91 protein-coding genes and 1 pseudogene (1 of these 92 only partly in view) are annotated in these 87,436 nt (G+C 73.3%); 55 read left to right on the top strand and 37 right to left on the bottom strand.

Annotated elements, in window-relative coordinates; genetic code table 11:
* Nucleotides 1-240 precede the first annotated feature (240 nt).
* Nucleotides 241-537: an antibiotic biosynthesis monooxygenase gene (locus tag MFF61_RS23390; RefSeq protein WP_238239646.1), complete on the bottom strand. Its 297-nt coding sequence runs from the start codon at nt 535-537 to the stop codon at nt 241-243.
* The gene (locus MFF61_RS23385) at nt 534-1,028 is read right to left on the bottom strand and encodes a MarR family winged helix-turn-helix transcriptional regulator (protein ID WP_238239644.1); all 495 of its coding nucleotides are present in this window, start codon (nt 1,026-1,028) and stop codon (nt 534-536) included. Before MFF61_RS23385 ends, MFF61_RS23390 begins: the two co-directional genes overlap by 4 nt.
* A 96-nt stretch (nt 1,029-1,124) precedes the next feature.
* On the opposite strand from MFF61_RS23385, the gene queA reads away from it, so the two are divergent.
* The 3 genes from queA to MFF61_RS23370 all read left to right on the top strand — a co-directional run bounded on the left by queA (nt 1,125) and on the right by MFF61_RS23370 (nt 5,000).
* Nucleotides 1,125-2,210 (top strand): tRNA preQ1(34) S-adenosylmethionine ribosyltransferase-isomerase QueA, encoded by a 1,086-nt coding sequence (gene queA, locus MFF61_RS23380; RefSeq protein WP_238239633.1) that lies wholly within the window; start codon nt 1,125-1,127, stop codon nt 2,208-2,210.
* Nucleotides 2,210-3,385, top strand: a complete 1,176-nt coding sequence (gene tgt, locus MFF61_RS23375) for a tRNA guanosine(34) transglycosylase Tgt (RefSeq protein WP_238239630.1) — start codon at nt 2,210-2,212, stop codon at nt 3,383-3,385. The genes queA and tgt overlap by 1 nt, the downstream gene beginning before the upstream one ends.
* Before the next feature lie 106 nt (nt 3,386-3,491).
* Nucleotides 3,492-5,000, top strand: a complete 1,509-nt coding sequence (locus tag MFF61_RS23370) for a Do family serine endopeptidase (protein ID WP_238239617.1) — start codon at nt 3,492-3,494, stop codon at nt 4,998-5,000.
* Nucleotides 5,001-5,069: 69 nt separating this feature from the next.
* Here MFF61_RS23370 and MFF61_RS23365 read toward each other — a convergent pair whose 3' ends face one another.
* Nucleotides 5,070-5,954 (bottom strand): hypothetical protein, encoded by an 885-nt coding sequence (locus tag MFF61_RS23365; RefSeq protein WP_238239602.1) that lies wholly within the window; start codon nt 5,952-5,954, stop codon nt 5,070-5,072.
* Nucleotides 5,955-6,174: 220 nt separating this feature from the next.
* Here MFF61_RS23365 and MFF61_RS23360 point away from each other — a divergent pair, with 220 nt between their 5' ends.
* From MFF61_RS23360 to MFF61_RS23350, 3 genes are all read left to right on the top strand, one after another.
* Nucleotides 6,175-6,651 (top strand): hypothetical protein, encoded by a 477-nt coding sequence (locus MFF61_RS23360; protein WP_238239598.1) that lies wholly within the window; start codon nt 6,175-6,177, stop codon nt 6,649-6,651.
* A gap of 58 nt (nt 6,652-6,709) precedes the next feature.
* Nucleotides 6,710-7,900, top strand: coding sequence for an MFS transporter (locus tag MFF61_RS23355; RefSeq protein WP_238239595.1), 1,191 nt, complete (start codon nt 6,710-6,712; stop codon nt 7,898-7,900).
* A 136-nt stretch (nt 7,901-8,036) separates the two neighbouring features.
* A complete protein-coding gene (locus tag MFF61_RS23350; protein WP_238239593.1) occupies nt 8,037-8,375 on the top strand; it encodes a hypothetical protein in 339 nt (112 codons plus the stop codon).
* Nucleotides 8,376-8,438: 63 nt separating this feature from the next.
* Here MFF61_RS23350 and queF read toward each other — a convergent pair whose 3' ends face one another.
* Nucleotides 8,439-8,888, bottom strand: coding sequence for a preQ(1) synthase (gene queF / locus MFF61_RS23345; RefSeq protein ID WP_238239707.1), 450 nt, complete (start codon nt 8,886-8,888; stop codon nt 8,439-8,441).
* Nucleotides 8,889-9,075: 187 nt separating this feature from the next.
* Here queF and eno point away from each other — a divergent pair, with 187 nt between their 5' ends.
* From eno to MFF61_RS23300, 9 genes are all read left to right on the top strand, one after another.
* A complete protein-coding gene (eno, locus tag MFF61_RS23340; RefSeq protein ID WP_238239591.1) occupies nt 9,076-10,353 on the top strand; it encodes a phosphopyruvate hydratase in 1,278 nt (425 codons plus the stop codon).
* Between the two features lie 70 nt (nt 10,354-10,423).
* Nucleotides 10,424-10,735, top strand: a complete 312-nt coding sequence (locus MFF61_RS23335) for an FtsB family cell division protein (RefSeq protein WP_238239589.1) — start codon at nt 10,424-10,426, stop codon at nt 10,733-10,735.
* A 151-nt stretch (nt 10,736-10,886) separates the two neighbouring features.
* Complete coding sequence (pdhA, locus tag MFF61_RS23330; RefSeq protein ID WP_238239586.1) at nt 10,887-11,984, top strand: pyruvate dehydrogenase (acetyl-transferring) E1 component subunit alpha; 1,098 nt, start codon at nt 10,887-10,889, stop codon at nt 11,982-11,984.
* Nucleotides 11,985-12,012: 28 nt separating this feature from the next.
* Nucleotides 12,013-13,482, top strand: coding sequence for a pyruvate dehydrogenase complex E1 component subunit beta (locus MFF61_RS23325; RefSeq protein ID WP_238239584.1), 1,470 nt, complete (start codon nt 12,013-12,015; stop codon nt 13,480-13,482).
* 4 nt (nt 13,483-13,486) lie between these two features.
* Complete coding sequence (locus tag MFF61_RS23320; protein WP_238239581.1) at nt 13,487-13,768, top strand: DUF5076 domain-containing protein; 282 nt, start codon at nt 13,487-13,489, stop codon at nt 13,766-13,768.
* Nucleotides 13,769-13,779: 11 nt separating this feature from the next.
* Nucleotides 13,780-14,409, top strand: a complete 630-nt coding sequence (locus MFF61_RS23315; RefSeq protein WP_238239579.1) for a Uma2 family endonuclease — start codon at nt 13,780-13,782, stop codon at nt 14,407-14,409.
* Entirely contained in the window at nt 14,391-15,872 is a 1,482-nt protein-coding gene (locus MFF61_RS23310; protein ID WP_238239577.1) for a pyruvate dehydrogenase complex dihydrolipoamide acetyltransferase, read from the top strand. Before MFF61_RS23315 ends, MFF61_RS23310 begins: the two co-directional genes overlap by 19 nt.
* A 77-nt stretch (nt 15,873-15,949) precedes the next feature.
* On the top strand, nt 15,950-17,386 hold the full coding sequence (gene lpdA, locus MFF61_RS23305) for a dihydrolipoyl dehydrogenase (RefSeq protein WP_238239575.1): 1,437 nt from the start codon (nt 15,950-15,952) through the stop codon (nt 17,384-17,386).
* A 177-nt stretch (nt 17,387-17,563) separates the two neighbouring features.
* On the top strand, nt 17,564-17,893 hold the full coding sequence (locus MFF61_RS23300; RefSeq protein ID WP_238239573.1) for a hypothetical protein: 330 nt from the start codon (nt 17,564-17,566) through the stop codon (nt 17,891-17,893).
* 152 nt (nt 17,894-18,045) lie between these two features.
* Here the strand turns inward: MFF61_RS23300 and MFF61_RS23295 are convergent, their stop codons facing one another.
* Nucleotides 18,046-18,441 carry a hypothetical protein gene (locus MFF61_RS23295; protein ID WP_238239571.1) on the bottom strand — a complete coding sequence of 132 codons (396 nt, stop codon included), beginning with the start codon at nt 18,439-18,441 and terminating at the stop codon, nt 18,046-18,048.
* A gap of 643 nt (nt 18,442-19,084) precedes the next feature.
* Between MFF61_RS23295 and MFF61_RS23290 the strand changes: the two genes are divergently transcribed.
* Nucleotides 19,085-19,258: a CsbD family protein gene (locus MFF61_RS23290; protein ID WP_238239568.1), complete on the top strand. Its 174-nt coding sequence runs from the start codon at nt 19,085-19,087 to the stop codon at nt 19,256-19,258.
* Nucleotides 19,259-19,381: 123 nt separating this feature from the next.
* Here MFF61_RS23290 and MFF61_RS23285 read toward each other — a convergent pair whose 3' ends face one another.
* The 4 genes from MFF61_RS23285 to MFF61_RS23270 form a co-directional block, all read right to left on the bottom strand.
* On the bottom strand, nt 19,382-19,651 hold the full coding sequence (locus tag MFF61_RS23285; protein WP_238239566.1) for a hypothetical protein: 270 nt from the start codon (nt 19,649-19,651) through the stop codon (nt 19,382-19,384).
* 157 nt (nt 19,652-19,808) lie between these two features.
* Nucleotides 19,809-20,111 (bottom strand): hypothetical protein, encoded by a 303-nt coding sequence (locus MFF61_RS23280; RefSeq protein ID WP_238239563.1) that lies wholly within the window; start codon nt 20,109-20,111, stop codon nt 19,809-19,811.
* A 97-nt stretch (nt 20,112-20,208) separates the two neighbouring features.
* On the bottom strand, nt 20,209-20,667 hold the full coding sequence (locus tag MFF61_RS23275; RefSeq protein WP_238239552.1) for a DUF6894 family protein: 459 nt from the start codon (nt 20,665-20,667) through the stop codon (nt 20,209-20,211).
* Between the two features lie 148 nt (nt 20,668-20,815).
* A complete protein-coding gene (locus MFF61_RS23270; RefSeq protein ID WP_238239550.1) occupies nt 20,816-21,553 on the bottom strand; it encodes a Crp/Fnr family transcriptional regulator in 738 nt (245 codons plus the stop codon).
* A 393-nt stretch (nt 21,554-21,946) separates the two neighbouring features.
* Here MFF61_RS23270 and MFF61_RS23265 point away from each other — a divergent pair, with 393 nt between their 5' ends.
* Together MFF61_RS23265 and MFF61_RS23260 are read left to right on the top strand one after the other, a co-directional pair.
* On the top strand, nt 21,947-22,753 hold the full coding sequence (locus tag MFF61_RS23265; protein WP_238239548.1) for a prephenate dehydrogenase/arogenate dehydrogenase family protein: 807 nt from the start codon (nt 21,947-21,949) through the stop codon (nt 22,751-22,753).
* Nucleotides 22,754-22,826: 73 nt separating this feature from the next.
* Nucleotides 22,827-23,048: a hypothetical protein gene (locus tag MFF61_RS23260; protein WP_238239544.1), complete on the top strand. Its 222-nt coding sequence runs from the start codon at nt 22,827-22,829 to the stop codon at nt 23,046-23,048.
* A gap of 35 nt (nt 23,049-23,083) precedes the next feature.
* Here MFF61_RS23260 and MFF61_RS23255 read toward each other — a convergent pair whose 3' ends face one another.
* Nucleotides 23,084-23,383, bottom strand: coding sequence for a hypothetical protein (locus tag MFF61_RS23255; protein ID WP_238239542.1), 300 nt, complete (start codon nt 23,381-23,383; stop codon nt 23,084-23,086).
* Between the two features lie 224 nt (nt 23,384-23,607).
* Between MFF61_RS23255 and MFF61_RS23250 the strand changes: the two genes are divergently transcribed.
* Together MFF61_RS23250 and MFF61_RS23245 are read left to right on the top strand one after the other, a co-directional pair.
* Nucleotides 23,608-23,919, top strand: a complete 312-nt coding sequence (locus MFF61_RS23250; RefSeq protein ID WP_238239540.1) for a hypothetical protein — start codon at nt 23,608-23,610, stop codon at nt 23,917-23,919.
* A 93-nt stretch (nt 23,920-24,012) separates the two neighbouring features.
* On the top strand, nt 24,013-24,297 hold the full coding sequence (locus MFF61_RS23245; RefSeq protein ID WP_238239537.1) for a hypothetical protein: 285 nt from the start codon (nt 24,013-24,015) through the stop codon (nt 24,295-24,297).
* Here the strand turns inward: MFF61_RS23245 and MFF61_RS23240 are convergent.
* Together MFF61_RS23240 and MFF61_RS23235 are read right to left on the bottom strand one after the other, a co-directional pair.
* Complete coding sequence (locus MFF61_RS23240) at nt 24,284-25,057, bottom strand: alpha/beta fold hydrolase (RefSeq protein ID WP_238239535.1); 774 nt, start codon at nt 25,055-25,057, stop codon at nt 24,284-24,286. The genes MFF61_RS23245 and MFF61_RS23240 overlap by 14 nt on opposite strands.
* A 136-nt stretch (nt 25,058-25,193) precedes the next feature.
* Nucleotides 25,194-25,655 (bottom strand): hypothetical protein, encoded by a 462-nt coding sequence (locus MFF61_RS23235; protein WP_238239533.1) that lies wholly within the window; start codon nt 25,653-25,655, stop codon nt 25,194-25,196.
* A 275-nt stretch (nt 25,656-25,930) separates the two neighbouring features.
* Here MFF61_RS23235 and MFF61_RS23230 point away from each other — a divergent pair, with 275 nt between their 5' ends.
* From MFF61_RS23230 to MFF61_RS23205, 6 genes are all read left to right on the top strand, one after another.
* A complete protein-coding gene (locus MFF61_RS23230; RefSeq protein WP_238239531.1) occupies nt 25,931-27,439 on the top strand; it encodes an ATPase domain-containing protein in 1,509 nt (502 codons plus the stop codon).
* Nucleotides 27,426-28,466, top strand: coding sequence for a sensor histidine kinase (locus MFF61_RS23225; RefSeq protein ID WP_238239528.1), 1,041 nt, complete (start codon nt 27,426-27,428; stop codon nt 28,464-28,466). The genes MFF61_RS23230 and MFF61_RS23225 overlap by 14 nt, the downstream gene beginning before the upstream one ends.
* A 120-nt stretch (nt 28,467-28,586) precedes the next feature.
* Nucleotides 28,587-28,877: a GlsB/YeaQ/YmgE family stress response membrane protein gene (locus MFF61_RS23220; protein WP_238239526.1), complete on the top strand. Its 291-nt coding sequence runs from the start codon at nt 28,587-28,589 to the stop codon at nt 28,875-28,877.
* Nucleotides 28,878-28,997: 120 nt separating this feature from the next.
* Nucleotides 28,998-29,960, top strand: a complete 963-nt coding sequence (lipA, locus tag MFF61_RS23215) for a lipoyl synthase (protein ID WP_238239523.1) — start codon at nt 28,998-29,000, stop codon at nt 29,958-29,960.
* A 7-nt stretch (nt 29,961-29,967) separates the two neighbouring features.
* Complete coding sequence (locus MFF61_RS23210; protein ID WP_238239520.1) at nt 29,968-30,423, top strand: type II toxin-antitoxin system RatA family toxin; 456 nt, start codon at nt 29,968-29,970, stop codon at nt 30,421-30,423.
* Between the two features lie 432 nt (nt 30,424-30,855).
* On the top strand, nt 30,856-31,968 hold the full coding sequence (locus tag MFF61_RS23205) for a helix-turn-helix transcriptional regulator (RefSeq protein ID WP_238239510.1): 1,113 nt from the start codon (nt 30,856-30,858) through the stop codon (nt 31,966-31,968).
* Nucleotides 31,969-32,078: 110 nt separating this feature from the next.
* On the opposite strand, the gene MFF61_RS23200 is transcribed toward MFF61_RS23205, so the two are convergent.
* Entirely contained in the window at nt 32,079-32,579 is a 501-nt protein-coding gene (locus MFF61_RS23200; RefSeq protein ID WP_238239498.1) for a CinA family protein, read from the bottom strand.
* Nucleotides 32,576-33,778, bottom strand: a complete 1,203-nt coding sequence (locus MFF61_RS23195; protein WP_238239495.1) for a bifunctional 2-C-methyl-D-erythritol 4-phosphate cytidylyltransferase/2-C-methyl-D-erythritol 2,4-cyclodiphosphate synthase — start codon at nt 33,776-33,778, stop codon at nt 32,576-32,578. The genes MFF61_RS23200 and MFF61_RS23195 overlap by 4 nt, the downstream gene beginning before the upstream one ends.
* Before the next feature lie 126 nt (nt 33,779-33,904).
* Between MFF61_RS23195 and dusB the strand changes: the two genes are divergently transcribed.
* The 8 genes from dusB to hflX all read left to right on the top strand — a co-directional run bounded on the left by dusB (nt 33,905) and on the right by hflX (nt 44,902).
* Nucleotides 33,905-34,972 (top strand): tRNA dihydrouridine synthase DusB, encoded by a 1,068-nt coding sequence (dusB, locus tag MFF61_RS23190; protein ID WP_238239491.1) that lies wholly within the window; start codon nt 33,905-33,907, stop codon nt 34,970-34,972.
* Nucleotides 34,973-35,073: 101 nt separating this feature from the next.
* Complete coding sequence (locus MFF61_RS23185) at nt 35,074-36,177, top strand: two-component system sensor histidine kinase NtrB (protein WP_238239472.1); 1,104 nt, start codon at nt 35,074-35,076, stop codon at nt 36,175-36,177.
* Nucleotides 36,178-36,193: 16 nt separating this feature from the next.
* Nucleotides 36,194-37,648 carry a nitrogen regulation protein NR(I) gene (gene ntrC / locus MFF61_RS23180; RefSeq protein WP_238239469.1) on the top strand — a complete coding sequence of 485 codons (1,455 nt, stop codon included), beginning with the start codon at nt 36,194-36,196 and terminating at the stop codon, nt 37,646-37,648.
* An 868-nt stretch (nt 37,649-38,516) separates the two neighbouring features.
* Nucleotides 38,517-38,954 (top strand): Ros/MucR family transcriptional regulator, encoded by a 438-nt coding sequence (locus MFF61_RS23175; protein WP_238239467.1) that lies wholly within the window; start codon nt 38,517-38,519, stop codon nt 38,952-38,954.
* Between the two features lie 181 nt (nt 38,955-39,135).
* Nucleotides 39,136-41,430 (top strand): sensor histidine kinase, encoded by a 2,295-nt coding sequence (locus tag MFF61_RS23170; protein ID WP_238239465.1) that lies wholly within the window; start codon nt 39,136-39,138, stop codon nt 41,428-41,430.
* 112 nt (nt 41,431-41,542) lie between these two features.
* Nucleotides 41,543-42,913: a nitrogen assimilation response regulator NtrX gene (gene ntrX, locus MFF61_RS23165; RefSeq protein ID WP_238239462.1), complete on the top strand. Its 1,371-nt coding sequence runs from the start codon at nt 41,543-41,545 to the stop codon at nt 42,911-42,913.
* A gap of 223 nt (nt 42,914-43,136) precedes the next feature.
* Nucleotides 43,137-43,391 carry an RNA chaperone Hfq gene (hfq, locus tag MFF61_RS23160; RefSeq protein WP_048429571.1) on the top strand — a complete coding sequence of 85 codons (255 nt, stop codon included), beginning with the start codon at nt 43,137-43,139 and terminating at the stop codon, nt 43,389-43,391.
* 125 nt (nt 43,392-43,516) lie between these two features.
* Complete coding sequence (gene hflX, locus MFF61_RS23155) at nt 43,517-44,902, top strand: GTPase HflX (protein ID WP_238239459.1); 1,386 nt, start codon at nt 43,517-43,519, stop codon at nt 44,900-44,902.
* A 61-nt stretch (nt 44,903-44,963) separates the two neighbouring features.
* On the opposite strand, the gene MFF61_RS23150 is transcribed toward hflX, so the two are convergent.
* The gene (locus MFF61_RS23150) at nt 44,964-46,418 is read right to left on the bottom strand and encodes an MFS transporter (protein WP_238239457.1); all 1,455 of its coding nucleotides are present in this window, start codon (nt 46,416-46,418) and stop codon (nt 44,964-44,966) included.
* Between the two features lie 294 nt (nt 46,419-46,712).
* Here MFF61_RS23150 and MFF61_RS23145 point away from each other — a divergent pair, with 294 nt between their 5' ends.
* A complete protein-coding gene (locus MFF61_RS23145) occupies nt 46,713-47,855 on the top strand; it encodes a helix-turn-helix transcriptional regulator (protein WP_238239454.1) in 1,143 nt (380 codons plus the stop codon).
* Between the two features lie 37 nt (nt 47,856-47,892).
* Here the strand turns inward: MFF61_RS23145 and MFF61_RS23140 are convergent, their stop codons facing one another.
* Nucleotides 47,893-48,513, bottom strand: coding sequence for a hypothetical protein (locus tag MFF61_RS23140; RefSeq protein ID WP_238239444.1), 621 nt, complete (start codon nt 48,511-48,513; stop codon nt 47,893-47,895).
* A 147-nt stretch (nt 48,514-48,660) separates the two neighbouring features.
* Between MFF61_RS23140 and MFF61_RS23135 the strand changes: the two genes are divergently transcribed.
* Nucleotides 48,661-49,731, top strand: a complete 1,071-nt coding sequence (locus MFF61_RS23135) for an NAD(P)H-dependent flavin oxidoreductase (RefSeq protein ID WP_238239433.1) — start codon at nt 48,661-48,663, stop codon at nt 49,729-49,731.
* A gap of 17 nt (nt 49,732-49,748) precedes the next feature.
* Here the strand turns inward: MFF61_RS23135 and MFF61_RS23130 are convergent, their stop codons facing one another.
* Genes MFF61_RS23130 through MFF61_RS23120 form a run of 3 tightly spaced genes read right to left on the bottom strand, consistent with a single transcriptional unit; the run spans nt 49,749 to nt 51,125 of the window.
* The gene (locus tag MFF61_RS23130) at nt 49,749-50,078 is read right to left on the bottom strand and encodes a hypothetical protein (RefSeq protein ID WP_238239432.1); all 330 of its coding nucleotides are present in this window, start codon (nt 50,076-50,078) and stop codon (nt 49,749-49,751) included.
* A gap of 55 nt (nt 50,079-50,133) precedes the next feature.
* Nucleotides 50,134-50,736 (bottom strand): hypothetical protein, encoded by a 603-nt coding sequence (locus MFF61_RS23125; RefSeq protein WP_373324785.1) that lies wholly within the window; start codon nt 50,734-50,736, stop codon nt 50,134-50,136.
* Nucleotides 50,679-51,125: a hypothetical protein gene (locus tag MFF61_RS23120; RefSeq protein ID WP_238239430.1), complete on the bottom strand. Its 447-nt coding sequence runs from the start codon at nt 51,123-51,125 to the stop codon at nt 50,679-50,681. Before MFF61_RS23120 ends, MFF61_RS23125 begins: the two co-directional genes overlap by 58 nt.
* 253 nt (nt 51,126-51,378) lie before the next feature.
* Between MFF61_RS23120 and MFF61_RS23115 the strand changes: the two genes are divergently transcribed.
* Together MFF61_RS23115 and MFF61_RS23110 are read left to right on the top strand one after the other, a co-directional pair.
* Nucleotides 51,379-52,362 carry an SPFH domain-containing protein gene (locus MFF61_RS23115; RefSeq protein WP_238239429.1) on the top strand — a complete coding sequence of 328 codons (984 nt, stop codon included), beginning with the start codon at nt 51,379-51,381 and terminating at the stop codon, nt 52,360-52,362.
* 4 nt (nt 52,363-52,366) lie between these two features.
* A complete protein-coding gene (locus MFF61_RS23110; RefSeq protein WP_238239428.1) occupies nt 52,367-52,801 on the top strand; it encodes an NfeD family protein in 435 nt (144 codons plus the stop codon).
* A 105-nt stretch (nt 52,802-52,906) separates the two neighbouring features.
* Here MFF61_RS23110 and mazG read toward each other — a convergent pair whose 3' ends face one another.
* Nucleotides 52,907-53,695 carry a nucleoside triphosphate pyrophosphohydrolase gene (gene mazG, locus MFF61_RS23105; protein WP_238239427.1) on the bottom strand — a complete coding sequence of 263 codons (789 nt, stop codon included), beginning with the start codon at nt 53,693-53,695 and terminating at the stop codon, nt 52,907-52,909.
* Between the two features lie 874 nt (nt 53,696-54,569).
* On the opposite strand from mazG, the gene MFF61_RS23100 reads away from it, so the two are divergent.
* The 4 genes from MFF61_RS23100 to MFF61_RS23085 all read left to right on the top strand — a co-directional run bounded on the left by MFF61_RS23100 (nt 54,570) and on the right by MFF61_RS23085 (nt 58,495).
* Nucleotides 54,570-55,649 (top strand): replication protein RepA, encoded by a 1,080-nt coding sequence (locus MFF61_RS23100; RefSeq protein ID WP_238239695.1) that lies wholly within the window; start codon nt 54,570-54,572, stop codon nt 55,647-55,649.
* Nucleotides 55,650-55,719: 70 nt separating this feature from the next.
* Nucleotides 55,720-56,157 (top strand): VOC family protein, encoded by a 438-nt coding sequence (locus MFF61_RS23095; protein WP_238239426.1) that lies wholly within the window; start codon nt 55,720-55,722, stop codon nt 56,155-56,157.
* Nucleotides 56,158-56,277: 120 nt separating this feature from the next.
* Entirely contained in the window at nt 56,278-56,730 is a 453-nt protein-coding gene (locus MFF61_RS23090; RefSeq protein ID WP_238239425.1) for a winged helix-turn-helix domain-containing protein, read from the top strand.
* Nucleotides 56,731-57,013: 283 nt separating this feature from the next.
* On the top strand, nt 57,014-58,495 hold the full coding sequence (locus MFF61_RS23085) for a DEAD/DEAH box helicase (RefSeq protein ID WP_238239424.1): 1,482 nt from the start codon (nt 57,014-57,016) through the stop codon (nt 58,493-58,495).
* A 269-nt stretch (nt 58,496-58,764) separates the two neighbouring features.
* On the opposite strand, the gene MFF61_RS23080 is transcribed toward MFF61_RS23085, so the two are convergent.
* The gene (locus MFF61_RS23080) at nt 58,765-59,607 is read right to left on the bottom strand and encodes an SIMPL domain-containing protein (protein ID WP_238239692.1); all 843 of its coding nucleotides are present in this window, start codon (nt 59,605-59,607) and stop codon (nt 58,765-58,767) included.
* Between the two features lie 30 nt (nt 59,608-59,637).
* Here MFF61_RS23080 and MFF61_RS23075 point away from each other — a divergent pair, with 30 nt between their 5' ends.
* The 3 genes from MFF61_RS23075 (at nt 59,638) to MFF61_RS23065 (ending at nt 60,870) form a co-directional block, all read left to right on the top strand.
* A complete protein-coding gene (locus tag MFF61_RS23075; RefSeq protein WP_238239423.1) occupies nt 59,638-59,823 on the top strand; it encodes a YegP family protein in 186 nt (61 codons plus the stop codon).
* A 123-nt stretch (nt 59,824-59,946) separates the two neighbouring features.
* Nucleotides 59,947-60,234 (top strand): hypothetical protein, encoded by a 288-nt coding sequence (locus MFF61_RS23070; RefSeq protein ID WP_238239420.1) that lies wholly within the window; start codon nt 59,947-59,949, stop codon nt 60,232-60,234.
* 447 nt (nt 60,235-60,681) lie between these two features.
* On the top strand, nt 60,682-60,870 hold the full coding sequence (locus tag MFF61_RS23065; protein ID WP_238239418.1) for a hypothetical protein: 189 nt from the start codon (nt 60,682-60,684) through the stop codon (nt 60,868-60,870).
* Nucleotides 60,871-60,973: 103 nt separating this feature from the next.
* On the opposite strand, the gene MFF61_RS23060 is transcribed toward MFF61_RS23065, so the two are convergent.
* The 12 genes from MFF61_RS23060 to MFF61_RS23005 form a co-directional block, all read right to left on the bottom strand.
* Entirely contained in the window at nt 60,974-62,134 is a 1,161-nt protein-coding gene (locus MFF61_RS23060; protein WP_238239416.1) for an ABC transporter permease, read from the bottom strand.
* The gene (locus tag MFF61_RS23055) at nt 62,131-63,156 is read right to left on the bottom strand and encodes an ABC transporter permease (protein WP_238239406.1); all 1,026 of its coding nucleotides are present in this window, start codon (nt 63,154-63,156) and stop codon (nt 62,131-62,133) included. Before MFF61_RS23055 ends, MFF61_RS23060 begins: the two co-directional genes overlap by 4 nt.
* Before the next feature lie 36 nt (nt 63,157-63,192).
* The gene (locus MFF61_RS23050) at nt 63,193-65,097 is read right to left on the bottom strand and encodes an ABC transporter substrate-binding protein (protein ID WP_238239403.1); all 1,905 of its coding nucleotides are present in this window, start codon (nt 65,095-65,097) and stop codon (nt 63,193-63,195) included.
* Complete coding sequence (locus tag MFF61_RS23045) at nt 65,094-65,981, bottom strand: hypothetical protein (protein WP_238239401.1); 888 nt, start codon at nt 65,979-65,981, stop codon at nt 65,094-65,096. Before MFF61_RS23045 ends, MFF61_RS23050 begins: the two co-directional genes overlap by 4 nt.
* Before the next feature lies 1 nt (nt 65,982).
* Complete coding sequence (locus tag MFF61_RS23040) at nt 65,983-67,857, bottom strand: ABC transporter ATP-binding protein (protein ID WP_238239397.1); 1,875 nt, start codon at nt 67,855-67,857, stop codon at nt 65,983-65,985.
* A gap of 26 nt (nt 67,858-67,883) precedes the next feature.
* The gene (locus tag MFF61_RS23035) at nt 67,884-69,836 is read right to left on the bottom strand and encodes a glycosyltransferase (protein ID WP_238239395.1); all 1,953 of its coding nucleotides are present in this window, start codon (nt 69,834-69,836) and stop codon (nt 67,884-67,886) included.
* The gene (locus MFF61_RS23030) at nt 69,833-70,990 is read right to left on the bottom strand and encodes a glycosyltransferase (protein WP_238239385.1); all 1,158 of its coding nucleotides are present in this window, start codon (nt 70,988-70,990) and stop codon (nt 69,833-69,835) included. The genes MFF61_RS23035 and MFF61_RS23030 overlap by 4 nt, the downstream gene beginning before the upstream one ends.
* Nucleotides 70,987-72,228, bottom strand: a complete 1,242-nt coding sequence (locus tag MFF61_RS23025) for a glycosyltransferase family 4 protein (RefSeq protein ID WP_238239382.1) — start codon at nt 72,226-72,228, stop codon at nt 70,987-70,989. The genes MFF61_RS23030 and MFF61_RS23025 overlap by 4 nt, the downstream gene beginning before the upstream one ends.
* 11 nt (nt 72,229-72,239) lie before the next feature.
* A complete protein-coding gene (locus tag MFF61_RS23020; RefSeq protein WP_238239379.1) occupies nt 72,240-73,415 on the bottom strand; it encodes a glycosyltransferase family protein in 1,176 nt (391 codons plus the stop codon).
* A 112-nt stretch (nt 73,416-73,527) separates the two neighbouring features.
* Nucleotides 73,528-73,848, bottom strand: coding sequence for a c-type cytochrome (locus tag MFF61_RS23015; protein ID WP_238239377.1), 321 nt, complete (start codon nt 73,846-73,848; stop codon nt 73,528-73,530).
* Between the two features lie 142 nt (nt 73,849-73,990).
* Entirely contained in the window at nt 73,991-75,280 is a 1,290-nt protein-coding gene (locus MFF61_RS23010) for a PQQ-dependent sugar dehydrogenase (protein ID WP_238239375.1), read from the bottom strand.
* 196 nt (nt 75,281-75,476) lie between these two features.
* On the bottom strand, nt 75,477-76,922 hold the full coding sequence (locus MFF61_RS23005) for an amidase (protein WP_238239373.1): 1,446 nt from the start codon (nt 76,920-76,922) through the stop codon (nt 75,477-75,479).
* 192 nt (nt 76,923-77,114) lie between these two features.
* Between MFF61_RS23005 and MFF61_RS23000 the strand changes: the two genes are divergently transcribed.
* Both MFF61_RS23000 and MFF61_RS22995 read left to right on the top strand, forming a co-directional pair.
* Nucleotides 77,115-77,255: a hypothetical protein gene (locus MFF61_RS23000; RefSeq protein ID WP_238239371.1), complete on the top strand. Its 141-nt coding sequence runs from the start codon at nt 77,115-77,117 to the stop codon at nt 77,253-77,255.
* A gap of 129 nt (nt 77,256-77,384) precedes the next feature.
* Nucleotides 77,385-77,522, top strand: a complete 138-nt coding sequence (locus MFF61_RS22995; RefSeq protein WP_238239369.1) for a hypothetical protein — start codon at nt 77,385-77,387, stop codon at nt 77,520-77,522.
* A 19-nt stretch (nt 77,523-77,541) separates the two neighbouring features.
* Here the strand turns inward: MFF61_RS22995 and MFF61_RS22990 are convergent, their stop codons facing one another.
* The gene (locus MFF61_RS22990; RefSeq protein WP_238239367.1) at nt 77,542-77,976 is read right to left on the bottom strand and encodes a DUF3617 domain-containing protein; all 435 of its coding nucleotides are present in this window, start codon (nt 77,974-77,976) and stop codon (nt 77,542-77,544) included.
* 182 nt (nt 77,977-78,158) lie between these two features.
* Between MFF61_RS22990 and ada the strand changes: the two genes are divergently transcribed.
* Entirely contained in the window at nt 78,159-79,346 is a 1,188-nt protein-coding gene (gene ada, locus MFF61_RS22985) for a bifunctional DNA-binding transcriptional regulator/O6-methylguanine-DNA methyltransferase Ada (protein WP_238239365.1), read from the top strand.
* The gene (locus tag MFF61_RS22980) at nt 79,343-80,047 is read left to right on the top strand and encodes a 2OG-Fe(II) oxygenase (RefSeq protein WP_238239362.1); all 705 of its coding nucleotides are present in this window, start codon (nt 79,343-79,345) and stop codon (nt 80,045-80,047) included. The genes ada and MFF61_RS22980 overlap by 4 nt, the downstream gene beginning before the upstream one ends.
* 13 nt (nt 80,048-80,060) lie before the next feature.
* Here the strand turns inward: MFF61_RS22980 and MFF61_RS22975 are convergent, their stop codons facing one another.
* Complete coding sequence (locus MFF61_RS22975) at nt 80,061-80,513, bottom strand: hypothetical protein (RefSeq protein WP_238239690.1); 453 nt, start codon at nt 80,511-80,513, stop codon at nt 80,061-80,063.
* A gap of 160 nt (nt 80,514-80,673) precedes the next feature.
* On the opposite strand from MFF61_RS22975, the gene MFF61_RS22970 reads away from it, so the two are divergent.
* The 3 genes from MFF61_RS22970 (at nt 80,674) to MFF61_RS22960 (ending at nt 83,932) form a co-directional block, all read left to right on the top strand.
* Nucleotides 80,674-81,030 carry a hypothetical protein gene (locus MFF61_RS22970; protein WP_238239359.1) on the top strand — a complete coding sequence of 119 codons (357 nt, stop codon included), beginning with the start codon at nt 80,674-80,676 and terminating at the stop codon, nt 81,028-81,030.
* A 6-nt stretch (nt 81,031-81,036) separates the two neighbouring features.
* Nucleotides 81,037-83,502: a PBP1A family penicillin-binding protein gene (locus tag MFF61_RS22965; RefSeq protein ID WP_238239356.1), complete on the top strand. Its 2,466-nt coding sequence runs from the start codon at nt 81,037-81,039 to the stop codon at nt 83,500-83,502.
* Nucleotides 83,503-83,608: 106 nt separating this feature from the next.
* Nucleotides 83,609-83,932, top strand: a complete 324-nt coding sequence (locus tag MFF61_RS22960; protein ID WP_238239352.1) for a cell wall-binding protein — start codon at nt 83,609-83,611, stop codon at nt 83,930-83,932.
* A 44-nt stretch (nt 83,933-83,976) separates the two neighbouring features.
* On the opposite strand, the gene MFF61_RS22955 is transcribed toward MFF61_RS22960, so the two are convergent.
* The gene (locus MFF61_RS22955) at nt 83,977-84,570 is read right to left on the bottom strand and encodes a TetR/AcrR family transcriptional regulator (RefSeq protein WP_238239350.1); all 594 of its coding nucleotides are present in this window, start codon (nt 84,568-84,570) and stop codon (nt 83,977-83,979) included.
* Between the two features lie 143 nt (nt 84,571-84,713).
* On the opposite strand from MFF61_RS22955, the gene MFF61_RS22950 reads away from it, so the two are divergent.
* The 3 genes and pseudogenes from MFF61_RS22950 to MFF61_RS22940 all read left to right on the top strand — a co-directional run bounded on the left by MFF61_RS22950 (nt 84,714) and on the right by MFF61_RS22940 (nt 87,075).
* A complete protein-coding gene (locus tag MFF61_RS22950; protein WP_238239348.1) occupies nt 84,714-85,112 on the top strand; it encodes a RidA family protein in 399 nt (132 codons plus the stop codon).
* Nucleotides 85,111-86,094 (top strand): annotated as a pseudogene (locus MFF61_RS22945) (ABC transporter ATP-binding protein); the annotation flags it as partial. The gene MFF61_RS22950 and the pseudogene MFF61_RS22945, both read left to right, overlap by 2 nt.
* A gap of 93 nt (nt 86,095-86,187) precedes the next feature.
* Nucleotides 86,188-87,075 (top strand): MBL fold metallo-hydrolase, encoded by an 888-nt coding sequence (locus MFF61_RS22940; RefSeq protein ID WP_238239345.1) that lies wholly within the window; start codon nt 86,188-86,190, stop codon nt 87,073-87,075.
* A gap of 38 nt (nt 87,076-87,113) precedes the next feature.
* Here MFF61_RS22940 and MFF61_RS22935 read toward each other — a convergent pair whose 3' ends face one another.
* Nucleotides 87,114-87,436, bottom strand: partial view of an SDR family NAD(P)-dependent oxidoreductase gene (locus MFF61_RS22935; RefSeq protein ID WP_238239343.1) — the 3' end only. The gene runs 460 nt beyond the window's last position; only the last 323 of its 783 coding nucleotides appear in the window; its start codon lies off the right edge, out of view; its stop codon occupies nt 87,114-87,116.

Below are 87,436 nucleotides of genomic sequence, written 5' to 3'. Positions count from 1 at the left end.
GGCGGGCCGCCTCGCGCACGCGGCTGACCTGCGCGCGGGCGCGGGCCTCCGCGGCCTTGCGGGCGTAATGGCTGCGCATGAAGCCGAAGCGGGCCGCGGCGGCGAGCGCATCGAGACGCGCGGCCTCGCATTCCCACCACGCGATGAGTTCGGCATCGAGCGTCGGGTGAGCGGTCATGAGGGTCTCCGGGCCGTGATCGCCCAGAGATGGCGTCCCGGGCCGCGCAGCGCCAGCGCCGCTCAGGTGCGGATGACGGTGTAGAGCCCCGGGTGATGCGGGAAGCGGGCTGCCTCGCCCTGCGTGAGGGCGCGGAAGGCGGGACTCGCGACCGCCGCCGCGAAGGCGGCGGGCGAGCGCCACGTGGCGAGGTTGACGAGCGGGAAGCGCGCGCCCGGCCCGATCGCCCGATGCAGCGCCGTCGACACGAAACCGGGCTGGGCCCGCATGTGCGCGGCGGCGCGCTCCCAATAGGCGATGGCGGCCTCCTCGGCCCCGGCCTCGACCTCGAACGGGTTGATCAGCACCACGTCGCTCATGACGGCTCCTCCGGCACACTCGCCTCTTGCTCGCCCGCCTCTCGATCCCGCTCCAGCGCGGCGCGCAGGCGCCGGAGCAGGGACGCGGCCCCGGCGACATCGCAGGGTCCGCACGCCGCGCCGATCCGCGCGGCCCAGGCCGCCTGCCGCGCGTCCGCGGCCGCATAGGCCACCCGGCCGGCCGACGTCAGCACCACGAGATCCGCCCGGCGGTGGTCCGGGTTCGGGGCGAGGGCCACGAGGCCCCCCGCCGCGAGATCCGTCACGATCCGGCGCACCGCCTGCCGGGTCAGCCCCATGGCGCGGGCCACCCCCGCCACGGTCAGCGGCCGGCCGGCCAGGGCCACTGCGCCGAGCACCTGCCAGCGGGCGCTGGTCAGCCCGAGGTCGCGGGTCAGCGCATCGCCCGCCGCGATCAGCGCCCCGTTCAGCCGGAAGACCTCCAGGACGAGGTCGGTGAAGGCGGCTGCGAAGACGGCATCGTCGCTCATAACGACAATATATTGTCAAAAAGGTAATGTGTTGTCAAACGGCTTCGGCGGCGGCGCGGTTGATCCGCGGGGGCGATCCGTGCAGATGCCCTGGCGATGCGCGTGGACCTGTTCGATTTCGACCTGCCCGAGGCCCTGATCGCCCTGCGCCCGGTCGTGCCGCGGGACGCGGCGCGGCTCCTCGTGGTGCGTCCCGGGGAGAATCCGGCCGACGCGGCCGTGCGCGACCTGCCGGATCTGCTGCGGCCGGGCGATTGCCTCGTCTTCAACGACACGCGGGTGATCCCGGCCCGCCTGCGGGGCCTGCGCACCCGCGGCGAGGCCCCCGGCGTGCGGATCGAGGCGATGCTGCACCGGCGCGAGGCCCCCGACCGCTGGCGCGCCTTCGCGCGGCCGGGCAAGCGGCTGCGGGCCGGGGACCGGGTGCGGTTCGGGGCGGGTCCGGACGGCGCGGCCTGCGACCTCGGCCATCTCGACGCGACGGTGGCGGAGCGGGGGGACGGGGGCGAGGTCACCCTCGCGTTCGACCTCGCGGGGGCCTATCTCGACGAGGCGGTGGCCCGGCTCGGGGAATTGCCGCTGCCGCCCTACATCGCCGGGCGCCGCCCGGCCGATGCGCGGGACGCGGCCGACTACCAGACGGTGTTCGCGCGCGAGCCCGGCGCGGTGGCGGCCCCGACCGCCGGCCTGCACTTCACCCCCGACCTCCTCGCGCGGCTCGACGCGGCAGGGCTCGCGCAGGTGCGCGTCACGCTGCATGTCGGGGCCGGCACCTTCCTGCCCGTGAAGGCGCAGGACACGGCGGACCACCGCATGCACGCCGAGTTCGGCGAGATCACGCCGGAGGCCGCCGCCGCGCTCAACCGCGTGCGCCGGGAGGGCGGGCGGATCGTGGCCGTGGGCACCACGGCCCTGCGCCTGCTCGAATCCGCGGCCGAGCCGGACGGGACGGTCCGGCCCTTCGCGGGCACCACCGAGATCTTCATCACGCCCGGCCACCGCTTCCGGGCGGTGGACGTGCTGATGACGAACTTCCACCTGCCGCGCTCGACCCTGTTCATGCTGGTCTCGGCCTTCGCCGGGCTCGACGCGATGCGGAGCGCCTACGCGCACGCGATCGCGCGCGGCTACCGCTTCTACTCCTACGGCGATTCGAGCCTGCTCTTCCGGGCGGAGACCTGATGACGGACCATTTCCGCTTCACCGTCGCGGCGACCGACGGCGTCGCCCGCACGGGCGAGATCCGCATGCCCCGCGGCGTCATCCGCACCCCGGCCTTCATGCCGGTGGGCACGGCGGGCACCGTCAAGGCGATGTACCCCGAGCAGGTGAAGGCGCTGGGGGCCGACGTGGTGCTGGGCAACACCTACCACCTGATGCTGCGCCCCGGCGCGGAGCGGATGGCGCGCCTGGGGGGCCTGCACGCCTTCATGCAGTGGCCCTACCCGATCCTCACCGATTCGGGCGGCTTCCAGGTCATGTCCCTGTCGGGGCTGCGCAAGCTCGACGAGCGGGGGGTGACGTTCCGCTCCCACATCGACGGCACCGCCCACGAGCTGACACCCGAGCGCTCGATCGAGATCCAGGGCCTGCTCGGGGCGGACATCCAGATGCAGCTCGACGAATGCGTGCGCCTGCCGGCCGAGCGCGAGGCGATCGCCCGGGCCATGCAGCTGTCGCTGCGCTGGGCCGAGCGCTGCCGCGCGGCCTTCGGCGAGCAGCCGGGCCGGGCGCTGTTCGGCATCGTGCAGGGCGGCGACGTGCCGGCGCTCCGGGCCGAGAGCGCGCGGGCGCTCGTCGGCCTCGACCTGAAGGGCTACGCCATCGGCGGCCTCGCGGTGGGCGAGCCGCAGGCCACCATGCTCGCCATGATCGAGGCCACCGAGCCGCACCTGCCGGTGACGAAGCCCCGCTACCTCATGGGCGTCGGCACCCCCGACGACATCGTGCAGGCGGTGAGCCGCGGCATCGACATGTTCGATTGCGTGATGCCGACCCGGGCCGGGCGCCACGGCATGGTCTACACCCGCTTCGGCCGCATGAACCTGCGCAACGCGCGCTTCGCCGAGGACAACACCCCCCTCGACCCGGAGTCCGCCTGCCCGGCCGCGCACCTCTACACCAAGGCCTACCTGCACCACCTCGTGCGGGCGGGCGAGATCCTCGGCATGATGCTGCTCACCTGGAACAACCTGTCCTACTACCAGGACCTGATGGCGGGCCTGCGCCGCGCCATCGCGGCCGGGCGCCTGCAGGACTTCATCGGCGAGACCCGCGAGGGCTGGGCGCGGGCCGAGCGCGACAGGGGGGAGCGCGACAGGGGGGCGCGCGACCCGGGCGGGTCGGCCGGGGCGTGACCAATCCGTAATGTTCGGGTCACAGGCCGGTCAGGCGCGGTCCCCGAGAGTGGCAGCCATCGACCGGCCGCGCTCGCGGCCCTCGCTTCCGGAGGATCGTCCGTCCATGACCCAGCCCGTTCCCGCGTCCCGCTTCCACCGCAAGGCCCTCGCCTCCGTGGCGGCCGTGACGCTCGTGGCGACGGGTGCCCTCGGCACCGCCTTCCTGCCGCCGAGCGCGCCCGCCTTCGCCCAGGCCCTGCCGCAGACCCCGATCACCGTGCCCGAGCATCCGCCCGGCAGCTTCGCGCCGGTGGTCAACCGGGTGAAGCCCGCGGTGGTCTCCGTGAAGGTGACGCTGCGCGACGACGCGGCGGATGACGACGAGGGCCTGAGCGGCCGCAGCGTGCCGCCGCAGCTGCGCGAGTTCTTCCGCCGCTTCGGCGAGGAGAACGCGCCCCAGCGCCCGCGCAACCGCGGCCGCGCCGCGCAGGGCTCGGGCTTCTTCGTCTCGGCCGACGGCTACGTCGTCACCAACAACCACGTGGTCGAGAAGGCCAAGGCGGTCGAGGTCACCCTCGACGACGGCCGCACCCTCGACGCCAAGCTCGTCGGCACCGACCCGAAGACCGACCTCGCGCTCCTGAAGGTCACCGAGGGCGGCACCTATCCGTACGTGAAGCTCGCGCACGGGGCGCCGCAGGTCGGCGACTGGGTGGTGGCGATCGGCAACCCGTTCGGCCTCGGGGGCACGGTGACGGCCGGCATCGTCTCGGCCCGCGGCCGCGACATCGGGGCAGGTCCCTACGACGACTTCCTGCAGATCGACGCGCCGATCAACAAGGGCAATTCGGGCGGTCCGACCTTCAACGTCGCGGGCGAGGTGGTGGGCGTGAACACTGCCATCGCCTCGCCGTCCGGCGGCAACGTGGGCCTCGCCTTCGCGATCCCCTCCGAGACCGTGCAGGCGGTGGTCGATCAGCTGCGCACCGACGGCAAGGTCGCCCGCGGCTATCTCGGCCTCCAGATCCAGCCGGTGACGAAGGACATCGCCGAGGGCCTCGGGCTCGACAAGCCGAAGGGCGCGCTCGTGACGAGCACGCAGGACGGCACGCCGGCCGCCAAGGCCGGGCTGAAGTCCGGCGACGTGGTCCAGCTCGTCAACGGCGAGCCCGTCAACGACGCCCGCGAGCTGTCGCGCAAGATCGCCGCGATGAAGCCCGGCACCAAGGTCGAGGTGACCTACCTGCGGGGGGGCAAGCGCGACGTGGCGACCGTGGAACTCGGCACGCTGCCGAACGACACCAAGGTCGCCGCCCGCGAGGAGCGCGGCAGCCGCCGCGGCGATGCCCAGCCGCGGCTCGGCCTCGGCCTCGCCCCCGCCGATGCGGTGGGGGCCGGCTCCGAGGGCGTCGCGGTGGTGAGCGTCGATCCCGACGGCCCGGCGGCCGCCAAGGGCATCGAGGCGGGCGACGTCATCCTGGACGTCGGCGGCCAGCCGGTCTCCTCGGTGGCGGACGTGGCGAGCCGCATCCGCAGCGCCGAGAGCGACGGCCGCAAGGCGGTGCTGATGCGCATCAGGAGCGACAAGGGCGTGCGCTTCGTGGCGATCGCGCTCCAGAGCAGGAACGGCTGAGCACGGCCGATCCCGCAACCCGCCTTCGGAGGCCGGCCCCCAGCGGGGCCGGCCTCCGCACGTCCGCCGTCACTGCCGGCACAGGACCGCGAGGCGCCGGCCCGCCACCCGGCCGCGCGCGGTGCCGTCCGTCAGCAGGCGGTCGCCCTCCAGCCGCACCTGCGCGGCGTTCTCCAGGAGCGTGTAGCGCAGGCGCGCGACCGGCAGGCCGTACTGCCCGGCCCAGAGCCTGAGCGCCGCGCAGAAGGTCCGGAGGCCGTCCGGGCCGGGGCGCAGCGTGTCGAGGAGCGGCGCCACCTTCGGCGCCCCGAGGGCCGCGCTGCGGAAGCCCCCGAGCAGCCCCGGGCGCCCCTCCGCCACCGTGAAGGCGGCCCGCGTCTCGACCCCGAGCGCGCCCGCGCGGTCGGGCGGGCTCACGGCGAGCGACAGGGCGAGGGGCTGGTCGGCCAGCACGACGAGCGCGCGGTCGGGCGCCTGCGCGAGGTCGATGCGCACGCGCCGGTAGCCGTTCGGATCGAGGGGCGGCGCGCCCTCCGCGTCCCGCGGACGGGTGTAGAGGAGCCCGATCAGGTCGAGCCACGCCGCCGAACCCGAGACGCGGTCGGGATGGGCCGTGACGCGGAGGAGCTGCGCGCGCTGCGACTCCCGCTCGCCCGCGACGTCCGGGGCCGCGATCCCGTCGGCGAGCGCGGGACGCAGCACCGGCGGCGGTTCCGGCGGGGATGACGGCCGCGCGGGCTCCGGCTCGGGCGGCGGGGCCGTCCGGCAGGGCGCGCAGGTCTCCTTAGGAGAGGTCTCCCGGGGAGCGACGGCGGCGACGGGCTCCGGCTCCGGCCGGGCGCGGTGGGCGAGGACGCCGATGCGCGGGTCGAGGAGCAGGATCAGCACGATCGGGCTCGCCACCGCGGCGAGCGCCGCCACCCCGACCGCGCCCTGAAGGATCCTGTTCAGCACGCCACTCCCCGCCGATCCCGAGCGGATGATGCGCGATCTGGCCTTCGGGCGGGCTCCGCGGCAACGACGCAGGCGCATCGCCCTGGGGATAGCGGGGATGGGCGGCTCGCGGCCGCCCCCCAAAAAATTCCGCCGGACCGGCGGCGAGGCCGCGCGGACCGCGCGGGGAGGGAGCGTGCGGCTTGGCAGGGGACGGGCCGCGGCCGCATACTCGGCCCCGATGCGCCTCGTCCTCGCCGCCCTTCTCCTTCTCGGCTCCGCCGTCGGCGCGCAGGCGGATGCGTGCGCGCGCCTCGCCGGGCGCTTCGTGACGACGACCGGGGCGGCGATCGCCGGGCGCAGCGGCAGCGTGGTGGCGTTCGGGGCGGCGGATGCCGACCTGATGCTCCTCGATTGCGCGGCCCCCCGGCGGGTCATCCTGCGGTCGCGCTTCGCCGAGCCCAACCGCTACACCTTCGTGCTGATCGGTCTTGCGGCCCGGGCGCTCACCGGGGCGCGGGCGGAAGAGGCGGAGGCGCTGGCCCTGCGGCTCCACCGCGCGGTGCGCCTCACCGGCACCGACCGGAGCGGGCAGGCGGGGCGGGCCGAGATCCTGTGCGGGGCGAGGCCCGCGGGCGAGTTCCTGACGAACTGCCTCGTGCGGGCCGCACAGCCCCATGCGCTCAGGCGCCTATCGGGGCTTACGCAAACGCGTTAACCCTCGCCGTCATGTCGAATGCTCGCGCTTGCGCCTCGCGCGCTCCGGCCGGTCGCGCGTGACCGCCTCCACCTCGCCCACGCGGCTCATCCTCGTCCTGGCGGCCGGCGGCTTCGCCTCCACCTTCGCGGGGCGCGTGGCCGAACCCCTCGTCGGCGTGCTCGCCCGCGACTTCGCCACCAGCCCGGCCACCGTGGCGCTGCTCTCCACCGCCTTCGCGCTGCCCTACGCGCTGATCCAGCCCGTGCTCGGCCCGGTCGGCGACGCGCTCGGCAAGGAGCGGGTGGTCGCCACCTGCCTCGGCATCCTGACGCTGGCGCTCCTCCTCTGCCCGGTCACCTCCGACATCCGGGTGCTGTTCGCCCTGCGCATGCTCGCGGGCGCGGCGGCCGGCGGGGTGATCCCGCTCGCGCTCGCCATGATGGGCGATCGCATCCCGATGGACCGGCGCCAGGTCGCGATCGGGCGCTTCCTCGTCGCGGTGATCCTGGGCCAGCTCGCCGGCTCCACCGTGTCGGGCCTGATCGAGGCGCAGATCGGCTGGCGCGGGGTGTTCGTGCTCTCCGCCGCCATCGCGGCGGCGGGCGCGGCCGCGGTGCTCGCCGGCTTCTCGGGCAGCCTGCGGGGCAAGGGGGGCCGTTTCGCGGTCGGGCCGGCCCTCGTCCGCTACCGGGCGATCCTCGGCAATCCCCGCGCACGGGTGCTGTTCGCGGCGGTGTTCGTCGAGGCGATCGCGGTGTTCGGCATCTTCCCCCACCTCGCCCACCTGATCGAGGCGCGCGGCGAGGGGGGTCCGCGGGAGGCGGGCCTGGTGCTCGCCGGCTTCGCGGCCGGCGGCCTGCTCTACTCGCTCAGCGTCGGCCTGCTCCTGCGCTTCCTCGGGCAGACCCGGATGCTGATGGCCGGGGGCGCGGTCTCGGGCGGCGCCCTGATGATGGTCGGCCTCGCGGGGGCGTGGCAGCTCGATGCGCTGGCGCTGGTGGCGCTGGGTCTCGGCTTCTACATGCTCCACAACACCTACCAGGTGCAGGTCACCGAGGTGGCGCCGGAGGCCCGCGCCTCCGCGGTGGCGCTGCACGCCTTCTCGTTCTTCTGCGGGCAGGCGCTGGGGGTCGCGGTGCTCGGCCTCGGGCTGGAGACGCTGGGCCAGTTCGGCGCGCTGGCGCTCTGCGCCGCGGCCATCCTGATCCTCGGCCTCGTCACCGCGCGGCGGCTCGCCCAGCCAGTCCGGCGCGTGCAATTGCCCTAGCGGATCCCGGCCGATGAACGGAGAATGAATGACGATGCGGCCGCCTCCGCTTCTGGAACGATCGCGGCTCGCCCCGGAACTTCCGGCCTCCTCGCCCGTTGACTTGCCTGGATTGATTCACATGCGAGGAGATTTCATGCGCAAGCTCGCGATCCTGTCCGCCGCCGCCGCCCTGTCGCTCGGCACGATGGCGACGATGTCGGCCCCGGCCGAGGCCCGGCCCGGCTATCGCGGCGGCTACGGCCACGGCTACCACGGTGGTCCCTACGCCCGCGGCTACGGCTATCGCGGCGGGTACGGCTATCGCGGCGGCCGGCGCGGCATCTCGACGGGTGCCGCCGTGGGTCTCGGCATCGCGGGCCTCGCGGCCGGCGCCATCGCGGCCGATGCCGCGCGTCGCAACGGCTACGGCTATTACGGCGCGCCGGCCTACCGGCCCGCGCCGGCCTACGGCTACTACGACGACGGCTACTGAGCCGCACGCCACTGCGCGCGTTCCGGCGGCCGGGGCGATCCCCGGCCGCCTTTGTCGTGCCCGTCAGCGGGCGCGGTAGGGGGGCACGCCCTGGTCGGGCAGCCAGAGGGAGGCGGGCGGCGCGCCGGTCTGCCAGAAGACGTCGATCGGGATGCCGCCGCGCGGGTACCAGTAGCCGCCGATGCGCAGGAAGCGGGGCTCCAGCAGCCCCGCGAGCCGCTTGCCGATCGCGACCGTGCAATCCTCGTGGAAGGCGCCGTGATCGCGGAAGCTGTGCAGGTAGAGCTTGAGCGACTTCGATTCCACCAGCCAGCGGTCGGGCAGGTAGTCGATCACCAGGATCGCGAAGTCGGGCTGGCCCGTGACCGGGCACAGCGAGGTGAATTCCGGCGCCGTGAAGCGGGCGAGGTAGTCGGTGTCCGGGTGCGGGTTCGGCACCCGGTCGAGCTGCGCCTCCTCGGGCGAGCGGGGCAGGGCGGCGGAGCGCCCGAGCTGCAGGGTCTCGTCGGTCATGGGCTGGTCGGTCATGGGCCCGATATAGGCGCGCGCAGGCCCTCCGCGCTACGGCACGTTGCCGTCCCCGGCCTGCCCTTGAGCTGGTTGCCCCTGAGCCGGTTGCCCTTGGGGTGCTTGCCGCGCGCGGCGTCTTGGCGGATAAGCCCGGCCTGACGACGGCCGCCTGCCGGAGAGAGCGACCCTCATGACCGCGATCACCAACATCGCCGCCCGCCAGATCCTCGACAGCCGGGGCAACCCGACCGTGGAGGTCGACGTCCTCCTGGAGGACGGATCCTTCGGCCGCGCCGCCGTGCCCTCGGGTGCCTCCACGGGTGCGCACGAGGCGGTGGAGCTGCGCGACGGCGACAAGGCGAAGTTCGGCGGCAAGGGCGTGCTCAAGGCGGTCGCGTCCGTCAACGGCGAGATCCTCGATGCCATCGGCGGCATGGACGCGGAGGATCAGGTCGCGGTCGACGAGGCGATGATCGAGCTCGACGGCACGCCCAACAAGGCCCGCCTCGGCGCCAACGCGATCCTGGGCGTCTCGCTCGCCGTCGCCAAGGCCGCCGCGGAAGCCTCCGGCCTGCCGCTCTACCGCTACGTCGGCGGCACCCAGGCCCGCATCCTGCCGGTGCCGATGATGAACATCATCAACGGCGGCGCGCATGCCGACAACCCGATCGACTTCCAGGAATTCATGATCATGCCGGTGGGCGCCGCCTCGCTCGCCGAGGCGGTGCGCATGGGCGCGGAGGTGTTCCAGACCCTCAAGGGCGCCCTCAAGAAGGCCGGCCACAACACCAATGTCGGCGACGAGGGGGGCTTCGCCCCCAACCTCCCCTCGGCCGAGGCCGCCCTCGACTTCGTGATGGAGTCGGTCCGCGCCGCCGGCTACGAGCCGGGCCGGGACATCGTGCTGGCGCTCGACTGCGCGGCCACCGAGTTCTTCAAGAACGGCGCCTACGTGTACGAGGGCGAGGGCCAGACCCGCGACCCGGCGGCCCAGGCCGCCTACCTCGCCAAGCTGGTCGACGCCTACCCGATCCTCTCGATCGAGGACGGCATGGCCGAGGACGACTGGGACGGCTGGAAGGCGCTGACCGACGCGGTCGGCGGGCGCTGCCAGCTCGTCGGCGACGACCTGTTCGTCACGAACGTGGCGCGGCTCTCGGAGGGCATCGCCAAGGGCACGGCGAACTCGATCCTGGTCAAGGTCAACCAGATCGGCTCGCTCACCGAGACGCTCGCGGCCGTCGACATGGCCCACCGCGCCGGCTACACGGCGGTGATGTCCCACCGCTCCGGCGAGACCGAGGACGCGACCATCGCGGACCTCGCGGTCGCGACGAATTGCGGGCAGATCAAGACCGGTTCGCTCGCCCGCTCCGACCGGCTCGCCAAGTACAACCAGCTCATCCGCATCGAGGAGGGGCTGGGCACGCAGGCGCGCTACGCCGGACGCGCCGCGCTGAAGGCCTGACGGGACGGCCCGGGGGAGGGCGAGGGCGGGCCTTGAGCCTTCCTTAACCATCCCCCCGTAGCCTGCCGGCATGGTCGTCCGTCGCCGCACCCGTGCCATCCTGCTGCCGCTCGGCCTCTACGCCGCCTCGGTGCTGGCGGTCGGCTACTTCCTGAACGAGGCGGAGAACGGCAACCGCGGCCTGGAGGCCAAGCGGGCGCTGAAGATCCAGGCCTACGGCCTGCAGCAGGAACTCGACGCCGCCAGGGCCGACCGGGCCGAGTGGGAGCGGCGCGTCGCCCTGCTGCGCAGCGACCAGATCGACCGCGACCTCCTGGAGGAACGCGCCCGCATCGTGCTCGGGCGCGTCCACCCCAACGACGTCGTCATCATCACGCCCTGACGGCGGCGGTCCGGCGGAGTGTGCAAGGGCTTCCGGCAAGGGCTTCCGGCAGGGGCTTCCGGCAAGAGTTCCCGGCCTTCCGGGCCTCGCCTTCCGGCACCGGCTGCCCTAGAAGCTGTTGGACCAAGGTCGCACAGCCGGGAGGGCGCCGATGGATGCCGCGAACGAGGCCCGTCAGGAGGATAAGGGTGCAGCGGGCAAGGGCGCATCGCCCAAATCCCCGTCACCCAAATCCGCCGCATCCAGACCCTCCAACAAGGCCTCCAACGCACCCCAGTTCACCCGCGAGGAGGATCAGCACGCCTACCGCGAGATGCTGCTCATCCGCCGCTTCGAGGAGAAGGCCGGCCAGCTCTACGGCATGGGCCTGATCGGCGGCTTCTGCCACCTCTACATCGGCCAGGAGGCCGTGGTGATCGGGGTGCAGATGGCCTCGAAGGACGGCGATCAGGTCATCACCGGCTACCGCGACCACGGCCACATGCTGGCCTGCGGCATGGACCCCAAGGGCGTGATGGCGGAGCTCACCGGCCGCCGCGGCGGGTATTCCCGCGGCAAGGGCGGCTCCATGCACATGTTCTCCCGCGAGAAGAACTTCTATGGCGGCCACGGCATCGTCGGTGCCCAGGTCTCGCTCGGCACCGGCATCGGCTTCGCCAACAAGTACCGCGGCGACGGCGCGGTGAGCCTCACCTACATGGGCGACGGCGCGGCCAACCAGGGCCAGGTCTACGAGAGCTTCAACATGGCGCAGCTGTGGAAGCTGCCCGTGGTCTACGTGATCGAGAACAACCGCTACGCCATGGGCACCTCGGTGACCCGGGCCTCGGCCCAGACCGACTTCTCCAAGCGCGGCATCTCCTTCGGCATCCCGGGCGAGCAGGTCGACGGCATGGACGTGCGCGCCGTGCGCGAGGCGGCGGCGCGCGCCATCGCGCATGCCCGCGACGGCGAGGGACCCTACATCCTGGAGATGCAGACCTACCGCTACCGCGGCCACTCGATGTCCGACCCGGCCAAGTACCGCACCAAGGACGAGGTCGCCCGGATGCGCGAGGAATCCGACCCGATCGAGCAGGTGCGCAAGCGCCTGCTCGGCCCCCACAAGGTCCCGGAGGACGAGATCAAGGCGATCGACGCCAAGGTGCGCGAGATCGTCAACGAATCGGCGGAGTTCGCCACCAGCGATCCCGAGCCCGATCCGTCCGAGCTGTGGACCGACGTCCTGCTCGAACCCGCCCGCGCCTGACCCCCATCTCGGATCGACAGAAGCACCCATGGCGACCGACATCCTGATGCCCGCCCTCTCGCCCACCATGGAGCAGGGCAAGCTGGCGAAGTGGCTCAAGAAGGAAGGGGACCCGGTCAAGCCCGGCGACATCCTGGCGGAGATCGAGACCGACAAGGCGACCATGGAGGTCGAGGCGGTCGACGAGGGCGTGCTCGCCAAGATCCTGATCGCCGACGGCACCGACAACGTGGCGGTCAACACGCCGATCGCGGTGCTGGCGGGCGAGGGCGAGGACGTCTCGGCCGCCGCGACGAAGCCGAACGGCGCCGCCAAGCCGGATGGGACCAAGCCGGATGGGGCCAAGGGCGAGGGCCAGCCCGCGCCGGCCCCCGACATGAAGGCGGAGGGGCAGGCCGGGACGCCCGCCCCCGCCGCCAAGACGAGCGAGGACAGGCCGGTCGCCCCCGCGGCGCCCGCGGTGATCACCAATCGCAGCGCCGACCGGGCGATGGCCGAGATCCCGGAGGGCACCGAGATGGTGACCCAGACGGTGCGCGAGGCCCTGCGCGACGCGATGGCCGAGGAGATGCGCCGGGACGAGACCGTCTTCGTGATGGGCGAGGAGGTCGCCGAGTACCAGGGCGCCTACAAGATCACGCAGGGCCTGCTGCAGGAATTCGGCGCGCGCCGCGTCGTCGACACCCCGATCACCGAGCACGGCTTCGCCGGCGTCGGCGTCGGCGCGGCCTTCACGGGCCTGCGCCCCGTCGTCGAGTTCATGACCTTCAACTTCGCCATGCAGGCGATCGACCAGATCATCAACTCGGCGGCCAAGACCCTCTACATGTCGGGCGGGCAGCTCGGCTGCCCGATCGTGTTTCGCGGCCCCAACGGCGCGGCGGCCCGCGTCGCGGCCCAGCACAGCCACGACTACGCGGCGTGGTACTCCAACGTGCCGGGCCTCAAGGTGGTGATGCCCTACACCGCCTCGGACGCGAAGGGCCTGCTCAAGAGCGCCATCCGCGACCCCAACCCCGTGATCTTCCTCGAGAACGAGATCCTGTACGGGCAGTCCTTCCCGGTGCCGAAGGGCGACGGGTTCACGGTGCCGATCGGCAAGGCGAAGGTCCACCGCGAGGGCCGGGACGTCACCCTCGTGTCCTTCGGCATCGGCATGACCTACGCGCTGAAGGCCGCGCACGAACTCGCCGAGGCGGGGATCGACGCCGAGGTGATCGACCTGCGCACCATCCGGCCGATGGATTCCGAGACGATCGTGGACTCGGTGAGGAAGACCGGCCGCTGCGTCACCGTGGAGGAGGGCTTTCCGCAATCGGGCGTGGGGGCCGAGATCGCCGCGCGGCTGATGGTCGACGCCTTCGACTACCTCGACGCGCCGGTCCTGCGCATCACCGGCAAGGACGTGCCGATGCCCTACGCGGCGAACCTGGAGAAGCTCGCTCTTCCGACCGTCGCCGAGGTGATCGAGGCGGCCAAGGCCGTCTGCTACCGGTAGGCCGATGGCGGACGACGGCACGTTCGAGGCCCTCTCGGTCCCCCCCGACGCCCTGGAGCACGGCGGGGTCGAGGTGCTGCGCGCCGCCGTCGTCGACGGGGCGGTGAGCTTTGCGCTGCGCCGCTCCTTCGACGACCCGGCCACCTGGGGCCGCCTGCTGATCGACCTCGCCCGGCAGGCGGCGCGGGTCTATGCCCGGGAGACCGAGATCTCCGAGGAGGAGGCCTTCGCGCGCATCCGCGCCGGGATGGAGGCCGAGAGCCTCGATCCCGAGAGCTTCAACTGACGGGCCGCGCCATGCCCGAGGCCGCGCCGCTCTGGGCCACCTACGCCGACCTCGAGGCGGTGCCGGACCACCTCGTGGCCGAGATCATCGATGGCGTGCTGGAAACGCATCCGCGGCCGCGGATGCAGCACGGCGCAGCCGCCGGCGAGTTGTACGCCGGACTGACCCTGCCGTTCCGACGCGGCCGCGGCGGTCCGGGCGGCTGGATCTTCGTGATCGAGCCGGAACTGCATCTCGGGCGCCACGTGGTCGTGCCGGACCTTGCCGGCTGGCGCCGCGAGCGGCTGCCGGCCGAGCCGGAGACCGCCTTCACCGAGATCGCACCGGACTGGATTTGCGAGATCCCGGCCCCGTCCACCGCCCGGCTCGACCGTGGGCCGAAGCGGCGAATCTACGCCGAAGCCGGTGTCGGCCATCTCTGGCTGCGCGATCCCACGGACGGCGTGCTCGAGGGCTTCGCCCTCACCGGCGGACGCTGGCTGCTGCTGGGCACCGTGGAGCGCGGCGAGGCGGTGGACCTGCCGCCCTTCGACGCCGTCCCGTTCGCGCTCGACGACCTCTTTCCTTCGACGATCCGCCCCTCGACGACCCGGCCGCCCTGGCCCCGCCCGAGACCTGACCCATGCCGATCAACGTGCTGATGCCCGCCCTCTCGCCCACGATGGAGAAGGGCAACCTCGCCAAGTGGCTCAAGAAGGAGGGGGACACGGTCAAGGCCGGCGACGTGCTGGCCGAGATCGAGACCGACAAGGCGACCATGGAGGTCGAGGCCGTCGACGAGGGCGTGCTCGCCCGGATCGTGGTGCCGGAGGGCACCGCGGACGTGCCGGTGAACGACCTGATCGCGCTGATCGCCGGGGAGGGCGAGGACCCGAAGAGCGTCGGTGCCGGGGGCGGGGCCAAGCCCCAATCGTCCAAGGCCGAATCTGCCAAGCCCCAATCATCCAAGCCCGAGGTGGGCACGGACGCCGCGGACCGCACGCCCGGCGGCGGCACCATGGCGTATGCCCGGGTGAACGAGGCGCCGGACGCCGCCAAACCCGACGCCGCCAAACCCGCAGCCACGCCGGAGCCCAGGCCGAACGGCGCCGCGGCCCCGGGCGGGCGGATCTTCGCCTCGCCGCTCGCGCGCCGCATCGCCAAGCAGGAGGGGATCGACCTCTCGGGCGTGACGGGCTCCGGCCCGCACGGCCGGGTGATCGAGCGCGACGTGCGCGCGGCGCTCAAGGAGGGCGGCGCGAAGGCTCCGTCCGCCGCGCAGGATACCTCCGCGCAGACGCCCCCGGCGGCGAGCCCGGACGCCCCGGCGGACAAGGCCGCGCCGGCCAAGCCCGCCGCTGCGGGCGCCGCCCCGCCGCCCGGCCTCAGCGCCAAGCAGGTGATGGGGATGTTCAAGCCGGGCTCCTACGACGAGGTGCCCCTCGACGGCATGCGCAAGACCATCGCCAAGCGCCTCACCGAGGCGATGCAGGTGGCGCCGCATTTCTATCTCACCGTCGATTGCGAGCTCGACGCCCTGATGGCCCTGCGTGAGCAGCTCAATGCCAGCGCCGCCAAGGACAAGGACGGCAAGCCGGCCTTCAAGCTCTCGGTGAACGATTTCGTCATCAAGGCGATGGGGCTGGCGCTGATGCGGGTCCCGGCGGCCAACGCCGTCTGGGCCGAGGACCGGATCCTGCGCTTCGACAACGCCGAGGTGGGCGTCGCCGTGGCGATCGACGGCGGGCTGTTCACGCCCGTCATCCGCCAGGCCGACCGGAAGACGCTCTCGACGATTTCCAACGAGATGAAGGACTTCGCCGCCCGCGCCCGGGCCAAGAAGCTCAAGCCCGAGGAATACCAGGGCGGCGTCACGTCCGTGTCCAATCTCGGCATGTTCGGCATCAAGCACTTCACCGCGGTGATCAACCCGCCGCAATCGACGATCCTGGCGGTCGGCGCGGGCGAGAAGCGCGTCGTCGTGAAGGACGGCGCCCCGGCGGTCGTGCAGATGATGACCTGCACCCTGTCCTGCGACCACCGGGTGCTGGACGGGGCGCTCGGCGCCGAACTGATCTCGGCCTTCAAGGGCCTGATCGAGAGCCCGATGGGGATGCTGGTGTGAGCCGCGGCGCGTCCGGCGCCGCCCTCGTCCGCTCAGTCCCTGTCCTGCCGGCGCTCGCCGCCACGGAGCCCTGACGCATGTCCGACCCCTACGACGTCCTCATCATCGGCGCCGGCCCCGGCGGCTACGTGACGGCGATCCGCGCCGCGCAGCTCGGCTTCAGGACCGCGGTGGTGGACCGCGAGCACCTGGGGGGCATCTGCCTCAACTGGGGCTGCATCCCGACCAAGGCCCTGCTGCGCTCCGCCGAAATCTTCCACTATCTCCAGCACGCCAAGGAGTACGGGCTCTCGGCCGAGGGCGTGAGCTTCGACACGGCCGCCATCGTCAAGCGCTCGCGCGGCGTGTCGGGGCGCCTCAACGGCGGCGTCGGCATGCTGCTCAAGAAGAACAAGGTCGACGTGATCTGGGGCGAGGCGCGGATCGAGGCCGCGCCCAAGGGCACCACGCCGGGCCGCGTCGCGGTGGCGCAGACCACGCGGGCCGAGGCCCCGAAGGGCGCCAAGGGGCCGGGCGCGTACGCGGCCAAGCACATCATCGTGGCGACGGGCGCCCGCCCGCGGGTCATCCCCGGCATCGAGCCCGACAAGCGCCAGATCTGGACCTACTACGAGGCGATGGTGCCGGAGACGATGCCCAAGAGCCTGCTCGTCATGGGCTCGGGCGCCATCGGCATCGAGTTCGCCTCCTTCTACCGCACCATGGGCGCCGAGGTGACGGTGGTGGAGCTGCTGCCGCAGATCCTGCCGGTGGAGGATGCCGAGATCGCCGCCCTCGCCCGCAAGCGGTTCGAGAAGCAGGGCATCCGGATCCTCACCGGCGCCAAGGTCACGACGGTCGCCAAGGGCCAGGACGGGGTGACGGCGACGGTCGAGGCGGACGGCAAGGCGCAGACGATCACCGCCGAGAAGCTGATCTCGGCGGTGGGCGTGGTCGGCAACATCGAGAATCTCGGGCTCGAAGCGCTCGGGGTGACGATCGAGCGCGGCCTCGTGGCGACGGACGGGCTCGGGCGCACCGCGGTGCCGGGGATCTACGCGATCGGCGACGTGGCCGGCCCGCCGATGCTCGCCCACAAGGCCGAGCACGAGGGGGTGCTCTGCATCGAGACCATCAAGGGCCTGCCCACCCACCCGATGGACAAGGGCAAGATCCCGGGCTGCACCTACTGCCAGCCGCAGATCGCCTCGGTGGGGCTCACGGAAGCCAAGGCCAAGGAGCAGGGCTTCGACGTCCGCGTCGGCCGTTTCCCCTTCATGGGCAACGGCAAGGCGATCGCGCTCGGCGAGCCGGACGGCCTGATCAAGACCGTGTTCGACCGCAAGACCGGCCAGCTGCTCGGCGCCCACATGGTCGGGGCCGAGGTGACCGAGCTGATCCAGGGCTACGTGGTGGCGATGCAGCTGGAGACCACCGAGGAGGACCTGATGCACACGGTCTTCCCGCACCCGACCCTGTCCGAGATGATGCACGAGAGCGTGCTCGACGCGTATGGGCGGGTGATCCACGTGTGAGGGGGGGAGGCCCGCAGCCTCCCGCCGGACGAGCCGTCAGCGCCCCGAAGCCAGTCCGGAGCTTGGCCCGGCACGATCGATCCGGCAGACACCAAGCCGATACGGACCGGTCAAACCCGGGACACGTCGGCCGAACATCCTGCGGTGCCCGAAGAGGTGTGCAAGGGAGCACTCGCCATGATCAAACGCCTGATGGCCGGCACCATCCTCGCCGTCGTGACCAGCACCGCCTGCTTGGCCCAGGCCACCGGGGGATCGTCGGACGGCCCGCCCTCAAGCTCAGGGGGCGACAATCCCCGCCCCGACTGGTCTCGTCGCGGCCCGCCCGATGGCGACCGCGAGGGCGGCTGGCGCGGGCGTCCGTTCATGGCCGGTATGAAGGGGGCTCGGCTGCGCTTTCACCGCGGCGAGGTCGGCATGGACCTCAAATGCGCCGCCGATGACAGCACGAAGGCCTGCGTGGATGCGCTCATGCCGCTCGTGGACAAGCTGCTCCAGGGGCGCTGACCGGTCGGACCGGCTGTCGCCCGGGACCGAGAGGCCCGCGAGCGCGAGGCGGGCCGTCCGCAGCGTGGAAGCGGCCCTCCGTCGCTCAGCCCGCTCGCTCGAGCGGCGACCGCAGGACGAAGCGGTTCCGGCGCCGCTCGCAGCAAACCGGTCTAGGTCCAGCTGTGATCGCGGGCGGCGGACGCGTCCTCGGCAAGCGCGGCGGCGTTCCGCAGGCTTGCGGCACATTCGGTCGCCCCGGCGGGCGAGAACTGGAACATCAGCTCCGCACCGCCCAGCACCCGCACGACCAGAACCGGACGGCCCGTCTCGATCGATCGGCCGGTGGCCCACTCCTTCACCGGGAAGTGGCAATTGTCGATGGGCGTGCCCGCGGGGGGAGGTTCGGCGCTGCTGCACACCGTGCTCACCGCCAGCAGGGCACGGCCGAGGTCCCTGGATTGCGCCGGCGTCAGATCGATCGGAATCGTGCGATCGCCGGCGTGCACCTTCAGGACCGGATCGCCGTCGGGGCCGACCTCGACCGTGAATCGGAGTTCGGCCTGCATGCGTGCCTCGGATGGGGTCGGCCGACGCATCCTGTTTCGGGACGCGCCAGCCCGGAGGTCCGGTGTCTCTGTGTGCGGCGACAGATCGAGCCTGACCTGAGCAGGTTGCCTTGTCCAGAGCGGACAGAAGAACTCTTCGGGAGTAAGTCGAGCCCGGATCGCAGGTCACCGAGCGGCGCCGGAATGACTGATCGTTCAAGGTTGCGCGACCCGCCAAGACCGGAGCGGAGCGTCCGAGGACGGCTTCGACGGGGCCAACCCGGGGGCGAGGCTGGTCTGTTTGGACGAGAGGCGGCGTGAGGGCGGCGGCGGCGCGGCGCGGGCCGCATCCCACCGCCCTGGCCCGAGGCGCGGGGACGCACGCACGATCGCCCCCGTGCAAGCAGGGAGACTTGCGCGACGGGCCGAACGCCCGACGCCCTCTGCGTCAGGATTGCCGCATCATTGCGCGACATGATCCATCATCTCGAATCGATCGCAAAGCCGACCGACCAAGTCCGGCGCGGAGTTCCATCGCCGACGAGCAGGGCGGCGGCTCCGGTCGCGGATCCTAACCTTGGCCCGGACGCCGTGGAACCGGCACGGTTCGCCACCGTTACTATGCGGGTGCCATCGACGCATCAAGAACATCTGGAGGAGCGAGATGGATAAGGATCGCGTGGAAGGGTCTGCCACGAATATCGGCGGCAAGATCAAGGAAGGCGCCGGCAAGATGACCGGCGACGAGAAGCTGAAGAGCGAAGGCATCGCCGATCAGGTGAAGGGCAGCATCCAGAACGCCGTCGGCAGCATCAAGGATGCCTTCAAGGGCAAGTGATCAGGGCCAAGTGATTAGGGCCAAGTGATCAGGGCCGCGTGAGTACGGCCGCCTGATCGGGGGCGAGGGACCGTCCCTCCGTCGCCTCCCGCACCGCGGTGCGGGAGGCGCGCCGGCGCGGGCTCAGCCGCACATCCGGCGATAGCGCCGGCAATTGCCGGCGCCCTGCTCGCCCAGCTCCTCCTTGTAGAGGCAGGCTTGACGCAGTTCGCGGCACATCGCCCGGCTCGGGCCGCGCCGCTCCTCGTAATACTCCCGCTGCACCCCATAGGGCCGCCGTCCGTCATCGATCCGGACGCCGCCCGGCCCGATGGAGAAGCCCTGGGCGAAAGCGGTGCCGGGAAGGCCGAGACAGGCCGCAGCCGCGGCCATGCCGAGAACGAGGCGTCGCATGGCGATGAACTCCTTCCGTTGCGTCGCGCCGGGATGTCGCGCAAGCGTGGCCACCTGAACGTCGCCGAGCCTGGAAGAGTTCCAGGAGAAAAGTTCCAACAGAAGAGGTCCAAGAACAGCCCGCCGCGCGGCCCGCGCCGGGAGGTCCGGCAGGCGTTCAGGCGGCCCCGCGGCGGCCATCCTGGTGCGGGGCCTCGGCGATTCCGGTGCGGCCCTGCTCGGCCGCGCGGCCCTGCGCGGCGATGTCCCGCAGCGCTGCCGCCATCCGGTCCGCCTGTCCGTCGAGGTCGACCTCCTCCTCGTGGTGGCCGCGGTGCTGCGCCAGCAGGATGGCGGCGAGCAGGGCCGCCGCGCTGCCGCCGAAGGGCGCCGCGAGGGCGGCCCAGGCCGGGCCGAGAGGGTGCGCGAAGGCGGCCGCCGCCAGGCCGCCGCCCATTGCCGCCGCGATCAGGACAAACACCACGCACCTCCGCCGAGCCGCCCGCACGATGCCACGGCCGCCGCCCGGGGCCGCGGACCGAATGCCCGCATGGTGAAGGCCCGGTGAACGCGCGGTGCTACCAGGGCTGGAAATCCGCCTCATCCCGCTCGCCGCGCAGGAGCGCGCTGCGCGGGCGGGGCTGGCGCAGCAGGGCGTAGGAGCGCGCCAGGGCCGCCGCCGATGCGCGGCGGCACTCCGCGTCGAGACGGTCGGCGGCGCGCGTCTGCGCGAGAAGCCGGCGGGCCCCCGCCAGGGCCGGATCGACCGGCGCCGGAGGCCGGACCGGCGGCCGGCGCGGCCGCCCCCGCACGAGTTCGCCGAGAAGGGACACCTCCAGCAGCACCTCGCCGGCGCCGTTCGCGATCGCAAAACTGCCCCCGGCGGGGTCCCGTCCCTGGCGGACGAGTTCGCCGAGCAGGGCCGGCAATCCGTCGCACAGGTCGAGATACGCCGCGTCCAGGTCGGGGAAGTCCAGCCCCACCTCGTCCGGCTCGACCCCCTCCGCCATCCTCAGGTGGAAGTAGAAGACCGGCACGGCGGCTCCCTCGTTCGCTGTCCGGCCGATCGCTTCGCCGATCGGATCCCGGCGAGGCGGAGTTCGGCCTCGCTCAAGGGTGCGGAGCCGCGGCTCCGCCGCGCGGGCTTGCCATACCGGTTCCGGAGGGACTCGTCCCGAACCGATATCAGACGGGCGCATCCTCCCGGTGGAGATAGGTCGGATCGAACTCGGAGAGCGCCACCAGCCTCTCCCAATCGTGGATCCGCAAGGTGCCGTTCTGCAACGTGATCAGGCCCATGGCGCGCAGGGACTGCAGCACGCGGTTGACGTGGACCGTCGAGAGGCCGAGGGCGTCGCCGAGGTCGCTCTGGGTGATCGGCAGGGGGCACCGGAAGCCGGCGGCCAGCCCGGCCGCCTGCTGCCTCAGGTACATCTCGCACAGGAGGTGCCCCGTATGCTCCAGGGCCGCCCGGCGGCCGAGGCAGACCATCCACTGGCGCACCATCGCGGCGTCGATCAGCGTGCCGCGCCAGAGCACGGCCGCCACGCCGGGATACGACGCGAGCAGCTCCCGCAGCGCCTCGTGCGGGATGGCGGCCACCAGCGCCGGCGTCAGGGTGTCGAGGTTGTGGTCCATGACCGGGAGGTGGAGGCTCTGCAGGTCGGGCATGTCGCCCGCGATGTGCAGCGAATGGATCTGTCGCTTGCCGCTGCCCAGCACGTTGGAGCGGCACAGCCAGCCCTGCAGCACGACGCAGCACTGGCCCGGCCGCTCGCCCTCGCGCACGATGGGACAGCGCGGCGGCAGGGTGCGGATCGCGGCGGGCAGGTCGGCGACCGCCTCCCGCTCGGCGGCGGTGAGCGGGCCGATGCTCTCCAGGCGTCGCACCAGGCCGGCCAGCGCGGGCGCGGCGGCGGTCATCGGCGGCGCGCCCTCCGGAGGCGGAGCGGACGCGGCGGGGGGCTTCGCCGCATGAACGGGGCGAGGGATCGAGAGCGGGACGGGAACGCAAGCTAGAGCGTCCCGCGGGGCGGACCATTAACCCATGATAGCGGATTCGCGATACTTCTGGACTGTATCCGGCAACGCCGGGTTCGCCGCGCCGCCCGCGTCCGCCCGCGGGCCGCGGTTGACGGCCGGCGCGGCCGCGGCTATCGCCGCGGCATGACGACGATGCTCGCCCTCGCCGGGATCTATTCCACGCCGCTTCCCTGAGCGGCAGGATGCATCGTCGTCCCTCGACCGCTGCGTGGCCAGCGGTTGGGTTCCGGCGGGACGGCTCTGGCTCCGCAGCCCATTGCGGAACCTCCGATCATGACACCGGCCCGCGCGCACGCGCCTCGTCCCTTCCTCGGCATCGTCGGATTCGGCGCCTTCGGCCGGCTCGCCGCGCGGCATCTCGCCGGGTCCTTCCGGATCCTGGCCTTCGACCCTGCGCCGGAGGCCCGGAGCGAGCCGGGCGTCGTGCTGGCCGACCTGCCGCGGGTGGCCTCCTGCCCGGTCGTGGTGCTCGCCGTCCCGGTGGGCCGCCTGCGCGAGACGGTCGCGCAGGTCGCGCCCCACCTGCGGCCGGGCGCCCTGGTCCTCGACGTCGGGTCGGTGAAGATGGAGCCGGCGCGCATCATGGCCGAAGGCCTGCCGCCCTTCGTCGACGTCGTCGCCACGCATCCGCTCTTCGGCCCCGGCAGCGCCCGGGACGGCATCGCCGGGCTGAAGATCGCCGTCTGCCCGCTGCGCGGACGCTCCGGCCGGCGCGCCGCGGCCTTCCTGCGGCGGGCGCTCGGGCTCGACGTGATCCTGACCACGCCCGAGGCGCACGACCGCGAGGCGGCCCTGGCGCAGGGGCTGACCCACCTCATCGCCCGGGTGCTCGTCCGGATGGAGCCCCTGCCGCACCGCATCACGACGCGCAGCTTCGAGCTGATCCGGGAGGCGGTCGGACTGGTGCGCCACGACGCCCCGGAGGTGTTCGACGCCATCACGCGCGCCAACCCCTATGCGGCGGAGGTACGCCGCACCTTCTTCGCCCTCGCCGCCGCGCTCGACGCCGAACTCGGGGCCGCCCGGGAGGAGCGGGGTCCCGACGCGCAAGGCCCCCGGATGACGCCGATCCGGTCTTGACCGAACCGGCGGGCTCGTGGCGTGTTCCTGTTTCGTTCTCACTGAGTCGCAACCGAGTTCGGACGGGACAGCCATGACGCGAGCAGACCCACCCCGCAATGCCGCCCCCGCCGGCCCCGTCGAGGCGATCGCCGCCGCCTACCTCCAGATCACCGAGGGCGATGCGGGGCTGGCGCTCAAATGCGCGATCACCGACGCGCTCGCCGATCTCCTGGAGGCCGAGCGGCGCACGCGGCAGCGCAGCCGCCTGATCTCGAAGGGCTACGTGCGGGGCGCCCGCCTGCCGGAGGAGTGAGCCTCATGCGCCGCGGCCCTCGGCGCGGCGGAGGTTCAGGCGGCCCGGCGCGCGGCGCGCCACGCCGCCGCCTCGGCGGCGCCGCGCATCAGCGCGTAGACGAGCGCCGGCCACGCGAACAGCGCCACGGCGAGCGGCAGGGACATCTGCCAGCCCACCACGGCGCCGAGGATGCCGGCGATCGAGCCGACGTAGCGGAGGTAGAAGACCGGGACCGCCAGCAGCAGGGCGGGCAGCCAGTGCAGGCCCAGCCCCTGCGTCAACCCGGCCTGCACGGCGAGCAGGTTGACGACGCCCATGGTGAGGAAAACCCCGAAGGCGATCTTTTGCGGCACCCGTGTCCTCCCGATGCTCCCGGTTCGCGGCGCTCCGGACCGCGCGGCGCAGGCTGCCGTCTGGCCCCGAAATGCGGCAAAATGAGCGAGGGACCCGGGCCGCCGGCGCGCAAGGCCCGGCCGGAAATCCGGGGCCGCCGGACCCGGGGGGCGGAACCTTGACCGCCCCAATTAGGGTTGTGTTGAGGGAAGGGCTGCAGGGTGGCCCGGTTGGAGACTCGGTCATGGCCATCACAGGTCGCTTCAACTTCCGCAGAACCCTGACGGGCAAGCTCGTGCTGCAGGTGGAGGCCGTGCGCAAGCCGTGGTGGGTCTTCGCCCGCGCGGCGGCTCCCGGCCACGTCTGGCGCGACGCGACGCTCAAGGACCTCGCCGCCGTCGAGATGCAGCCGCTCCTCAACCTGCGCGGCAATCCCGGCTACGCGCCGCGCAGCCCCGTGATCTTCATGATGAACCCCGCCAAGCCCGAGGAGGCGCCGAGCGCCGAGGTGGTGCGGCTCGACGCCCACCGCGCACTCGGCGGCCAGGGCGGCTGAGCGCGGGATCGGGGCGCAACGCCGCCGGATCGCCGAGAGGGTGGCCCGCCGCAGCGCCGCCAGCGCGCGCGGCGCCAGGGAGGGAGAGCCGGCATGGCCATGACATCCGTGAACCAAGCCGTGATCGAGACGCTGTCGCGGCAGATCGTCTCCGCCTACTGCGCCGCCTCGGGGCCGGCCGAGGGGACCGCACGGGCGCGGCTCCTCGACGAGGTGATGCACGCCATCGAGGAGCCGGTGGGCCGCCGCAGGCTGGTCGAGCAGGGGCCGGAGCGGGTCAACGCGGCGCTGGCCGACTGGGAGGCGCAGGAGGGGCGCCCCTTCGGCCTGCGGCTGATCGAGATCGATCCCGCCCACTCGACCGTCACGATGGGCTGAGCCGGCCGTCGCGGGGCCGGGCGCGCGCGAGGTCGAGGAGGAGCGCCACGACCGCATCGGGCGCGCTCACCATCGCGTCGTGTCCCGTCTCGATCTCGCGCCAGCCCCAGCCCTCCTGGCGCCGCACCCAGGCCTTCACCCCGTCGAGGGCCGGATAGGCGGGCGCCGCGCAGGCGACGTAGGTGCGCGGCAGGCCGTTGCCGACCGGGCTGGCGAGCGCGAGCGGGCTCTCGTAGGTGCCGAGCGGGTGCGGCGTCAGGCGCCGGGCGAGCCACGCGGCATCCTGCGGATCGAACACCCCGAAGGCCGCGGGCGGCGGCACCGGCAGGCTCACCGACCCGCTCGTCTCCTCGGCCGCCCGGCGGCGGTCCGCCACCACCTCGGGCGGCAGGACGTCGAAGGGCGCGCGGCCGGGCTCCACGAGGAGCGCATCGAGATAGACGAGGTGGCGGATCGCTTCCGGCATCAGGTCGGCCACGCCGCTGATCGCGAGTCCGCCGAAGGAATGCCCGACCAGCACCACGTCGGCGAGTTCCTCCGCCTCGATCACCCCGGCGATGTCGCGCACGAAGGTCGCCAGGGTGATCCCGCGCGCCAGGAGGTGCGCCCGCTCGCCGAGCCCGGTGCAGGTGGGCGCGAACACCCGGTGGCCGCCCGCGCGCAGGCGGTCCGCGACCCTCCGCCAGCACCAGCCCCCGTGCCACGCCCCGTGCACCAGCACGAAGGTGAAGACCTCTCCGGCCGCGCCCCGCTCCGCCATGCATCCCTCCCGCCCATGTCCCAGCTGTCTGTCCCGGCTGCCTTGCGGATACCGAAGCCGCGTTGCCCGGGGCAATCCCGCCGAGGCTCCGTCCCGCCTCGGGCGCCGGACCGGCGGCCGGTTCGGCGCGGGAGGCTCACCGCTCCGGGCCGTCGCGCGGAGCGGTGCGGGCGGCGATCAGGCGCTCCAGGGACTGGAACTCGCGCACGGCCTGGCGGATGCGGCCGGCCGCGCAGGCGGTCTCGGCGGCCCGGGTCCACAGCAGCACCTCGTTGAAGGCGGCCTGGTCCGGGCCCGCGCCCACCCGGGCGCGGCGGGCCGCCTCGGCATCGACCCAGGCGCGCACGAGGCGGCCCGCCGTGAGGCAGCCGTCCGCGGCGGGATCGAGGGCCGCCCGGGAGACCGGCGGCGCGCTCAGCATCAGCGCCCAGAAGGCCAGTGTCGCGAGGCCCAGCGCCGCCCCGGCCGCAGCCGCAAAGGTGCGCACCCGGCTCCGGGCCGGCTCCTCGCAGGCCGGCAGGATCTCGACGCTCTCCGCGCAGCAATGCGTGTAGTGAATCGACCCGTCGTGGTGACGGTGTGGCCACGGATTGTGCATGATACGCCTCTTCGCACGGTGACGCGCGGCGGGCGGCCGCGCCGGTCAGGGCTGGCGTTCGGGGGACGATAGACCCGGCGGCGGGCGGGCGCGGTGTCTTTTCACACATGACCCGTCACACTGGCCCGCCGGAATGACCCGCCGAATGACCCGCCTTGCGCATGCGCGGCCCGCACGGGCGCGGTCCGGCGCCGGGGAGGCCCGCGGCGGCGTGCAACCGTCACCGGCATCTGGTAGTCACCCGGCTCGCAGACCCGCGCCGGCTTGAGCCCCCCATGACCACACCACACGACGATGCGGCCCCGGTCGCGACCGGCGTCCCCGGCCTCGACTACATCCTGAGCGGCGGCTACGCGGCGAACCGCTCCCACCTGATCGAGGGGCGGCCGGGCTCCGGCAAGACCACGCTCGCGCTGCAGTTCCTGCTCGACGGCGCGCGGCTCGGCGAGCGCTGCCTCTACATCACCCTGTCGGAGAGCCGGCGCGAGCTCCTGACCGTGGCCGACCGGCACGGCTGGTCGCTCGACGGCATCGAGGTGTTCGAGCTGGTGCCGCCGGAGCTGAGCCTCGACCCGTCGCAGCAGCAGAGCCTCGTGCATTCCTCCGACCTCGAACTCGGCGAGACGGTGCGGATGGCCATCGCCGAGATCGACCGGATCAAGCCGCAGCGGGTGGTGGTCGACAGCCTCTCGGAGATCCGGCTGCTCTCGCAGGGCTCGCTGCGCTTCCGGCGGCAGGTGCTGGCCCTGCGCAGCTTCCTGCTCATCCACGACGCCACCGCGCTGCTCCTCGACGACCTCACGGTCGAGCACGACGACCTCAACCTGCACAGCCTCTGCCACGCGGTGGTGCGCCTGGAGCAGCTCGCGCCCCTCTACGGCGGCGAGCGGCGGCGCCTGCGGGTGATCAAGATGCGCGGCACCGCCTTCCGGGGCGGCTTCCACGACTTCGTGATCCGGCGGGGCGGCCTGGAGGTCTTCCCCCGGCTGATCGCGGCCGAGCACGGCCATTCCTTCCCGGACGAGAAGCTCGGGAGCGGCATCGTGGGCTTCGACGCGCTGCTCGGCGGGGGCCTCGACCGGGGCACCAGCACGATGCTGCTCGGCCCCTCGGGCGTCGGCAAGTCGTCGAGCGCGCTCGCCTTCGTGATGACGGCGCTGCACCAGGGGGACCGCGCCCTGATCCTGAGCTTCGACGAGACGAGCGGCATCCTGAAGCGCCGGGCCAAGGGCCTCGGCATGGACATCGAGCCCTTCTGCGAGAGCGGGCTGCTGCGGATCGAGCAGATCGATCCGGCCGAGATCTCGCCCGGCGAACTCACCGCGATGGTGCGCGACGCGGTGGAGCGCCAGGACGTCCGCATCGTGGTGATCGATTCCCTCACCGGCTACCACAACGCCATGCCGGAGGAGCAGTATCTCGAGCTTCAGATGCACGAGATCCTGACCTACCTGAACCAGCAGGGCGTGACGACTCTGCTGATTCTCGCCCAGCACGGCCTGATCGGGCAGATGTCGTCCAGCATCGACCTGACCTACCTCAGCGACAGCATCGTGTTGTTCCGGTTCTTCGAGGCGGCGGGAGGCTTGAGGCGGGCGGTCTCGGTGGTCAAGAAGCGGGTCGGCGCGCACGAGGCGGCGATCCGGGAACTTCGGATCGACAGCAGCGGTTTGCGTGTGGGCGACCCGCTCAGTGCGTTCCGGGGAGTTCTCACGGGCGTGCCGACCTACGTGGGGGATGACGGTCAGCTCATGGCCGATCGGGACGGTGATGAGAGAGAGTGATCTGCCGGTCCTGATCCTCGCGCCCGCCGGGCGTGACGCCGCCGTGGCCGGCACGATCCTCGCCGAGGCCCAGATCCGGGCCGAGCCCTGCTCCAGCCTCGCCGACCTCGTCGGGCGGCTCGATGCGGCGGCCTGCGCGGTGGTGACCGAGGAGGCGCTGCGGGCCGCCGACCGGCGCGATCTCGCGGCCTGGATCGCCGGGCAGGAGCCGTGGTCGGATTTCCCGTTCCTGCTCCTGACCCTGCGCGGTACGCCGCCCGACCCGCGCCTGACCGAGTCGCTCGGCAACGTCACGCTCCTGGAGCGGCCCTTCCACCCGGCCACCCTGGTGACGGCGACGCGCTTCGCCGTGCGGGCGCGGCGGCGCCAGCGCGAGGCGGCGGCCTACCTGCACGAGCGCCAGCAGACCGCCGAGCGGCAGGCCCTGCTGATCCGCGAGCTGCACCACCGGGTGAAGAACACGCTCGCCACCGTGCAGGCCCTGCTCGGGGCCTCCGCCCGCTCGGCCACCAGCGTGGACGAATTCTACCACAGCTTCTCGGCCCGGGTGATCTCGCTGGCCAAGACCCACAACCTGCTCACCGACGATTACTGGCAGATGGCCTCGCTGCAGGAGATGCTGGAGAACGAACTCGGCCCCTACAACGACCCCGACGGCCGGCGCATCGCGCTCGACGGCCCGCCCGTGGACCTCACCGCCGACCTCGCGGTGCCGACCGGGATGGCGATCCACGAACTGACCACCAACGCGGCCAAGCACGGGGCGCTCTCGGTGCCGGAGGGGCGCATCGCCGTGCGCTGGCAGATCAGCGCGGCGGAGACCGGCCGGCGGCTGTGCCTCGACTGGACCGAGCGCGGCGGCCCGCCGACCCGCGAGCCGACCCGCAAGGGCTTCGGCTCGACCCTGCTGCAGCGGGTGCTCACCATGCAGTGCGGGGCCGACATCCGATTCGACTTCGCCCCCGCCGGGCTGCACTTCCGCATGGAGGCGCCGCTGGTGGAGAGCCGCACCGTGCCGCATTACTGACGCACACCGGGCTTCCCCTGCGGCATACGCCCGCACGCAACCCCGCCCGGCCTTGGCCGTTACAGGGAGGCGGGGGCCATCAGCATCCGGGCGGCCCGGCGATCCAAGCGAGGGACGATCATGGACGGACATGTGTACGGCGCGCTCGGGCAGCCGGGCGTCGGCTTCCTCATGGCCATCGTCATCGGCGCGCTCGCGGGCTGGCTGGCGGAAAAATTCACCTCCTCCAACATGGGGCTCCTCGCCAACATCGTCCTCGGCATCATCGGGGGCGTGGTCGGCAACTTCCTGGCCGCCCAGTTCCACATCCCGGTCTACGGCTTCTGGCGCAACCTGATCTCAGCGACGATCGGCGCGGTGATCGTGATCACCCTCTACCGGGCGGTGCGCGGCCAGCGCTCGACCTACTGAACGCGGCGGGGCGCCACGTCCCATTTGCGCCACCGCCCATTTGCCCTCGGCCGTCCGAGTCCTTAAGTCAGGGCTTCGGCGCCGCGAGGGGTTCGGGCGCCGACGCTCTCGGACCCGTTCATGGCCGTTGTCCTCGATCTCCTGCACAACGATGCGCGCCCGCGCCACCCGGAGAAGGCGCACCGGCCCGACCAGCCGATCCAGCGCAAGCCCGACTGGATCCGCGTCAAGGCACCGGGCTCGCCGGGCTGGGCGGAGACGCAGCGCATCGTGCGCGAGCACGGCCTCGTCACCGTCTGCGAGGAGGCGGGCTGCCCCAACATCGGCGAGTGCTGGGAGAAGAAGCACGCCACCTTCATGATCATGGGGGACACCTGCACGCGGGCCTGCGCGTTCTGCAACGTGCGCACGGGCCTGCCGCAGGGCCTCGACGGCGAGGAGCCGGCCCGCGTCGCCGACGCGGTGGCGCGGCTCGGCCTCTCCCACGTGGTCATCACCTCGGTCGACCGCGACGACCTTGCGGACGGGGGCGCGGCCCATTTCGCCGCGGTGATCCGGGCGATCCGGGGCTCGAGCCCCGGCACCACGATCGAGGTGCTCACCCCCGACTTCCTGCGCAAGGACGGCGCGCTGGAGGCGGTGGTCGCGGCGCGTCCCGACGTGTTCAACCACAACCTCGAGACCGTGCCGGCGAAGTACCTCAAGGTCCGCCCGGGCGCCCGCTACTTCCACTCGGTGCGGCTGCTGCAGCGGGTCAAGGAACTCGACCCGCAGATGTTCACCAAGTCCGGCATCATGGTGGGCTTGGGCGAGGAGCGGAACGAGGTGCTGCAGCTGATGGACGACCTGCGCTCGGCCGAGGTCGACTTCCTCACCATCGGCCAGTACCTGCAGCCGACGAAGAAGCACCATCCGGTGCTGCGCTTCGTGCCGCCCGAGGAGTTCCGCGCCTACGAGACCACCGCCTACGCCAAGGGCTTCCTGCTCGTCTCGGCCACCCCGCTGACGCGCTCCTCCCACCATGCCGGCGCGGATTTCGCCCGGCTCCAGCAGGCCCGGCGCGACCGCCTGGCGACCGCCTGATCGACGCATGCCGAGCTTCCGCACCACCCGCACCGTCCGCCACAGCCCGGCCGACATGTTCGCCCTCGTGGCCGACGTCGAGCGCTATCCCGAGTTCCTGCCGCTCTGCGAGGGCCTGCGGGTGCTGCGCCGCCAGCCGGGGGAGGGCGACACCGAGGTCTTGGTCGCCGAGATGAGCGTCGGCTACAAGGCGATCTCGGAGCGCTTCACCACCCGGGTCGCCCTCGACCGGCCGAATCTGCGCATCACCGCCGAGTACATCGACGGGCCGTTCCGGCACCTGGAGAACCGCTGGAGCTTCCGCGAGGCCCCCAACGGCGGCTGCACGGTGGAGTTCTACATCACCTACGAGTTCAAGAGCCTCGCGCTGGGGCTCCTGATGGGCAGGATGTTCGACCGCGCCTTCCGCAAGTTCACGGACGCGTTCGAGAGCCGGGCCGATCGGATCTACGCGCGGGCGTGAGGGGCGGGGCAGGCGGCGGCCGGATCGGCCGTCCACCGCTCACGCCTCGCGCGATCCTGCATCCCGACCGGCGGGCTGCCCCGCCCGGGCCAGGGCGTCGAGGCCGATCGCGCGCGACCGTAATCGCGCCGCCCTCGCCCGCCTCGCGGCGCAGGGGGGCAGTGACCGGCATGTCCTCGTCGACGGCCGCCACGCCCCCATCGGGCACGCGACGCAGCACCGGCAGCGCGACCCCTTGATCCATCGTGAATTCTTCTTTCCGGTCATCTTCGACGAGAAATATCGTCATCGTCGAACAGTTATTCAGTGCTTGCGGCGGATCCTCTTTCGCGCTATATTTATTGATAACAGCACAGACCCAGGACACGTCTTGACAATATTTTTTTGTATCTTTCTTATTCGGCTCAGAGGCAGAGAACTCTGGGGGCGGGTGTGGGCGGCATCGTCAAGGGCCAACTCGGTTCTCTGATCGACCGATTCTACGAGGCGGCCGCGCATCAGGCGCTCTGGCGCCCCGTCCTGAGCGAAGCCTCCCGGGTCCTGGGTGCGGAAGGCATCGAGTTCTATCCGGGGCCGAACACCGCCTTCGCGCCGGTCCACTCGGCCTCGCTCGACGAGGCGGTGGCGGCCGGCATCGCGCAAGGGTGGTTCGCGGACAATCCGCGGGTGAAGCGCGGGCTGCCGCTGCTCACGCGGGGCGCCGACCTCATCACCGAATCCAGCATGTTCTCTCCCGAGGAACTGGACCGCCTGCCGTTCAACGTCGAGTTCGCCGGCCGCTTCGGCCTGCGCTGGTTCGCCGCCACCCGTCTCTCGTCGGGGGGATCGCCCAGCATCCTCTTCTCGGTGGAGCGGCGGGCGAACCAGGAGCCGTTCTCCGGCCGCGAGCAGGGCCTGCTCCGGCAGATCCTGCCTCACCTGCGGCGCAGCGCGCAGCTCGCCGTGTCGCTCGCGGACGGGCAGGCGCTCGGCCAGCTGGAGGCGATTGACGCCATGCGCTGCGGCGGGCTGCTCGTCGACGTGCGCGGACGCGTCGTGCAGCTGAACAGCCGGGCCGAGCGCAGCCTCGGCGACGGCCTGACCCTGCGGCAGGGGCGCCTCACCGCCAGGCAGGCGCCGGTCGATGCGGCACTCCAGGCTCTCGTCGCGGCGGCGACGCAGCGGGGTTCGGCCCATGAGGCCCCGGCCCTGTGCCCGGTCGGGATCCCGCGGCGGTCCGGCACGCCGCTCATCGTCCACGCGGCGCCGATCGTCGGCACGGCGCAGGACATCTTCCGAAAAGCCTGTGCCCTCGTGATGATCGTCGATCCGGACGCCCGGCGCGACCTCGATGCCGGCCTCCTTCGCCAGCTGTTCGACCTGACCGCGGCCGAGGCGCGCGTCGCCCTGGCCCTGGCGGGTGGGCAGACCATCAAGGAGGCCGCGGCCGCGTCCGGCACCACCGAGAACACGATCCGGGTCCAGCTCCGCTCCATCTTCGCCAAGACCGGAACGAACCGGCAGGTCGAACTCGTCGCCCTGCTGACGCGGCTCGGCGGGCTGTAAGATCGACCCGTCTTTCGGTTGACTCCGCGATGTCCACCCCGGGGCCTACGCATCCTTGAGCAAGCCATTGAGCTCGATGACCGCGAAATCATCCCCGATGGCTCCCGCCCTCACACCTCCGTCAGCGCCGCCTCCAGCAGCCCCAGCGCGTCCTCCACCGCCTTGCGCCGCACCTCGGCCCGGCCGAGGTCGCCGTAGCGGCGCTCCAGGTGGCGCGTGGTGCGGCCCGCGGTGACGAGGCCGAAATGCACGAGGCCCACGGGCTTCGTCGCGGTGGCGCCCGTGGGGCCGGCGATGCCCGTGATGGCGAGCGCGACATCGGCGCGGGATTGCGCCAGCGCGCCGTCCGCCATCGCGCGGGCCACCGGCTCGCTCACCGCGCCGTGCTCCGAGATGATGCCGAAATCGACGCCGAGCACCTCGGCCTTGGCCTCGTTCGAGTAGGTGACGAAGCCCCGCTCCAGGACGGCCGAGGAGCCGGCCACCTCGGTCAGGAGCGCGGCGAGGAGGCCGCCGGTGCAGGATTCCGCCGTGACGACGCGGCGCTGGCGCTCGCGGTAGGCGGCGATGAGCACGCCCGCGCGGGCGATGAGGGCGGGATCGTCGATCATCGCGCCTCCTCCGGCAGCCGCAGGGTCGCGGCGGCCTGCGCGGCCAGCCCCTCGGCCCGGCCGACGAAGCCGAGTTTCTCCGTCGTGGTCGCCTTGATCGATACTGCCGAGATCGGGATCCCGGCCACCGCGGCGATGCGGGCGCGGATCGCCTCGCGGTGGGCGCCGATGCGGGGGGCCTCGGCCAGGACCGTGATGTCGAGATGGTCGATCACGCCGCCGCGCTCGGCCACGCGCCGCACCGCATCGGCGAGGAAGCGGTCGGAGGAGGCGCCGCGCCACTGGGGATCGCTCGGCGGGAAGTGCACGCCGATGTCGCCGTCCGCGAGCGCCCCCAGGATCGCGTCGGTGAGCGCGTGCAGCACCACGTCGCCGTCCGAATGGGCCAGCACCCCGCGGTCGGCGGGGATGCGCACGCCGCCGAGCCAGACGTGGTCGCCCTCCGTGAAGGCGTGCACGTCGAAGCCGGTGCCGAGACGGGTGACGAGGGTCATGCGGGCTCCCGAGAAGGCGCGGTCGGCCTCGTCGAGGTCGGCCGCCTGCGTGATCTTGCGGTTGCGCGGGTCGCCGGGGAAGACCGCTACGCGCAACCCTGCCCATTCGGCGAGCGCACCGTCGTCCGTGAAGGCGGCGAGGCCCTGCGCGGCGGCGCGGCGGTGGGCGTCGAGGAGGGGCGCGAAGGCGAAGGCCTGGGGGGTTTGCACCGCGCGCAGCGCCTCCCGCGGCGGGGTCTCGCGCACCCGCTCCGCGCCGTCCACGAGCTTGATCGTGTCGGTGACGGGCACGCCCGGCACCGCGGCCCGGTGGGCGCGCGCCGCCGCGATCGCCCGGTCTATCAGGGCCTCGTCCACGAAGGGGCGGGCGGCGTCGTGGACGAGGACCAGGGCCGGGGCGCCCGCGCGCTCCAGCGCCTCCAGCCCCGCCCGGACCGAATCCTGGCGCGTGGCCCCGCCCTCGACCGCGGGCTGGAGCTTGGCCGCCGCGGCGGGATCGAGGTCGGCGAGGCAGTCCGCGTAGAAGGCGGCGGCGTCCGGGGCGATCACCGCCTGGACGCGCCCGATCCCCGGATGGGCGGCGAGCGCCGCCAGCGTCCGCGTCAGCACCGCCTTGCCGCCGACACGGCGGTATTGTTTGGGGGTGCCGCCGCCCACACGGATGCCGCGGCCTGCGGCGACGACAACCGCGGCAGTCTCGGACATGAACCGGTTCCTCAACCCTGGCGGAGAAGCCGCTCTCCTAGGCGGGGTGCGGCGCAAAATCAAATCGGTGCGCGGCCCGGCTTCGGCGCTTGCGTACGGCCCGGTTTTGGCTATTTGTTGTGCAGAATGACGATTGACCATTATTTGAGCGCATCGACGGCGGGGATCGGAACGGCAGCGCTGCCGGCGGCGGGCGCGCCGGAGCCCGGCGCCCTGCTGGCGCCACTCTCCGGCGTCACCGACCTCGCGCTGCGCCGCATCGCGCGCCGCCTGGGTGCCACCGCGGTGGTGTCCGAGATGGTGGCCGCCGAGGACTTCGCCCGCGGCACCGCCGAGGCGCGGCTGCGGGCGGAGGGCGAGGGCGTGCTGCCGCACGTGGTCCAGCTCGCCGGCTGCGACCCGCGCTGGATGGCCGAGGGCGCGCGGCTCGCGGAAGCGAGCGGCGCCGACGCGATCGACGTGAACATGGGCTGCCCGGCCAAGAAGGTGACGGGGGGCGAGGCGGGCTCGGCGCTGATGCGCGACCTCGACCACGCGGCCCGCCTGCTGGCGGCCGTGCGCGGGGCGGTGTCGGTGCCGGTCACCGTGAAGATGCGCCTGGGCTGGGACGATGCCTCCCGCAACGCGCCGGACCTCGCGCGGCGGGCGCAGGATCTCGGCCTGTCCGCCGTCACGGTGCACGGGCGCACCCGGCAGCAATTCTACACCGGCCGGGCCGACTGGGCGGCGATCCGCGCGGTCACCGAGGCGGTGACGGTCCCGGTGGTCGCGAACGGCGATGTCGGAAGCCTGGAGGAGGCGCGGGCCTGCCTCGCGGCGAGCGGCGCGCGGGCCGTGATGATCGGCCGGGCGGCGGTCGGCCGGCCCTGGCTCGTGGGCGCGGTGGCGGCGGGCCTGCGCGGCGCCGCGGCGCCGCGCCTGACGGCCTGCCAGAAGGCGGACCTCGCGGCCGAGCATTACGAGGGCCTGCTCGCCCTCTACGGGACCGGCATGGGGGTGCGCCACGCCCGCAAGCACCTCGCGGCCTATGCCGACCATGCGGGCGGCCTGTCCGCGCCCGAGCGGATGCGGCTCGTCACAACCACCGATCCGGCCGAAGCGCTGGCGCTCCTGCGGCGGGCCTTCGCGCAGGCGCCGGCCGAGGCCGCACCGGCTGCCAAGCAGGCGGCACCGGCTGCCAAGCAGGCGGCATGAGAAAGGTCTCCGCCGATGCCCCGGGCACCCCACCCGACCGGACCCCGCGCCCGCCGCGCGGGTCCGGCGCCGGAGGATCGCAGGCCGGGGGAGCGGTCCCGATGAGCGCGCCGACGAGCGACCTCATCATCAACGCGCTGCCCCTGCCGGTCCTGACCATCGGGCCGGACGAGCGCATCCTCCAGGTCAACATGGCGGCGGAGCACTTCTTCGACTATTCCCGCCGCCTGATGCAGCGCCAGCGCCTGCGCGACATCATCCCGTTCTCCTCGCCGATCATCGCCCTCGTCAACGAGGTGCGCCGCCGCCATTCCAGCGTCAGCGAGTACCGGGTGGAGCTGGGCTCGCCGCGCTCGGGCGCCGAGCGCAGCGTCGACGTGTTCGCGACCTGCCTCGACGACGAGGTGGTGGTGCTGATGCTCCAGGAGCGCACCATCGCCGACAAGATGAACCGCCAGCTCACCCACCGGGGGGCGGCGCGCTCGATGGTGGCGCTCGGCGCCATGCTGGCCCACGAGATCAAGAACCCGCTCGCGGGCATCCGCGGCGCGGCCCAGCTCCTCGAACAATCGGCGGCGGAGGACGACCGCCTGCTCACGCGCCTGATCTGCGACGAGGCCGACCGCATCGTGCGGCTCGTCGAGCGCATGGAGCTGTTCGGGGACGAGCGCCCGGTGGAGCGCGGGCCGGTGAACGTCCACGGCGTCCTCGACCAGGTGAAGCGCTCGGCCCAGTCGGGCTTCGCCCGCCACATCCGCTTCGTCGAGAACTACGACCCCTCGCTGCCGCCCGTCCTCGGCAACCGCGACCAGCTCGTCCAGGTGATCCTCAACCTCGTCAAGAACGCCGCCGAGGCGATCGGGGCGGACGCGGTCGACGGCGAGATCATCCTCTCGACCGCCTTCCGCACCGGGCTTCGCCTGCAGGTGCCGGGCTCGCGCGAGCGGGTGAGCCTGCCGATCGAGGTCGCGGTGCGCGACAACGGCCCGGGCGTCTCGGCCGAACTGCTGCCGGACCTGTTCGATCCCTTCGTGACCACCAAGGCGCAGGGGTCTGGCCTCGGTCTTGCCCTCGTCGCCAAGATCGTCGGCGACCACGGCGGCATCGTCGAGTGCGATCCAGCCCCCCGCCGCACCACCTTCCGCGTCCTGCTGCCGATGTCCCATGCCCGCGACGGCCGGGAATCGGGGCCGGATTCCGAGTAGCCCTGCGAGTGGCCCCATGCCGAACGGACACATCATCGTCGCCGACGACGACGCCGCCATCCGCACCGTCCTCAACCAGGCGCTCTCGCGCGCCGGCTACGAGGTGCGCTCGACCGGCAACGCCGCCACGCTCTGGCGCTGGGTGGCGCAGGGGGAAGGGGATCTCGTCATCACCGACGTGGTGATGCCCGACGAGAACGCCTTCGACCTTCTGCCGCGCATCAAGCGGGTGCGGCCGGAGCTGCCGATCATCGTCATGAGCGCGCAGAACACCTTCATGACGGCGATCCGGGCCTCGGAGCGCGGGGCCTACGAGTACCTCCCAAAACCCTTCGACCTGAAGGAGCTGACCGCCATCGTCGGGCGGGCGCTCTCGCGCCCGCGCGGCAGCGCCGCCCCGGGCGCCGCCCCGGAGAACGAGGACATCCCGCTCGTCGGCCGCTCGCCGGCGATGCAGGAGATCTACCGCTCGCTCGCCCGGCTGATGCCCACCGACCTCACGGTGATGATCACGGGCGAGTCGGGCACCGGCAAGGAACTGGTCGCGCGCGCCCTGCACGATTATGGCCGGCGCCGCGCCGGGCCGTTCGTGCCCGTCAACATGGCGGCGATCCCGCGCGACCTCATCGAATCCGAGCTGTTCGGCCACGAGAAGGGGGCCTTCACGGGCGCCACCGCCCGCTCGGCGGGCCGCTTCGAGCAGGCGGAGGGCGGCACCCTCTTCCTCGACGAGATCGGCGACATGCCGATGGAGGCCCAGACCCGGCTCCTGCGCGTGCTGCAGCAGGGCGAGTACACCACCGTCGGCGGGCGCGTGCCGATCAAGACCAACGTCCGCATCATCGCGGCGACCAACAAGGACCTGCGGGTCTCGATCCAGCAGGGCATCTTCCGCGAGGACCTGTTCTTCCGCCTCAACGTCGTGCCGCTGCGCCTGCCGGCGCTGCGCGAGCGCACCGAGGACGTGCCGGACCTCGTGCGCCACTTCTTCGGCATCGTCGAGCGCGAGGGATTGAGCCGCAAGCAGCTCGACAACGACGCGATGGAGCGGCTCAAGCGCTACCGCTGGCCCGGCAACGTGCGCGAACTCGAAAACCTCGTGCGGCGCCTCGCGGCCCTCTACCCCCAGGAGACGATCACCGGGCCGGTGATCGAGGCGGAACTCGACACGCTGCCGCTCGCGGCGCCCGCGCAAGGGGCCGCCCGCAAGGGAGGCGCCGAGGCGGAGGGGCTCTCGGCCGCCGTCGAGCGCCACCTCGCCGACTACTTCGCGGGCTTCCGGGATACGCTGCCGCCGCCCGGCCTCTACCACCGCGTGTTGCGCGAGATCGAAGGACCCCTGATCGGCGCGGCGCTCGCGGCCACCCGCGGCAACCAGATCCGGGCCGCGGAGCTGCTCGGCGTCAATCGCAACACCCTGCGCAAGAAGGTGCGGGACCTCGACCTGCAGGTCTTCCGCACGCCTCGCTAGCGGATCGGCCAGCGCGGGACGACATGCCGGCCTGCAGAATCCGCGGCCGAGCTGACGCACGACTTGCATCGCGCCGGCGGGCGGGCGGTTCGACCCTGCGCGGGTGGCGGGAACACCGGGAGCGGTCGATGCAGACCTGCGAGGCATTTCGTCGCGGGCTGAACGGTCCGGCCCGGAGGAGGGGACCTCCGCACCCTCGGGCCACGCGAGCCGCACAGGCCCGCATACAACTTTATGTTGTCGTCGGCGGGCGCTCCGTCGGCCATGGTGCTGGCCCGACCTCGCATCCGCCACGCCCGCCCACCGGCCCTGCCGCCAAGTTGAAGACCCGACCTTGTCACCCCGAGCGGCGCCGATCGTCTTGTCGCGATCGTCGTGCCGATCATCCTGTTGCTTCGACATTTCCGCCGTTCGATTTATCCCGGCGATCCGCACGCAGATGCAATCGACCTCATCTTGCGCATAACGGCATCCCTCCGGGCCGATACTTGCGGCGGCCCGCGTGTCGCGAAGAGCCCGTGCGCCGCACGGCGACCGGAGGCAAGGCCCGGCATTGTTTCGCATTTTCCGCGTCCGGGGCGACGGCGGCACCCCGGGCGCAGCGAAGATCCGGGACAACCTGAGGGCGCCGCGGCCCAGATCGCCGCCGGGCTCGGGCAGGCCACACCATCCCGTTCAAGGACAAGAGTTTTTCGCCGCCGGTGGCAGGCCGCCCGCCGGCCGTGCGGACCCGCGGGATGACGTTACGAAATCTTGAGATACCAAAGCATATCCAGGTCTTTTGACGGTCGATGGAGCTTGAAGTTGACGCCACGCCGCGTAACATTCCGGGCATCCGAGGGGGAGTGGCACCTTCGCGAGGTTCTTGATGAGTTCCGAGATCCAGAACGACACCTCACAATCGATCGAGCTCGTGTCCGACATCGTGTCGGCCTACGTGTCGAACAATTCCGTGCCGATCGGTGAACTGGCCGGCCTGATCCGCAGCGTGCACGAGGCCGTGTCCCATCTTGGGTCAGCTGCGGCGCCTCAGCCGGAGAAGCTGGTACCGCCGGTGCCGATCAGGAAGACCGTCACCCCGGACTTCCTGATCAGCCTCGAGGACGGCCGGCGCTACCGGACCCTGAAGCGCCATCTCGCCGGGCGCGGCCTCACCCCCGAGCAGTACCGGGCGAAATGGGGGCTGCCGCCGGACTACCCGATGGTGGCGGCCAACTACGCCGCCCAGCGCTCCGAGCTCGCCAAGAGCATCGGGCTGGGTCAGAAGCCGGTGGACCGGAGCCGCCGCTCCAGCCAAGCCGCCTGAGCGGCGCGGCGACGGATGCTCTCCGCGGCCGCCGCTCCCGCACGGGAGCGGCGGCCGCGCGGCGTTCCGGGGCTGCGGACAGGGCGGATCCGGTCCGAAACACGCCGGAGGCGGCGCGGAACAGGCCGGACACGGCTCAGCCGTATTAATTTCGCCACACTGTAGTGGCCACGCATCATGGATGCAGTTTTTCCGTCGCGTTCGTGATTCGGGATCGCCCGGCACCGGCCAGTCCCCGGAGGCCGCTCCCCGCGGTCCCGGCCTGTTCGGCGCCCTGGTGGTCGGGGTGGCGCTGGCGCTCGCCCTCGCGACCTTCCTGATCCTCGTCGGCGCGACCCCGATCGCCCCGGTCCATCAGGTCGTGGTGGCGCTGCTTCTGGGCAACGTCGCCCTGGTGGTCGGGCTGATCGTGGTGATCGTCTGGGAGGCGCGGGTCTTCCTGCGGGCCCGGCGGGCCAATGCCCGGGTGGCCCGGCTGCACACCCGCATCGTCGGCCTGTTCAGCCTCATCGCCACGCTGCCGACCATCCTGCTCGCGGTGGTCGCCTCGATCACGCTGGAGCGCGGCCTCTCGCCCTGGTTCTCGGACCGGATGCGCAACGTCGTGCTGATGTCGGTCGACGTGGCGGACGCCTACCTCACCAACCAGTGCCAGAGCCTCGCGCGCGAGGTCCGCATCCTCTCCGACGACCTGACGCGGGCGCGGCCCGCCTTCGAGGTCGAGCGGGCGTGGTTCGAGAGCTTCCTCACGGCGCGCGCCACCTCGCTCGGCCTGCCGATCGCCCGGATCATGCGCTCGGCCGACGAGACCGTGGCGCGGGCCAACATCGACATCATCAAGAACCCGCCGCTGCCCTCGGTCGCGGATTTTGAGGAGGCGGCGAAGTCGAGCGACCCGACCTGCCTCCTGCCGCGCGAGGGGCGCGTCTTCGGCGCGCTCCTGAAGATGCCGGCCTACGACGACGCCTTCCTGCTCATCGAGCGGGAGGTGTCGCAGCTCGCGGTGGAGTTCCCGGGGGTGTCGCGGGCCGCCGCGGCCGAGTTCCTCACCATCGATGCCGGCCGGCGCAGCGTGCAGATCGCCTTCGCCAGCATGTTCGCGCTGATCGCCCTGATCGCGCTGCTCTCGGCGGTGTGGTTCGGGCTCAACTTCGCCAACCGCTTCGTCGCGCCGATCCGCCGCCTCATCAACGCCGCCGATCAGGTGGCCTCGGGCAACTTCCTGGTCCAGGTGCCGTTCCGCAAGACGGAAGGCGACCTTCAGCACCTCGGCGAGAGCTTCAACAAGATGACCCAGGAGCTGCGCCGCCAGCGCGACGGGCTCATCGAGGCGCGCGACCAGATCGAGCACCGCCGCCGCTTCACCGAGGCGGTGCTGGCCGGGGTGCCGGCGGGCGTGCTCGGGGTCGATCCGGCGGGCGTCATCACCATCGCCAATCCCTCGGCCGAGCGGGTGCTCGGGCGCAGTGCGAGCGAACTCGTCGGCACGCCGCTCGCCCTCGCGCTGCCCGAACTCGAAGCGCTGTTCGGCGAGCCGCGGCTGCGCCCGATGCAGCAGCAGGTCCAGATCACCCGCAACGGGCGCGAGCGCACCATCGACGTGCGCGTGACGAGCGAGCAGGCGCAGGGGGGCCGGGGCTACGTCATCACCCTCGACGACATCACCGACCTCGTCACCGCCCAGCGCACCTCCGCCTGGGCGGATGTGGCGCGGCGCATCGCCCACGAGATCAAGAACCCGCTCACCCCGATCCAGCTCTCGGCCGAACGCATCCGGCGCAAGTACGGGAAGGTCATCACCACCGACAAGGAGGTGTTCGAGCAGTGCACCGCCACGATCGTGCGCCAAGTCGACGACATCAAGCGGATGGTCGACGAGTTCTCGTCGTTCGCCCGGATGCCCAAGCCGGCCATCGCCCGCAACGACCTGACCGAGATCGTGAAGCAGAACCTGTTCATGATGCGGGTGGCGCATCCGGACGTGGATTTCGCGATGGAGGGCGAGGGCGCCCGGGTCAGCGCCGCCTTCGACACCCGCCTGCTGTCGCAGGCGGTGACCAACATCCTCAAGAACGCCGTCGAGGCGATCCAGGCGGTGCCGGAGGAGGAGCGCGGGCGCGGGCGCATCGCGGTGCGGCTCGCCGAGGAGGGGGACGGCGTGGTGATCGAGATCACCGACAACGGCAAAGGCTTCCCGGTCGAAGGGCGCCAGCGGCTGCTCGAACCCTATATGACGACCCGCGAAGGGGGCACCGGCCTCGGATTGGCGATCGTGAGCAAGGTCTTGGAAGAGCACGGCGGCGGCATCGAGCTGAACGACAACCCGCAGGGGCGGGGCGGACAGGTGCGCATGCGCCTCCTCCGGGAGGTCCGGCGCGAGGAGGGGAACCGGGCGGCCGGGACGCCGGGCGGCTCGGGCCCGCCAGGCACTGCGCTGCCGGGCGCCGCCCCGGCGCCGCTGGGCGCCGCGCCGTGATGCGCCCGGCAGACGTCCGCCGCGGCGGATCCCGGACCAGCAAGCCAGAGAAGACGAATGCAGGGTGCGGGCCGGACGGCCGGGCGCCCGCCGCGCGGGGAGGCCGTGACCGATGAGTGCCGACATCCTGATCGTCGATGACGAGGCCGATATCCGCGAACTGGTGGCGGGGATCCTGGACGACGAGGGCCACCGCACCCGCACGGCCGGCTCCTCCGACGAGGCGCTGGCCGCCATTGAGCAGCGCCGCCCGCACCTCGTCTTCCTCGACATCTGGCTGCAGGGCTCGCGCCTCGACGGGCTGCAGGTGCTCGACGTCGTCAAGGCGCAGGCCCCGGACCTGCCGGTGGTGATGATCTCCGGCCACGGCAACATCGAGACCGCGGTCTCGGCCATCAAGGCGGGCGCCTACGACTTCATCGAGAAGCCGTTCAAGGCCGACCGCCTGATCCTGGTGGCCGAGCGGGCGCTCGAAGCCTCGCGGCTCAAGCGCGAGGTGCGCGACCTCAAGACCCGCTCGGGGCAGGCAAGCCGCATCGTCGGCGCCTCGGTGGCGGCCAACCAGCTGCGCCAGACCATCGAGCGGGTGGCCCCCACCAACGCCCGGGTGATGATCTCGGGGGCGCCGGGCTCCGGCAAGGAACTCTCGGCCCGCACCCTGCACGCGGCCTCCGCGCGCGCGAGCGGCCCCTTCGTGGTGATCAACGCCGCCACGATCACGCCCGAGACCATGGAGGCCGAGCTGTTCGGCATCGAGGCCGCGGACGGGCGTCCGCGCCGCGTCGGCGCGCTGGAGGAGGCCCACGGCGGCAGCCTCTACATCGACGAGGTCGCGGACATGCCCCGCGAGACCCAGAACCGCATCCTGCGGGTGCTCGTCGACCAGAACTTCCAGCGCGTGGGCGGCACCACCCGCGTGCACGTGGACGTGCGGATCATCTCCTCCTCCTCGCGCGACCTCGCCGAGGAGATCGCGGGCGGCCGCTTCCGCGAGGACCTGTTCCACCGCCTCTCCGTGGTGCCGATCCGGGTGCCGCCGCTCGCCGAGCGGCGCGAGGACGTGCCCGAACTGATCACCTTCTTCATGGAGCAGATCTCGCTCGCCACCGGCCTGCCGCGGCGGCGGATCGCCTCCGACGCGATGGCGGTGCTCCAGTCGCACGACTGGCCCGGCAACGTGCGCCAGCTGCGCAACAACGTCGAGCGTCTGATGATCCTGACGCAGGGCGACCCCGAGACCGAGGTGACGACCGAGATGCTGCCGAGCGAGGTGGGCGCGCTGGTGCCCACCACGCCGAGCGGGGCGGGGGGCGAGAAGCTGATGAGCCTCGCGCTGCGCGAGGCGCGCGAGATCTTCGAGCGCGAGTACCTCGTCGCCCAGATCGCCCGCTTCTCCGGCAACATCTCCCGCACCGCCGAGTTCATCGGCATGGAGCGCTCGGCCCTGCACCGCAAGCTGAAGTCCCTCGGCATCGGGGCCTAATCCAGCCGGCGGCCGCATTTGAGAATGCGGCCTCGCCCGGAGCTTGCTAAGGTTCGGCTTCGTCCGATCGCGGCCGAGCCTGCTTGCGCGCGGCGACACGTCACTTGCGCGCGAGGGAGCTTCGCCGTGTAATGGGGCGGGGTCCGGGGCCGCACGCGGCCTGCACAAAACCAACGAAGCGGCCCGCCACCGGACCGGCGGCGGGTTCAAAAGGACAAGAAGAATGGCGGGCGAGCGCGCTCAGAATCTGCAGGACACTTTCCTCAATCACGTCCGCAAGAACAAGATCCCCCTCACGATCTTCCTGGTCAACGGTGTCAAGCTGCAGGGCGTCGTGACTTGGTTCGACAATTTCTGTGTGCTGCTCCGGCGCGACGGACACTCGCAACTGGTCTACAAGCACGCGATCTCGACGATCATGCCGGGCCACCCGGTGCAGCTGTTCGAGCAGGGCGAGGAGGGCGCCGAGAAGGCGTGAGCGAATCGCGCCGGCCCATCCCCGGGCCGGTTCGCGGATTCGCGGGCCCGCCCGCTTGATTGCGGCGGGCGGACATCCAACCTGTTCCCGATCGCAAGCGGGTGCGCGCACGAGGTCGGGCGTCGATGGAAACACAGGTCCCGGGCCAGGCCCGGCTGCAGCATCAGGCGGAACCGGAAGGCGCGGTCGCCGCCGACACCCGCACCCTGGTGATCGGGCCCTATCCGGTCCGCCGCGGCGCGGAGCTGCCGCGGCCCGCGCAGGCGCGCCTGGACGAGGCGGTGGGGCTCGCCGCCGCGATCGACCTCGACGTCGTCGACCGGCTGCTGCTCGGGGTCCAGGCCATCCGGCCCTCCACCTATCTCGGCAAGGGGCGCGTCGAGGAGATCGCCGGGCGGATCGCCGCCGAGGCGGTGCGCCTCGTCGTCATGGATTGCGCCCTCTCGCCGGTGCAGCAGCGCAACCTCGAGAAGGCCTGGGGCGTCAAGGTCATCGACCGCACCGGGCTGATCCTGGAGATCTTCGGGCGGCGCGCCTCCACCCGCGAGGGCACCCTGCAGGTGGAGCACGCGCATCTCGCCTACCAGCGCAGCCGGCTCGTGCGCTCCTGGACCCATCTGGAGCGCCAGCGCGGCGGCTTCGGCTTCCTCGGCGGCCCCGGCGAGACCCAGATCGAGGCCGACCGGCGCCTGATCCAGGAGCGCATGACCCGCATCGAGCGGGAACTGGAGACCGTGACCCGGACCCGCGGCCTGCATCGGCAGAGCCGGCGGCGGGTGCCCTATCCGGTCGTGGCGCTGGTCGGCTACACGAACGCCGGCAAGTCGACCCTGTTCAACCGCCTGACCGCCGCGGAGGTGCGGGCGGAGGACATGCTGTTCGCCACCCTCGACCCGACCGCGCGCGCCATCAAGCTGCCGCATGGGGAGACCGCGATCCTGTCCGACACGGTGGGTTTCATCTCCGACCTGCCGACCATGCTGATCGCCGCCTTCCGGGCGACGCTGGAGGACGTGATCGAGGCCGACATCCTGCTCCACGTGCGCGACATCGCCCACGAGGACACCGAGGCGCAGGGGCAGGACGTGCACACGGTGCTGGCCGAGCTCGGCATCGAGCCGGGGGCCGGCCGGATCATCGAGGTCTGGAACAAGGCCGACCTCCTCGATCCGCCCGAGCGCGAGCGCCTGCTCAACCTCAGCCGCACCGGCCCGTCCGGGGAGGCCGCCGCCAGGCCGGTGCTGCTGTCGGCGCTCACCGGCGAGGGCGTGGACCGGCTGCTCGCGCGGATCGAGGCGCGCATCGCCGAGAGCCGGGCGAGCTTCGCCCTCGTGCTCGACCCCGCCGAGGGGGCGGGCCTGCACTGGCTCTACGAGAACGCCGAGGTGCTCGACCGCCGCGAGGATGCGGGCGGCCAGGTCCATCTCGTGGTCCGCCTGGCCCCCGAGAAGGAGCCGCGCTTCCTCAACCGCTTCGGCGCCGCCCGGCGGCTGCGGGCGGCGGGCGGCTGAGCGAAGCTCACATCCGCCATCCCGAAGGGATCAAGCGGATGTGGCATGAGATCGGGGGCCGTCACTCCGCCGCCGCGAGCGGCCGGGCCACGTCCTCGAGCGAGCGCCGCTCCGCCGCCACGCCCCAGATCCCCGCCACCACCCCCGCGGCGATCATCAGGACCGAGGCGAGGAGGTAGCCGCCCAGCACCGCCTCGCGCGACTTCTCCTCGATCAGCACCCCGAACAGGGCCGGCCCCACCGCCCCGACCCCGGTGCCGACCGCGTAGAACAGCGCGATGGCGAAGGCGCGGATCTCCAGCGGAAACACCTCGCTCACCGTGAGGTAGGCCGAACTCGCCGCCGCCGAGGCGAAGAAGAACACCGCCATCCAGCACAGGGTGAGGGTGGTGGCGTCGAGCAGGTCCTGCTGGAACAGGACCCCGCTTACGGCCAGCAGCAGGCCGGAGATGCCGTAGGTGCCGGCGATCATCGGCCGGCGGCCGACCGTGTCGAAGAAGCGCCCGAGCAGCACCGGGCCGAGGAAGTTGCCGGCCGCGAAGGGCAGGATGTACCAGCCGATCCCGCCGGACGGCACCCCGTAGAAGTCGATCAGGATCAGCCCGTAGGTGAAGAAGATCGCGTTGTAGAAGAACGCCTGGGCGGACATCAGGGCGAGGCCGACGAGGGCGCGGCTGCGGTAGCGGGCGAGCGTCCCGAACACCTCCCGCAGGGGCGTGTGGCGGCGCTGGCGCAGGCGCACGGTGGGGAAGGGGCCGGGCGCGAGGGCGTGCCCCTCCCGCCGGAACCGCGCCTCGATCCCCGCCACGATGCGCTCGGCCTCCGCGGCCCGGCCGTGGGTGATGAGCCAGCGCGGGCTCTCGGGGATCCAGCTGCGCAGGGCGAGGATCACGAGGCCGAGGGCGGCCCCGAGCAGGAACGCGACCCGCCAGCCCCAGTCGGGGCCGAACAGAGCGGGGTCGAGCACCACCAGCGAGGTGCCCGCGCCCAGCACCGCGCCGAGCCAGAACGAGCCGTTGATGACGAGGTCGGTCCAGCCGCGGGCGCGGGCCGGGATCAGCTCCTGGATGGTGGAGTTGATCGCCGTGTACTCGCCCCCGATGCCCGCCCCGGTGAGGAACCGAAAGAGGCAGAAGCTCCACAGATTCCACGAGAAGCCCGTGGCGGCGGTGGCCGCGAGGTAGACCGCGAGCGTGATGAAGAACAGCCTCTTGCGCCCGAGCCGGTCGGTGAGCCAGCCGAAGCCGATCGCCCCGATCACCGCGCCCGCGAGGTAGCTCGACGTCGCGAGCCCGATATCGGTGTTGGAGAACTGCAGCACCGGGCTCGCCCGCAGGGCGCCCGCCAGCGCGCCGGCGAGCGTCACCTCCAGCCCGTCGAGCACCCAGGTGATGCCGAGCGCCAGCACGACGAGGGTGTGGAACCGGCCCCAGGGCAGGCGGTCGAGGCGGGCCGAGACGTCGGTCTCGACGAGGCCGCCATCGGCAGCGACGGAGGGCGGAGCGGGCGTCGTCATCGGCACCTGCGGCGGAGGACCTGCCGGGCATATAGGGCGGGGCCGCACGCGGGAGCGCGTTCGCGGCGATCCGGCCCCCGCCAGTTCGCGGCGGACTTCCCCGCCGCCCCTCGGCCGGCTTATCTTGGGAATCCCCTCCCTGTCGCTGCGCCATCCCGCAGCGGCCACACGTTATCGCAGCCGCTGTCCTTCGCTTCGTCCCCGACCGCGGAGATCCGCCATGCCTGCCTCCCGCATCGCCGCGCCACCCGCTCGCCCGGGGCGGAGCGCCGGTTCCGCATCCGGGGTCGCGCCGTGGCGCTAGACGACGGCCTCCACGACCTCATCCTGCGCATTCACCGGACCGCGGCCGAGGGCGGCTCGTTCGCGCCGGTGGCGCAGGCGGCGGCCGAGCGCCTCGGCGCCTACGGGGTCACGACCGTCCTCCACCGGACCGACCGGCCCGAGATCCTGGCCTCCGCGATGGCGGGCTACCGCGACCTGCCCTTCGACGGGATCCTGCAGGACTACGCGGCGCATTTCCACGCGCACAACCCCCAGGCGCTGTTCGAGCGCGCGCGGCCGGACGCGCTGTACTACCTCGACGGGGAGGATCCGCGCTTCAGCCCCGAGGCCTACCCGGAATTCAGCCGCTGGGAGGCGGACCGCATCGGCATCCGGCACCATGCCACGGGCTATTGCCGGCCCGTCCCCGCGCTCACCTACGCCTTCGCCTTCTCGGGCTCGGCTGCGACCGGGCCGCTCTCCGGCGAGCGGCTCGCCCTGTTCCACGTGCTGATGGCGCATCTGCGGGAGGCGGTGGCGACCGCGCACCGGCTCGGCACCCTGGGCCGTCCGACGCCGCCCGACCGGACCCTGGAGACGCTCCTCGCCGGCCTGCCCACGGCCGCGGCCACGCTCGACGCGACGGGCCGGGTCGTCTTCGCCAACGCCGCCCTGTCGGCGCTGGCGCAGGAGCGGGACGGCCTGCTCCTCGCCGGCGAGACGATCCGCGCGATGAAGCCCGCCGAGAACGACCGGCTGCGCGCCCTCTGCGCGGCGGCGGCGGACCTGTGGCGAGGTCCGGACCGGGGCGGCGTGCTGGCGGTGTCGCGGCCCTCCGGGCAGCGGCCCTACGCGGTGCGGGTGAGCCCGCTCCCGCCGCTTCCGGGCCGCGGCGCCGCCGCGGTGCTGGTCACCGCGACGGACCTCGCCAAGCCGCCCCGGCTGCGGCCCGACCGCCTCGCGACCCTGCTCGGCCTCACGCCCGCCGAGGCGCGCGTCGCCGCCGGGCTCTTCGCCGCGGGCCGGCTGGAGACGGTCGCCGAGGGGTGCGGCGTCACCATGGCCACGCTGCGCACGCAGCTCAAGCACATCTACGCCAAGACCGCGACCGCCGGGCAGGCCGAGCTGGTGGCCCTGCTCGCGCGGCTGCCGCAGGATCCGTTCGGTTCTTGAGCGGGCCGGGGCACCGACGCGGGAGACGCCGAGACGATCACGAGGGCTGCGCCTGCGGGGAGGGCACGGCCTGAAGCGGCCCGGCCTCCGCCGCAGCGTCCCCGGCGTCGTAGACCAGCCGCTTGATCCCCCAGAGCAGGCCCGCCGCCCCCGCCACCAGGCCCCCGTAGGCGAGCAGGAAGACCTCGGCCCCGGCCAGGACGTTCAGCTCGCGCACCGCGCCCATCACCAGGGCCGCGTACCAGCCGGCCGCCGAGACCGCGGCGACGAGGAGGAGCCGGGCCGCCTGGCCCTGCGAGAGCCCGTCGAACAGCCGCCGCCCCACGTTGCGGGCCAGCGCGCCGAAGGCGTGGCGCTCGACCGCGACGCCGTTGAGGGTCAGGACCGCGACGATCGCCACCTTGGCATGCAGCTTCGGGTTGGCAAGCAGGTCGGACCCGTTCAGGTGGCCGAGCACGAGGAAGCCGAGGCCGGAGATCCAGAGCAGGACGAGCCCGGCGCGCACCAGGGGTTTCAGGAACGCGGCGAAGCCGAGATCCTCGGGCGCGATGCGGCCGCCGCACAGAAGCCTGACGAGCCGAAGGTCGAGGGCAAGAACACTCCCGACCGACAGGGCCAGGCCGACGAGGTGCAGGACGAGAAGGGGCGATTTGGACATCCGATTCCTCCTCGCTCCATGAAATCTTCCTCTTGGTCGGACCTCTTCTCCCATTTGGGGTATGCGGCACCCGGCCGGGCCGCCGGGCCGCCGGGCCGGCGCGGCCGCCGCTTGCGCGATGCGCGCGCCCGCGCTTCACTGCCCGGCATGTCGCTCCACCCCGCTCTCGCCCGCGCGCACGGCTTCTGCGAGCGCTACGGGCTCACCCGCCCGATCCTGCTCGCGCCGATGGCCGGCGCCTGCCCGCCCGCGCTCTCGGTGGCGGTGGCGCGGGCCGGAGGCCTCGGGGCCTGCGGGGCGCTGCTGATGAGCCCGTCCGCGATCCTCGCCTGGGCCGAGGCGGTGCGGCCGGCGGGGCCGTTCCAGCTCAATCTCTGGATCCCCGATCCCGCGCCGGCGCGCGATCCGGCCCGGGAAGCGGAGCTGCGCGCCTTCCTGGCCCGCTTCGGGCCGGCGGTGCCGCCAGAGGCGGGCGACGGCCGGCCGCCGGATTTCGCGGCGCAGACCCGGGCGCTCCTCGACGCCGCGCCGCCGATCGTCTCCTCGGTGATGGGGCTCTACCCGCCCGCCTTCGTGGCCGAGCTGAAGGCGCGGGGCATCGCGTGGTGGGCCAACGTCTCGACGGTGGCGGAGGCGCTGGCCGCCGAGGCGGCGGGCGCCGACGCGGTGGTGGCGCAGGGGGCGGAGGCGGGCGGCCATCGCGGCTGCTTCGACGCGGCGCAGGCCGAGCGCGGGATGGTCGGCACCCTGGCGCTGGTGCCGGCAATCGTCGACGCGGTGCGCATCCCGGTCGTGGCGACGGGCGGCATCGCCGAGGCCCGCGGGGCGGCCGCCGCCCTTCTGCTCGGCGCCAGCGCCGTCCAGATCGGCACCGGCTTCCTGCGCTGCCCCGAGGCGGGGATCGCCCCCGCCTGGGCCGCGGCGCTCGGCCGGGCACGGCCCGAGGACACCCGGGTCTCGCGCGCCTTCAGCGGCCGGGCCGGGCGCAGCCTCGCCACCGCCTACGTGGAGGCCGCCACCGCCCCCGACGCGCCCCCGCCCGCCCCCTATCCGGTGCAGCGCGGCCTCACGCAAGGCCTGCGGGACGAGGCCGTCCGCGCGGGCGATCTCGACCGGATGCAGGCCTGGGCCGGCCAGGCGGCCGGCTTCGCCCGGGCCGCGCCCGCCGGCGAGGTGGTGGGCGACCTCTGGGAGGGGATGCGGGGGCTGCTGCGCTGAGGGTCGAGGCGCCGGCGTCAGGGTTCGCCCACCGCGGGGTCTGTGCGCGCCCGGAGAAGCCGGGAGGCATGATCGATGTTCCTCTGGACCACTTCGGCATAGGCCGGCGCGCGGTCGGCGGTGAGTTCCTCCTGTGCGGCGCGGTAGGCCGCGACCGCCTCTTCCAGACGCTCGGCTCCACTCTCGCGCTCGCCGAGCCCGGTGAGCGCGATCCCAAGCTGATGCTGCAGGGCTGCCCGCTCGGAGCCCGCGAGGGACTCAGCCGGTGCGAGTGCATCTCGGTGCGCGGCTTCAGCCATCTGAGCGGCGGCGTTCGGGCCGGTCCGTGCCGTTTGCGGCAAGGACATCGAAAGCCGGTTCTCCGGCCTGCCCGAGCCGGCGCGGCTGGCGAGCAGCCGAAGGTTATTCGACCGCCCGCCCGAGCGGCTCGGCCGCCGGGCTGCGCTGGCCGAATTCCAGGGCAGCCCCTGCCGCCGCCTTCAGGAGTTCCACCGTTGCTCCGGCCGCGCGGCCGACCCGGGCGAGCGCCTGATCGGCCAGGGCGTAGGCCTCCGCGTCCTTCCCGGCGAGACGGAGCGCGCGGATCCGCTCGACCTCCGTGGTGTCCGCCTCAGCGTCCGCAAGGCGCTCGCGCAGGAGAGCGTGCCACGCCCGGTCGATCTCGGCGCGGATATCCGCGTTGGGACCGCGATAGGCGTCGAGGTCGGCGATGAGGCCGCCCTTGCGCGAGGTGGCGAGGAAGGCCTGCGCCTTCGGGCTCAGGGTCTTGGGGCCGGGGGAGTGCTGCACCCAGAGGAGGTTCTTGTCGCGGTAGACCGCGGCGGCCTGGACCAGGAGGTCCATGACGCCGTCCTCGCGCCCGCCGTAGCCGACCACCACGAAGGTGGTGGCGTGCTGCAGGAGCTTCTGCACCGCCGCCGCGGCCTGCGGATTGTGCCAGACGTCCCTCACATCCTCCGGCCGGTTGCGCAGCAGGTAAGGGTGCGGCGAGCCGTGCAGCTCCACGAGCTGCGGGCGACGCGGCGCGCCCGCGATGCGGTTGAGGGATTCGACGCCGTCGCAGGCGGGCGCCGGACCATCTCGTCGTAGACCCGGTACCAGTCGATCCCGCCCGCCGGGCCCTCGGCCGGGGACAGGAACTCGTCGCGCACCAGCGCCCGGTAGGCCGTCTCCGCATCGTCCTCCGGCCTGCCGCGGCCGAGGCGCCGCGCGACCTCGCGGGTCATCCGCCGGCCGATCTCGACCGCGCCCGGCACGCCCGCCGAGATCGAGCAGCCGGCCCCGATCAGGAAGATGACCTTCCCGGGTTCGCGGTCGTCCTCCCGGGCAAAGAGGATCTTTTCCGCCACGTCCCGGGCGGAGCGGTCGATGCGCGGTGCGATGACGTCGGCCATGACGCGTGGAGGATCCCCGTCCGGATGCACCGCCTGCTTACCTTGCGCTTCCGTGCGCCGCATCCCGTCGCGGGCGCCGCTGCGGCGTCATCGTCCGGAGCGCAGGGGATGTCGGCAAGACGTGTCTCCGGTTCTGCCCGCACGGCACGGCGCGTCGTGCCGGACAGGACCGTGCCGGGCCGCACTCATCCCGCGGCGCCGCATGCTAGGCTGTGGCCCATCTTTGGACAGGGCCGCCCGGGGAGGGCGCTTCATGACTCAGATCACCGGGTTCGACGTGGCGGTCATCGGGCTGGGGCTGCTCGTCGTGCTCACCATCGCGCTCGGCGTGCGCATCGTGCCCCAGGGCCACGTCCACACGGTGGAGCGGTTCGGGCGCTACCAGCGCACGCTGGCGGCGGGCCTCGGGCTGATCATTCCTTACGTCGAGCGGATCGGCCGGCGGGTGAACGTGATGGAGCAGGTGCTCGACGTGCCGAGCCAGGAGGCCTTCACCCGCGACAATGCCGGCGTGCGCATCGATGCGGTCGCCTTCTATCAGGTGCTCGACCCGGCCCGCGCCTCCTACGAGGTCTCGAACCTCGAACACGCGCTGCTCACCCTCACCATGACCAACATCCGCACGGTGGTGGGCTCGATGGACCTCGACCAGCTTCTGTCCCACCGCGACGAGATCAACGAGCGGCTGCTGCGGGTGATGGACGCCGCCGCCTCGCCCTGGGGCGTCAAGGTCACGCGCATCGAGATCAAGGACATCCTGCCGCCGGCCGACCTCGCCGGGGCGATGGCCCGGCAGATGAAGGCCGAGCGCGAGAAGCGCGCCTCGGTGCTGGAGGCGGAAGGGCAGCGGCAGGCCGAGATCCTGCGGGCGGAGGGGCGCAAGGCCTCGGTGATCCTGGACGCGGAGGGGCGGCGCGAGGCTGCCTTCCGGGACGCCGAGGCGCGCGAGCGGCAGGCCGAGGCCGAGGCGCGCGCGACCGCGATGATCAGCGAGGCCATCGCCCGCGGCGACCTCGCGGCCGCGAACTTCCTGGTCGCCGAGAAATACGTCGAGGCGGTGCGCGCGCTCGCCACCGCGCCCAACCAGCGGGTGGTGGTGGTGCCGCTGGAGGCGGCCTCGCTCGCCGGCACGCTCGGGGGCATCGCCGAGATCACCCGGGCGGTGTTCGGGGAGGGGGCGCCGGCCAACCGCTCCGGCCGCCCGCCCGCGGCGGGCACGCCGCCGCCGCGGAGCTGACGCCGTGCTGGCGGATCTCCTCGCGGCCATCGGCCCCGCTTGGGCCTGGATCCTGCTCGGCCTCGCGCTGGCGGCCGGCGAACTCGCGCTGCCGGGCGTCTTCCTGATCTGGCTCGGGCTCGGCGCGCTCTGCACCGGGCTCGCCACCGCGGCCCTGGGGCTGCCCTGGCAGGGGCAGGTGCTCGCCTTCGCGGCCCTCTCGGCCGCCGCCTCCCTCGCCGGCCAGCGCCTGTCGCGCCGCAGCCCCGAGCTGCTGCACCGGCGCGGGCACGATCTCGTCGGGACCGTGGTGGTGCTGGACGCGCCGATCAGCGACGGCATCGGGCGCATCCGGGTGGGGGATTCGGTCTGGCGCGTGACCGGCCCCGACCTGCCGGCGGGAACGCGGGTGCGCGTGACCGGGCTCGACGGCGCCACCCTGACGGTGGCGGCGGACTGAGCGGAACGGACGGAATTATTCCTCGCAAGTACCAGGAATAGCGCATTTATTCCGCACCCTGCGGGCGCCGCATTCCCGACGGATGTCCGGCACGTCGCGCCGGTCTCAGCCCTCCCGGCACTTCACTTGCAGCCATGCCTCCTCCATGGCGGCGAGGCCGGCCGCGGCGAGGCTCTGCCCGCCCGCCGTCACCTCGGCCTCCATCGCGGCGAAGCGGCGGCGGAATTTCTCGTTGGCCCGCCGCAGGGCCTCCTCGGGATCGACGCGGGCGTGCCGGGCGAGGTTGGCCACCGAGAACAGGAGGTCGCCGATCTCCTCGGCCACCGCCTCCGCATCGCCCGCCGCCAGGGCCTCCTCCACCTCGCCGGTCTCCTCGCGCACCTTGGCCACCACCTGGGCGGCATCCGGCCAGTCGAAGCCGACCGCGGCGGCCTTGCGCGAGATCTTCTCCGCCCGGGTCAGGGCGGGCAGGGCGAGGGGCACCCCCGCGAGCGCGCCCTGCGCCTCCGGACGGCCGGCCTTCTCGCGCGCCTTGATCGCCTCCCACTGCGCCCTGACCGCCTCCGGATCGAGGTCGCGCACCGCTCCGAAGATGTGGGGATGGCGGCGCACCATCTTGTCGGCGATGGCGGTGGCGACGTCGTCGAACCGGAAGGCGCCCGCCTCCTCGGCGATCCGGGCCTGGAAGACCACCTGGAACAGCAGGTCCCCGAGTTCGTCGCGCAGATCGTCGAGGTCGCCCCGGTCCACCGCATCCGCGACCTCGTAGGCCTCCTCGATCGTGTAGGGGACGATCGTCGCGAAGCTCTGCTGCAGGTCCCAGGGGCAGCCCGTCTCCGGGTCGCGCAGGCGCGCCATGATGGCGAGGAGCCGCTCGATCGGGGTGCTGCTCATGCGGGGAAACTCACCGGTTCGCGCGCCGGACGCGTGCGGCGCGACCCCGCTCTTAACCCGTCCGCGGCGGCGTGCGGAAGGACGCGGCGCCGGGGCGCCGCGCCATGCTGTTGTGAATGATATAATATTCCGTCGTCATTGCCCGGAGACCCGCGCTGTCGCCTGTCCATGCGCTGATCACATGCCTTTGTTCTTCAAAACGAACGATCTCTCGGACCTATACGAAGCCCTATCGGGCTCTGACTCTCAGAGAGTCGAATCTGTGAATTATATGGAGGGGCGGATTTCGCCGATCCGCCAAGGAGATGCGGCCTGATCCGGCATGCGACTCTGCGCGGATCGGCACAGGACTCTGCGTGGGTGCGTATGGGATTCTGCGGGGATCGCGGGGATCCGCGCATGGGATTCTGCGCGGATCCGCATCGGATTCGGCGTGAGGCCGCCGCCAAGCCGCTCGGAATCCGGCCGATTCCGAAACCCCCGGGCGTATCGAACTCTGCGCGGCGGGGGCGCGGCGAAGGCCGCCCGCATCGAACTCTGCGGGCGGCACCCAACAGGGGGCGCACAGGCCTCCCACACGCCCCGCACAGGCTGCCGCACCGCCCGTCCCCATCCCGGTCCGCATCCCGGTCCCCTGCCGGTCCACACGGCCGCCCACAGCCCCGCCGGCGCGGCGCCGGGGCCGGCGGAGCCCGCGCGGGCGAGGGGGCCGGCGGGATGGCGGGCGGGATTGCGGGCGGGATTACGGGGATGAGTTGCGGGAATCGTGGGATAACCCGGCTCGGCCTTGAGATTCCCGGGAGCCGAATCGGGCATGACGGGCTTGGTCGATGCGGCGGGCCTGCGCCCCCGCCCGAGAACGTCTGCAGATCGTATGGGCATCGAGGCCAGAATCGCGGCGATCCACGACGAGGACCTCAAGGCGGAACTGGAAGCCGCCCGGGGCGGGTTCCTGTTCGCGGTCATCGTCGAGCATATCGCCCACCGGCAGGCCCTGCGCGACGCCGAGCGGGCGGAGGCGGCCCGGGAGGCGGAGGCCCGCGCCGGCATGGGCCGCGACCAGCGCCGCCGCGACGCCGTGCGGGCGGTGATCGAGGCCGAGCCCCTGGTGCCGGAGAACATCCAGCACATCCATTCCGTGCTGGCCCTGTGCGGGCTGCCCTACCGCGATCCCGGCGAGACCCGGGAATTCTTCCGGGAATACGGCCGCAACACGCTGAGCATCCTGGCCGGGCGCATCAAGAATCCCGTCACCGGGCAGATGGACCTGCAGGGCCTGCCCTACGGCCCCAAGGCGCGGCTGGTGCTCCTGCACCTCTGCACCGAGGCCGTGCGCCAGCGCAGCCCCACCGTGGAGGTGGCCGACAGCCTCTCGGGCTTCATGCGCGAGATGGGCTTCGCGGTCACGGGCGGCGAGCGCGGCACCATCCGGCAGTTCAAGGAGCAGCTCAACCGCCTGGCCGCCTGCACCCTGCAGCTCGGCCTCTGGGACGGTCAGTCGCGCTCCTCCACCCTGACGATGCCGCCCTTCCGCAAGCTCGACCTCTGGCGGGCGGAGGGCGAGGGCGGGCTCGCGTGGTCGAAGACCGTGCAGTTCCACCAGGATTTCTACGACAACCTGATCAAGCACGCCCTGCCGGTGGACATCCGGGCCGCCCGCGCCTTCTCCGGCTCGGCGCGCAAGCTCGACCTGCTGTTCTGGATCGGCTACCGCCTGCGCGCCCTGCACCGCCCGCTGCGGCTCTCCTGGGACAACCTCCACAAGCAGTTCGGCGCCGACAACGGCTCCCTGCGCAGCTTCCGGCAGGCCTTCAAGGCCGACGTGGCGCATGTGCGCGAGGTGTTTCCCAAGCTCCCGATCAGCCTCGACGAGGCCGGCATGCAGCTCCTGCCGGCCGATCCGGGCGCGCTCATGGTGCCGCCCAAGCCCGCGCGCAAGAAGGCCGCCGGCTGAAGGAGGCCCCGGCTTGCGGCAGGGGCGCCCCCGTGGAAGGGAGGCGGAATCATTCCGCAGGACCTCCGGCATGTTCGACCGCCGCATCTCGCTGATCACGCTCGGCGTCGCCGACGTGGCGCGCGCCACCGCCTTCTACGAGGGGCTCGGCTGGGCGCGCTCGCCCGCCTCCACCCCGGAGATCACCTTCATCGGGCTCAAGGGGGTCGTCCTGGCGCTGTTCGGGCGCGCCGCGCTCGCCGCCGATGCGGGCCTCGCGGAGGAGGGCGCAGCCCCGCCGGCCTTCGCGGGCGTGACGCTCGCCCACAACCTCGCCAGCGAGGCGGAGGTCGATGCCGCCTTCGCCTTCGCGGTGGCGCGGGGGGCCCGTGCGGTGAAGCCGCCGCAGCGGGCCGTCTGGGGCGGCTATTCCGGCACTCTCGCCGACCCCGACGGCCACCTCTGGGAACTGGCCTTCAACCCGATGGCGCCGCTCGACGTGGACGGGCACATGACCCTGCCGGGCTGAGGCGCACAACGACGGGGATCGCGCGGGGCCCCGGCTTGCGGAGCGCGGGGGCGGGCGGCAATATTCCTTGACCGCGCGCGGCGGAAGCCGTGCCGTGTGGAATATTCCGAGAGGGCGGCCATGTTCCTGTCCGAGGCGGAGGCGGAGGCGCGGCTGGAGGAGCTGCGGCGGCAGCGCGCCGCCCTCGACCGCGCCATCGCCGAGCACGAACTCTACCTCGATCTGGGCCGCCGCCTGCGTCCGGCGGCGCCCGCGGCCTCGCCCGCCCCGGCGGCCGTGCCGCCGGCTGCCTCTGCCTCTGCCCCTGTCTCCGCCTCTTCGCCCGAGGCCGCCGGCCGCCCGGACGGGCGCCGGGTGATCGAGACCGCCTTCGAGGTCCTGGCCGCCGCCGGCCGGCCGATGCATGCGGCCGAGATCTGGGAGGCGATGGCCGCCCGGGGCCTGACCCTGCCCGGCCACGATCCGGTCGCCGCCCTCAACACCCGCCTGTGGAAGCGCGCGCAAGGGCGCACCGCCCTGCGCCGCCTCGGCGACGGGGTCTACGCCCTCGACGGCACCGCCCGGACCCCGTGAGCGGGCGCGGCGGCGCGCGGCGCATCCTTTGGCCCGCCCCCGCATTGACTTCGCACCCGCACAACGCCATATCGGTTGTGCAGCGTCAGCGGCCGTACGGCCCGCCTGAGGGGGCTGCGTGACGGATTGGCCGCCCTCCGGCGGCAGGCCCGGCTCCCCTCGATCGATCGCTTGACCCTCCGGGGCGGCCCCATCACGCGGGCTGTCCTCCCAAATCCCGGATCGCGATCCGCGGTGCCCCGCACCCGTCCCGGCGATCCCGCTGCCTCCTGAAAGTTCGACCTTGACCCAATTCGTTGATTTCGGCCTCGCGGCGCCGATCCTGAAGGCGCTCGCCGAGACCGGCTACGTCACGCCCACCCCGATCCAGGCGCAGGCGATCCCGCCCGCGATGGAAGGCCGCGACCTCTGCGGCATCGCCCAGACCGGCACCGGCAAGACCGCCGCCTTCGCGCTGCCGATCCTGCACCGGCTCGTCAGCGAGGCCACGCCCCGGCGCGCCCCGCGCGGCGGCTGCCGCGTCCTCGTGCTCTCGCCCACCCGCGAACTCGCCAGCCAGATCGCCGACAGCTTTCGCGATTACGGCAAGTTCCTGAAGCTCTCGACCACCGTGGTGTTCGGCGGCGTCACCATCGGCCGCCAGGAGCGGGCGCTCGCCAACGGCGTCGACGTGCTCGTCGCCACGCCGGGCCGGCTCCTCGACCTGATCGACCGCCGCGCGCTGACGCTCCAGGCGGTCGAGTACCTCGTCCTCGACGAGGCCGACCAGATGCTCGACCTCGGCTTCATCCATGCGCTGAAGCGCATCGTCACCCTGCTGCCGAAGGCGCGCCAGAGCCTGTTCTTCTCGGCCACCATGCCGAAGAACATCGCGGGCCTCGCCGCCCAGTACCTGCGCGATCCCGTGCAGGTGGCGGTGACGCCCGTCGCCACCACGGCCGAGCGCGTGGAACAGCGCGTCGTCCACGTGCCCACGGGCTCCAAGCAGGCGCTGCTCGGCACCATCCTGCGCGACGACGCGATCGACCGGGTGCTGGTCTTCACCCGCACCAAGCACGGCGCCGACCGCGTCGTGCGCGGCCTGGAGAAGGCCGGCATCGGCTCGGCGGCGATCCACGGCAACAAGTCCCAGCCCCAGCGCGAGCGCGCGCTCGCCGCCTTCCGGGCCGGCACCTGCCGGGTGCTCGTGGCCACCGACATCGCGGCCCGCGGCATCGACGTCGAGGGCGTCAGCCACGTGGTGAACTTCGACCTGCCGAACGTGCCGGAGGCCTATGTCCACCGCATCGGCCGCACGGCGCGCGCGGGCGCGGACGGGCTGGCGATCTCGTTCTGCAACGACGAGGAGCGCGCCTACCTGCGCGACATCGAGCGCCTGACCCGCCAGAAGGTGCCCGAGATGGCGATGCCCGCGGGCTTCGTGGCGCCGAGCCGCCAGGAGGCCGCCCTGGCCGAGGCCGAGGCCGAGCGCGACCGGCGCCAGCCCGGCCCGCGCGGCCAGCGGCCCGGCGCCCGGCCCCAGGGCCAGCGCCCGCACGGGCATGGCGGCCGCCCGCACGAGGGCCGGCAGGCCGGCCCGGGACGGCCGCGCCAGGACGGGCGCCCGCAGGAGGCGCGTCCCGGCCGTCAGGACGGACGTCCGGCGCCGCACCGGGCCGAGGGCCATGGCCGGCCGCAGGGCCAGGGTCAGCGCCGGGACCGGGCGCCGGCGCCCGGCGGCCAGGACGGCCGCGCCATCGGCTGGCTCGACCGCGCGCCGCGGTAAGGACCCGGCAGGCCTCGTCGAGGCCGCCCGACCGGATCGCCGGTCGCCCGCCGGAGGCTCGATCCGGCGGGCAGGCACTCAAAAGCGCACCGACGGCCCGCTGCCTCGGCGGCTCGGGCCGTCGGTGCGTGACGAACAGAGGATATCGGTCTCTGTGATCCCGGCGACGGCCTCGTCGGAGTCGAGGTCCGCGGCGGGGTCGCAGGCTCTCGTCTCCGTCATCGCATCGCCTCAGGGCCGTCGCGGCGCGATCGAGGGCGGCCCTGGGTTCAGCGCGAGGTGATGCGCCGGCGGATCGTGACGCTCGCCGTGAAGTCCGCGGATGCGGGCGGGATGATCTCGACGAAGCGCAAGGAGAACGGCATGTCGGCGAAGCCGTCCGGCGGCAGGGCATCCCCGTCCGTGATCTCGGTGATCTCGACCAGCGTCAGATCGGCCGCTTCGGCGTAGATCCGGGCCTGCTCGCGGGCATCGAGCACCGCCGCACGGCGCGCCTCGTTCAGCGCCCGACGATCCGCCTCCACCGAGAACCTGACCTTCCGGATCTCGAACAGCCCGCTCCCTGCGAGCCGGTTGACCGCCGGGTTGACGGCCTCGATCGACGCGGCCCTCAGGGTCAGGCTGGTCTGCGCGGTGAAGGGCATCTCGGCGCGCTGGGGGGGCGGATTGTCGGGCGTCCGATACGGATGCTGATCCTCCGTGAGCCTGTAGGTGCTCTTCTCGACGACGACACGATCGGCTGCGAGCGCCTGCAGAATCGCGTGGGCTCGGGCCGCCCGCTCCCGATGCGTTTCCGCGGCTCCGTCGAGGGTTCGTCCCTTCGTCGTGACGCCGACTTCGATCTGCGCGACATCGGGCTTCTGGACATGGCGCCCGTTGCCGTGGCGAGGAATGTCGGGCTGATATCCTGCGCCGAGGCGGGTCCCGCCGCGACGATCAGCAGAGCAAGACAGCAGGCGCGCATCGGGATTCGGCTCCGCCGGGGGGCAGGGTGAGTCGGGCCGCCCGTCTGCTCCGTCTCGTGCGCCGCCAGCGCGGCATTTCGATGACGCTGGGTCATGTCCGCCGGGGACGAAACCTCCTCGCGTTGCCCTGCCGCCCCGCCGCCCCATCTCTCCGGAGGCGACGACCGGGAGGCCGCGATGCGCTTCGAATTGTTTCGCGATGCCGGCGGCCATTGGCGCTGGCGGCTGCGGGCCGCGAACGGCGAGGTGATCGCCGATTCGGCGGAGGGCTACCTGCAGCGCGAGGATTGCGAGCACGGCATCGCGCTCGTGAAGGGAGCCGGGCAGGCGCCCATCGTCGACATGACGCTGCGGATCGCCTGAGGCCGCGATCGGGCTTGCGGATGGCGGTGCCGGCCGGGCGCCCGGCACGCAACGGTTTGCCCTCCCGGCGCGTTACCGGCGTCCGCGCTCCATCCGGAGCCGCCTCTCAGGGAGTTCCTCCACGTGCTGAAGACCGTGATCCTGGCCGCCGGCCTGATGCTGGGCGGGGCCGCCCTGGCGCCGCAGACCGCGACCGCCGCTCCGGCCCCCGGGGCCAGCGAGGCGCAGGCGCCCACCGCCTGGGCGCAGTACGGCTACCATCGTCACCGCCATTTCGGGCATCGCCCCTACGGCTACCGTCCCTACGGCTACCGCCGTTTCGGACCGCCCTACGGCCGCGCCTACGGGTTCCGCCGCCACCACCACGGCTTCTACGGCCGGCCCTACCGGCCCGGCTACTACCGCTTCTGATGCCAACGGCCCCGGATGCCGAGGCATCGATCTCGATCCCGTGCAAGCCCGGGACCGACGGGGCCGTTGCGACATCTCGATTGTTCGACGTCAAATCAGAGATTTGGCGAAGAATCGAGAACCACGCCGGCGGTCATGTCCTGTGACCGCAGGCACGAGTGCGCGGCGGGGGAAGGGGCCGGGGGAAGGATCCTCGGCCCTTCGCCCGCCCCATTCATGGCCGCCATCGGGCGGCCCGCCGCATTCCCGCCCCATAGATGACCATGCTGGGCCAAGCTGAGCCGTTCCGGCGGCTCGGCTGATTCATGTCGGGAGCCACGTCCACCGTCTCCCGGCCCGGCTTTCGATTTTTCCACCAAATCGTTGATTTGACGCTGAAAAATCGAATTCTTCAACACCCCGAGGCTCAACCGCCCGGGGCCGTTGGCATCACAAGGGGAAACCGGAATGCCGCATCGCATCGCCGAACGCCGCCGCCGCGTCGAAGCCCAGCTTCAGGACTACGAGCGGTCGCTCGCCGAGATCCGCACCGGCCGCGGGGCCAGCAGCCGCGCCCTCCAGCTCCATCACGCCCGCCTGATCTCCCAGGCGCGCACCGAACTGGCGTCCCTCGACGCCGCCCAGGCCCGCCTCTGAGCCTGCGTCACCGCCGTGGTCGCCGCCGTGTCGGCGGCCACACCGATGAAGGCCGCAGGCCGTCCGGCGCCGCGGGAGGATCTCGCGGGGCCGGCCGACGCGGTCAGTGGTACGGGTCGGCCGCGTCGCGCAGGCCGTCGCCGAGGAAGTTGAAGGCCAGGACCACGACCACCACCGGCAGGATCGGGGCGAGCAGCCAGGGATGGAGCTGCACCGCCGCGAGGTTCTGGGCCTCGTTGAGCAGCACGCCCCAGCTCGTCACCGGCGGGCGCAGGCCCAGGCCGAGGAACGACAGCGCCGTCTCGCCGAGGATCATCGAGGGGATCGACAGGGTCGCCGAGGCGATCAGGTGGCTCATGAAGTTCGGGATCAGGTGGCGCCCGATGATCCGCGCCTTCGAGGCGCCCATCAGCTCGGCGGCGCGCACGTAATCCTCCTCGCGCAGCGCCAGGAGCTTCGAGCGCACCGCGCGCGCGAGCCCCGGCCAGTCGAGCAGCCCGAGGATCAGCGTGATGCCGAAGAACACCAGAACCGGGCTCCAGTTCGGCGGCAGCGCCGCCGAGAGGGCGAGCCAGAGCGGCAGTTCCGGCAGCGAGCGCAGGATCTCGATCATCCGCTGCACCACGTGGTCGACCCAGCCGCCGAGATAGCCCGCGAGCCCGCCGAAGAAGAGCCCGAGCGCGAAGGACACCGCGATGCCGACGAGCCCGACCGTGAGCGAGATCCGCGCCCCCGCGACGATGCGGGAGAAGAGGTCGCGCCCGAGCCGGTCGGTGCCCGCGAGAAACAGCGTGCCGCCCTCCGGCGGGCAGACGAGGTGGACATCCGCCCGCCACAGGCCCCAGAACTCGTAGGCCTCGCCCCGGCAGAGGAAGCGCAGGGGCTGCACCCTGGTGCGGTCCACCGTGTACTCGCGGTGGAAGGTCTCGAGGTTGAAGGTGAACGAGTAGGGGTGGGTGTAGGGCCCGACGAACCGCCCCTCGTGGAACAGGCGCACGGCTTGCGGCGGCGCGTACAGGAAGTCCCCGTGGCGCTTGGCCGGATTGTAGGGGGCCAGCACCTCCACGAAGGGGATCAGGCCGTAGAAGACGAGCAGGATCAGCCCGGCCGCCACCGCCACCTTGTGCTTGCGGAACTTCCACCACGTCAGCCGCCAGGAGGAGGCGCGGTCGAAGGCCTCGCTCTCCGCCCCCATCGGCTCGGCGCGGCCGGGATCGAAGGGGGCGGGATCGACGAAATGGCCCGGGCGCATCTCGACGCTCATCGGGCGGAGCCTCCGAGCCGGATGCGCGGGTCGAGCCAGGCCAGCAGCAGGTCCGAGACCAGCATGCCGACCACCGTGAGCAGCGCCACGAACATCAGGATGAAGCCCGCCAGGAACTGGTCCTGGCTCTTCAGCGCCGCGAGCAGGATCGGCCCGACGGTGGGCAGGCTCAGCACCAGCGAGACCAGCACCGAGCCCGAGACGAGGTGCGGCAGCAGGTTGCCGATGTCGGCGATGAAGGGGTTCAGCGACATCCGGAACGGATATTTCAGCAGCGCCCGGGTCGGCGGCAGCCCCTTGGCCCGGGCGGTGACGACGTATTGCTTGGCCAGTTCGTCGAGGAGGTTCGCGCGCATGCGCCGGATCATGGCGGCGGTGCCCCCGAGCCCGATCACCAGGGTCGGCACGACGAGGTGGGCGAGCAGCGACTTCACCTTGTCCCAGGACCAGGGCTGGCCCGCATAGGCGCTGTCGTAGAGCCCGCCGATCGAGACCTCGAACCAGCGGTTGGCGTAGAACAGCATCACCAGCGCCAGCAGGAACGAGGGGGTGGCAAGCCCGATATAGCCGATGAAGGTCGCGATGTAGTCGCCGAGCGAGTACTGGCGCGTGGCCGAGTAGATCGCGATCGGGATCGACACCACGTGGACGAAGATCACCACCGCGAGGTTGACCACGAGGGTGAGCCAGAGGGCGTCGCCCACCACCTCGCGCACCGGCCGGTCGTACTCGAAGGACCAGCCCCAATTGCCCTGGAGGAGGCCGTTGAAGGCGCCGTCCGGGTTCGGCCACAGGCCGATCCAGCGCAGGTACTGCTCCCAGACCGGGCGGTCGAGTCCGTATTGCTGCATCAGGAACTGCGCCTTGGCGACGGAGGCCGCCTCGCCCTGCGAGCGCAGTTCGGCGATCTGGTTGGTCAGGAAGTCGCCGGGCGGCAGCTTGATGATGAAGAAGATCAAGGCCGAGATGACGAGGAGCGTCACCGCCATGGTGAGCGTGCGCCGCGCGAGGTAGCGGATCACCGGAGCCTGTCCTCCATCACGGGAGCCTGTCCTTCGTCACCGGAGCGGCTCCCTGGTGGCCGCCTCCCGCTTGCGCTCGGGCGTCCAGAAGAACTCGTCCATCCGGTAGATCCCGATCATCGCGGTGGGCTTCCAGGAATAGATCGCCTTGTCGGGCAGGTTCGTGAGCCCGGCCTTGCCGACGATCGGCTGCAGCGCGCCCGCCACGGTGCCGATCACCCACTGGTTCTCGGCGCGGTTCCTCAGCATCTCGCCCCAGATCCGCGCCTGCTCGCCCGCATCCGCCGTGGCCATCCACTGCGCGTTGAGATCGATGAGGGCGCGCGCCTCGGGGATGTCGCAGGGCTCGCCCTCCTTGCCCTTCGTCTCGGCGTACTGGCCCCATTTGGGCCACGCGTAGGTGTCCTGGTGGACCGGGGCGAGTTCGTCCGGCGGCATCTCGGCGGTCGGCATCGCGAGGTCGAGCCCCTGGGCCGCCACCATCACGGTGAGCCCCGCATAGGCCCGGTTGCGCAGCACCGTGCGGTCCTGCGGCTTGACGAACAGCTTGACGCCGACCTCGCGCCAGAACTCGGCGATCAGGGTCAGGCCGTCGGTGAGGAGGTTGCTCTCGCCGTCGGTCTCGACCACGATCTCCAGCTCGCGCCCGTCCGGCAAGAGCCGGATGCCGGCGCCGTTGCGCTTGGTCAGCCCCACCGCGTCGAGGAGGCGGGAGGCCTCGTCGGGGTCGTAGGCCGCGTTGAGCGTCCGGTACTCGGGCCGGAACAGGGGGCTGCTCTCCACCACCGTGTCGTTGCCCTCGGTGCCGAGCCCGAACAGCAGCGCGTTGTTGAGGGTGCGCCGGTCGATGGCGAGCGAGAGCGCCCGGCGGTAGCGCGGATCGCGGTTCAGCGCCCGCCAGACCGGATCCGCGGCGGTGAGGTTGGGGTAGAGCGCGATCTCCGAGCCCCGCGCGGTCGGCCACAGGCGGGTGCGGTAGCCCTTGGCCCGCTCGCCCTCGCGCAGGATCGGGATGTCCTCCATGGTCAGGCCGCGGAACAGCAGGTCGGCCTCGCCCGCATTGGCCTTGGCGGCGAAGAGGCCCGCCGCCGCGATGTCCATCAGCACCCGGTCGACGTAGGGAAGCTGCTGCCCCTGCGCGTCGACCCGGTGGTAGTGGGGATTGCGCACGAAGACGAAGCGCGCCGCGGGCGCCGTGTTGGTGACGCGCCAGGGCTGCAGGGTCGGCAGGTCGGGATTCGTCTGCTCGAACATCGCGTCGAGCCGGTTGTGCAGGGCCGCCCAGCCCTTGACCTTCTGCGCCTTCACGGCGGCGTCGAGTTCCGGCTTCGGGGCGTGGCGGGCGTGGAAGCGCTTCAGGTAATGCGCCGGCCGGTAGATGAAGGGGTCGCGCGGGGAGGCGAGTTCGGGCAGGAAGCGCGGGTTCGGCCGCTCCCAGGTGAAGCGCACGCGCCGGGGATCCAGCACCTCGAAGCGCGGCAGCTGGCCGGCGGCCATCATGAATTCGGGCGGGCCGGAGGGGCTCAGCTCCTTGTTGAGGGCGACGTCTTCCCACCAGTAGCGGAAATCCTCCGCCGTGAAGGGCTGCCCGTCGGACCAGCGGTGCCCGGCCCGGAGCGTGAAGGTGTAGACCCGGTCGTCCTCGTTCTCGACCCGCAGCAGCAGGTCGGGCTTGAGGGCGAGGTGCGCGTCGTAGCCGACGAGGCGGGTATAGGCGTAGGTCGAGATGTAGCGGATGTCCCGCGGCTTGGCGACGAGGGTGACGATCTCGCCGCCCGGCTTGCCGATCTGCCGCCCGTCCGCCGCGAGGTCGACGACCAGGGGCTCGGCCGGCAGGCGGGGGGCGGGGTCCTCGGCCGCCCGGGCGAGGGCGGGGGCCGCCAGCAGGAGGGCGAGCGCCAGCGGGCGAACCCTCCACCGGGAGAACGGGGTCCCTCTCATGTCGCCTCTCCCGGATCCCGCAGGGTCACGTAGGTGATGCGGGCCGGCGAGTAGCCGGTCGCCGCGTGCAGGTCGTCGAAGGGATGCGCGCGGGCGATCAGGGCGCGGGCCGCACGGGCCTCCGGGCCGTCGGGCCGGTAGACGAACTCGCGCCCGTTGCGGGTCCAGCGCACCGGCTCCGGGCCGTGCGCGGCATCCATCAGCATGGCGATGGTGGGGAAGGCGGGACCGCCATGGGCGTGGAGCCGGTGGGCCGCCGCGTCGTCGTCGAAGATCAGCCGGTCGAGGCCCCGCGCGCGCGCCTCCAGCACCCGGCGCGCCTGGCTGATATGGTCGTCGAAGAACCCGACCGCGCGCTCCAGCGGCAGGCCGCCGAGGTCGCAGGCCGACCAGTCGCGGGCGTGGTAGCGCGCCCGGGGGTCGCGGTAGCGCAGGCCCGAGAGGTCCGGGTCGAAGCAGAGGATCTCGGCCTCCGGGCAGGCCTGCCGGGTGATCCAGGTGGTGAGGCCCCGAAACACCCCCGATTCGATCACCAGGGCGGGCCTGAGCGCCCGCATCAGCACGTAGAGCTGCAGCGCGCCGTTGAAGCCGTTGCCGCCACGGCGCTGCGCCACGGGGGCGCCGCCGATCAGGTCCCAGAACGCCGCGACGGCGGCGGGTGCGCCCTCGGGCAGCGTCAGGCCGCAGGCGGACAGGTCGTGGTCGAGGCACGCGGCCGCCGCCGCGATCAGGGCCTCGGTCTCGCGGGCCGAGAGCGGGCGGTGGGTCCAGTCGGGGACGGCCGGGACGAGGTCGTAGCCGAGCCGGTCGAAGAGCGGCCCGAGCAGGCGGCGGCGCAGGCGCTCCAGCAGCCAGTGGGGGCGGGGCAGCGCGCCGACCGGCATGTCAGGCCGCCTGCCGCAGGCTGGAGCCGGAGACGCGCACGCAATGGCCGGGGGAGATCTCCTGCATGGTGCCGGTCTCGGCGCCGACGAGCCGGAACGGCTCGGGCCAGGAGGCGGGGTCGGAGAAGCGGTCGCTCATCAGGAGCTTGAGGTCGAGGGGGTGGTCGAGGTCGGGCTCCGGGACGGCGGCGAGCAGCGCCCGGGTGTAGGGATGGGCCGGGTTGCGGAACAGGGCCGCCTTCGGGGCCTCCTCGACGATCCGGCCCCGGCACATCACCGCGATCGTGTCGGCGATGTAGTCCACCACCGCGAGGTTGTGGGAGACGAACAGGTAAGAGATGCCGAGGCTTGCCTGCAGGTCCTTGAGCAGGTTGAGCACCTGCGCCTGCACCGAGACGTCCAGCGCCGAGACCGGCTCGTCGCACAGCAGCACCCGCGGCTTGAGGGCGAGCGCCCGGGCGATGCCGAGGCGCTGGCGCTGGCCGCCCGAGAAGGCGTGCGGGTAGCGGCGCAGGGAACGGGTGTCGAGCCCGACCATGTCGAGGAGTTCCTTGGCCCGCTCGTAGCGCTCGTCCGGCGTGCCGACGCCGTGGATGCGCAGGGGCTCGGTCAGGATCTCGTAGACCGTCATGCGCGGGTTGAGGGACGAGAACGGGTCCTGGAACACGAACTGCACCGCGCGCCGGAAATCCTTCAGCTCGCGGTCCTTGAGGGCGAAGACGTCGCGCGGCCCCGCCCCGCCGCCGTCGTCGAAGGTGACGCTGCCGGCATCGGGCCGGATCGCCCGCATCACGATCTTCGACAGGGTGGTCTTGCCGCAGCCCGATTCCCCCACGAGGCCGAGCGTGCGGTTCGGCCACAGTTCCAGGCTGACGCCCTTGACCGCGTCGATGCGCCGGACCGTGCCGCTGAACCAGCCCGCCCGCAGGGTGTAGGACTTGGCGATGTCGCGGACCGCCAGGAGCGGCCCCGGCGGGTCGGGCCGGTGCGGCTCGCCGGCCTTGCGCGCGAGCACCGCGCTCCTGACCTCGCGGATGGGGGTGAGGCGCTCGCCCTCCTGCATGTGGAAGCGCGGCACCGCCCGCATCAGGGCCTTGAGGTAGGGGTGGCCGGGGCGGCGGAAGACGTCCTCGCGCGAGCCCGCCTCCATCAGCCGGCCGCGGTAGAGCACCGCCACCGAATCGGCCACGTTGGCGACCACCCCGAGGTCGTGGGTGATGAGGAGCATCGCCATGCCGGTCTCGGCCTGGAGGTCGCGCAGCAGGTCGAGGATCTGGGCCTGCGTGGTGACGTCGAGCGCCGTGGTCGGCTCGTCGGCGACGAGGAGGTCGGGCTTGGTGATGAGCGCCATCGCGATCATCGCGCGCTGGCGCAGCCCCCCCGAGAGTTCGAACGGGTAGGTGACGAGCGCCCGCTTCGGGTCCGGGAAGCCGACCCGCTCGAACACCGCCACCGCCTGCCGCCGCGCCTCCTCGCGCGAGACGGCGGCGTGGAGGAGCAGCGCCTCGGTCACCTGATCGCCCACCGTGTGCAGCGGCGAGAGCGAGGTCATCGGCTCCTGGAAGATCATCGCGATGCGCCCGCCGCGCAGGGCGCGCATCTCCGACGATTCCGCGGCGAGCCGCGCGATGTCGACGCTGCGGCCGCGGCGCGGATCCGTGAACAGGATGCGCCCGCCGCCGATCCGGGCCGCCTTCGGCAGGATGCGCAGGATGGCCTGTGCGGTGACGGATTTGCCCGAGCCCGACTCGCCCACGAGCGCCACCGTGCGGCCGGCCGGCACGTCGAGGGACAATCCGTCCACCGCCCGGAAGTCCCCGGTATCGGCCGAGAAGTCGACCGTGAGATCGCGGATCGACAGGAGCGGAGCCGTCATTCTGGTCCGATTCGTCCCTGCAGGCGCTACGCTGGGGGAACCCTAGCGCCGGTTTGTGACACGGGCGATGCCTCGGGCGCAAACAATCCGTCGGCGCGGGCGACGCGCACCGCCGGGTGCGCCCGCAGGCGCTCCAGCAGCGCCGCGCAGAAGGCCCAGGTGCGCGCGTCCTGCACGAGGTGGTGGGTGAGAAGGCCGAGGGGCGCCTCGCCCCGCCCCACCGTGTCGGCCGCCCGGGCGAGGAGCGCGCGCGGTTCGGCGAGCCCCCGGCCCGTGCGCCACGCCACCGGGTCGAGATGGGTGTTGAGCTGCACGAGGCCCGGGATCGCGGACCCGCGCGGGCCGAAGGTCGAGAGGCCGCGAAAGCCCAGCCGCGGCAGCGCGGCGGCGAGGTCCGGCGCGATCCGGTTCCAGGGCGGCACCAGCACGGGCAGGACCCCGAGCAGGCCCCCGAGGCGCGCGCGGGCGAGCGCGAGGCCCTGCGCGGCCTCCCTCTCCAGGGCGGCGGCGGGCCGGTGGGCGAGTTCCGCCTTCTTCTCGCCGGGCGGCGCGTGGTTCGCGTGCGCGAGGCCGTGCACGAGGAGGTCGATCTCGGCCTCGCCCGCGAGCCGCGCGGCGAGCGAGGGCTCGGCCCCGGCCGGGATCGCCGCCAGCGCCAGCGGCCAGCCGGTCTCCCGCCGCAGCGCGAGGAGCCGGTCGAGGGCGGGGGTGTGGGCGGTCGCGTCGTCGTCGCGCCACCAGACCGCGACGGCGCCGTGCCGCTGGGCGCGGCGGTCCAGCGCGGCCGCGAGGAGGGCCCAGTCGGCGGCCGGGAGCGCCGGGCGCGAGACGGCGGGCGCCCGCGCGAGCAGGCCCTCCACGATCGCCACGCTGCGCGGCCCGCCGTCGAGGGCGATCGGCGGGAGGCCGCCGCGGGACCCGGCGGCCGGGGCGAGGGCCGCCGCCACCGCCTCCGCGAGGCGCCCGGCCGACAGCTCCGCCTCCGGCAGCACGCGCGCGAGGCCGCGCGCCGCCAGCGTGTCGGCGCGCAGGCGCTGCTCGGTCTCGCGGCCCGCCTCGAAGGGCACCAGCACGGCCGGGCAGCCGCTGCGCAGGAGATCGAGCACGGTGTTGTAGCCGGCCTGGCTGACCGAGACCGCCGCGCCCGCGAGCAGCGCCCGGAAGTCCGGCCGCGCCCGCTCGACGGCGGCGTTCGGCGGGGCAGAGGCCCGCAGCGCCGCGAAGGCGGCCTCCGGCACCCCCCGGCCGACCAGCACGCGCCAGGACTCCTCCGGCCGCAGCCGGGCGGCCCCGAGCGCGGCCTCCTGCAGCGGCAGGCCGGCGGCGCTCGACCCGCCCGAGACCACGACGCCGCGGCGGGGACCCGGGGCGGGGGCGGGCGCACCCGGCGCCTCGTCGACGTAGCCGGTGTAGTGCAGGAGCGGCGCGATGGCCGCATCGACCGGCCAGGAGCGGTCGAGCGGCAGCAGATCCGCGTCGCCGTGCACCAGCACGGCGTCGTAGGCGGACAGCCGCGCGTGGGCGGCGGCGATGCGCTCCGGCTTGCCCGGCCGCGCCAGCACGTCGCGCACCGAGGCGAGGAGGCGGGGGCGGGGCACCGCGGCGCCGGCCGCCTCCACCAGCGCGTCGAACTCCGCCGCCAGCACCCGGCGGCCGAACGGGTGGAGTTCGGTGATCACCGCCTCGGGGCGGCTGTCCACGAAGGCGTCGAGCAGCGCCGCCCGGCGGGCCGCGAGCCGGGCGGGCGTCACCGGCTCGCCCTCCGGGTCGAGGAGCGCCGTGAAGGCGGTGCCGGTGATGCGCACCGGCGGCAGCTGCACGAACCGCACCCCCGCCGGCAGGGCGAGCGCCGCCGGCATGCCGCCGGAGACCAGCGTCACCGCGTGGCCCGCCCCCGCGAAGGCGCGCGCCAGCGCCGCCGCCCGGGTGAGGTGGCCGGCGCCGAGCAGGTGCGTGACGGCGATCAGGATCCGGCTCACGCGAGGCAGGCTCCCAGGGTATCGCGCAGGGTGTCGCGCAGATGCGCGGCGGCGCGCGCGAGGCTGCGCTCCTCGCGCGCGAAGACCAGCGCCGCCGCCGCCATCGCGGCGCGCGCGGCGGGATCGGCGGCCAGCTCCCGGATCGCGCCGGCCAGCGCATCCGCATCGCCCGGCGCGGTGACGCGGCCGGTGAGCCCGTCCCGCACCACGTCCGGCACGCCGCCGTAGCCGCCGGCCACCACCGGGCAGCCCTGCGCCTGCGCCTCCAGCAGCGCCATGCCGTAGGCCTCGTTGACCGCCGGCCAGACCAGGAGGTCGGCCTGCGCGTAGAGGCCCGCGAGCGCCGCCGCCCCGAGGGCGCCGTGGCGGCGCACCCGCGCGCCGAACGGCGCGAGCGCCGCCGCGACCGCCGCCGCCGCCGGCCCGTCGCCCGCGACGTCGAGGCTCCAGGCGAGAGGGCCGAGCCGCCTGAGGGCGTCCGCCAGGAGCCGGTAGGAGGCGAGCTTGTCGCCCGGCCGCATCATCGCCACGGTGAGGAGCCGCAGGGGCCCGGCCGGCCGGTCGCGGGGCGGCGCCGGCGGCCAGTCCGCCGGGTCGAGGAAGGGCGGCAGGTCGGCGAGGATCTGGGCCTGCGGGCGCGCCGCCTCCAGCGCCGGGCGGTCGCGGCGATTCATCACCAGGATGAGCGCGGCCGCGTCGAGCGCCGCCTCGGCGCCCGCGTGCCCCAGCGCGTGCGGGCCCTGCGCGCGCTTGCCCGCCCGCGAGCCCTCCGCCACCACGTACGGGATGCCCAGCGCCGCCGCGACGAGGGGGCCGGTCCAGTCCGGGGCCTTGTAGTAGACGTGGTAGGTGAACCACAGCCGGGGCGGATCGGCCCGCCACAGGGCGGTGAGCCGCGCCGCCTCCGCCCGGCCCGCCTCGCGCAGGGCCGCGTGCCGCGCGCCGTCCGGGTCGCGGGTGCGCAAGGAGCACGCCGTCTCCGGCGCGAGGCCCGCCGCCGCCAGCGCCCGCAGCAGCAGCCGGGCCATCGTCCGCTCGCCCGAGGGGACCGGATGGTCGGGGCTCTTCAGGGGGGCGTAGAACGCGACCCGCGGGAGGCCGGTCGGGCTCCGCCCGAACCCGCCGGGGCTCCGCCCCGGACCCGCCGGGGTCATCGACCCCGGACCCCCGAGAGCAGGGCCGCGATCCGCTCGAACCCCGCCTCGGCCCCGAAGGCCTCGCGCAGCCGCGCCAGCGCCGCCGCGCCCAGGCGCGCCCGCTCGGCCGGGTCGCGGGCGAGCAGGTTGAGGGCGTTCGACAGCATCGCCCAGTCGCCCGGAGGCACGAGGCGCCCCTCGACGCCCTCGCGCAGGAATTCCGGGATGCCCGCGAAGTCGGTGGCCACCACCGCCAGCCCCTGCGAGGCCGCCTCCATGAGGACGTTCGGCAGCCCGTCGCGGTCGCCCGACGGGGCGCGCTTGGCCGGGAGCACGAACAGGTCCGCCTCGCGCAGCAGCGCCACCACGTCGGGCTGGGGCTTGGGGCCGAGGAAGATCACCCGGCCGCCGAGGCCGAGCGCGGCGGCCTTGGCCTTCAGGCCGGCCAGCGCCTCGCCCCCGCCCACATGCGCCAGCCGCCAGTGCAGGCCGGGGGGCAGGCCGGCGAGCGCGTCGAGGAGGTCGTCGAAGCCCTTCTTGGCCACGGCGCGCCCCACCGTCACGAACCGCACCGGGTCGGCCGGGTCGCTGCCGTCCCGGGCCGGGCGCGCCGCGGGCGGCGGCGGAAAGCGCCGCAGGTCGAGGCCGTGATAGACGAGCGAGATCCGCGCCGGGTCCGCCGCCAGCGCCCGCAGGCGCGCCGCGCCCGCCGCCGTGCAGGTAACCGCGAAGGCGAGGCGCGGGTCGTCGAGCTTCTCGGCGAGCTCCCAGTCCGGCGTCGTCCAGATGTCCTTGGCGTGGGCCGAGGCGCTCCACGATCGGCCCGTGAGCAGCGCGGCGTAGCGCGCCACCGAGGCCGGGGTGTGCAGGTAGTGCACGTGGATGTGGGCGATGTCGGCGGGCAGCTCGCGGGCGAGCACCAGCGCTTGGCCGAGCCGCCGGCCGCGGTTCGGGGTCGGGTCGCGCCGCAGATCCCGCCAGACGAGGGCGAGCAGCGGCCGCAGGCCGGGGGCGGCAAGCGCCGCGAGCGCGCCGCGCAGCACCCGCAGCGGCGCCTGGTAGAGGTATTCGGGCAGGTAGGCGACCGGCGCGCGGACCTGCCCGTGCATCGGGTGCAGCACCCGGTCGTGCGGCCGGCGCAGGGACCACAGGGCGAGGCTGAGCCCGCGCTCCTCCAGGCCGAGGAGTTCCTGGGCGATGAAGGTCTCGGACAGGCGCGGGTAGCCCTTGACCAGGACGGCGATGCGGGCGGGCATGCGCGCGGGCTCTACTCCGCCGCCACGCAGGGCAGGCCGCTGCCGGACGCCTGGGTGAGGCGCCGGATCGCCGGCAGCCCGTCCAGGAGGCCGGGGATCGGCTGGGCGGAGGGGCGCGGGCGCCCCGGCAGCGCGGACAGCGCCGCCGCCATCCGCTCGGGCGCGTCCTCGCCCGGCGCCAGGGTCTCGACGAGGCCGAGGCGCGCGGCCGCCTGGGCGCGGATCAGCTGCTCGCGGCGCGGGCGCACCCGCGGCAGGATCAGGGCCGGGCGGTCGAAGGACAGGATCTCGCAGAAGGTGTTGTAGCCGCCCATCGCCACCACGCCCGCGGCGCGGCGCATCAGCCGCTCCAGGCGCACGTCGAAATCGAGGGCCGAGAGGCGCGGATGGCGGGCGATGCGCGCGCTGAGCTCCGCTCGTGCCTCGCCCGGGAAGAACGGCCCGAACACCACCAGCGCCGGGTGGGGCACGGGGTGGGCTTCGTAGGCCCGCACCACCGCCTCGACGAGGTCGACCCCGTCGCCGCCGCCGCCCGGGGTGACGAGCAGGAAGGCATCGCCCCCGGGCTCCGTCTCCGGCGGCGCCTCGCGCCGGAGATAGCCCGTGTAGGTCAGGCGCTCGGCCACGCCCGCCGGCAGCGCGAGCCCGGCGAGCGGCGCGTAGATCTCCCGCAAGCCGTAGATCCAGGCCGCGTCGTAGAGGGGCAGCACCTCGAGCGCGCCCTTGCGCTCCCATTCGGGGGCCAGCAGCGCCGGATCGTCGAGCACGTCGCGCAGACCGAGCACGAGGCGGCAGCCGCGGGCCTTGAGGGGGGCCAGCACCGGCAGCACCTCGCCGTGGAAGCCCGCCGGCTCCTTGTCGACGAGGAAGAGATCCGGGGCGAAGCGCCGGGCGACGTGGCGGATCAGGGCGGCGCGCGTCGCCACCACGGCGTCGAGGTCGTGGCCCGGCCCGTGGCTGCGGTAGGCGCCGCTCTCGAGCTTGATGACGCCCGGCAGCCGGCGGCAGGCGACCCCGGGCGCGAACCGGAAGGCGTGGCTCACGGGTGAGCCGGACAGGATCAGCACCCGCCGGCCCGGCGCATCGGCCACGAGCGCGTGCGCGATTGCGCGCGCCCGGCGCAGGTGCCCGAGCCCGAACGTGTCGTGCGAGTAGATCAGCACCCGCTGCGGCGAGAGGGCCTGCATCGGCCTCACCGGGGGCGGCTCTCGGACAACGGCATCCTGCGACGACCCTTCCGGTGCGGTGCGCCGCGCTCTTCCTAGCGCATCCGCCCCCCGGAGGGCTACCCGGCCCCGCTCAGGAGGGCGGGACGACGTCGATCTGGATCGAGCTGTAGTAGGCCGCGAGGTCGGCGATGTCGGAATCCGTGAGGTCCTTGGCGGCCACCGACATCACCTCGTTCCTGCGGGTGCCGTCGCGGAACTCGCCGAGCGCCTTCACGAGGTAGGGCTCGACCTGGCCCGAGAGGTTCGGCGCGTCGGGCAGCTTCGAGACGCCGTCGAGGCCGTGGCAGGCTTGGCAGGCCACGGCCTTCTTGCGCCCGGCGGCCGCGTCGCCGGCCTCGGCGCCGGTGCCGGCCAGGAGGAGGGCGGCGAGGAGGGCAGGGCGAAGGAGCATGGCGGGCCTTCAGGCTGTCGCGCCGCCCTCGCGCCGGGCGGGACGGCCCGTGAGGAGCGGCGCGGGGCAGCCCTCTCGGGGAGAGGGCTGCCCGCGTTGCATGCGCGACCGTTCGGTCCGCACGAGGGATGTGAGCCGGTGCCTACTTCTCGTAGGAGATCCGGTAGATCGCCCCGACCGTGTCGTCCGAGACGAGCATCGAGCCGTCGGGCAGCGTCGCGAGGTCGACCGGGCGGCCGAGATACTCGCCGCCCTCGGTGAGCCAGCCCTCCGCGAAGGGCTCGGGCTTGCCCGCGCTGCCGTCCTTGTTCACCGGCACGAACATCACCCGGGCGCCGATCGGGGTGGTGCGGTTCCACGAGCCGTGCTCGGCGGTGAAGACCCCGGCCCGGTACTTCTCGGGGAACATCCGGCCCCGGTAGACGAGCAGGCCGAGATCGGCGGCATGCGGGGGCAGCTCGGCCTTCGGCGGCACCACGTCCTGCGGGATCGGGTCGTTCTTGTACTCGACGGTGCGCACCGCGCCGCCGCCGTACCACGGGAAGCCGAAGTTCTGGCCGGGCTTCGTCGCCTGGTTCAGCTCGCCCGGCGGCTGGTCGTCGCCCATGCCGTCCACTTGGTTGTCGGTGAACCACAGGGTCTTGTCGGGCGCAAAGTCGATGCCGACGGAGTTGCGGATGCCGGTGGCGAACACCTCGCGGTTCTTGCCGTCCGCGTCCATCCGGATGATGCCGCCGATGCCGGTCCTGGCGTAGAGGTCGGCCTTCTCCTTCGGCGGCACGTTGTAGGGCTGGCCGAGCGAGACGTAGAGCTTGCCGTCCGGCCCGATGCGGCAGACGCGGGCGGTGTGGTTGTAGCTCTCCTCCGAGACCGGGATCAGCTCGCCCTGCTTGACCACCACGGCGGCGGCCACGTCCGGCCCTTCGTAGAAGAACTCGGCGGCCGGGAACGCCAGCACCCGGTTCTGCTCCACGATGGTCAGCACGCCGTCGCGCGAGAAGCAGACGCCGTTCGGGATCTTGAAGTCGATGCCGGGGGCGAAGACCTTCACCTCGTCGGCAACCCGGTCCTTGTCGCGGTCGGTGACCGTGTAGACCTTGGACTTGCGGGTGCCGACGAAGACCACGCCGGCATTGGGGCCGACCGCGAGCGCGCGGGCGTCGGGCACGAGCGCGTAGAGCTCGATCTTGAAGCCGTCGGGCAGCTTGATCTTCTGCAGCGTCCGGTTGACCGCGTCGGCGCGCCGGCCGGTCTGCGGGATCGGTGCCGGCTCGGCCGCACCGGTGTGCTTGAAGCCCTGCAGCTTCTCCAGGTTGTCGACCTTGGCCTTGGTGTCGCCCGCGGCCGCGTCCTGCGCCGCCGCGACGCCGATCCAGGACACGCTGATCCAGGACACGCTGGCGGCGAGCGCCGCGATCAGTACGGATCTCATCAGGTCCTCCCGTGATCGCCGGCCGATCTGTCGGCCGCGCTTGATTGCCGCGCAATGTATGACGCCCGGGCGCGGCCGCAAGCGGATTTGCGCGCCGGATCGGGGCCGCGCGGACCGTCCGGGACCGGACATTCGCCCCAACACCAGGGATTTGCTGGATTTTCCCGGGGCGACGGCACGCGCGCGGGCGCGCCGCTCACGCCTGTGTGATGAGCGGGGGCAAATCCCGGTCGAAGCCCGTGGCGGCCTCGAAGGCGGCCGCGATGGCGAGGAGGTCGGCCTCGCCGTGGTTGGGGGCCATGAGCTGCAGGCCCATCGGCAGCCCGGCCGGATCGCGGCCCAACGGCAGGCTGATCGCCGGGCAGCCCGCCATCGTCACCGGGATCGCGACCTCCATCCAGCGGTGGTAGGTGTCCATCGGCCGCCCCGCGATCGCGCGCGGCCAGGGCTCCGCGATCGGGAAGGGGAAGACCTGGGCGGAGGGCAGCGCCAGCACGTCGGCCCGCTCGAACAGCCGCAGCACCTGCGCGTACCACGCGCTGCGCACGACGCTCGCGGCGTGGACCGCGTAGGCGTCGAGCCTCAGGCCCTGCTCGACCTCCCACACCGCCTCGGGCTTGAGCTGCCGGCGCGTTTCCGGGTCGCGCCAGTGGGGCGCCAGCGCCGCCCCGGCGAGCCAGGCCCGCAGCACCGTCCAGGCCCGCCAGATCGCCTCCGGGTCGAAGCCCGGCGCCAGCGGCTCGACCCGGGCGCCGAGACCCGCGAAGGTGCGCAGGCCCTGCTCGCACAGGGCGAGGACGCCCGGCTCCATCGGCAGGTGGCCGCCGAGATCGCCGAGCCAGCCGATGCGCAGGCCCGCGAGGTCGCGCGGGCGCGGCGCCGCGAAGGCCTCGGGGTCCTGCCGGATCGCGTGGGGGATGCGCGGGTCGGGGCCGGCCAGCACCGAGAGCAGCAGGCCGAGATCGGCGGTGGTGCGCGCCATCGGGCCGGCCACCGTCAGGTCGGGCAGGAACACCTCGTCGGTGCGCATCGGCACGCGCCCGATCGAGGGGCGCAGGCCCAGCACGCCGTTCCAGGCCGCGGGGTTGCGCAGGGAGCCGGCATGGTCGCTGCCGTCCGCGAGCGGCAGCATGCGCAAGGCCAGCGCCACCCCGGCCCCGCCGCTCGAACCGCCCGCGCTGCGGTCGGGCGCGTAGGCGTTGCGGGTCGCCCCGAAGACCGGATTGACGGTGTGCGAGCCCAGGCCGAATTCCGGCACGTTGGTCTTGCCGATCAGGATCGCGCCGGCCGCGCGCAGGCGGGCGACGTGGGGGGCGTCCTCGGCCGGCACCCGGCCGCGAAACAGCGGCGAGCCCTGCGCCCAGACGAGGCCGGCGGCGGCGGCCGTGTCCTTGACGGCATGCGGCAGGCCGTGGAGCGGCCCGCGCAGGCGGCCGGCCGCGAGATCCCGGTCGGCCGCGTCCGCCTCCGCCAGCAGGGCGTCGGGATCGCGCAGCGACACCACCGCGTTCGCCGCCGGGTTGAGACGGGCGATCTGGTCGAGATGCGCCCGCATCACCTCCCGGGCCGAGACCGCGCGGCTGCGGATCATCCGCGCAAGGTCGGTGGCGGGCCGCAGCACGAGGTCGGGGGTCGGGCTCATCGGGGGCTCCTGGATGTCGCGCCACCGGAGCACGTCCCGATCCGCCCCCGCAAGGCGGCGACGGCATGGCTGTGGCTCCCTGGCTGCACGGCGCGCCGCGATGCTGTAGACTCGCTCCGGGACGGCCGCCCGCCAGAGGCGCCGCCCGCGAGGAAACGCCGGCCCGCCCCGGGCCACCCGGAGGTGCCCCACATGACCCCCGTCTCCCCTCTTGCCCGCGAGACCGCCTCGCCGGCGCCCGCCCTGTGGGAGAGCGTGCCGCTCGAGTGCCTCGCCGCGGCGCTGTTCATCATCGCGGCGGCGGCCCTGCAGCTCGCCGGCATCCTGCCCTGACGTTTCCCCGATCCCGCCCCGAAAAAGTCCCGGGGCGGAGGCGATCCTGCCGAAACGGAATCGCAACCGCTCCGCGGCACGATCCGTGCCTCGGACCTGCGACCCGTGTCGACGCAGGAGGACGAACCGATGCTGATGGCCCTCTTCGGCCGCGCGGCGGAGGCATTCCGCAGCCTCGCCGCATCCCTGACCGATCCTTACCGCCCGGAGCTCCACTACATGCGCGGCCCCGGCCCCCGCTACCGCCAGCGGCACGGGCAATCCTGACTGCACCGCCGCGGTCCCGTCACGGGCGCAGGTCCTCCGGCGCGCAGGCGCCGCGCCAGCGGCCGGTCTGCACCTCGGTGAGCGTCATGTTCTTGCCGCCGAGCCGCATGGACACGCGGCCCTCGAAAGCCTCGGGCGCGAGCCGGTAGACGGCCTTCGCCGAGGGCTGGTTGCGGCCCTCGCAGGCGATCGTGAAGCCGAGGGACTCGCCCTCCTGGCGCAGGTCCGAGACCGGGCAGCCGGCCAGCGGCGTGTTGTCGCTGAGCACCGGCAGGCCCCGAACCGGCACGCCGTCGAGGCACAGGCGCACCCGCTTGCGACTCCCCGTCCCGTCGAGATGCGGCAGGTTGAGGCGCACCTCGACCTCGTAGGCGCCGGGCCGCAGGCGCACCGGCTCCGCGGCCGCGCTCCCCGCCGCCAGCGCCAGCCCCAGAACGGCCGCCCCCTTCGCCATCGCTCGTCTCCTCGCCTCCGGGCCCGCGCCCGGGCATGATCGCGCGCGGGGCGCCGCCCGCGCCTCCCGCTTCTTGCGCCCGAACCCCGGGGGATTCGAGCGCAAGCACCGGGATGCGGGCCGGCCGGGCGCCGCGCCAGAGTGCGGCATCGGCGGCCGGACCCGCCCCCAGGAGATCCGTGATGCGTCTTCTCGATTCCGACACGCTGTCCGACGCTTCGCCAGGCGCTCGGCCCGATGCTTGGCCCGGCACCTCGCCCGATCCCGCGGCGGTCGACGCGGCGCGCTGGGCGGCGCTCGCCCGCCGCGACGCGCGCGCGGACGGCCGTTTCGTCTACTCGGTGCGCACCACCGGCGTGTATTGCCGGCCGAGCTGCCCCGCCCGGGCGGCCAAGCCGGAGCACGTCGCCTTCCACCCGACCTGCGCCGACGCGGAGGCCGCGGGCTTCCGGCCCTGCCGCCGCTGCCGGCCGAACGAGCCGGGGCTCGCCGCGCGCCAGGCCGAGGCCGTCGCCCGGGCCTGCCGGCTGATCGAGGCGGCCGAGACGCCGCCCGCCCTCGACGCGCTGGCCCGCGCGGCCGGGATGAGCCTCTACCACTTCCACCGCGTCTTCCGGCGGATCACCGGCGTCACCCCCCGGGCCTATGCGGGCGCCCGGCGGGCGGCCCGCCTCGCCGCCGGCCTGCAGGAGGCCGGGACCGTGACCGAGGCCATCTTCGAGGCCGGCTTCAACGCGTCGAGCCGCTTCTACGCCTCCGCCTCTGCGCGGCTCGGCATGACCCCCACCGCCTACCGCCGGGGCGGGGCGGGGGCGCGGATCCGCTTCGCCCTCGGCCAGTGCTCGCTCGGCGCCATCCTGGTCGCGGCCACGGAGGCGGGCGTGTGCGCGATCCTGCTCGGGGACGACCCCGAGGCCCTGCTGCGCGACCTGCAGGACCGCTTCCCCCGGGCCGAGCTGAGCGGGGGCGAGCCGGATTTCGACGCCACGGTGGCGCGGGTCGTCGGCCTCGTCGAGGCGCCGCACCGGGCGCGCCTCGACCTGCCGCTCGACATCAACGGCACCGCCTTCCAGCAGCGGGTCTGGCAGGCCCTGCGGGCGATCCCGCCCGGCCGCACCGCGACCTATACGGAGATCGCCCGGGCGATCGGCGAGCCGAAGGCCGTGCGGGCGGTGGCCCAGGCCTGCGGCGCCAACCCGCTCGCCGTCGCCATTCCCTGCCACCGGGTCGTGCGCCACGACGGCGCGCTCTCGGGCTACCGCTGGGGCGTGGCGCGCAAGCGCGCCCTGCTCGCCCGGGAAGGCGCCCGGCAAGGTGCCCAGGAAGGCGCCCAGCTGGAACCGGAGCTGCCCCTGGAGGCGTCCCGGTGAGCGCCGTGCCCGTCGAGGCCCTCGACTGGACCCGGATCGGGGCGGATCTCGAGGCCCATGGCTGCGCCGCCACGGGGCCGCTCCTCGACACGGACGCCTGCGCGCGGCTGCGGGCGCTCTACCCGCAGGACGCGCCCTTCCGCAGCCGCATCGTCATGGCCCGGCACGGCTTCGGGCGGGGCGAATACAAGTACTACGCCTATCCGCTGCCCGCGCCGCTCGAGGACCTGCGCAGCGCGCTCTATGCGCGGCTCGCCCCGCTCGCCGACCGCTGGAACGCCGCGATGGGCCTGCCCGTGCGCTACCCGGCGGCGCATGCGGATTTTCTCGCCCGCTGCCGGCAGGCGGGCCAGACCCGGCCGACGCCGCTCCTGCTGCGCTACGGCGAGGGGGACTACAACTGCCTGCATCAGGACGTGTACGGCGAGCACGTCTTCCCGCTGCAGGTGGCGATCCTGCTCTCGGCGCCGGGGCGCGACTTCACGGGCGGCGAGTTCGTGCTCACCGAGCAGCGCCCGCGGATGCAGTCGCGGGCCGAGGTGGTGCCGCTGGGGCAGGGGGAGGGCGTGATCTTCGCGGTCCGCCACCGGCCGGTGCAGGGCACGCGCGGCACCTACCGGGTCGCCCTGCGCCACGGGGTCAGCCGCGTGCGCTCGGGCGAGCGCTACACGACCGGCCTGATCTTCCACGACGCCGCCTGAGGCCCGCGTGGCCTCAGCGCCGCTTCGGGGCGGGTCCGGGCGGCGGGGGCGGCTCTTCTCCGCCGCCGCCCACCGCGCTCTTGATGGCGAAGGCGACGAGGGGGCCGGCCACGTCGACGATCTCGGCCCGCGCGAAGCCCGCCTTCGGGTCGAGGCTGCCCACCAGCATCACCACCTTGCCCTCGGTCTTGGCAAGGTCCGCCGAGCCGTCCGTGATCGCGACCGGCCTGCCGGAGATCTCCTCGCCCTTGGGATCGTTGGTGAAGAGCACGACGAGCTTGCCCTCGCGGGCCACGCCCACGTAGCAGACCTCCTTGTCGCTGCGGCAGGGGAAGAGGGCGCCCGCGGTGGCGTCCGGCGGCGGCGCCTCCTTGGGCGGGGGCGGGGCCTTGGGGGCGGGGCGCTGCTGGGCGGCGGCCGGGGCGGCGAGGGCGGCAAGCGCCGCGGCGGCGAGGAACGGTCGCATCGTCGTCAAAAGTCTGTCTCCTCCGCGAGCCCCCGAGACTGGCGGGAAACCGCGTCCCGTCAAGGTGCGCGCGAGCCGGATCGCCCCCCGGGCGGGCGCGGAACGGATGGCCGAGCTTGGCGTTGTAGGCGGATTCCGTCCCCGTCCTCCGGAGGTGCCCGTGCGCATCCGCCCCCTGATGCTGGCCCTCTGCCTCCTCGTCGGCCTTTGCGGCTGGGCCGCAGCCTCGCCGCTGCTGCCGCGCGCCGCCGCGACCGTCGCCCTCGACCAGCCCTCCGGCGTCGAGACGGCGCGCTGGCGCCGCCACCGCCACTGGCGGCACCGCCGGCACTGGCGCCGCCATCACCATTACCGGCGCCACTGGCACCATCGCCGGCACTGGCACCGGCGCTACCACCACCGCCGCCACTGGCATCGCCGCCACACCCATCGGCTGCACGCTCCCCGGACCCTGCGCTTCAGCCGCCCGGCGGCGATGCGCACCTGGATCGAGCCCCGCCCGGCGGCCGGGCGCTGATCCGGCATGGCCGGCCCGCAGCCGCCTTCCGACGCGCCCGGACCCCGCCGCGACTGGCTCGACCTCGGCGGGGCGGGCGAGGCGCGCCCGCAGCCCGCGCCGGCCCCCGGGCTCGCGGCGCGGCTCTCCGGGCAGGGCCGGCGCGCCTGGAGCGGCGCACGGGCCGGGGCGGCCGCCGCCGGGGCCGGGCTGCGCCGCCTCGGCGCGCACCCGGCGGCCCGCCGCGCGGCCGCCGCCGGGGCGGCCGCCTGGGCGCCGGTGCGGGCGCTCGGCGCGCGCGTGCCGTGGCGGCGTGTGCCCTGGGGGCGCGCCGCCGCGTTCTCGGTCGCGGCCGTGATCGGCCTCTGCCTCCTCACTCTCGTCCACGCCCTCGCGACCCTGCCGGTGAACGGCGGCCTCGTCGTCGAGCCCACCGCCTCCGCGCTGGTGCTGCGGGCGGAGGGAGGGCAGGCCTTCGCCACGCGCGGCGTCATCAAGGGCGCCAAGCTCGGCCCCCGCGAGGTGCCGAAGGTGCTGGCGCAGGCCATCGTCGCCATCGAAGACCGGCGCTTCTACGAGCATGACGGCATCGACCTGCGCGGCCTGATGCGGGCGGCGTTCCGCAACCTCGCGGCGGGCGGCACCCGCGAGGGCGGCAGCACGCTGACCCAGCAGCTCGTGCGGATGAACTACCTCTCGCAGGACCGCACCCTGAAGCGGAAGGTGCAGGAGGCGGTGCTGGCCCTGTGGCTCGAATCGCAGCTGCCCAAGGACGAGATCCTCACCCGCTACCTCAACACCGCGTATTTCGGGGCGGGCGTCTACGGCGCCGACGCGGCGGCGCAGCGCTATTTCGGCAAGCCCGCCCGGGACCTCGCCCTGAGCGAGGCCGCGATGCTGGCCGGGCTGGTGCGCGCGCCCTCGCAGCTCGCCCCCCACCGCAACCTCGACGGGGCCCGCGGCCGGGCCGCCCAGGTGCTCGACGCGATGGCGGAGACCGGCGCGATCACCGCGGCGGAGGCGGAGGCGGCCCGCAAGAATCCCGCCGCCGTGCAGGTGCCCACCGAGACCCCGGTGGGCACCAACTACTTCGTCGACCTCGCGGCCGAGCAGGCCAAGGCGCTGATCGGCGCCGGGCCGGCGGACGCCACGCTGCGCACCACCCTCGACCTGACGCTCCAGAACATCGCCGAGAGCGTGCTCGCCCGCCGCCTCGACCAGGACGGCGAGCGCCGCAGGATCTCGCAGGGCGCGCTCGTGGCGATGGCGCCGGACGGGGCGATCCTCGCGCTGGTGGGCGGGCGCGACTACGCCGAGAGCCAGTTCAACCGGGTGACGCAGGCGCGCCGCCAGCCGGGCTCGCTGTTCAAGCTGTTCGTCTACCTGACCGCCTTGCGCAACGGCTACCAGCCCGATTCGGTGATGGTCGACCGCCCGACCCAGGTCGGCGAGTGGGAGCCCGAGAATTACGGCGGGCGCTACCGCGGGGCCGTCAGCCTGCGCACCGCCTTCGCGCAGTCGATCAACACCGTGGCGGTGCAGCTCGCCGAGGCGGTGGGCATCCCGGCCGTGATCGCCACCGCCAAGGGCCTCGGCATCCAGGCCGAGCTGCCGAACCTGCCGAGCCTCGCGCTCGGCTCCGCCGAGACGACGCTCCTCGACCTCACCCGCGCCTACGCGGCAGTGGCGGCCGGCGCCGAGAGCGTCGAGCCCTACGCGATCCGCCAGATCGCCGCCCGCGACCAGACGCTCTACACGCGGCCCGCCACCGCGCTCAGCCCCATGCGCGACCCGGCCGCCCGGGCCGGGATGGTCGACCTCCTCGCCGCCGTGGTGCGCGAGGGCACCGGCAAGGGCGCCCGGGTGGCGGTGCCCTCCGGGGGCAAGACCGGCACCACCCAGGACAACCGCGACGCGTGGTTCATCGGCTTCACGGCCGATCTCGTGGTCGGGGTCTGGCTCGGCAACGACGACAATGCGCCGATGGAGGGCGTCACCGGCGGCGACCTGCCGGCGGCGATCTGGCGGGACTTCGTCACCCAGGCCCTGGCGGTGCGGGCGAAGGCGAAGCCCGACCGCCCGGGCGCGCGCCGGCAGGAGGCTCGCCAGGAGGTCCCTCAAGAGACCCGTCCGGAGCCCCCGCGCGAGGTGTCGGCCGAGGCCGAGGACCCGCGGGCGGGGCGGGGGGTGCGCGGCACGCCGACGGTGATCGACACCGGCACGCTCGATTTCGACGGGCTGACCGTGCGGCTGCAGGGCGTCGAGGGCTTGGGCGGGCGCAACGCCCGCGAACTCGGCCGGTACCTGCGCCGCCGCGACGTCGCCTGCCAGCCCGCCGCCGAGGGCGCCTATCGCTGCAGCCTCGACGGCCACGACCTCTCGGAGCTGATCCTGTTCAACGGCGGCGGGCGCGCCAGCGCCGAGGCCACCCCGGACCTGCGCGCCGCCGAGGAGCAGGCCCGCTCGAACCGGATCGGGATCTGGCGGCGTTAGGGGCGGGGCCCGATCCCCGTCGCCGGTCCCGGGACGGACCGCTCGCCGTCGCGGGCGGCGAGGGGAAGCGCCCGACGCCGCGGGACCACACAGGGCCGTGCGACCGATGACTCTCCGCTCCCGCTACGAGCAGGCCGTGCGCGACCTGCAGGCGCGCGTCGCCGAGATGCGGCGGGACGGCCTGTCCAGCGAGGCCATCGCCCGGAGCGTGCATGCGGAGCGCAGGCGCTTGGCCGTGCTCTTCAAGAGGCTCACGCCGGAGCCGTACCGGACCCGCATCTACGCGCGGACGCTCGCCGTCTACGGAAGCGAGGACGGCCCCTCGATCGCGTTCCTGAGAGCGCAGGGCAAGTCGTGGGAGGCCATCATCGAGAGCGCGACCCGTCCGGGCCCGATGATCGGATCGGGGGGCGAACGGGCGGACGACTGACGGCCTGCCGGCGGACGGGTGCGGCCTCCGTCAGCGCCCCTCCGTCAGCGCCCGTCCGCCAGCAGGCCCGCCGCGAGGCACCTGAAGGCCTCGATCGCCTTGGCGAGGACGGCGCGGGGCTCGTCGGACGCCGCGACCCAGAGGGCGGCGTTGAGCGCCGCCCCGTTGATCAGCCGGGCGGCGGCCTCGGCGTCCACCGGCCGCACCGTGCCCGCATCGATCAGCGACTGGATCGTCTCGGTGGTCGTGCGCAGGCAGGCGGTCTGGCCCGGCCACTGCGAGGGATCGCCGAGCACCGCCGGCCCGTCCAGCAGCACGATCCGCTGGATCTCCGGCTCCAGCGCCAGCTCGATATAGGCCACCCCTTCCTCCAGGAAGCCGAGCCAGGGCGTGGCCGCCCGGGACCGGGCGGCCCGCGCCGCGGCCACCATCTCGGCGTCGAGCGCGTCGATCACGGCCCGCAACAGGCCCTTCTTGTCGCCGAAATGGTGGTAGAGCGCCCCCCGCGTCAGCCCGGCCGCGGCGGTCAGGTCGTCCATCGAGGCCGCCGCGTAGCCCTTCTCCGCGAAGGCCGCCCGTGCCGCCCGGACCAGCTTGGCCCGGGTCTCCTCCATGCGTGCGCGCCGTCCCGCCGCCATCCCCGCCTCGATTCTCTCGCATACGCCGCGTATGCGGGTTGACATACGCCTCGTATGCAGCGATCTCACCGCATACGAGGCGTATATGAACCGTGCCTCGCCGCCGGAAAAGGCTTGCCGGCTCACGCGACAGGAGACGGACCATGACGAAGCGCGACGCGATCGTCCCGCCCGGCCGGCAGCACCTCTACGAGAAGCACCGCTACTCCGCGGCGATCCGCTCGGGCGACCTGCTCTTCGTCTCCGGGCAGGTCGGCAGCCGCGAGGACGGATCTCCCGAGCCGGACTACGAAAAACAGGTCCGGCTGGCCTTCCACCGGCTGAATGCGGTGCTGGAGGCGGCCGGCTGCACCTTCGACGACGTGGTGGACGTGACCACCTTCCACACCGACCCGGAGACGCAGTTCGAGACGATGATGAGGGTCCGCGACGGCGTGATCGGCGCGCCGCCCTATCCCAACTGGACCGCCGTGGGCGTGACGTGGCTCGCGGGCTTCGACTTCGAGATCAAGGTCATCGCCCGCATCCCCCGGCCGGCCTGACGACGTCGTGCTGCTCTCGCTGCTGCCGACCCTCGTCGTGCTCGTCGGCACCATGGTGATGCTGGGCCTGACCTGGCCGGCGCTGGGCGCGCTCGAGGGCGCGACGACGGCGCTGTACGTCGTCACGGCCGGCCTGCTGGCGACCCGGGTGATCGAGCCGGCGGCCGCGCTCGCGAACGCCCTCGACACCCGGCTCGGCGGGGTGCTGAGCGACGCGACCGGCACCAACGCCGTGGTCAAGGCCTTCGGCGCGGAGGCCCGCGAGGACGAGCGGCTGGCCCGTATCCTGGCCAAGTGGCGCCAGCGCACGCACCGGACCTCCCGGCCGGGCGCCGGGTGGGCCTCGTCGGGCGCTTCGGCTCCGGCAAGACCACCTTCGTCAAGCTGATCCAGCGGCTCCACGATGTCGCGGGTGGGCGCATCCTCATCGACGGGCAGGACGTGGCGCGGGCGACGCAGGGGTCGCTGCGCGCGCAGATCGCCATCGTGCCGCAGGAGCCGGTGCTGTTCCACCGCACGCTCGCCGAGACCATCGCCTACGGCCGCCCCGGCGCCACGGCGGAGGAGATCGAGCGGGCGGCCCGGCTGGCCAACGCGCACGACTTCATCGCGCGGCTGCCGAAGGGCTATGCGACGCTGGCCGGCGAGCGCGGGGTGAAGCTGTCGGGCGGCGAGCGCCAGCGGGTCGCGCTCGCGCGCCGTCCTGGCGGACGCGCCGATCCTGATCCTCGACGAGGCGACCTCCAGCCTGGACTCGGAATCGGAGGCGCTGATCCAGGAGGCGATGGAGCGGCTGATGCGGGGGCGCACCGCGATCGTGATCGCGCACCGGCTCTCGACGGTCCGCGCCCTCGACCGCATCCTGGTGTTCGACCGCGGCCGCATCGTCGAGGACGGCCCGCACGCGGCGCTGATGCGCCGCCCGCACGGCGCCTCCCGGGCGCTGTTCGAGCGGCAGGCGGCGCAGGCCGAGAGCGCCTGAGCGCGCCGCCCGCAGGAACCCATACCCCTAGGGAGCATTGGACCTTCGCCCGCGAGGGCCGGTCCAGCAGATCTCCCCGGAGGAGGGCACGTCATGGCGCAGCAGATCCCGGTCTCCCCCGAGGCGCGGGCCGACGGGCCGGCGGGTCCGGACGGCACCCACGCGCTGGGGCCCGACATCGCCTATCTGCGGCACGCCATCGTCAACGTGGTGTTCGTGGGCCGGCCGGGGGCGGGGGACCGGGGCTGGGTGCTGGTCGATGCCGGCATCCCGGGCGCCCGCCGGGCGATCGAGAAGGCCGCCGCCGCCCGCTTCGGCGAGGGGGCGCGGCCCGCCGCGATCCTGCTCACCCACGGCCATTTCGACCATGTCGGCACGGTGGAGGACCTGGCGATGGCCTGGGACGCGCCGGTCTACGCGCACCGGCTGGAACAGCCCTACCTCGACGGCAGCGCCGCCTATCCGGCGCCGGACCCGAGCGTGGGCGGGGGGCTGTTCGCGCTGATCTCGCCGCTCTTCCCGACCAAGCCCGTCGATCTCGGCGAGCGCCTGCGCCGTCTGCCGGAGGACGGCAGCGTGCCGCCGCTGCCGGGCTGGCGCTGGCTGCACACGCCCGGCCACTCCCCCGGCCACGTCTCGTTCTGGCGGTCCGAGGACCGGCTGCTGGTGGCGGGCGACGCCTTCGTCACCACCGCGCAGGAATCCGTCTACGCGGTCGCCGTGCAGGAGACCGAGCTGCACGGGCCGCCGAAATACCTCACCGTCGACTGGGAGGCCGCCCGAAGCTCGGTCGAGGCGCTGGCGCGCCTCGGCCCCGAGACCGCCGTCACCGGCCACGGCCGGCCCCTGCGCGGGCCGGACCTGCGCGAGGGGCTCGACCGGCTCGCCCGCGACTTCGCCCTCGTGGCCGTGCCCCGCGACGGACGCTACGTCGAGAGGCCCGCCCGGCCCGAGGACGGCACGGCCTACCGGCGGCCGTGACGGCCGCCAGCACCAGCGCCGCGGTCGCGCGGGCCGCCTCAGGCGACGGTGTAGCCGCCGTCGATCACCAGCACCTGGCCGGTGTGGTAGGCCGAGGCCCCGCTCATCAGGTACACGGCGATGCCCGCGAAATCCTCCGGCCGGCCGAAGCGGCGGGCGGGGATGCGCGGCAGGTTGAGGGCCACGAACTTCTCGTTGGCCATCAGGCCCGCGGTCATGTCGCTCTCGATCCAGCCCGGCAGGATCGCGTTGGCGGTGACGCCGTAGCGGGCGAGTTCCACCGCGAGCGCCCGCACCATGGCGTTGAGCGCCCCCTTGGTGGCGCCGTAATGCTCGTTGCGGGCCGCGCCCAGCAGCGAGG

This window comes from Methylobacterium isbiliense, from assembly GCF_022179325.1.
Classification (GTDB): Bacteria; Pseudomonadota; Alphaproteobacteria; order Rhizobiales; family Beijerinckiaceae; genus Methylobacterium; species Methylobacterium isbiliense.
Note: the sequence above shows the minus strand (reverse complement) of the source record. Positions and strands in the feature narration are given on the sequence as shown.

Bases quoted from the DNA above. Each gene is read 5' to 3' on its own strand.
- MFF61_RS23390 (WP_238239646.1), bottom strand. From the start codon at position 537: ATGAGCGACGTGGTGCTGATCAACCCGTTCGAGGTCGAGGCCGGGGCC.
- MFF61_RS23030 (WP_238239385.1), bottom strand. From the start codon at position 70,990: ATGACCCCGGCGGGTCCGGGGCGGAGCCCCGGCGGGTTCGGGCGGAGC.
- MFF61_RS23210 (WP_238239520.1), top strand. From the start codon at position 29,968: ATGCCGAGCTTCCGCACCACCCGCACCGTCCGCCACAGCCCGGCCGAC.
- MFF61_RS23200 (WP_238239498.1), bottom strand. From the start codon at position 32,579: ATGATCGACGATCCCGCCCTCATCGCCCGCGCGGGCGTGCTCATCGCC.
- MFF61_RS23080 (WP_238239692.1), bottom strand. From the start codon at position 59,607: ATGGGGCGGCGGGGCGGCAGGGCAACGCGAGGAGGTTTCGTCCCCGGC.
- tgt (WP_238239630.1), top strand. From the start codon at position 2,210: ATGACGGACCATTTCCGCTTCACCGTCGCGGCGACCGACGGCGTCGCC.
- MFF61_RS22975 (WP_238239690.1), bottom strand. From the start codon at position 80,513: ATGCGACCGTTCCTCGCCGCCGCGGCGCTTGCCGCCCTCGCCGCCCCG.
- lpdA (WP_238239575.1), top strand. From the start codon at position 15,950: ATGTCCGACCCCTACGACGTCCTCATCATCGGCGCCGGCCCCGGCGGC.
- MFF61_RS23235 (WP_238239533.1), bottom strand. From the start codon at position 25,655: ATGCACAATCCGTGGCCACACCGTCACCACGACGGGTCGATTCACTAC.
- MFF61_RS23135 (WP_238239433.1), top strand. From the start codon at position 48,661: ATGTCGCTCCACCCCGCTCTCGCCCGCGCGCACGGCTTCTGCGAGCGC.
- MFF61_RS23000 (WP_238239371.1), top strand. From the start codon at position 77,115: ATGACCCCCGTCTCCCCTCTTGCCCGCGAGACCGCCTCGCCGGCGCCC.
- MFF61_RS23315 (WP_238239579.1), top strand. From the start codon at position 13,780: ATGCCCGAGGCCGCGCCGCTCTGGGCCACCTACGCCGACCTCGAGGCG.
- MFF61_RS23005 (WP_238239373.1), bottom strand. From the start codon at position 76,922: ATGAGCCCGACCCCCGACCTCGTGCTGCGGCCCGCCACCGACCTTGCG.
- MFF61_RS23150 (WP_238239457.1), bottom strand. From the start codon at position 46,418: ATGACGACGCCCGCTCCGCCCTCCGTCGCTGCCGATGGCGGCCTCGTC.
- MFF61_RS22955 (WP_238239350.1), bottom strand. From the start codon at position 84,570: ATGGCGGCGGGACGGCGCGCACGCATGGAGGAGACCCGGGCCAAGCTG.
- MFF61_RS23290 (WP_238239568.1), top strand. From the start codon at position 19,085: ATGGATAAGGATCGCGTGGAAGGGTCTGCCACGAATATCGGCGGCAAG.
- MFF61_RS23325 (WP_238239584.1), top strand. From the start codon at position 12,013: ATGGCGACCGACATCCTGATGCCCGCCCTCTCGCCCACCATGGAGCAG.
- MFF61_RS23120 (WP_238239430.1), bottom strand. From the start codon at position 51,125: ATGGCCGACGTCATCGCACCGCGCATCGACCGCTCCGCCCGGGACGTG.
- ntrC (WP_238239469.1), top strand. From the start codon at position 36,194: ATGCCGAACGGACACATCATCGTCGCCGACGACGACGCCGCCATCCGC.
- MFF61_RS23060 (WP_238239416.1), bottom strand. From the start codon at position 62,134: ATGAGCGTCGAGATGCGCCCGGGCCATTTCGTCGATCCCGCCCCCTTC.
- MFF61_RS23285 (WP_238239566.1), bottom strand. From the start codon at position 19,651: ATGCGACGCCTCGTTCTCGGCATGGCCGCGGCTGCGGCCTGTCTCGGC.
- ntrX (WP_238239462.1), top strand. From the start codon at position 41,543: ATGAGTGCCGACATCCTGATCGTCGATGACGAGGCCGATATCCGCGAA.
- MFF61_RS23045 (WP_238239401.1), bottom strand. From the start codon at position 65,981: ATGCCGGTCGGCGCGCTGCCCCGCCCCCACTGGCTGCTGGAGCGCCTG.
- MFF61_RS23350 (WP_238239593.1), top strand. From the start codon at position 8,037: ATGCGCAAGCTCGCGATCCTGTCCGCCGCCGCCGCCCTGTCGCTCGGC.
- MFF61_RS23090 (WP_238239425.1), top strand. From the start codon at position 56,278: ATGTTCCTGTCCGAGGCGGAGGCGGAGGCGCGGCTGGAGGAGCTGCGG.
- MFF61_RS23230 (WP_238239531.1), top strand. From the start codon at position 25,931: ATGACCACACCACACGACGATGCGGCCCCGGTCGCGACCGGCGTCCCC.
- MFF61_RS23320 (WP_238239581.1), top strand. From the start codon at position 13,487: ATGGCGGACGACGGCACGTTCGAGGCCCTCTCGGTCCCCCCCGACGCC.
- MFF61_RS23310 (WP_238239577.1), top strand. From the start codon at position 14,391: ATGCCGATCAACGTGCTGATGCCCGCCCTCTCGCCCACGATGGAGAAG.
- MFF61_RS23170 (WP_238239465.1), top strand. From the start codon at position 39,136: ATGCAGTTTTTCCGTCGCGTTCGTGATTCGGGATCGCCCGGCACCGGC.
- hfq (WP_048429571.1), top strand. From the start codon at position 43,137: ATGGCGGGCGAGCGCGCTCAGAATCTGCAGGACACTTTCCTCAATCAC.
- MFF61_RS23040 (WP_238239397.1), bottom strand. From the start codon at position 67,857: ATGACGGCTCCGCTCCTGTCGATCCGCGATCTCACGGTCGACTTCTCG.
- MFF61_RS23095 (WP_238239426.1), top strand. From the start codon at position 55,720: ATGTTCGACCGCCGCATCTCGCTGATCACGCTCGGCGTCGCCGACGTG.
- MFF61_RS23075 (WP_238239423.1), top strand. From the start codon at position 59,638: ATGCGCTTCGAATTGTTTCGCGATGCCGGCGGCCATTGGCGCTGGCGG.
- MFF61_RS23025 (WP_238239382.1), bottom strand. From the start codon at position 72,228: ATGCCCGCCCGCATCGCCGTCCTGGTCAAGGGCTACCCGCGCCTGTCC.
- MFF61_RS23050 (WP_238239403.1), bottom strand. From the start codon at position 65,097: ATGAGAGGGACCCCGTTCTCCCGGTGGAGGGTTCGCCCGCTGGCGCTC.
- MFF61_RS23265 (WP_238239548.1), top strand. From the start codon at position 21,947: ATGACACCGGCCCGCGCGCACGCGCCTCGTCCCTTCCTCGGCATCGTC.
- pdhA (WP_238239586.1), top strand. From the start codon at position 10,887: ATGGATGCCGCGAACGAGGCCCGTCAGGAGGATAAGGGTGCAGCGGGC.
- queA (WP_238239633.1), top strand. From the start codon at position 1,125: ATGCGCGTGGACCTGTTCGATTTCGACCTGCCCGAGGCCCTGATCGCC.
- MFF61_RS23015 (WP_238239377.1), bottom strand. From the start codon at position 73,848: ATGCTCCTTCGCCCTGCCCTCCTCGCCGCCCTCCTCCTGGCCGGCACC.
- MFF61_RS23385 (WP_238239644.1), bottom strand. From the start codon at position 1,028: ATGAGCGACGATGCCGTCTTCGCAGCCGCCTTCACCGACCTCGTCCTG.
- MFF61_RS23360 (WP_238239598.1), top strand. From the start codon at position 6,175: ATGCGCCTCGTCCTCGCCGCCCTTCTCCTTCTCGGCTCCGCCGTCGGC.
- MFF61_RS23300 (WP_238239573.1), top strand. From the start codon at position 17,564: ATGATCAAACGCCTGATGGCCGGCACCATCCTCGCCGTCGTGACCAGC.
- MFF61_RS22940 (WP_238239345.1), top strand. From the start codon at position 86,188: ATGGCGCAGCAGATCCCGGTCTCCCCCGAGGCGCGGGCCGACGGGCCG.
- ada (WP_238239365.1), top strand. From the start codon at position 78,159: ATGCGTCTTCTCGATTCCGACACGCTGTCCGACGCTTCGCCAGGCGCT.
- MFF61_RS23130 (WP_238239432.1), bottom strand. From the start codon at position 50,078: ATGTCCTTGCCGCAAACGGCACGGACCGGCCCGAACGCCGCCGCTCAG.
- MFF61_RS23140 (WP_238239444.1), bottom strand. From the start codon at position 48,513: ATGTCCAAATCGCCCCTTCTCGTCCTGCACCTCGTCGGCCTGGCCCTG.
- MFF61_RS22960 (WP_238239352.1), top strand. From the start codon at position 83,609: ATGACTCTCCGCTCCCGCTACGAGCAGGCCGTGCGCGACCTGCAGGCG.
- MFF61_RS23370 (WP_238239617.1), top strand. From the start codon at position 3,492: ATGACCCAGCCCGTTCCCGCGTCCCGCTTCCACCGCAAGGCCCTCGCC.
- MFF61_RS23065 (WP_238239418.1), top strand. From the start codon at position 60,682: ATGCCGCATCGCATCGCCGAACGCCGCCGCCGCGTCGAAGCCCAGCTT.
- MFF61_RS22995 (WP_238239369.1), top strand. From the start codon at position 77,385: ATGCTGATGGCCCTCTTCGGCCGCGCGGCGGAGGCATTCCGCAGCCTC.
- eno (WP_238239591.1), top strand. From the start codon at position 9,076: ATGACCGCGATCACCAACATCGCCGCCCGCCAGATCCTCGACAGCCGG.
- dusB (WP_238239491.1), top strand. From the start codon at position 33,905: ATGACGATTGACCATTATTTGAGCGCATCGACGGCGGGGATCGGAACG.
- queF (WP_238239707.1), bottom strand. From the start codon at position 8,888: ATGACCGACGAGACCCTGCAGCTCGGGCGCTCCGCCGCCCTGCCCCGC.
- lipA (WP_238239523.1), top strand. From the start codon at position 28,998: ATGGCCGTTGTCCTCGATCTCCTGCACAACGATGCGCGCCCGCGCCAC.
- MFF61_RS23175 (WP_238239467.1), top strand. From the start codon at position 38,517: ATGAGTTCCGAGATCCAGAACGACACCTCACAATCGATCGAGCTCGTG.
- MFF61_RS23185 (WP_238239472.1), top strand. From the start codon at position 35,074: ATGAGCGCGCCGACGAGCGACCTCATCATCAACGCGCTGCCCCTGCCG.
- MFF61_RS23245 (WP_238239537.1), top strand. From the start codon at position 24,013: ATGGCCATGACATCCGTGAACCAAGCCGTGATCGAGACGCTGTCGCGG.
- MFF61_RS23250 (WP_238239540.1), top strand. From the start codon at position 23,608: ATGGCCATCACAGGTCGCTTCAACTTCCGCAGAACCCTGACGGGCAAG.
- MFF61_RS23115 (WP_238239429.1), top strand. From the start codon at position 51,379: ATGACTCAGATCACCGGGTTCGACGTGGCGGTCATCGGGCTGGGGCTG.
- MFF61_RS23010 (WP_238239375.1), bottom strand. From the start codon at position 75,280: ATGAGATCCGTACTGATCGCGGCGCTCGCCGCCAGCGTGTCCTGGATC.
- MFF61_RS23225 (WP_238239528.1), top strand. From the start codon at position 27,426: ATGAGAGAGAGTGATCTGCCGGTCCTGATCCTCGCGCCCGCCGGGCGT.
- mazG (WP_238239427.1), bottom strand. From the start codon at position 53,695: ATGAGCAGCACCCCGATCGAGCGGCTCCTCGCCATCATGGCGCGCCTG.
- MFF61_RS23335 (WP_238239589.1), top strand. From the start codon at position 10,424: ATGGTCGTCCGTCGCCGCACCCGTGCCATCCTGCTGCCGCTCGGCCTC.
- MFF61_RS23240 (WP_238239535.1), bottom strand. From the start codon at position 25,057: ATGGCGGAGCGGGGCGCGGCCGGAGAGGTCTTCACCTTCGTGCTGGTG.
- MFF61_RS23220 (WP_238239526.1), top strand. From the start codon at position 28,587: ATGGACGGACATGTGTACGGCGCGCTCGGGCAGCCGGGCGTCGGCTTC.
- MFF61_RS23195 (WP_238239495.1), bottom strand. From the start codon at position 33,778: ATGTCCGAGACTGCCGCGGTTGTCGTCGCCGCAGGCCGCGGCATCCGT.
- MFF61_RS22965 (WP_238239356.1), top strand. From the start codon at position 81,037: ATGGCCGGCCCGCAGCCGCCTTCCGACGCGCCCGGACCCCGCCGCGAC.
- MFF61_RS23020 (WP_238239379.1), bottom strand. From the start codon at position 73,415: ATGCAGGCCCTCTCGCCGCAGCGGGTGCTGATCTACTCGCACGACACG.
- hflX (WP_238239459.1), top strand. From the start codon at position 43,517: ATGGAAACACAGGTCCCGGGCCAGGCCCGGCTGCAGCATCAGGCGGAA.
- MFF61_RS23295 (WP_238239571.1), bottom strand. From the start codon at position 18,441: ATGCAGGCCGAACTCCGATTCACGGTCGAGGTCGGCCCCGACGGCGAT.
- MFF61_RS23100 (WP_238239695.1), top strand. From the start codon at position 54,570: ATGGGCATCGAGGCCAGAATCGCGGCGATCCACGACGAGGACCTCAAG.
- MFF61_RS22950 (WP_238239348.1), top strand. From the start codon at position 84,714: ATGACGAAGCGCGACGCGATCGTCCCGCCCGGCCGGCAGCACCTCTAC.
- MFF61_RS23260 (WP_238239544.1), top strand. From the start codon at position 22,827: ATGACGCGAGCAGACCCACCCCGCAATGCCGCCCCCGCCGGCCCCGTC.
- MFF61_RS22990 (WP_238239367.1), bottom strand. From the start codon at position 77,976: ATGGCGAAGGGGGCGGCCGTTCTGGGGCTGGCGCTGGCGGCGGGGAGC.
- MFF61_RS23270 (WP_238239550.1), bottom strand. From the start codon at position 21,553: ATGACCGCCGCCGCGCCCGCGCTGGCCGGCCTGGTGCGACGCCTGGAG.